Source organism: Sphingomonas sp. GW821-FHT02B09 (genome assembly GCF_059421875.1).
This window is the reverse complement of record NZ_JBWKVV010000001.1, coordinates 228,110-341,560: the sequence shown is the minus strand read 5'-3', so window position 1 is coordinate 341,560 and position 113,451 is coordinate 228,110. Positions and strand designations below refer to the sequence as shown.

Genomic DNA, 113,451 nt, shown 5'->3' with positions numbered 1-113,451 from the left:
GCGATCGGGCCCAGTTTGTCGCGATGAAGAACATCGGCTTTCTCTCGTTCGGCCATTGGTCCGATGCCCCCGGTTCGGCGACCCGCTCGGCGCAGGACGTGCTGCTCCAGTCGATCGACCTCGCGGTCGCGGCGGAGGAGCTCGGCGCGGACGGCGCCTATTATCGCGTCCACCATTTCGCGCAGCAGCTCGCCTCGCCCTTCCCGCTGCTCGCCGCGGTCGGCGCGCGGACGAAGCGGATCGAGATCGGCACCGGCGTGATCGACATGCGCTACGAGAACCCCTTCTACATGGTCGAGGATGCCGGCGCCGCCGACCTGATCAGCGGCGGACGGCTGCAGTTGGGCATCAGCCGCGGCTCGCCCGAACAGGTGATCGAAGGCTGGCGCCATTTCGGCTATGCCCCCGCGCCCGGTGAGAGCGACGCCGACATGGGCCGCCGCCACGGCGAATTGTTCTACGAACTGCTCGCCGGCAAGGGCTTCGCCAAGCCCAATCCGCGGCCGATGTTCCCCAACCCGCCCGGTCTGCTCCGGCTCGAGCCGCATGCCGAAGGGCTGCGCGAGCGGATATGGTGGGGATCGAGCAGCGACGCCACCGCGATCTGGGCGGCGCAAAAGGGCATGAACCTGCAGAGCTCGACGCTCAAGGCCGACGAGAGCGGCGAGCCGTTCCACGTCCAGCAGGCCAAGCAGATCCGCGCGTATCGCGCCGCCTGGCAGGAGGCGGGCCATGCCCGCACCCCGCGCGTCTCGGTGTCGCGGTCGATCTTCGCGATCATGAACGATCGCGATCGGCAATATTTCGGCCGCGGCGACAGCAGCGACCAGATCGGCGTGATCGACAATATGCGCGCGGTGTTCGGCCGCTCTTATGCGGCCGAACCAGAGACGCTGATCGAACAGCTCCGCGCCGACGAGGCGATCGCCGAGGCGGACACGCTGCTGCTGACGGTGCCGAACCAGCTCGGCGTGGCGTATAACACCCACGTCATCGAGTCCGTGCTCCGCCACGTCGCGCCCGCGCTCGGCTGGCGCTGAGCGCGGTTCTACTCTGCCTCGCTTTTGGGCGTCGCCGCCCGCCAAAAGATAAAATAGCCGAGCAGACCGGACAGGATCGATGCGACGAGAATGCCAAGCGACGCCTGTTCGGTCTCGGCGACATCGGCGAAGGCGAGTTCGGCGATGAACAGCGAGATGGTGAAGCCGATACCGGCGACGCCACCGATACCGAGCACCATCTGCCACGTAACGCCATCGGGCAACGTCGCCCGCCCCAGTCGCGTTGCCAGCCACGTCGCGGCGAGGAAGCCGAGCGGCTTGCCGATCACCAGCCCGACGACGACACCCGCGCTCAACGGCGAATGCAGCGCCTCGCCGACCAGCTCGGGTGAGAAATGGATGCGGACGTTGGAGACCGCGAACAAGGGCAGCACGATGTAGGAGACCCACGGGGTCAGCACCCGGACGAGCCGTTCGGCAGCCTCGTCGGTTGCCGCGGCCATTTCGTGGATGTAGCCGAGCCGCTGTTGCGCGTGATCGCGCGCCTCTTCCTCGACAGCGGGATCGTCGGTATCCTCGGCCGCGGCAACGGCTTCCTTGAACTGGTCGACGGGGCGCTGCACGCGTTCGGCGAACACCCCTTCGGACAATCGCGAGCTGGTCGGCAGCAGCAGGCCTACCGCGACCCCGGCGATCGTCGGATGGATGCCCGAGCCGAACACGCCGATCCACACGACGAGGCCGAGCAGGACATAGGGGATGGACGCGACCCAGCGCAGCCGCAGCAGGCCGACGATGCCGAGATACCCCGCGGCCGCGAGCGCCACGAACCACCAGTCGATCGACGCGGTATAGGCGACCGCGATGACGAGCAGCCCGAACACGTCGTCGATCGCGGCGAAGGCGAGCAGCACCGCGCGCACCGCCGGCGGCAGGCGGGTGGTGAACATCGCGACGATCGCCAGGCTGAAGGCGGTGTCCATCGCCGCGACGACGCCCCAGCCGTGCTGCGTCGGCGTGCCGTAATTGAAGGCGAGATAGAGAGCGACCGGCACCACCAGCCCACCGATCGCGCCCGCGACGGGGAAGATCGCGGTCTGCCACGAGGCGAGCGATCCCTTGACGAACTCCCGCTTCACCTCGGTGCCGATGATCAGGAAGAACAATGGCATCAGCGCGTCGTTGATCCATTCGGCGGCGGGCCGGCCGAAGGTCCAGGCACCGTAGCTGAAGCTTACCGGCCGGTCCCACAGCCGCACATAGTCGGCGCCGAACGGCGAGTTGACGACGACCAAGGCGACGATCGTCGCGATCAGCAGCGGCCCGCCCGAGACCTGGCCGATCGCGAAAAATGGTTCGATTTTCTGCAGGATCGCCGCAGCGGGCGAATGATGGGCCCGTGCCGCGACGCGCCCGGACAGGCGGGGGTTGAGAGCCATGGAATTCCTGTTCAGCAAACCTTGGGAAATGATACGGATAAGCACTCCGGTGCGTTCCCGGCTGCGCTGACCCTCGTAAGCCTTGGTGGTGCAGATTAGACGTATCTAGCAGCCGAGTTGTTCGTCGTTCTTTGCCTGAGCGACGCTGCCGACAATGCGACGATCATGCTTTGTACCGGATCGTTGAAGTGTCGAAGCCATTTCGGGACGCAGGCCTGAAATTGTTCCTTTGACTTTCGACCGTCAAAGGGCATGTAGGTTACAGCCGACCCTCCCCCGGGTGTCCGGCGCCTTTTGTCCGACGAAGCGAGTACCCCCCATGACGACGGAAACCAACACAGTCGAACTGGCCACCGAGCTGACCATTGCCTGGCTCAGCAATCCCAACACCCGCACCAACGCCGACGACGTGCCGGCCTTTCTCCAGTCGATGCATGCCGCGGTCGGCCGTCTCGCCAGCCCCGACGCCGCCGAGCCCGAGCAGGCGGCGCAGGACTATGTTCCCGCGGTGTCGGTGCGCAAATCGCTGGCGTCGCGCGATCACATCATCTCGATGATCGACGGGAAGCCGTATCGCACGCTGCGCCGGCACCTGACCACGCACGGCCTGACGCCGGACGACTATCGCCAGCGTTATGGCCTGAAGCCCGACTATCCGATGGTCGCGCCGTCCTACAGCGAGAGCCGCAGCGCGATGGCGAAGACGATCGGCCTGGGTCGCAAGGCGGGCCAGAAGGTCGATCAGGGCGCCGGCGCCGCAGCCGGTGCCGCCAAGGCTCCGCGCAAGGGCGGCAAGGCCGCGCTGCAGGCGGCCAAGGATACGCTCGGCACCGACGAGGAATAAGACCCTCGCGATGCACACCACGGACGGCCCTCAGCGAGGGCCGCCCGTGGCACGGTCCCTCATTCCAGATCGTTTTCGCTGATCACGATCAACGGCTGATCCGGATTGCGCGCCAGTGCGGCGAGCCCCGCCTCGGCGATCTCGTCCGAGAAACGGTTGAACATCTCGACCGCATCGTCTTCCTCGGGTGCGTCGCCACTCAACGCCTCGAGCACGTCATATTGCACGGCGAATTGCAGTTCCTCGGCGTCGACCTCGCCGGAGAATTCGACCTGGCGCTCGTTCGGATTGTCGAGGATGGAAGCATTGTCGATTTCGAGCTTGTCTGCGGCCACGTGGTACCTCTTTCGTCAAATCACCCCGCGATCGGCGGGTCAGGTCGGATAGCGCTGGGCGTCGGATGATGTTCCATGCCGGCGCGCCATCGACCATAACGCGCCCGTATCAAAAGTGCGATCGGGTCGCGACGCCTCCCCGGTCTTGCCTTCGCGGCGGCCAATGCGCAAATGGCCCGGCATGACCTCACCCTCCCGCCGCGGCTTCCTGCGCGATGCCGGTCTCGGTGTCAGCGCGCTCGCCGTGCCGTGGCTGCCGGCCTGGGCGCAGCCGGTGTCGACGGGGCTCGCGCCGGCGCTGCCGACGCTGACCGGCCCCGATATCGCGCTCACCGTCGATCACCTGATGGCGACGATCGACGGCCGGCCGACGCATGCGATCGGCGTCAACGGTACGCTGCCGGCGCCCTTGCTGCGCCTGCGCGAGGGGCAGCGGGTGCGGCTGGCGGTGACCAACCGCCTCGCCGAGGAAACGTCGATCCACTGGCACGGGCTGCTGGTGCCGTTCCAGATGGACGGCGTGCCGGGGATCAGCTTCCCGGGCATCGCACCGGGCACCACCTTCACCTACGAATTCCCCGTCGTGCAGGCGGGGACCTATTGGTATCACAGCCATTCCGGCCTGCAGGAGCAGATGGGGCATTACGGCCCGATCGTCATCGATCCCGCCGGCGCCGATCCGATTGCGGCGGACCGCGAGCACGTCATCGTGCTGTCCGACCACAGCCCGCTGCACCCGCATGCGATCTTCACCAAGCTGAAGCAGCAGGGCGGCTATTTCAACTATCAGAAGCAGACGCTGGCCGGGTTGCTCGCCGGGCGGGACCAGCCGGCCAAGGATCGCCTCGCCTGGGGCGGCATGCGGATGGACCCGACCGACGTCTCCGACGTGACCGGTGCCACCTATACCTATCTGGTCAACGGTCATGGCCCCAAGGACGACTGGACCGCGCTGTTCGCGCCCGGCGAGCGCGTACGCCTGCGCATCGTCAACGCCGCAGCGATGACCAATTTCAACCTGCGCATCCCCGGCCTGCCGCTGACGGTGGTGCAGGCGGACGGGCAGACCGTGCGGCCGGTGACGGTCGACGAACTCCAGATCGCTGTCGCCGAGACCTATGACCTGATCGTCACGCCGGCGGATCGCGCCTATACTGTGGTCGCGGAGGCGTGGGACCGGTCGGGGATGGCGCGCGCGACGCTGACCCCGCGGCTCGGCCTGCGCGCGGCGGTGCCGCCGCTGCGCCGGCGTCCGCTCGCCACGATGCGCGACATGGGGATGGGGGAGATGGCGGGGATGGCCGGCATGCATCACGGCATGCGCGATTTCGCCGCCGCGCCGGACGTGCCGAGGACGCCGGTCGTGCAGACGATCGCGCCGATGCCCGCGGACCGGACCGGCGAGCCGCCGCAGGGCCTCGCCGATACCGGCCACCGGGTGCTCGTCTATCGCGATCTCGTCGCACAGGAGGCCAATCCCGATCCGCGCGCGCCGTCGCGGCAACTTCGCATCCACCTGACCGGCAACATGGAACGCTATATGTGGGCGTTCGACGGGGTGAAGCTCAACGCGGTCACCGCGCCGATCGCGTTCCGCGAGGGCGAGCGCGTCCGCGTGACGCTGGTCAACGACACGATGATGGCGCACCCCATCCACCTGCACGGCCATTTCTTCGAACTGGTCACTGGCCATGGCGACCACAGCCCGCGCAAGCATACGATCAACGTCGCGCCCGGCGGCACCGCGACCTTCGATCTCACCGCGGATGCGCCGGGCGATTGGGCGTTCCACTGCCATATGCTCTACCACATGCATGCCGGGATGATGCAGGTGGTCAGCGTCCGCCCTGACCCCGCCGCCGGAGCGGGCGCGTGAGCGCGCTGCTGCCTGCGCTCGCGCTCGCCGCGGCGCAGATGCATGACATGGGCGGGATGCAGATGCCCGGCATGCAGATGCCCGCACCCGCGCGTCCCAAAGCCAGGCCGAAGGCGAAGCCCAAGGCGCGGCCGGTGACGCCCCGCGCCGCGGCGCCCGCCGCACCCACGGCCTGCCCGCCCGAACACGCCGCGATGGGCCATTGCACCGCAGCCGCCCCCCCAGACGCCCCCCCAGACGCCATGCCCGACATGCCCACGATGACCCCCGCTCCCGCGGCAGCGGCAGCGACGGCCACCGGCACCGACCAGCCCGCCGGTAATGCGCCGCCGCCCGCACCGCCGCGCGATCTCGCGGCCGCGCGCTTCTACGATCCGGCGGCGATGGCGGCGGCGGACCGGCGGATGCGCGCCGAACACGGCGGCATGACGTTCGGCCAGATCCTGTTCGACCTCGCCGAGGTGCAGGTGCGTAACGGCCGCGACGGCCTGCGCTGGGACGGCGAGGGCTGGTATGGCGGCGACGTCCACCGTCTGGTCGTCAAGAGCGAGGGCGACGGCAGCATCGACCGGATCGATCGGGCGGAGATACAGGCGCTTTATTCGCGCGCGATCGGCCCCTATGTCGATCTGCAGGGCGGCCTGCGGCAGGACCTCGGCGCGGGTGCCAAGCGCACCTATGCGACGGTCGGCGTCGAGGGGCTGGCGCCTTACTGGTTCCAGGTCGAGGGCGCGCTGTTCCTGTCCGACAAGGGCGACCTGCTCGGCCGCGTCCAGGCCTATTACGACCAGCGCATCACCCAGCGGCTGATCCTGCAACCACGCGCCGAACTCAACGTCGCCGCGCAGGACGTGCCGGCGAGCGGCATTGCCGCGGGACTGTCGGAGGCCGAGCTCGGCCTGCGTCTGCGCTACGAGATCCGGCGCGAGGTCGCGCCTTACGTCGGCCTGTCGTGGGAGCACCGCCGGCGGCCGACGACGCACGACGATGCCGGCGGCGCGGCGCTGGTGCTCGGCGTGCGCGGCTGGTTCTGAGCGTCAGTACGAAACCCGATCGAAGCCATTCAGAACAACCTATATTAAGCAGTCCTCAACGTCGACGCGGCAAAGGAGCATCATGCGGTGGCGGTGGTGCTCCTTTGCTATGGGTCTGGCGGGTGCCGCATGCGCGTTGACCGGCTCGGCGGCACGCCCGACCGCCGCCCCCGTCGCCCGCCCCGTCGCCATCGTTGCGCCACGCATCGCGGACCCCTGGGCTGCCGCCGCCGATCTGTTCTTCAAGGTCGCCGCGCGCGACGACGCCATTCCCGACGCCGGCCTCCCCCGCGCGGTCGCACAGGACGGCGACGGCTTCATCTGGCTGGCCACCGACGGCGGCCTCGCCCGCTGGGACGGCACCGGCTTCAAGACCTATTCGACCGAACCCGCGGACGGCGCCGGGTCGCTGCCGGAGCTGATGGTCAACACGCTGTTCACGGATCGCGGCGGCCGGCTGTGGCTGGGCATGAGCGCCGAGGGGCTGCTGTGGCGCGATCCGCTCACCGATAGCTTCCATCGCCCGCCCAACCGCACGCCGCTGGATCGTGCCCATGTCATGGCGATCATCGATGACGACGCCGGCGGCCTGTGGGTCGGCAGCGAGGCCGGGCTGAGCCACATTCGCGGCTCCGACCATCATGCGACGCTCGTCAAGGGTCTGCCGCCGGGCCGGATCGGCGCGGTGCATCGCGACCGCAAGGGGCAATTGTGGGTCGGCGACGAATCGCGGTTGTTCCGCCGAGACGTCACCGGCGGCTTCGTCGCGGTGCCGGTACCCGGTGTCGTCGGGACGATCACCGCGCTACATGCCGATGGCGACGGCCGGCTGTGGATCGCCACCGCCGGATCGGGCTTCCACGTCCTCGCGCCCGACGGCGGCGTCCGCCACCTGCCGGTCACGGTCGACGGGCATACCGTGCCGCTCGGCGCGACGATCGACGCGGGTAACGGCGAACTGTGGACCGCGTCGCGGGCGGGGATCATCGCGGTCGACCCTGCGACGATGCGGATGCGGCGCCTCGCGCATGATCCGCAACTGCCCGCCAGCCTCTCAGAAGACGGGCTCAACCATTTGATCCGCGACCGGTCGGAACTGGTGTGGATCGTCGGCGACGCGACGCTCTCCTATGTCGATCCCGCCCCGCGCCGCGTGCTCGGCCTCGTGAACGCGCTGCGCGCCGGTCCGCGGCAACAGCCCGACAGCGCCTGGTCGCTCGGCGTCGCGCCGGACGGCGCGCTCTGGTACGGTTCGCCGGACATTCCGGGATCGCGCCTCGCTCCCGCCGCCGGTGGTGGTCTCGCGCCGCCGCAGCGGCTGCCGGCGGCCGTGCGCAACGTCCAGTCGATCGCCTTCGCCCCAGACGCCGCCTTCACCGCCGGCGAGGCCGGGCTGTTCCGCCTGTCGCTCGACGGCCGGCGCGCGCAGCGGCTGTCGGCGCAAGCCTGGTCGCGGGTGCTGCTGCAAGGCGACCGGCTCTACGTCGGCAACGGCCTCGGCGTCGCGCTGGTCGATGCGCGCCACCCGGGGCCGCCGCGCCCCCTGCCCTGGTCGAAGGCGCTCACCGACCTGCGCGTCCGTTCGCTCGCCCTCACCCCCGACGGCATGCTGTGGGTTGGAACGGCGCGCGGGCTCAACCGCGTCGATCCCGCCAGTGGTCGCGTCGTCGGCATCCGCCCCGGCGACGACGGACCCAGCGGCCTGCGCGCCAATTTCGTCGGCACCTTGCTGTGCGACAGCGACGGGCGGTTATGGGCGGGGACGATCGGCGGCGGCATCACCGTCTTCGCCCGCAGCGGCGGTGCATGGCGGCCGGTGGCGCATCTCGGCCGCCGCGAGGGATTGCCGCACGATACCGTCGACAAATTGCTGCTCGGCAGCGACGGCGACGTCTGGGCGAGCACCGATGGCGGCATCGCGCGGATCGACCCCGCCAGCCTGACGATCACGCCGCTTCACGCGTCCGACGGCGTCCCCTTCACCGCTTATTGGACCGGCGCCGGCGCCACGCTGCCCGACGGCCGGCTGGTGTTCGCCGGGTTCGGCGGATTGACGATGATCGATCCCGTGGTGCCGCCGCGCGAGGCGGCGGACGCACCGCTGCGCTTCACCGCGGTACGGGGCAACGACAAGGCCTTCGTGCCGGCGCCGGGGCGGATGCTGACCATCGGCGCCGGCGAACGCAGCCTCACCGCCGACTTCGCGCGGCTCGACTATGCCGCCGCGCGTGATCAGGTCTACGTCTACCGCTTGTTCCCGCAGGAGACCGACTGGACGCGGGTCGATGCGATGCACCGGAGCGCGCGCTACACCAATCTGCCGCCGGGCCGGTCGACGCTGGTGGTCCGCGCGCTGGGCGCGGGCGATCGCGGCAGCCTGCACGTCGTCGGCGCGCCGCTGACGCTGGAGATCGACGTCGAGACGCGCTGGTTCGAGACGAGCGCGTTCCGCATCGCCGCCGCCGCGGCGATCGTCGCGGCGCTGGTCGCGCTGCTCAACCTGCGACTGCGCGCGGCGCGCAAGCGCGAGCGGCAGCTCGAATCGCTGGTCGAGCGGCGTACCGCCGAGCTGCTCGTCAGCCGCTCCGAGCTGGAGAAGCTCGCTTACACCGACACGCTGACTGGGCTCGGCAACCGCCGATTGTACGGCGAGATGCTCGCCCGCCACCTCGGCGACGCGCGGCATGCGCCGTTCGGATTGCTGCTGATCGATCTCGACCGGTTCAAACAGGTCAACGACGCGCTCGGCCACGATGTCGGCGACGCGCTGCTGATCGAGGTCGCCGACCGGCTGAGCGCGACGATCCGCCAGCACGACAGCATCTTCCGCCTCGGCGGCGACGAATTCGCGATCATCCTCGCCGGCCTCGACGGCGCGCCCGCGATCGACGAATTGTGCCGCCGCCTCTACGCCGCCTTCACCGCGCCGGTCAGCGCGGGCAACCACCGTCTTCAGGTCGCGCTGAGCATCGGCGCGGTCGTCGCGCGGGCGGAGGGGATGTCGACCGAGGCGGTCTACAAGCTCGCCGATCTCGCGCTCTACGACGCCAAACGCGCCGGCCGCGGCACCTGGCGCCTCTCGCCGATCGACCCGGACGTCTGACGGCACACACGCGTCTGGGTCGCCCGACGCGCTCGCTTCATCGTGCGTACGGAGCGCCTCGACGTGGATGGCGGCGCATCGTGGCCTAACCGCCGGTCCGGGATCGGCGCGCCCGCTATAAAGCGTCCTAGGGTCAGGGGTAAGGGAAGCGGGATCGCTTTGAACAAGCCGAAACCGCGGCAGGCGGGGCAGCGCTTCGCTCGCGCTCGCTTGCGTCACAGGCTTGCCCATGCGCGGGGGCGGATCGACGGATGGTTCCCCGACCGCGAGTTCATCATGCGCTCGCAGGGGCAGGTGCGGTTCCTGCGCATCTCCGCGCGCACGCAGAAGCGCGCGGCGATGGGTGCAGCGGTGCTGGTGCTGGCCTATGTCGGCTCGATCGCCACGCTCGCGGTGATCCGCTGGCGCGACTCCTACGACATCGATGCCCTGCTCACCCGCCAGGCGCGGGTCGAGAAGGCGGAGAATCGCGTTTCCGCCTATCGCAAGAACCTCGACGGCGTCGCGTCCGACCTGCAGCGGCGGCAGGACTTCATCGAGAAGGTGACGCAGGCGCATCTCGGCAAGCTACCGCGCGACGCCAAGCGCGACGAGACCGTCACCAACAGCAGCGGCGAAGCGCGCCGGACGATCGACAAGGTCAGCGCCGCGGTGCCCGAGGCCGGCAATCTCGCGCGGGCGGAGGCGCGTCAGATCGCCTTCGTCGAGAGCCTGACGCGCTATGCCGACCGCCGCGCCGCGACCGATGCCGCGACGATGCGCAAGCTCGGCATCAACCCGCAGATGCTGCTCGCCGCGCGCGACGATGGCGAGGCGATGGGCGGGCCGCTGTTCACGCTGTCGACCAACGCCGACGGCTCGATCGATCCGCGCTTCGCCCGGCTTGGCGCCAGCCTGGCGCGGATGAGCGCGCTGGATCAGGCACGCTCCCGCATGCCGCAAGTGCTGCCCGCGAGCGTCGACTCGATCTCCAGCGGCTTCGGCTATCGCTCCGACCCGTTCACGCGGCACGGATCGTTCCACCCCGGCCTCGATTTCCGCGGCCCTCTCGGCGCGCCGATCTACGCCGCGGCGCGCGGCGTGGTCAGCTTCGTCGGCCAGCGCTCCGGCTACGGCAATTGCGTCGAAGTCACGCATGGCAGCGGCCTCGTCACGCGCTACGCGCATATGTCCGCGTTCCGCAGCCATGTCGGCCAGCAGGTGGTCGCGGGGCAGACGATCGGTGCGATCGGCTCCACCGGGCGCTCGACCGGGCCGCATCTGCATTTCGAGGTGCGGATCAACAACCGTCCCACCAACCCCCGTCCCTTCCTAGAGGCGCGCAGCCATGTTTCATCGAAGATCGTCCGCCAATCTGCCGGCCCAGCCCCGGCCACCGGCCCCGCCGAAGATTCCGGTCCAGACAAGGGTAGCGACTGAAGCCATGAGCAAGAATGCCACATTCTCGATGATCGGCGCCGATGTCGTCATCACCGGCGACCTCTCCGCCTCGGCCGACGTCCATATCGACGGCCGGATCCACGGCGACGTCAACTGCCTCGCGCTGGTGCAGGGCGCCGCCAGCGAGATGATCGGTACGATCACCGCCCAGTCGGCGCATCTGGCCGGCACGGTGCGCGGCAGCATCGTCGTCGTCGACCTCGTCATCCAACGCAGCGCGCATATCGTCGGCGACGTGCATTACGAGACGCTGACGATCGAACAGGGCGCCCGCGTCGAAGGGACGTTCGCCAAGGGCGGCGCCGAGGCCCCGGCCACGACGATCCCTGTCGAGCCGGCCGCCCGCGAACCCTATGAGAACCCGCCGCTGACGTGGCAGGGCGACGACCCCGACGGGGCCGCGGAGTGACCCGCGGGCCCGGCTACCCCTGCCAGCCGGGCCGCAGCGCCAGCCGCAGGACGCGGTCGTTCGCGGTCAGGTAGAGCGCGCGGCCCTTCTCGCCGAAGGCGCAATTGGCGATCGGCGCGCCGCTTTCGATCAGGCCGAGCGGCTCGGCCTCGGGCGTCATGAGCATCATGCCGCCCGGTACCGAACAGACCAAGGTCCCGTCGCGCGCGACCTTCATCCCGTCGGGCAGGCCCGGCCCGCCGGCCGCCTTCATCGCCTTCGCGTCGAGCAGCACCCGCCCTGCCCCCGGCCTGCCGGCGGCATCGAGGTCGTAGACCATGATCCGCGGTGCCGCCTCGTCGGAGACCGAGACGTAGAGCCGCCGCTCGTCGGGCGACAAGGCGATGCCGTTGGGGCGGGTCAGGTCGCCCTCGATCAGCGTCACCTTGCCGTCGGGGTGGCGCCGGTAGACGCCGTTGACCGATTGCTCCTTGAGCGGCGAGGCATCGCCGTCGGCGAAGCCATAGGGCGGATCGGTGAACCAGATGCTGCCGTCGCGCGCGACGTGCAGGTCGTTGCAGCTGTTGAAGCGCTTGCCGTCGTAGCGATCTGCCAACACCGTCCGTCGGCGGGTGGCGAGATCGACGCGGTCGATGCTGCGCCCGCCGCTGTTGGCGATCAGCAGGCCGCCACCGCGATCGAGCGCGAGCCCGTTCGACCCCGCCTCGCGGACCAATTTGGGGTCGGTGCCGGCGGCGCCCGACGGGCTGAGGAACGGCGTCGCGCCGCGCCCGCGCTGCCAGCGCCGGATGAGGTTGGCGGGCGGGTCCGAGAACAGCAGATAGCCGCCCGCCGGCACCCATACCGGCCCTTCCGCCCAGCGGATGCCGGTCGCGATCACCTCGGGCTGCGTGCCGGGCACGATCATCCGGTCGAGGCCGGGGGCGATGCGGCGGACGCGCGGCGCCGCCGGCGTCTGCGCACCGGCGCGCGTCGCGAGGAGCACCAGCCCGCCGGCCAGCATCGTGCGGCGATCGAGCGGCATCATTCCGGTGCCACCTGCGCGGTGCCGGCGCGGGTCAGCGTCAGGATCGGTCGCGCGGTTGCGGTGACGCGGCCCCAGGCGGGCAGGCCGGGTCCGTTCGGATCGCCGGTCTTGACGAAATTGACCAGATAGCGGCTGATCGTCCGCGCCGCGGTGCGATCGGTGTCGCTGGTCGCGGCGCCATATTTGATCGCGGCGGTGTCGAAGAAGAACGGGATATCGGTGGCATGCCCCGCCCCCTTGGTCTGCGGCGTCACCGCGGAGGTCGCGACATAGTCGAAGCGATAATGATAGACCGGCACATTCTTGCTCGCGAGCAGCACGGCGACGTCGCGCGCGCCGGCGATCATCGCGCCGGTCGGACCGCCGATGTCGGCGCTGGTCGCGCCGATCATCACCGGCACCTTGGCGAAGCGGCCGGCGTCGTAGGCGGTGCGTGGATCGACGAAGGTGCGCCCGTCGGGCACCGGCCCGCTATAGCCGCCCTGCCCCATCGACGCGAGATTGAGGCCATTGACCACCTGCTCGGCAGGCAGCGCGCGCAGCTTGGCGGCGGCCTGCGGATCGTCGGCGGCGATGCCCTTGCCGCTGGCGAAGGCGACGCCCGCCGCCTCCGCGGTCGCCAGCGACGTGCCGTGGTTCGACCCGTCGCCGCCCGACTGGATCACCGCACGCTGGAACAGTCCCGCCGCCGCCGGCGAGCTGAGCATCGCATGGACCGACATGCCGCCGGCGCTCTCGCCGATGATCGTGACGTTGTCGGGATCGCCGCCGAAGCGCGCGATATTGGCCTTCACCCAGCGCAGCGCGGCGAGCTGGTCAAGCAACCCGTAATCCGCGTCGGCGGGCTTGAGGCCGGGATGGGCGAAGCTGCCGAACCGGCCGAGCCGATAGTTGAAGCTCGTCACCACGATGCCCGACCGCGCCAGCGCCGCGCCGCTATAGGTCGGCGGCGACGACCCGCCGTTGACGAAGCCGCCGCCGTAGATCCACACCATCACGGGCAGCTTCTTGGCATCGCCCGCCGGCCGCCAGACGTTGGCGTAGAGGCAATCCTCCGCCGGCGCGGTGCCGAGCGGCGCGGCGTCGCTTGGGAAGGGCAATTGCATGCAATCGGCGGCATAAGCGGTCGCGTCGCGCACCGCGGTCCAGCGCGCCACCGGTTGCGGGGCGCGCCAGCGCAGCGCGCCGACCGGCGGCGCGGCGAAGGGGATGCCCTTGAAGGCGACGACCCCGTCCGCACGCGCGCCGCGCACCGGGCCGTCGACGGTGCGCACCACCGGCGCGTCCTGTGCCGCCGCCGCGCCCGGCACCACCGCGAGCAGCAGCGCCAGCCGAACATATTTCGATATCATGCACCGCTCTCCGGTCGTTTCTCGTCCACCTCTCGATGACACGCCGGTGCCCCCTTGGGCAACGACTGGATTGATCCGGCCCGGCCACCCCGACCAAAGTCGAGGGGCACCGCGACGTCACCCGAGATAGGCGGCAAGCCGCTCCGCCGTGCCCGCAGGCACGTGCAGGCCGAGCTTGCTACGCCGCCACAGCACGTCCTCGGCGGTCTGCGCCCATTCCTGCGCGACGAGATAGTCGACCTCGGTGGTGAACAGTCCGCCGCCGAGGTCCTGCCCCGGATCGCGGTCGAGGATCGCGGTCGCGCGCGTGCCATATGCGTGCGCCAGCCGCCGCAGCAGATCGCGCGACACCTCGGGATAGCGCGCCTGCAAACCGGTCAGGAAGCGCCCGAAATCCGCATCCGGCAGATCGCCGCCGGGCAACACCGCCCCCGCCGTCCACGCCGGCGCCTGCGACCCGAGCAGCGGCGCGAGATCGCGCAGCGCATGTTCCGCGAGCTTGCGATAGGTGGTGATCTTGCCGCCGTAGACGCTCAGCATCGGCGCCTGCCCCTCGCCCGCGTCGAGATCGAGCACATAGTCGCGCGTCACCGCCGAGGCATTGGCCGCCTTGTCGTCGTAGAGCGGCCGGATGCCCGCATAGCTCCAGACGATGTCGTCCGCTTCGACTCTGTGCTCGAAATAGCGGGCGATCGTGTCGAGCAGATAGTGCGTCTCGGCCGCATCGATCGCCGCGCGAGCGGGCGGTGCGTCCCACGCGGCGTCGGTCGTCCCGACGAGGGTGAACCGCCCTTCGTAGGGGATGGCGAAGACGATCCGCCGGTCGTCGTTCTGGAGCATGAAGGCATGATCGCCTTCGTAGAGCTGCGGCACGACGATATGGCTGCCCTTGACCAGCCGCACGCCGCGATCGTTGCGCGCTCCCGCAGTCCGGCCGAGCACGTCGGCGACCCATGGCCCCGCCGCATTGACCAGCGCCCGTGCACGGACCATCCGGACGTGACCGTCCTTGTCGGCGATCTCCGCGGTCCAGCCGTCCGCGCCGCGCTGCGCACTCACCAGCCGCGTCCGGGTCGCGATACGCGCGCCACGCTCCGCCGCGTCGCGCGCGTTGAGCACGACGAGCCGGCTGTCCTCGACCCAGCAGTCCGAATAGACGAATGCCTTGCCGACCCGTTCGGACAGGCCTTGCCCGAACGGCGACCGCGCCAGCGCGACGCTCTGCGTCCCCGGCAGTTTGCGGCGGCCGCCGAGATGATCGTAGAGGAACAGCCCTGCCCGCACCATCCACGCCGGCCGCGGCGAATGCGTCTGCGGCAGCACGAAGCGCAGCGGCCAGATGATATGCGGCGCCACCCCCCACAGGCGCTCGCGCTCGATCAGCGCCTCGCGGACCAGCCGGAACTCGCCATATTCGAGGTAACGCAGCCCGCCGTGGATCAGCTTGGTCGAGGCCGACGAGGTATGGTTGGCGAGATCGTCCTGCTCGACCAGCAGCACCGACAGCCCCCGCCCCGCCGCGTCGCGCGCGATGCCGGTGCCGTTGATGCCACCGCCGACGACCAGCACGTCGACATTCTCGTCCGGCCCCCGTTCCATCGTCAAAATCCTTCGCTTTCGTCGCGCTGCGAGCAATACCGCATCCCGGAGCGAAACGAAGCACGGGAGAGACGGATGGCCAAGACGCACATTCTGGTCATCGATCAGGGCACGACCTCGACCCGCGCCATCGTCTTCGACGGCGCCGCCCGCCGCGTCGCCATCGCCCAGGCCGAATTCGCACAACATTATCCGGCACCCGGCTGGGTCGAGCACGATCCGGAGGACATCTGGCGCGATGCGCTCGCCACCGCACGAACGGCACTCGCGAACAGCGGCCTCGCCGCCGCCGATCTCGCCGCGATCGGCATCACCAACCAGCGCGAGACGGCAGTGGTCTGGGATCGCGCCACCGGCGAACCGATCCATCGGGCGATCGTCTGGCAGGACCGGCGCGGTGCGGCACGCTGTCAGGAGCTGAAGGCCGACGGTGCCGAGGATCTGGTCCGCGCGCGCACCGGGCTGCTGATCGATCCCTACTTCTCGGCGACCAAGATCGCCTGGCTGCTCGACAACGTCGCGGGCGCACGTGGCCGCGCGGAGCGTGGCGAGCTCGCCTTCGGCACGATCGACAGCTTCCTGCTGTGGCGGCTGACCGGCGGCGCGGTGCATGCCACCGACATCACCAACGCGTCGCGGACGATGCTCTACGACATTCACCGTCAGGACTGGGACGCTGAGCTGTGCCGATTGCTGCGTGTGCCCGCGGCGATGCTGCCGCAGGTGCATGACAACGCTCATGTCTACGGCATCACCCGTCCCGACCTGCTCGGCGCCGCGGTGCCGGTAGCGGGGATCGCCGGAGACCAGCAGGCCGCCTTGTTCGGGCAGGCGTGTTTCGAGCCCGGCATGGCCAAATCGACCTATGGCACCGGCTGTTTCATGCTGCTCAACACGGGAACGGAGGCGGTCGCCTCGCAGCATCGGCTGCTCACCACCCCCGCCTATCGGCTCGACGGACGCACCGTCTACGCGCTGGAAGGATCGATCTTCATCGCCGGCGCCGCGGTCAAATGGCTGCGCGACGGCATCGGCGTCATCACCCACGCCAGCCAGACCGACGATCTCGCCACCCGCGTTCCCGACAATCACGGCGTCTACATGGTCCCCGCCTTCACCGGGCTCGGTGCGCCGCATTGGGACCCGGACGCGCGCGGTGCGATCTTCGGGCTGACGCTCGGCGCCGGCGCGGCGCATCTCGCCCGCGCCGCGCTGGAGGCGGTGGCGTTCCAGACGATGGACCTCGCCGAAGCGATGGCGGCGGACGGCGGCGGCCATCCGGCGATCCTGCGCGTCGATGGCGGCATGGCGGCGAACGACTGGCTGTGCGGCTTCCTCGCCGACATGATCGACACCCCGGTCGAACGCCCGACCGACCTCGAGACGACCGCACGCGGGGCCGCCTTCCACGCCGGCCTCGCCACCGGCGTCTGGTCGGGGCTCGATCATCTCGCCCGGCTCTGGTCGCGCGACCGCTGCTTCGCGCCGACGATGCGCGCGGAGGAACGCGCCCCGCTCGCCGCGGGCTGGCATGATGCCGTACGGCGAACGTTGAGTACGCGCTAAGTAAAGGCGCAGCGGTCGGGGATCCGGAGCATCCACGGCAAGTCAAGCGTGGCCTTAGACGGCGATGTCCATGGCCAAGTATATCGCAACAAACGCTAAATTCTATTTTCCATCGCGGGCGCTCCCAGTGTCCGTAAGGATACGGCCGCTTTGAAAAGAAACCCATAATCGGTAAAAAGCAACGCCGCTGCGCCGGCGAGCCTCGCGGAGTCTCTACAAGACCTGGACAAATATCACGAACCAGGGGGACTTTGATGCACTATCGTCGTTCGCGTCAGGCGCGATGCCTGATCGCCGCCTCCGCTGCCGCACTCGCGGCAGCGCCGGCCGCCGCCCAGACGCAGGCGCCTGCGCCCAGACCGGGGACCGTCACCGAGGACGCCGATGGCGCGATCATCGTCACCACGACCGCGCAGAAGCGGTTCGAGAACCTCCAGAATGTGCCGATGCCCGTCCAGGTGGTGCTGCCTTCGCAGCTCGACGCGCAGGGCGCGCATCATTTCCAGGATCTCGACAAGGTGATGCCGTCGCTCGTCATCCGGCCGGCGAACCATCCGGTGAACTACAACGTCGCGATGCGCGGCATCGGCACCTTCGCTTATGCGATCGGGGTGGAATCGAGCGTCGCGGTGACCGTCGACGGCGCGCCGGTGGCGTTTCTGGCGCGCGCGATCACCGACCTGCCCGACGTCGCGATGATCGAGGTGCTGCGCGGGCCGCAAAGCACGCTGTACGGCAAGTCGGCCTCGGCCGGCCTCATCAAGATCATGACGACGCAGCCGACCGACCGGCTGCATATCCGCGCCAATGCGCGCATCACCGGCGATCACGAATTCGCCGAGCAGCTGAGCGTCACCGGGCCGCTAACCGATACGCTCGGCTTCGTCTTCTCGGGCGGCTACACGCATTGGGACGGCAACGCCCGCAACCTCGACAACGGCAAGCGCGCCAATGGCCGCGAGACGCTCAACTCGCGCGCCAAGCTGCGCTGGAAGGCCAGCCCCGGGCTCACCTTCACCCTGTCGGGCAATTACCTGACCGGCAATTCCACCGCCGCGCGACCGTTCGTGGCGATGTCGCCCGACGCGCGGTTGCGCGGCGATCCCGCCCTCACCAGCGCGGTCGTGCTGCCGGGGGTCGTGATCGGTCCGGATAATCAGAACGTCGCCTACAACGCCCGTTCGGGTACGCGATATCACGGCGGCGGCGGACTGCTGCGGACCGAGCTCAGTCTGGGAACGCTGAACCTGCTCAGCCTGACGAACTACGACCGGTTCAAGCTCGACGACTATTTCGACTATGACGATACCGCCGCCAGGAAGCGCGTTGGCAATGCGCGCGAGATCGGCACCTTCCGGTCGCGGCTGTTCAGTCAGGAGGTGCGGCTGCTGTCGCCCGACGATGCGGCGTTCCGCTATGCGCTCGGCGTCTATTACGCCAACACCGGCTTCGAACGCCCGTTCGATCGTGGCCCCGGTTTCGCCTTGTCCAACCTGTACGCCACCGCGGGCTCGCGGCAGATCGCCGGCTTCGGCCAGATCGACTGGGAGTTCGTGCCGCACCTCACCGCGACGGCCGGTGGCCGTGTCCAGAACGAGCGTGTCGATTACACCTATGCCAATCGCCTGCTCGCCCGGCGCGATCCGACCGCGAAGAGCTATTTCGCCGGTCACGACAGCGACAACGTCTTCACCTATCGTCTCGGCCTCGACTATCAGGCGACCCGCGACCTGATGCTCTTCGGCAGCTATGCGACCGGCTACAAGGGGCAGGCCTATGACCTGTCGACCGGGTTCGACCAGAAGCGCGCCGACAGCGGCCCGATCCGGCCCGAACGCTCGCGCGACAAGGAGATCGGCGTGCGCAGCCAGTGGTTCGATCGTCACGTGACGTTCAACCTCACCTTCTTCAACACCCATTATCGCGATCTGCAGGCACAGACGATCGAGACCTTCCCCGACGGCACGTTCATCAACCGGCTGACCAACGTCGGCCGGCTGGTGACCCGCGGCATCGAGGTCGAAAGCTCGGTACGCCCGACGGACGATGTCACGCTGACCGGCAATGCGACCTATCTCCGCGCCAACTACGTCTCCTTCCCGTCCGCGCCCTGCTATGCGTTGCAGACCGAGGCGCAGGGCTGCACCGGCAATCCCCGTCGCCAGAACCTCAGCGGCGAACGGCTGCCACAGGCCCCGACGTGGCGGATCAATGCGATCGCGGACTATTCGCCGGCGCTCGACGACAAGCGGCGCGGCGTGATCCAGGTTGCGTGGCAATATCAGGGCGCGCTCTATTACGCGCCGCGCGACCCGCAGGTGCTGCAGAACGCCTATCACATCGTCAACGTCAACCTCGGCGTGCGCGATCAGGCGCACCGCTGGGAAGCGGTCGCCTTCCTCGACAATGTGTTCGACCAGCGCCACTATAGCGCGATGGTCAACGTCGCGAGCAACTTCGACAATCGCGTCGCCACCGTCGCGATGCTGCCGCGCGACTATCGCCGCTACGGCGGCCTCCGCGTCGGGCTCAACTTCTAACCTGAGTATAAGTCGCGGATAAGAGACGACAATCCCGCTTGTATCTGTCTGACCGCCTCGACTACCAAGGTGGCGAGCCGTGAGTCGCGGCGGCAGACAGATCGCTCGTCGAAGCGGCGCAACAGGCCGGGCGCGCCCCGGTCGGGAGGAGGTGCATGATGGCGATCGGATGCCACCCCCGGTGCGGCATGACCCGGGCGTTCGATCCGTCGCGGCCCGCGGCAGGCGCATCACCCGGCGCGCCGCTTATCCTGCACAACGGAGCCTGACATGGACATCGGACGTCGTGACCTCCTACTCTCGGCGGCGGCGCTGACCGTCGGCTCCAGCGCGATCGGGCGGGCGGCCCCGGACCGGCCGCTCGGCTATGCCATCGTCGGCCTCGGCAGCTACGGCCTCGGCGTCATCATCCCGCAATTCGCCAATTGCACGCACAGCCGCCTCGCCGCGGTGGTCAGCGGCGATGCCGCCAAGGCGCAGCGCGTCGCGGCGGAACACGGCCTGCCGGCGCGATCGGTCTATTCCTACGCCAATTTCGACGCGATCCGCGACAATCCCGACGTCGACATCGTCTACGTCTGCCTGCCCAATTCGATGCACGCCGAATATACCATCCGCGCCGCCAAGGCCGGCAAGCACGTCATGTGCGAGAAGCCGATGGCGGTGTCGGTCGCCGAATGCGAGGCGATGATCGCCGCCTGCAAGAAGGCGAACCGCAAGCTGATGATCGGCTATCGCTGCCATTTCGAGCCGTTCAACCTCGAGGCGATGCGGCTCGCCCGCACTGGCGCTGCCGGCAAGATCCGCTACGTCCGTACCGAGCATGGCTTCACCCAGGGCAGCCCGTCGGCGTGGCGGCTCAAGCGCGCGCTGGCGGGCGGCGGCTCGCTGATGGACATGGGCGTCTACAGCCTGCAGGCAGCGCGCTACATGACCGGCGAGGAGCCGATCGCGGTGACCGCGCGCGAATCCACCGACCGGCGCGATCCGCGCTTCACCGAGGTGGAGGACATGATCGAATGGACGCTGGAATTCCCGTCCGGCGCGATCGCCGGCTGCCAGTCGATGTACAGCGCCAACCAGAACCATATCCTGCTGATGGGCGACAAGGGCCGGATCGAGCTGGAGCCGGCAACGCGCTATGACGGCAACCATATGTGGCTGGGGCGCGACGGCCGCGAACGCGAGGTGACGCCGCCCGCCGGCCCTGCGAAGACGCAATTCGCCGGCCAGCTCGACCACCTCGCACAATGCGTGCGCAGCGGACGCGAACCGATCGTCTCCGGCGAGGAAGGGCTGCGTGACATGCGCATCGTCGAGGCGATCTACCGCTCGGCACGCGAGGGCCGGACGATCCGGCTGGACGGCCGCGCATGACCGGCCTGCGTCTCTGCACCGCACTGGCAATGCTGGTCGCGGCGCCGCTGGCGGCACAGAGCAGCGACCCCGCCCGCTTTGCCGCCGCCGCGGACGTGCGGACGCAGATCGCCGCGATGGCCAAGGCGATGAAGCCGGGCCAGGGGTTCGCGTGGCAGCCGCTGGTGCAGGCCGACGGCCATGTCGCCGCGCTCGAGATCTGGAAGTCACCCGGCCGTCCCGCGGTCCATCCCGCGCAGGCGGAATATGTCATGGTCGTCGACGGCGCCGGTACGATGATCTCGGGCGGGACGCTCGCCGACGCCAAGGTAACCCGCCCGGATCTCACCGAAGGCAGCCGCATCGTCGGCGGAACGACGCGGACGCTGAAGCCCGGCGACGTCTTCCTCGTGCCCGCCGGCGTGCCGCATTGGTTCGGCATCACCGGCGAGCGGCTGGTCCTGCTCGGCACCAAATTGTCCACCGCCCGATGACGATCGGCACGCGCTGATCCTGCCTCGCGGTCGCAGCCGATCCGCCGCACATGCGGATCGGTTGCACCGCACTCGTGCTATAATCGAAGAACCGTCCGCGACTGACGCCGGCGCAATCGCACACGGCCGAATTGCACGCACGTGATTTCGCGGCGGCGCACTTATCGCATTAACGGCTTTTAAATCCATTACTGACCAAAAGGCAGTCGTTAGCTGTCTCGCCCGCTTTAGCATCGGCCTGCCGGCAAACGGCGTTGCGGTGCTATAATTCAATGAGGCGATCGAGACATGACCACCATGACGTTGGTGCTCAATGATGACGCATGCCTGAAGACGGTCGGGGATATTTCCGATCGTCTACGGGATGCTGCGTCCGAGCATGACAGCATTTGCCTCGATCTCGCCACGGCCGGCAATATCGACCTTAGTATCTTGCAACTTATTGAGTCCACCCGGCGAAATGCTGCGGATGGCGGCGCGGCGGTGACGCTCGCCCAGCCCGCTTCGCCGGCGCTCGCCGCGCTGCTCGATCGCGCCGGCTTCCTGGCGGCGGCGTCGCCTGCCGACATCACCTTCTGGTTCCACGGAGAATTGCCGCAATGACCGCTTCCATCCTGACCGTCGACGACAGCGCCAGTTTGCGCATGGCGATCCGCATCGCGCTGACGGGCGCGGGCTATGCCGTGACCGAGGCGGGCGATGGCGTCGAGGGGCTCGCCAAGGCCGCGGAAACGCGGTTCGATCTGATCGTCACGGATCTCAACATGCCCAACATGGATGGGCTGACGATGATTCGCGAGTTGCGCAAGCAACCCGAACAGGCCGGCGTGCCGATCCTGTTCCTGACGACGGAATCGGACGGCGACATCAAGGCGCAGGCGAAGGCGGCGGGCGCCACCGGCTGGCTGGTCAAGCCGTTCGTCCCCGAACAGCTCGTCAAGACCGCGCGCAAGGTGCTCGGCAGATGACCGAGGATCCCGCCGCCGCCTTCCGGGTCGAAGCCGCCGAACTGCTCGACCAGGTCGAGCAGGGGCTGCTCGACCTCGGCCATCACCTCGGCGACACCGCGTTGGTCAACGCCGTGTTCCGCGGGTTGCACACGCTCAAGGGCTCGGGCGCGATGTTCGGCTTCGACGCGCTCGCCGCCTTCACCCATCATTGCGAGAGCGCCTTCGACAAGGTGCGCAAGGGCGAGGTGCCGGCGACCGAGGAACTCGTCGCGGTGATCCTCTCGGCGGGCGACCATATGCGCGCGCTGGTCGACGGCGATCCCGATACCGGCGAGGGCGAGGCGATCCTCGCACGGCTGGCGGATGCGGTCGCCGCCGCGCAGACCGATGGCGTCGCGGTCGCGGCGCCCGCCGCGGCGCAGCGCGGCTGGAAATTGTTCTTCCGCCTGCCCGTCGATGCGATGCGCAACGGTACCAACCCGCTGACCCTGCTCGACGAATTGCGCGAGCTGGGTGCGTGCACGATCGCGGTGCGGACCGACGCGGTACCGCCGCTGCCGGCGCTGGTGCCGACCGACTGCCATCTCGGCTGGGACGTGACGCTGACCGGCGACATCAGCCGCGAGGCGATCGAGGACGTGTTCATCTTCGTGATGGACGACATGACGCTCGAGATCGAAGCGATCGAGCCGGACGCGCCGGATGCCGCGGTTGCGGAGGCGGTCGCCGCGGCACCGGTCGAAGACGAAGGCCAGCACGAGGCGAAGCTGCCCGTCAAGCCGGCGGCGGAAAGCGTCCGCGTGCCCGCCGAGCGGCTCGACCTGCTGATGGATCGCGTCGGCGAGCTGGTAATCGCGCAGAGCCGGCTGTCGCAGCTCGCGCATCAGGATGGCGGCGTCGCGCTGCGCTCGGTGTCCGAGGAGATCGAGCGGCTGTCGGGCGAGTTGCGCGACACGATGATGGGGCTGCGCATGGTGCCGGTCGGCACGCTGTTCGGCCGCTTCCGCCGCCTCGTCCACGATCTCGCGCGCGACACCGGCAAGGCGATCGAGCTGGTCACCGACGGCGAGGCGACCGAGATCGACAAGACCGTCGTCGAACGCCTGTTCGATCCGCTCGTCCATATCGTCCGCAACAGCTGCGACCATGGCTTGGAGCCAGCGGACGTCCGCGCCGCCGCCTGCAAGCCCGCCACCGGCACGGTCCGGCTGGCGGCGCATCAGGCCGGCGGCGAGGTGGTCATCACGATCCGCGACGATGGTCGCGGCATCGACCGCGGCCGCGTCCGCGCCAAGGCGGAGGCGAACGGCCTCGTCCAGCCCGGCCAGGTGCTGACCGACGGGGAATTGCTGGGCCTGATCTTCGCGCCCGGCTTCTCGACCGCCGCGCAGGTGACCAATTTGTCGGGCCGCGGCGTCGGCATGGACGTCGTCAAGCGCACGATCGAGACGCTGCGCGGCACGATCGATGTCGCCTCGGTCGACGGCGAGGGTTCGACGATCACATTGCGCATCCCGCTGACGCTGGCGATCATCGACGGGCTGCTCGTCCGTGTCGGCGACGGCCGCTACGTGCTGCCGCTCGCCGCGGTCGAGGAATGCCTCGAACTCAGTCCCGAGGAGGATATCCGCTCGCGCGGGCGCAGCCTAATCAGCCTGCGCGACCGGCTGGTGCCGTTCGTCCGGCTGCGCGACCTGTTCGCCACCGGTACGGCGCCCGATCCCTATCAGAAGATCGTCGTCGTCTCGATCGGCGCGGAACGCGTCGGACTGGTCGTCGACCAGATCATCGGCAACCACCAGACCGTCATCAAGTCGATGTCGGCGCTGCATCGCGACATCGGCTCCTTCTCGGGCGCCACCATCCTCGGCGACGGCAACGTCGCCCTCATCCTCGACATCGGCCATCTGGTCGATCTCGCCCAGCCCCGGGAGGAGCGGCTGCAGGCCGCGGGATAAACATGACCGATTCCACTCCCCTCCCCTGGACCGCCGACGGCACGCTCGAGGTCCTGTCCTTCGGCGTCGGCGGCGAGACCTTCGCGATCGAGGCCGTGCTGGTGCAGGAGATCCTCGACCTGATGCCCGAGACCGCGGTGCCGGGCGCCGATCCGCTGGTCGGCCACGTCATCAACTTCCGTGGCCGCGTCATTCCCCTCGCCGATCTGCGCCGGGCGTTCGACATGGCGCCGGCGGACACCACCCGCGACAATCGCATCGTCGTGATCGAGCGACCGGTCGGCGAGACGCTCGAACTGATCGGGCTGCGCGCCGACCGGGTCAACGAGGTGACGACCCTGTCGTCGCGCGATTGCGAAGCGGCACCGGCGATCGGCATGCGCTGGCGCCGCGACCACATCCGCGGGCTCATCCAGCACCATGGCGAGATCGTCGTCCTGCCCGACCTCGACGCCATCTTCGCGACCGTCGTCCACTGACCTGCCGGCCGACGGCCGCACGATAATCACCCGGGGGGGAGAAACCGCCATGAACGCATTCACCAATCTGTCGATACCGAAAAAGCTGATCGTCTGCTTCACGATCCTGCTGCTCTTCGCGATCGGCGCCAATACGGTCATCTACAACAAGTCCAACGACTTGAAGGCGGCGACCGAGATGAACCAGCACACGTTCGCGGTGATCGGCGCGGCCAATCGGATCCAGGAGAATGCGGTCAATCAGGAGACGGGCTATCGCGGCTATCTGCTGTCGGGCGACGCCAAATTCCTCGAACCCTATCGCAAGGGCGCGACCGATCTCGCCACCGCCTGGGACGAGGCGCGCAAACTGACCGCGGACAATCCGCGCCAGCAGGAGCGGTTGCAGAAGATCAAGACGCTGGTCGACGACTGGCACGACCGTGTCGCCGAGCGTGCCATCCACCTGATGGGCAATCCGCAGACCGTCGGCGACGCACGCCAGATCGAGATCAGCGGCGCCGGCAAGCAGGTGTTCGACAGCCTGCGCGCCGAGATCGCCGCGGTGACTGACGAGGAAAACCGGCTGATGACCGAGCGTCAGGCCAATCAGACGGTCGCGTTCGCCACCATCGAACGCGCGATCTTCATCGGCACCGCGCTCACGCTGGTGCTGCTCGTCGCGATCGGTTTCAGCATGACGGTGACGATCGCGCGCCCCGTCGGCCGCGTCGCCGAGCTGCTCGGCACGCTCGCCACCCCGCTCGCGACCGATCGCCGCGACGAGGTCGGGCGGATGTTGGGCAGCGCACAGGCGGTCGAGGCGGCGTTCCGCGACATTTCGAACGTCGTTGCCGCGGTGTCGGTCGGCGACCTCTCGCAGCGGCTCGACCGCAATTATGGCGGCCTGAGCAGCGAGGTCAGCCGGTTGCTGACGACGATGACCGTCAATCTCAACGCGATGGCGACGCTTGCCGACCGTATCGCCAACGGCGACCTCACCGTCGATCACACGCCCTTGTCCGACAAGGATGTCCTCGGCCGTGCGCTGGTCACGATGATCGCGCGCCTGAGCACCGTCGTCGGCGATGCGACCGCCGCCGCCGCGAGCGTCGGCGCCGGCAGCCAGCAATTGTCCTCGGCCTCCGAACAGGTCAGCCAAGGCGCGACCGAACAGGCCGCCGCCGCAGAGGAAGCCTCGGCGTCGATGGAACAGATGGCTGCCAACATCAAACAGAATGCCGACAATGCGGCGCAGACCGAGAAGATCGCACGCCAGTCCTCGACCGAGGCGGAGCGCAGCGGCGCCGCCGTGCAGCGCGCGGTCGGCGCGATGCGGACGATCGCCGAGAAGATCGGCTTCGTGCAGGAAATCGCCCGTCAGACCGATTTGCTCGCGCTGAATGCGGCAGTCGAGGCGGCGCGGGCCGGCGATCACGGCAAGGGCTTCGCGGTCGTCGCCGCCGAGGTGCGCAAGCTCGCCGAGCGCAGCCAGGCGGCTGCGACCGAGATCAGCGCGATGTCCACGGACACAGTCGGCGCCGCCACCGAGGCGGGCGACATGCTGATCCGCCTCGTCCCCGACATCCGCCGCACCGCCGAGCTGGTCGCCGAGATCAGCGCCGCTTGCCGCGAACAGGACATCGGCGCCGCGCAGATCAATCAGGCGATCCAGCAGCTCGATCAGGTCACGCAGCAGAACGCCTCGGCGTCCGAGCAGATCTCGTCGACCTCCGATTCGCTCGCCGATCAGGCGGAGGAATTGCAGCAGAGCATCGCCTTCTTCCGTCTTGCCGACGCGGATCACGTCGGTCCCGCGCAACCGGCGCGCAAGGCGATCGCCGCCACCGCTTCGACGCGTCGCCGCGTGCCGATCAAAGGCACGAAGAGTGCCAGCCTGACCAAGGCGAAGCCGGGGACGATCGCCGACCAGCAGTCGCGCGTGCGCGGCTATGCGCTCGACCTCAACACCGGCGGCCCGGATGCCGAGGACGCCGACTTCGGCCGCGCAGCCTGACCGGGATCGGATGGCATTTCGATCGCCATCCGATCCACCACCGGCGTCACGACGCCCCCCATTCGACGCGCGACGCAGCGCCTCCGACCTCTAGGATTTTCCCATGCGAGCCACGATCAAGATGAAGCTGGGGATCGCCTTTGCGATCCTGACCGCGATGTTGCTGATGGTGATCGGCCTCGGCATCGCCAAGTCGAACACCCTCAACGACGCGATCACCGACGTCATCGCCGGTCCGGCCAAGCAGCTCCAGACGGCGCAGCAGGTCGAGACCCATCTCGGCTACATGCTGTCGAACCAGAAGGCGCTCGCGCTCAACACCGATCAGCAGATCATGGCCGGCTACAATATCGACACCGCTCGCCGGGTGCGTCAGTTCGAGACCTTGCTTGCCGATGGCGAGAGCCGGGCGGCGGCGGACGACAAGCCGTTGTGGCGCCAGGTGCGGCAGGATTGGGAAGCCCTGAAGCCCGTCTACGAGCGGATCAGCGCCCTCGGCACCGCGAACGATAACGCCAAGGCGGGTGAACTCACCGAAACCGAACAGAAGAAGATGGTCGAGGCGATCACACGCGATGTCAGCGCCATCGTCGATCGGCAGAGCGCGCACATGCACGAGGCGGACGAAGAGACCAACGTGCTTTATGCCGACGCGCGCAACCTGCTGATCGGCGTCGGCGTCGCCGCGACGCTGCTCGCGGCGGCCTGCGCGGTCTGGATTTCGACCCTGGTGTCGCGCGGCCTGAAGCGGATCGGCGCGGCGATCGACGCGGTGGCGATCGGCGATCTCGACCATGATATCGCCGCGACCAACAACGACGAGATCAAGGATCTGGTCGACACCGTCAATCGCATGACGATCAACCTGCGGCAGAGCGCGCAGCTCGCCCAGTCGGTGTCGACCGGCGATCTCACCATCGATCACAAGCCACTGTCCGACAAGGATACGCTCGGCCATGCCTTGGTCACGATGATCGAGAAGCTGCGCTCCGTCGTCGGCGATGCGACGCAGGCCTCGGCCAGCGTCGCCGCGGGCAGCCAGCAATTGTCCTCGGCCTCCGAGCAGGTCAGCCAGGGCGCGACCGAACAGGCCGCCGCCGCCGAGGAAGCCTCGGCGTCGATGGAACAGATGGCCGCGAACATCAAACAGAATGCCGACAATGCCGCGCAGACCGAGAAGATTGCGCGCCAGTCCTCGACCGAGGCGGAGCGCAGCGGCGCCGCCGTGCAGCGTGCGGTCGGTGCGATGCGGACGATCGCCGAAAAGATCGGCTTCGTGCAGGAAATCGCCCGTCAGACCGATCTGCTCGCGCTCAACGCGGCGGTCGAGGCGGCACGCGCCGGCGATCACGGCAAGGGCTTCGCGGTCGTCGCCGCCGAGGTGCGCAAGCTCGCCGAGCGCAGCCAGGCCGCCGCAACCGAAATCAGCGCGATGTCCTCGGACACGGTCGGTGCCGCCACCGAAGCGGGCGACATGCTGATCCGGCTGGTTCCGGACATCCGCCGCACCGCCGAGCTGGTCGCCGAGATCAGCGCCGCCTGCCGCGAGCAGGATATCGGCGCATCGCAGATCAATCAGGCGATCCAGCAGCTCGATCAGGTCACGCAGCAGAACGCCTCGGCGTCCGAGCAGATCTCCTCGACCTCGGAAGCGCTGTCCGATCAGGCGGAGGAACTGGAGCACAGCATCGCCTTCTTCCGGCTCGCCGACGATCGGCGGGACAGCGCCCCGCAGGCGCGACGCGTCGCGACGACCGCCGTGGTGCGTCGTGCCGACGTCAAGGGAACCAAAATGGCCAGATTGTCGAAGCCCAAGCCCGGGACGATCACCGATCAGCAGACGCGCGTGCGCGGCTTCGCGCTCGATCTGGCCAACGGCGGTCCGGATGCGGAAGACGCCGATTTCGGACGCGCGGCATGAGCGGCGGTGACGGCACGCTGCAGACGATCGTCTTCGGCATCGGCGACGAACTGTTCGCCCTGCCGATCGGCGTCGTTCGCGAAATCCTCGATCACGGCCCGGCGTTCCGCGTCCCCAATGCGCCTGACTGGCTGATCGGCCTGTGCGACGTACGCGGCCTGTCGGTGCCGATGGTCGATTTCCGCATCTGCCTCGGCCTGCCCAGCGTCGCGGTGACGCCGGCGACGCGCGTGCTGGTGGTCGAATCGGACACCGGCGGCGAGCGCCCGCTCGTCATCGGGCTGGTCGTCGACCGGGTGCTCGACGTCAGCACCTGGTCGCGCGAGGCGATCGAGCCGTTGCCCGACACCGGCACCGCCTGGCATTCGCGCCATGTCGTCAGCGTGCTGCGCCGCGACGGCGGCTTCGTCGGTCTGCTCGAACTCGACGGCGTCCTGGCCGGCATGGCGCAGATCCTCGCCCAGTCGAGCGCGGCGCCCCCGGTCGCGGCAGTCTCGTGAGCGATTTAAGCTATGACCGGATCGTCGAGGATCTGCTGTCGGCGCGCGATTTCGCCCGCATCTCCGCTTATGTGACGGAGGTGTCGGGCATCAAGATGCCGTCGAACAAATCCTCGATGCTCAGCGGCCGGCTGCGCCGCCGGGTGCGGGCGACCGGCCACGAGACGCTCGCCGATTATTGCAACTGGCTGTTCGAGGAGGGCGGCATGGCGGTGGAAGCCGAGCATCTGATCAACGCGGTGACCACCAACAAGACCGATTTCTTCCGCGAGCCCGGCCATTTCGACTATCTCACCGGCACGCTGCTGCCGGCGCTGGTGGCGGAGGGACGCAACCGTCTGCGCGTGTGGAGCGCCGGCTGCTCGACCGGCGCGGAGCCTTATACGCTGGCGATGCTGCTCGACGCCTTCGCGCAGGAGCGCGGCGGGCCGGATTTCGGCATCCTCGCCACCGACCTTGATACCGACGTGCTGGCAGTCGCGCGGCGCGGCATCTTCCCGCGCGCCGCGGTCGAGCCGGTGCCGCCATTGCTCCAGCAACGCTACGTGCTGCGCCCGACCGCGCCGGGCCGCGACGAGGTGCGCATCGCCCCGGCGCTGCGCGCGGCGATCGGCTTCGCAGCGCTCAACCTGATGGACGATCATTATCCCGTCGGTGCGCCGATGGACATGATCTTCTGCCGCAACGTGCTGATCTACTTCGATCGCGAGACGCAGGAGAAGGTCGTGCGGCGGCTGCTCGCCAATCTGCGCTCGGGCGGCCATCTGTTCCTCGGTCATTCGGAATCGATCGCCGACCTCGACCTTCCGCTCACTTTGGTGGGCAACACCATCTTCAGGCGCCACTGACATGCCGGCCAAGCCCGTCCGCGTCCTGATCATCGACGACAGCGCCAGCGTGCGCCAGGCGATGACCCAGATCCTCTCCGCCGATCCGCAGATCGAGGTGATCGCCGCCGCCGCCGATCCCTTCGCCGCGGCGCGCTACATCCAGGCCGAGGTGCCCGACGTCATCACCCTCGACGTCGAAATGCCGCGAATGGACGGCATCACCTTCCTGCGCCGGATGATGGCGCAATGCCCGACGCCGGTCGTCATGTGCTCGTCGCTGGTCGAGGAAGGTTCGGAGACGTTGCTGCAGGCGCTCGAGGCGGGTGCGGTCGACGTCATCCTCAAGCCGCGCGTCGGCGTCGCCGATCATCTGGTCGAGGCGCATCTGCATATCTGCGAGACGGTGAAGGGCGCCGCCAAGGCGCGGCTCGGCCGCCGCCAGCCGTCCGGCACGGCGCCGCAGCAGCGGCTGACCGCCGACGCGGTGCTGCCGCCGCCCAGCGGCCGCGCGATGAGCCGCACCACCGAGATGGTGGTGTGCATCGGCGCCTCGACCGGCGGGACCGAGGCGCTGCGCGAGGTGTTGACCGCGCTGCCCGCCAATTCGCCGGGCATCGTCGTCGTCCAGCACATGCCGGAAAGCTTCACCCGCGCCTTCGCCAAGCGGCTCGACGGCATGTGCGAGGTCGACGTCAAGGAGGCCGAGGACGGCGACACGGTGATGCGCGGCCGGGTGCTGATCGCGCCGGGCGGCCTGCGCCACATGATGCTCGAACGCCAGGGCGCCCGCTATGTCGCTGCGGTGCGCGAGGGGCCTCTGGTGTCGCGGCACCGGCCGTCGGTCGACGTGCTGTTCCGCTCCGCCGCACGTAACGCCGGATCGAACGCGGTCGGCATCATCATGACCGGCATGGGCGACGACGGCGCGCGCGGGCTGCTCGAGATGAAACAGGCGGGCGCCCGCACGCTGGCGCAGGACGAGGCGACCTCGATCGTCTTCGGCATGCCCAAGGAAGCGATCGCCCGTGGCGCGGCGGATCGCGTCGTGCCGCTCGGCGCGATCGCCCGTGAACTGCTGCTCGCCACCGCACGATAATTAGGACAAGACGATGCTTCAGGACAGCAACGCGTTGGTCGTGGTCGAACCGGCGGAATGCCCGATGCGGCGGGGGCTGGCGCAGCTCGCCGCCAATCTCGACACGCGCTTCCTGCGTGCGGGCACGACGCTCGCCGATGCGATCGGGATGATCGACCGGATCGTCGGCGGGCTCGACACGATCGTCGATGCGCTCGACGCCAGCAACGCCGGCGCCGCCGCCGCCGATCTCGCCGAGGTCGCCGCGCGCATCACCGCCTTGCCCGCCGCGCTCGCCGGGCGCACCGGCCGGGTCAAGACGATCGCGGCGATCGCCGGACTGCTGCGCCAGCATGTGCTCGACATGCATCGCTCGCTGCGCGTGCTCGGCATCTACGGCATGAACATCAAGATCGCCGCCTCGGGCGAGCCGCAGTTCGTCGGCTTCGTCAACGGCATGAACGGCAAGCTCGCCGCCGGCGAGACGCTGCTGACCGAGGTGATCAGCAAGCTCAAGGAACTGGAGACGGGGCTCGCCAGCGTCCAGCAGGTCGATCGCCTGCTCACCGCCGAATGCGTCAAGGCGGTGCCGGCGGTGCCGCAGCGTCTCGCCGCCGATGCTGCCGCGCTCGGCGTCCACCTCCAGGGCGCCGCGCAGCTCGCCCGCCGCGTCGCCGCGATCGCGCGCAGCATCCAAACCAAGGTGGCGGTGCTGCTCGGCGCGCTGCAGGTCGGCTACAGCACCCGTCAGCGGCTGGAACACGTCGTCGCCGCGCTGCAACTGGTCGAATCGCACGGCTGCGGCCCGGGGGCGGCGGCGCATGTCGATCGCCTGCTGGCCGCGCAGCTCGATGCGGTCGTCCATGACTTCGGCCGCGAGACGGGCGCGCTGGTCGACTCGCTGGACGCGCTGATCCCCGATGGCCGCGCCTTGCTCGACCTGATCGCCGAACAGGCCGGCGAGGACAATCGCGGCTTCCTCACCCGGCTGGAGGAGAGCGTCACCGGCATGGACCGGATCATCGTCCAGCTGCAATCGGCACATCGGCAGGCGGAGGGGATGACCGGGCTGATCGATGCGACCGTGACCGAGCTGACGCAGCGCGTCGGCCGGCTGAGCGCGATTCGCACCGACGTACAGGATATCGCCACCAACACCCGCCTGCTCTGCCGTCGGCATGGCACCGTCGGTCGCGCCGTCGCGGTCGTCGCGCAGGAGGTGGATGCCTATGCGCGCGACCTCGGCGCGACGACGATCGACGTCGGGCATACGATCGGGCGGCTCGGCGATGCCGAAGTGTCGCTGGCGCTGAGCAATGACGAGCCGGATGTCGCGACGATGCTCGCCCGTGCGCTCCTCGTCATCCGCGAGGCGTGCCGCCGGACCGATCAGGTCGTGCTGCAGGGTGGCGACGACGCGCAGCGGCTGGTCGAACTCGTCGAGGCGACCGCGGTCGACCTCGCGCAGGAGCTGGCGCTGGCCGGCACGATGGAAGAGGCGTCGGCGATTCTGGCGGAACGCGCCAGCGACCTGCCCACGCTGACGGAAGACGACGAGGGCGCGTTGCACGCCGTCCTGCCCGCGATCGCCAAGCTCTACACGATGGCCGCGGAGCGCGACGTCCACGCCCGCTTCCTCCTGCCCGGCATGGCGCCGACGGCGCATGCTGCCAACGACGATGACGACGACGACGGACTGTTCTGATCCGCCTCGGCGCGGACCGTCACCGGCCTGACCCAATCCGCGGCTAGGCGGCCGCGGATGACGCTCCTCCGCCTGCTGCCCGCCCTGCTCCTCTTCGCCGCGTCCACGCCGCTCGCCGCGCGGCCGGCGCTCACCGTCGAGCGCGTCGTCGTGCTGATGCGGCACGGCGTGCGTGCGCCGATCGACGGCGAGGCGCCGGAGGGGACGCGCACTGCGGCGCCATGGCCGCATTGGCCCGTGCCGGCCGAGCATCTGACGCCGCATGGCGCGCGGGCGATGACGATCCTCGGCGCGGAAGATCGCCGCGCATTGATTGCCGCCGGGCTGTTGCCGCGCGTCGGCTGTCCTGCCCCGCGCACGGTGCGCATCCACGCCAACACCGCCGAGCGCACGATCGCCAGCGGAACCGCCTTCGCCGCTGGCCTCGCGCCGGGCTGCACGATCCCGGTGGATCACCTCGCGCCCGATCGCGCCGATCCGCTGTTCGAGCCGCTGCGCGCCGGTGCGACCCGGTTCGACCCGGCGACCGCGATCGCCGACATCCAGCATTATACCGGCGGCGTCGACGCGCTTGCCCGCCGCCATGCCGCAGTGATCGCGCGGCTCGACGTGCTGCTGGGCTGCGGCGCGCCGCCGGGGTGCAGCTCCGTCACGCCCTCGCGCATCGTTGCGTCGGCCGACGGCCGGGGCATCGAGCTGAGCGGGCCGATCCGCACCACCTCGGGCACGGCGCAGGTGCTCCTGCTGCAATATGCCGAGGGGCTCGACCCACCCGGCTGGCCGCGGATCGACGCGGCCGCGCTCCGTCGGGTCGGCGCGCTCCACGCCGCGCTGTTCGACGTCTTCACCCGCCCGCCCTACATGGCCGCGCATCAGGCCGCGGTCTTCGGCCGTCGCATGCTCGCAGGGCTGACCGGCGCCGATGCCCCTCCGGTCGACATATTGGTCGGCCACGACACCAACGTCACCTCGCTTGCCGCCGTCCTGCACGTCCCGCTGCGCGCGCCGGGCTATGCCGAGGGCGATGTCGCCCCCGGCGGCGCGATCTGGCTCGAACGGTTGTACGATCCCTCGCGCAAGCGGCGATACGTCCGGGCCTCCTACCGAACGCAATCACCCGATGATCTGCGCCGCCTGTCGCCGAGGGTGACGGTCACGCCGCTGCCGATCCCCGGCTGCGGCGTGACCGGTCTATGCGAACTCGCGACCTTCGACCGGATGATCCGTCGCCGTCTCGCGGCGACTCAATAAGCCGCGGTGAAGCGGCCGCGGCTGTGCTGCGGCAGTTCGAGCTCATCGACCATCGCGATCGCGAAATCCGCAAAGCTGATCCTGCTCTCGCCATTCGCATCGACAACGAGCTGATCGCCGCCGGTGCGATACCGGCCGGTCCGCGGCCCTTCGAAGATCTGCGCCGCCGGCGAGAAGAAGGTCCAGTCGACCTCTTGCTCGTCCCGCAACGCGTCGAGGAAGGCGATCCCGCCGGCAGCGAACGGCTTCCATTCCTCCGGAAAGTCCGGTGTGTCGAACAGCCGCTGACCCGGTGCGACCTCAAGGCTCGCGGCACCACCAGTGACCAGCAATCGCGGCACGCCCGCCCGCTTGACCGCCGCCAGCAACGTGTCCGCCGTGACGTCGAAATGCAGCGCGCTGATCACCGCATCGCTGCCGCGGATCAGCTCGGCGAGCGCCGCCGGGTCGGACGCGTCGCCCGCCACCGCCTCGATCCCCTCCGCCTGCGGGATCGCCGCCGGGTTTCGGGCGATGCCCCGCACTTTGTGGTCGCGTGCGGCGAGCTCCCTCGCGATCTCCGACCCGGCGTGACCGCTCGCACCCAATACCGCTATCTGCATGTCGCACCTCCATTGGTTTCCATCGGTGACCAACATCGCTAGAGGTGACCCATGAGGCAAGACGGCACTTTCATCTCCCTTGGTCACCCGGGCGAAACCGCCACCGGACGCGGCGACGCCTATGCGCGCGACTGCCCGACGCGCCAGTTGCTCGACCGGATCGGCGACAAATGGAGCGTGCTGATCCTGCTGCTGCTCGGCGACCGGGAATTGCGCTTCGGCCAGCTCAAGCTGCGGATCGGCGGTATCTCCCAGAAGATGCTGAGCCAGACGCTGCGCGCGCTCGAACGCGACGGGCTGGTGACGCGCCACGCCGTCGCGACGGTGCCGGTCAGCGTCAGCTATCGCGTCACCCCGCTCGGCCGAGACCTGCTCGCCGCGCTGCGGCTGATGATCGACTGGGCGGAGACCCGCATGCCCGAGGTGGCGGCGGCGCAGGGTCGCTACGACATGCGCGTCGCGGCAGATCGCGCATCGTCCGTCCTCCCGGCGCGTTGATCCGCGATGGCCGTCTTCTTCACCGCCGACACGCATTTCGGCGACCATCGCACGATCAACATCCAGCACCGGCCGTTCGCGGACACCGCGACGATGGACGCGACGCTCATCGCGCGCTGGAACGCGCGCGTCGCGCCGGACGATATCGTCTGGCACCTCGGCGACGTCGCCCGCCGGGCCGGCGATGTCGCCGGGCTGCTCGACCGGCTGCACGGCAGCAAGCATCTGCTCGCCGGCAACAACGATCCCGACGGCACCCGCGTCGCCGCCGGCTGGGCGAGCGTCGGCGATTATGCCGAGCTGTCGCTCGACGGCCACGCGCTCGTTCTCTGCCATTATCCCTTCCGCAGCTGGAACGGCCAGCATCGCCGCGCGATCAACCTGCACGGCCATAGCCACGGCCGGCTGAAGCCGATGCCGCGCCAATTCGACGTCGGCGTCGACGCCCGCGATTTCGCGCCGGTCACGCTCGCCGAATTGCTGGCCCCGATGCCGCCGGCCGCTCGTTGAGCAGCAGCAACGCCAAGGATATCATCATGACCGACCAACCGGACGACGCCACCGACCGCCCCGATGCCGACGACACCGCCGGCAAGACGACCCGCGCCGTCGAGGAATCGGGCAGCAGCGGCACCGACGATAAGCATGTCGGCAAGGCGCAGGAGGATCTCGACGCGGACGACCTGAAGGGCTTCGTCAAGGACCCCCTCGAACAATGACGGATCGCAACACGTTCGGACACGATGCCGGCCGGCGCGACGGCGTTGCCGGCAACCGCCCGTTGATCCGGCGGGTGATCATCGTGATGATCGCCTTCCTCGCCGTATCGATGGCCGGCATGCTGGCGCTCGGCATCGCGCTTTACCGGAGTTGACCGCCGTCGCGGATCAGTCCGCGTCGGGCATCATCCGGGCGGACAGGTCCATCAGGTTGCGCGCCGCGTCGCGATCGGCCTCCTTCTCGAAGACCGCGTCGAGCGCCGGTGCCGCGTCCAGCATATAGAGCAAGGTCCACAACGCGAACCGCCGCGCCCGGTCGCGCTCGAGGCCGAGATCGACCCTCATATGCTCGATTCCAGCGGCGATCGCCTCTGGCGGCACCGTTGCCAGTTGGTCGGTGCCGAAATAGCGGCGCATCTGGTCGTCGAGGTCCATCGCCGAGCCTCCTAGCGGCGGATCATCCGGCGGCAAGCCCGCAAGGGTCGCGGCTCATCCTTCTTCCGCAGGATTGTCGCGCCAGATCCGCTCGGCGAGCAGCGTGGCGAAGCCGAGCCAGGCGACGAACGGCACTCCGACCGCCGCCGCCGGCCTGTCGACCCGCGCGGCGGTCGCGACATAGGCGGCGCCCGATGCGACCATCGCACCCGATGCCGCCGCACTCGCGCCGAGCTTCTTCTCGCGGAAGAACAAGTGCGTCCAGCCGCCGACCATTGCGGTGTTGAGCAGCCAGAGCCCGACCGCGGCATTGCGCGCCGGCCCCGCCGGTCGTCGCAGCAGGCGATAGCCGCCGACCGCCAGGCCGGTCTCCAGCACCGGCCAGACCGCGCCGAAGGCCGCATCGGGCGGGGTGAAGCCGGGCTTGTCGAGCCGGCGATACCAGCGCCGAATGCCGGGGTGCGACGGATCGGGCGCGTTGCGCCGCCCGAGCACCGCACTCGCCCCCAAGACGACGCCGACCGCGCCGAGCGCGAGCAGCGGCGACAGTCCGCCCGCCGCCGATGCCGCGACGCCGGATGGCGCCGGTTCCGGCGCGACGATCGTCGCATCGGTCGGGATGGCGTCATCGTAGCGGGACAGATCGGGCTCCTTCGGGCCGCCCCCGAACACTTTGCCCATCGCCTTGTGGACGATGGGAAGGCTCGCCGCCGCGAGCGCGCCATGCAGCAGGCGGATGGCGAGCCGGCTCTGCGGGTTCATCAGCCGCGGTGCGATCTTGGGAACGCCCTGCGTGTCCTCGACCATCGGGCGCATCGCCTGCTCATAGGAGTCGAACGCCGCGGCGACATCGTCGTGCCGCGCCATCTCCGCCGCCAGCACATAGGCGCCGGTGATCGCCAGCGTCGTGCCGATCCCGGCGATCGGCGTCGCGCACCATGCGGCATCGCCGGTCAGCACCACCCTGCCCTTCGACCAGCGCTTCATCCGCACCTGACGCAGCACGTCGAAATAGAAATCGTCGGTCGTCGCTATGCCGTCCAGCACGCGGGCGGTCTGCCAGCCGGCATCGGCGAACCGCTCGCGCAGCCACGCTTTCTGGCGGTCCGTGCTCCAATCCTGCTCGCCGCCCGGCTGCTGCTGCACCGACAGCATCGCGCGGGTGGTGCCGTAACGGTCGGGCCGCAGCGATACGCTGCGCCCGCCGGTCGCATTGTACCACCGCCACAATTGCCCGTCGTCCGATGTCCGCGGGATCGTGAAATAGGCGATCGTCAGATCCATCCAGCGCGGCGCATTTTCGTTCGCGAAGACGTGTGAGCGGGTCGCCGATCCGACGCCCTCGGCGACGATGACCGCGTCGTATCGCGCGGTCCGTCCGCTGGCGAAGGTGACCACCGCCGCCGCGTCATCCTCGTCGATCGCCGCCACGCTGTCGCCGAAGCGATAGGTGGCGCGCGCCGCGGCGGGTTCGTAGACCAAGCGGGCGAGATCGCCGCGCAGGATCTCCATCTCGGCAGTGGGTCCGTCGGCTCCGAGCTCGGCGGTGATGAACTGCGCGGCGACGCTGCCGTCGCTTTTGACCCATGCGGTGCCTTCCTCGCCGGTGCCACGATCCAGCGCCGCCTGTTCCAGTCCCATGCGCCGTAGCACCTCGCGGCCGACGCCACGCACGTCGATATTCTGACCGCCGTCGCGAAACGCCGGTGCGCGTTCGACCACCTCCACATCGAAGCCGGCGCGGCCGAGCCACCACGCCGCGGTATTGCCGGCGACGCTGGCACCGGTGATCAGGATACGGCGGGACATGGCAGACTCTCCTCTGCCCCGCACAACGGCCGAGGTGACGGAAGGTCGCGTTCGTTCGTACTCCGTCGGACGGCGTCGATCCCGATCGTCGTGTTCGCACCGGGCCGCCACGTCGGCCACAAGCTAATTACTCGCTCCAACGTCATTGCCGTTGGAGCGATCCCGGTGACGCATCGGGACGGCAGGGCCGCCCCGATGCGCTATAATCGGCAGCTGTTTTCAGAAATTGAAACTGGCCCCGGCACTGATATTCCGGCCGACGAGGCCTGCATAATGCCAGCTGCTGAGATAGTTCGGATTGCTGGCATAGGCGCCCGATGCCAGCGGCGCACGGGCATTGGTCAGGTTCTGCACGTTGAAGAAGAACCGGAACTGGTCGTTCACCTGCACGCCGGCGTTGAGGTCGACGTAGATGAACGGACGGACGTAGCATTGGTTGGCCTTGTCGCCGTCCGACGGTACGGGCGCCAGCGTATTCTCGCATGAGAGATCGATCACGCCGTTGACGGGGGCAATCTCGTCGGCTGCGACCTGCTTGATCCAATCTAAGTGGTAAGTTGTCGCGTCACGCGATAGTGCGACCCATCGGCGCGTTCGGTCGCGCCGCCCTGTACCGGTCCTTCGACTCCCTCGAAATGCTTCTTGCTGATCAGATTGACCACGCTGCCGATCGCATCCGCGCCATAGGTGGAGGATGCGCCGTCCTTCAACACCTCGATTCGGTCGATGATGCTGAACGGAATCGAATTCAAATCGACATAGGCGTTGTGGCCATCGTCATTGAGCGGGAAGTTCGCCGAGCGCAATCCGTCGATCAGCACCACGGTCGACGAGACGCCGAGGCCGCGCAGCGACACCGCGGCGCCGCCGGCCGAGAAACCGTTGCGGAAGCCGGTCGAGATCGATCCCGCGCTGTCCGCCGATACCGAACGGATCGCGTCCTGTGCGGTGGTGATGTTCGCGCGCTCGAGCGTCTCTGCGCTGAGCACGGTGACCGGCGAGATCGACGTCGCGTTCGAATCGCGGAACAGCGTGCCGGTGACGACGATCTCCGTGCCCTGGCCCGGATCGGACGGTGCGGCCCCGATCGCAGGTTGCTGACCGGGCGCGCCCTGCGCGCCGGTGGGATCGGCGGAAGCCGCATCCGTCGTCGGCGCCTGTTGCGCATAAGCCGGTGCGGCGATCGCCGTCACGAGGGCGGCAGCCGATACGCCATGTCGCACGGCGTAAAACGCGGAATTCACCAATGTCACCAAGCCTACCCCTTTTGACGCTCTCGCGATCCATTTTAGGAGCGGACCGCCGGGAAACGGGCTGGCTGGAAAAATAGAGGCTTCTCCGCCTCTCGCGATGTCGCCGATCGTAACCACAACCAACGAGTGCCTGCCCTAAGCCGACAGGATATTGCGAGTCGTTAGCATATCGACTAGGTCCACTTCGGTATGGCCCGCTACGTCGACATGGAGCAGGGCATGACCGCCGCCGAGCGGCGGCTGCGGCTCTATCTGATGTCGCGCGCCAAGCTGCTCGGGCGCGCCGTCCGGCTCACCGGTGACGGGAGTATCGCGGAGGATCTGCTGCAGGACGCTTGGCTGCGCTTCGACGCCGCCGCGGCCGGTCAGGCGCAGCGTGAGACCCTGCCCTATCTACGCACCGTCGTCGACAATCTCAGCCGCGACTGGCGGCGGCGGCGTTCTGTCCAGTCGTCGCTGTTCGCCGAGAGCGCCGACACGCCGGCCGTCGACGTGCCGAGCCTCGATCCGTCGCCGGAAAGCCAGGCCATCGCCCGTGACGAGCTACGCGCGCTGGCCGCTTTGTTCGAGACGATGCCGGTCCGGATGCGGCGGGCGGTCGAGATGCACCGGATCGAAGGCGCGACGCTGACCCAAATTGCCGAACGGCTCGGGGTGTCGGTGACGACCGCACACGGCCTCGTCGCCGAGGGCGTCGCCCGCTGCCGCACCGCGCTGCGCCAGCCGAAATGACCGCCGCGCGATGTTCGTCGCGCATTATTCTCCGAAAATCCCGACCGCCACTGCGTTTCATATATTAGGCTAATGCGACGCGTTCGCATTAAGGCCGGAACGTGAAATGGGGGTAAGCAAGTGCGAGGAACGGGACGGACCAGCGGCGGACTGCGGGGGCGGTGCGCGGCGATCGTGGTGTGGCGTGCGACATGGCTGGGCGCGACCGCGCTCGCGGGGGTGGTGGCGCCGGGCGTGGCCGCGGCACAGCAGGCCGAGCAGGCACGGGCGCGGGATTTCGCCATCGCCGCCGGGCCGCTGGGCGAGGCGCTGATCGCGTTCGGACAGCAGGCGGGCGTGCAGATCGACGCGCCGGACGACGCAGTCCGGGCGGCGGCATCGCCGGGCGTCAGCGGGCGGCTGACGGCGGAGGCGGCGCTCGCCCGGCTGCTGGCGGGAACCGGCTTCACCGGGCGGCTGCGCGGCGACCGGGTGACGATCGAGCGGCTGCCCGCGCCCGCGACGGCGGACACGATCACCACCGATGCGCTGCGCGTCGAGGGCCAGCAGACCGCCGAGGGCGGCAGCGCGCGCGACGCGCGCGGCTATGACGACATCTACGACCGCGACACGACCACCACCTATATGGGCAAAGACGAGGTCGAGCGGTACAAGGGCGTGACCCCGGCGGACGTGCTCAAGGGCATGCTCGGCGTCTACAGCGGCGACGCGCGCAACGGCGGCGGCATCGATCCGAGCATCCGCGGCATTTCCGGCCCCGGCCGCGTGCCGGTGATCATCGACGGCACCGAACAGGCGCTGACCGTCTGGCGCGGCTATAACGGCGCGAGCAACCGCGCCTATATCGATCCCAATCTGATCGCGGGCATCCAGGTCGCGAAGGGGCCGGTGTCCGAGCGCGGCGTCGACGGATCGAGCGGCGGCGCAGTCGTCGTCCACACGCTCGACGCCACCGATATCCTGCGCAAGGGGCAGACGTTCGGCATCGAAGCCAAGGTGGAAGGCGGCAACAATTCCACCGCGCCGCAGCTCCCCCGGCTCAGCCTCGGGCAGAGCTATCGGGACCTCCCCCTGTTCCCCGGCAATGGGATAACCCCGGGGCTCGTCAATTATCCGGGGGGCGACCCGGCGGTGCGGGTCAAGGCACGCAGCCCCAACGACAATGATCTCATCTCGTTCGGCGACAAGGCGGCGCGCATCGCCGTGGCGGGGCGGCTGGGCGCGATCGATCTGCTCGGCGCCTATGCCTATCGCACCCGTGGCAATTATTTCGCCGGCGAACATGACGCCGGCTATTATTCGCAGGTCGATGCCGATCCCAAGAAGCAAGGCACGTTCATCCAGCGCATGGCGTTCAACTACCGGCCCGGCTACGAGGTCACCAATACCTCGTCGCGGACATCGTCATGGCTGGCCAAAACGGTCTGGCACATCGACGATGCCTCCTACCTGAAGGCCGGGTTCCGCGACACGCGCTCGACCTATGGCGACATCCTGCCGTCGCGCGTGGTCGGCTACGGCAGCCCGGGCATCGGATCGCTCCAGTGGACGCTCGGCCACATCCATTCCCAGGCCTATAACCTCGACTATAAATTGCAGCCGAACCTCTGGTGGCTCGACTTCAAGGCGAGCTTCTGGGACACGCACACGCTCAGCGACACCAACAGCAACGGCGGCTATCCGCAGGCCGCATCCTATACCGACCCGATCCTGCGCGACACCGCGATCCTGCACCAGCGCAACGACCGCTTCGGCGCGATCGCCAGCAACCAGTTTAAATTCGGTTCGCGCTTCGACCTGCTGCTGCAGGGCAACTGGCAACGCGAGGTGCTGCGCCCGACCGGCGAGTCCGCGGTCGCGCGCGGGGCGAGCTATTGCGGCTTCTTCTGCGGCAACAACCGTTCGGGGCGGCGCGGCGAATATCGCATCGACGTGAAGGCCGAATGGCGCCCGGCCAGCTTCCTCAAGCTCGATGCCGGCGTCACCTATGCCGGATTCCACGCCATCGACGACAAGCTTCGCGCAGCGATCGCGGCGGGCGACAAGCTGTTGGTCAGAGGCGTAGCGGGATATGTGAACAAGGTGGGATCGTTCAAGATCCAGAGCAAAGACGATTACCGACGTGACAGATATGGCAACGCCATCTATTGGGGAAAATCGATCGCCGACGCCACCCTGCTGGCCGACACTTTAGCTGCCAACTACAGTCCAAAGCTTAATCAGTGGACCCTTTATTCCTACCTCGATCCATTTTATCCAAATGCGCGAGGCAAGATCACACGATCGCAGATCGACTGTCTGAACGGGGCATATAGCGACAGTTCGCGCTATAGACCGGGTTATTCTGGTCGCAGCGTTTGCGGTATCGATGAGATATTCGCCTTTCGGAACCTTACGATGGCCGATACGCGGCTTTCCGGCCATGACTGGGCGCCGACAGCATCAGCGACAGCCTATCTGAGCGATTCGGCACGCGCTTATGTCCGCTATGCCGAATATTTCCGGTACCCCAGCCTATTCGAAAGCACGTCGGGCTTTTCACAATCGCTCAACGCCGACTATCCATTGAGGCCGGAGCATCTGCATTCGCTCGAGGCCGCCTATATTCAGGACTTGCGTCCGCTGTTCCGGCTCGGCGACGGCCGGAAGGCGGACTTCCGCCTGACCTGGTATCGCAATGTCACGACCGACGTGATCGATCGCAACACGAACCTCCAGTCCTCCAATCTCGACAAGCAGATCCTCTCGGGCATCGAGGCGCAGGCGCGATACGATAACGGCAGCGTGTTCGGCGACATCGGTTATGCCCACGTCTTCACCAATCGCGTCTGCGACGAAACCAGAGCATTGGTAACGGACTCCGGTTCTACTTGGTTCGGCAAGATTCCAGCCTGCGTCAAATATGGCTTCTACCAAGGTTATCTGCTGACGCAGGCCGCGCCGGACGACTCGCTCAATCTGACGCTGGGTGCGCGACTGCTCGATCGTCGACTGGAATTCGGCCCCCGCTTCGTCTGGTATAGCCGGTATAACAACCCGCTGCTCGACACGCTGCTCAACTCCCCCGATCCGGTCCAGGGCTATGCGCTCAACGTTCCCTATGCATGGGGCAGGAACCTGACGGTGGACGCCTATGTCCGCTTCCGCGTCGATGATCGCTTCACCGCCGAGCTCAACGGCACCAATCTGACCGATCATTATTACAGCGACCCGCTCAGCCGCACGCTCAACCCCTCGCCGGGGCGGACGCTGCGTCTCAGCCTGACCGGGAGGCTGTGACATCCGAATTCGGCAGCCGCCGCCGCGCCTGACATGCAAACCCATGGCCGGGCAGCGACTGCCGGATACCCGCATCCGGAATGGCCGGATGCGTTACCAAGCAGGAGACGTATCATGAAAATGACCAACCTCAAGCTCTTCGCCGCCTCCGCCGCATTGGCGATGGCATTCGCCGGCACCGCTCATGCCCAGGACGTTGAAGGCGGCACCAGCGATCGCGACAACAATCGCGTTGGGGTAAGCTCGGCGTTCGGCCCGTCGCACCCAACCGCCGGCAAGGCCGGACTGAGCGCCAAGGCAACGGGGATCAACAACTTCGTCGCCTTTCAGGACCTGAAGGGCAACGGCTCGACCGACCTGAACGGCGTGACGACGATCAACAATCCGACTACCGGCCCCGACGATCATCGCAACCTCGGCCTGTTCCACTTCGCGCAAGTCGGCAACGATGACGTCTGGTTCGGCGAGTGGAGCAGCAATGCCAGCTCGGGCAGCACCGATCATACGGTCTATTATGCCGGCACCACGACCGGCACGACCGTGCCGACCAGCGGCTCGGCGACCTATGCGGTCCGGGGCATCAGCGACTATGCCAACAAGGGTCTGCTGACCGGCACCTTCACCGCGAACTTCGCCTCTGGCTCGTCGGGCACGCTAACCGGCAGCATCGCCAACAGCGCGTCGGGCTATGGGGTGAACATCGGCACCGCCGCGATCGACGGCGTGACCTTCTCCGGTTCCAGTGCGTCAGCAACCCAGTCCGGGACCACGGTTGCTTCGGGCGGTGCGGTCAAAGGCCAATTCTACGGCGCCAACGCCGCAGCGCTGGCTGGTATCGCCACCTTCGGTTCGGCGCGCCAGTATGACACGGCCTTCGGTGGCACGAAGAACTGATCCGATGCGTCGGGGGACGGGGGCCGTCATGGCCTCCGTCCTTGGCCCGCGAGGCGTCGGCATCGCCGGCGCCCTGTTGGCCGCCGCCTGCCCCTCGCCCGCGCTTGCCCAGCAGGCCGGCAGCGGCGACACGCGCCTGCGCCTCGACCAGACCGTCGAGCAGCGCAAGGCCGAGGCCGAAACGCGGGTGCGCGACAAGACCGAGCGGCTCGATCCGACCAGCGTCGAGATCGACGGCACCACCTATGCCGTCGGCCGCAACGCCAGCGACACGGGCGCGGCGCTCTACGTCTCGATCATGCGGCGACGCTGGCCCGACGTGCGTCGCTTCCTCGCCGCCTATCGCGCCCTCCCCGGTCGCGAGGACGGGCTCGTCCTCTACGCCGAAGGCGGCCTTGCGCGCGAGGCGGGCGACATGGCGGGCGCGGAGCGCGCCTATCGCGCGCTCGTCGCCGCGCAGCCCGATTTCCTGCCCGGCCGGCTCGAACTGGCGCGCGTGCTGTTCCTCGACCGCCGCGATCGCGAGGCGGCGCAGGCCTTCGCCGGCGTGCGCAGCGCGCTGCTCGCGCAGGGCGACAAGGCGGCGGGCGTGGTGCGGACGGTCGACACCTTTCTCGCCGCCCTGCGCAAACGGCGCGGCGTGCAGGGCATGGTATCGTTCGGCCCCGAATACAGCTCCAACCTCAACCAGTCGTCGGCGAGCTATACCTGCCTGATCCCCGGCGCCTCGGGCGATTGCCTGTTCGACCGCAAGGTGCCCGATCCGATCGCCGCGCGCGGGATCAATATCGAGGGCAATGCCACGCTGCGCCTGCCGCTCGCCGGCCATGACGGGATCGGCGGCCGGATGCTCGCCTTCGGCGATCTCTTTCCCGGCCACGGCCGCTACAGCCAAACCGCGCTGTCGCTGTACGCGGGCTACGACCGCCGCACCGCCGCTACCGGGCTGGTCCTCGCCCCCTCGTTCGATCTCGGCACGCTGGGGGGCCAGCGGCTCTACGATGCCTGGGGGCTGCACGGCGAATATAGCCGCGGGTTCGGGTCGCGCACGCTCGTCCGGGTCGAGGGCAATTGGCACGACTATCATTACCGGCGCGACGGCTATCGCGATTACGACGGGCGGCAGGCGGATGCGTGGCTGACCGGCTTCCACACGCTGCCGCACGGCTGGACGGTGTTCGGCGGGCCGGATCTGCTCGACAAGCGCGCCGGCGACCGGGTCAACGCCTATCGCCAATATGGCGCGCGGCTCGGGCTCGACCGGACGATCGGCGCGGCGGTCGACCTGCTGCTGACCGCCTCGCTCCGCCGCCGCGACTATGGTGGCTTCAGCCCGCTGCTCGACGCCAGACGCCGCGACGTCGAGCGGAATTACACGATGCTCGCCCGCCTCCCCGGCGCGAAGGTCGCGGGCCTCAGCCCCAGCCTGCTCGTCCAGCACAGCCGCGTCGGCAGCAACGTCGACTGGCTCTATTCCTACCGGCGCACCAGCGTCAGCCTGAGGATGGATCATGTCTTCTGACCTAGCATTCGCGCCGGCGCCGATGGCGACCGGCTGGCCCACCGCCTCCTATGCCGCGCGGCGCCGGCATGGCGAGAATTTGCTCGGGCTCGGCGGCACGGCGCTGGTCTATGTCGTGTTGGCGGCGATCGCGCTCTGGCACTGGGCGGCCCCCTCCACGGCACCGAGCAGTCGGCCGGCGCCCGCGCTGGCCGTGTTCGACGTCCCCCCTGCCGCGCAAGACGCATCCGCGACCGCGCAGGCGACCACCCCGGTGCAGGAGATGCCGCGCCGGACCGAGACGCCGCCGCCGACGCCACCGGTGCCGGTGCCGCTCGTCCAGCTCCCCGCCCCACATCCCGCGCCGGCCGAACCCGCGACGCCCGCGCTGCCCCGCCCGCAGGGGCATAGCGACCAGCCCGCCGACGCCACTACGCCGGCCAGCGCCGCTCCTGCCGCCGCGCAACCCACATCGGGGCGAACCGCCGCGGCGGAGCGCGCGGCGCGGGCCAATTGGCAGGGCGACATCCTCGCGCATCTCCGGCCGCTGCTGCGCTATCCCCGCGTCGCCGAACGCGACGGGCAGCAGGGCGTGGCACTGGTCGCGATCGGCGTCGATCGTCAGGGCATCGTCCGTTCGGCGCGGATCGTGCGCGGCAGCGGCTATCCGTCGCTCGATGGCGAAGCGCTGGCGACCATCAGGCGCGGCTCGCCCCTGCCCGCGCCGACGCCCGATATTCCGGGCGATCCGGTCTCGGTCGAACTGCCGATCCAGTTCAGCCTGCGGGGCTGACCCCATCGTTCACGTGCGATGGATTTGTCTGAATTAGCCATAGCTCAAGCGCGGTCATCCACGCGCCACGCCGTCGATGGTGAAGCCGGACAGCAGCAGCCCCAGCGGCATGACCAGCCGAACCTAGCCACCCTGCGCGGGACATGACCACCCGATCTCCATACGTTAGCTCGCATACACCGCTCGCTTCACATGAATCAGCCCGAACAGGCCCTTCTGCGACATTTTTACCAATGCGCTAGGACATTCGCCTGTAAATTCTCATTTGTCGTATAAATGCGTTTTTAAGTGGATTAGGCGGCGCCCCGAGACGTTCGCGACGGGCCGAGCACGACGTCTGCAAGTCAGGCGCGGCGGTATCGCCGCGGCCGGATCGGCTGGAGAGAGAATGATGACGGGTTCGATGGTGCGCACGCGCTTGGGTCGCGACAAGGGCTTCCACACGACGGTATCGCTGCTGGCGATCGCTCTGGCCGGCCCGGCCGCACAGGCGCAGACGGCGCCATCGCAGGACGCTCCCGCGCCCGTCGCAGCGGCCGAAGCGCAGCAGAACAGCGGCACCGCCGCCCCGAGCGGCGATCAGGGACAGGCCGTCGACCCCAGCCCCACCACGCCTTCGGCCGGCGATGACATCGTTGTCACGGGTGTCCGCGCCAGCCTTCAGTCGGCGCAGAACATCAAGCGCAACGCGGCGCAGATCGTCGATTCGATCGTCGCGGAAGACATCGGCAAGCTGCCCGACCGCAATATCGCCGAGGCCTTGCAGCGTATCTCCGGCGTCCAGATCCAGCGCGCGTTCGGCGAGGGCAGTTCGGTCGCTATCCGCGGCCTGACCCAGGTCCGCACCGAGCTCAACGGCCGCGACATCTTCACCGCCAGCGGATCGAGCAATTCGCTCAGCCTCGAAGACGTGCCGTCCGAGCTGCTCGCCGGCATCGACGTCTACAAGAATCCGTCGGCGGACCTGATCGAGGATCAGCTCAGCGGCACGATCAACTTCCGCACCCGCAAGCCGTTCGACTTCGACGGTGCCAAGGCGTCCGCGTCGGTGACCAACACCTATTACGATCTCGCACGCCGGAGCAAGCCGGCGGCGTCGCTGCTGCTCAGCGATCGCTGGTCGACCGGCATCGGCGAGATCGGCATCCTCGCCAGCGCCTCCTATCAGAAGACCGCCTTCCGCCAGGACACGATCTCGACCGAGCCGTTCTACACGCTCGATCCGACCAACGCCGGCGATGCCGCGACGCTGGCGACGCTCGGCCGCACCGGCCAGACGACGACGCTGCCGCACGGCACCGGCATCGGCGAAGTGCCCGGCGACCGCCGCCGCTTCGGTGTCGACGTTTCGCTGCAATGGCGGCCGTCCGACACGCTCGAATTCACCGGCGAATATTTCCGCAACGATTACAAGCTGCGCTCCTACGGCTACAGCTATTTCGCCTATACCAGCGGCGTCGCGATCACGCCGCAAGCGGGTGCGCCATTCACTTATGCACCCAACGGCGATTTCCAGAGCGGCACCTTCGTCAACGTGCCGATCGGCAACAACACCTCGATCGGCGCGCGCCATTCGGTGACCACCGATTATTCGCTCAACGCTAAATGGCGGCCGACACCCAATCTGACGATCACCGCCGACGGCCAGTACGTCGATTCGAAGACGAACAATCTCAATTCGATCGTCGGCCTGAGCGGCACCGCGACGACGCTGACCCAGGATATCCGCGGCGACATCCCGTCGTTCCAGATCACCTCGGCGGCGGGGCTCGCCAGCCCGGCGACCTACAGCAACGGCTTCTACCTCGACAATCTCAACAATTCGAAGGGCACCGACAAGGTCGGCCGGCTCGACGGCGAATATCGCTTCGACGGCGGCATCCTCAGCTCGATCAAGGCCGGCATCCGCTACGCCGATCGCCGCAACCGCACCAACGATACCGGCTATCGCTACACCGGGCTGACCGGACCGGCGGGCAATCTCCGCTACGTCGACCTCGGCGACTTCTTCCGTGGCGACGCAAATCTGTTCGGCGACATCCAGGCCTTCTCGCTGCCGACGGTGCTGAACTACGATGCGACGCGGGCGACGCTCGGCATCACCTCGACGCCGACCTTCCAGCCCAGCGGCACCAATACGCAGGCGCAGAAGACCTATACGGGCTATCTCGCCGCCTTCTTCAAGGCGGACGCGCTGCCGGTGCCGATCGACGGCAACGTCGGCGTCCGCGTCGTCCGCACCAAGGTGGCGGTGACCGGCTTCTACCAGCAGATCGACCTGATCACCGCGCCGGACGGCACGCAGCAGACCGCCGCGCCGACCTTCACGGCAAACGACCAGAGCAACGATTACACGTCCGTGCTGCCGAGCCTCAACCTGCGCGCGCATCTCACCGAGCGGCTGCAACTGCGGTTCGCCGCATCGAAGAACATCTCGCGCCCGAACTTCAACCAGCTCAACCCGACGCTGACGATCACCGAGCCCGGCACCGCACAGATCGACCAGCAGCATACCACCTCGACCGGCAATCCCTTCCTGAAGCCAATGCGGTCGAGCAACCTCGACGCCTCGCTCGAATGGTATTTCGCGCGGACCGGGTCGGTGAGCGTCGCCGGCTTCTACAAGAACATCTCCAACTACATCCAGACGGTGATCGTGCCGCGTAGCGTCACCTTCACCGACGGCGTCACCGCGCTCTACGACGTGACGACCTACGACAATGCCAGCAAGGCCAAGGTGAAGGGCGCGGAGATCGCCTATCAGCAATTCTTCGACTTCCTCCCCGGCGCGCTGAGCGGCCTCGGCATGCAGGCGAACTTCACCTACGTCGACTCCGAGGCGCCGAGCCCGGCCAGCCAGGGGCCGGTGACGCAATTGCCGCTGGAGGGCCTGTCAAAGTACAATTACAATCTGGTCGGCATCTATGAGCACGGCCTGATCTCGGCGCGCGTTGCCTACAATTGGCGCAACAAATTTCTGGTGACGACCTCGGCCAACGGCACGGGCAATCTGCCCATCTTCCAGAAATCGTCCGGGCAGCTCGACGCGTCGATCACCGCCAACGTGACGCCTCATCTGTCGCTGACACTCAACGGCACCAATCTCACCAATACGGTGCGGTCGACCTATTACGGCATCACCACCCGCCCGCGCGATTCCATCATGAGCGACCGGCAGATCGCCGGCGTTGCGCGCATCACTTTCTGACCGTCGACGGCGCCGGACCGTCGTGTCCGGCGCCGATTACCGCGCCGCGCCTGCCGTCACGCGCGTCATCGCCAGCGCGGCGAGCAGCAACGCGCCGGCGGCGAAGGCGAGCGTCCAGATCGGCTCGGTCGGGAAGAAGTGCTTGGTGATCGACCCCATCACCGTCGCGACCAGCAACTGCGGCACAACGACGAAGACGTTGAACAATCCCATATAGATGCCGAGCTTGCGCTGCGGCAGGCTGGAGGCGAGAATCGCATAGGGCATGGCGAGGATCGACGCCCAGGCGATGCCGATGCCGATCTCGCTCGCCAGCAGCCATCTCGGATCGCGGATGACGAAGAAGCTCGCGAAGCCCGCTGCGCCGCACAGCAGCCCGACGATATGCGTGCGCGCCTGTCCGATCCGCCGCGCCAGCAGCGGCAGCAGCGTCAGCGCCGCCACCGCGGCGATGCCGTTATAGGCGGCGAACAGCACGTCGACCCAATTGGCTCCCGCCTGATAGAGCGGGCTGTGCGCGTCGGGCGCGCCGTAGAAGGCGCCGGCGACGATTGGCGTGGTGTTGATCCACATGATGAACAACGCCGACCAGCTGAAGAATTGGGCGACCGCCAGCCGCTTCATCAGCACCGGCATGCCGCCGAAATCGCCGACGATATGGCCGAGCATGTCGACCGGCCGTCCGTCGCGCGCGCGCAGGATGGCGAGGATGCTCGCCAGTCCATAAGCGATCAGCAGGCCGCCGAGCAGATACACTTCCTTTTCGAGGCCCAGCGCCGCGACGCCGGCGACGACGATCGCGCCCGCCGCGATCCACACGCTGCTGCCGGTCAGCCGGCGCGCAGCGAGTGTGCGCGTCACCTGCGCCTGATCCTCGGCATCGGCCTCGCCGTGGAATCCCGCCATCTCCGCGGGCGAATATTCGCGCGTAGTCAGCACCGTCCACAGCACCGCGAGGAACAGCGCGGCGCCCCCGAACCAGAAGGCGAAGCGCACCGTATCGGGGATGCCGCCGCTCGCCGCGACGTTCGATACGCCGAGGTGTTCGAGCAGCCACGGGAAAATCGACCCGAACACCGCGCCCGCACCGATGAAGGCGGTCTGCACCGCATAGCCGGCGGCATGCTGGTCCTTGTCGAGCATATCGCCGACGAAGGCGCGGAACGGCTCCATCGAGACGTTGAGCGACGCATCGAGCAGCCAGAGCAGCAACGCCGCCATCAGCAGCCCCGGACTCTCGGGCATCAGCAGCAGCGCGATCGCGGCGAGGATCGCGCCGGCGAGGAAATAGGGCCGCCGCCGGCCGAGACGGCCGAGCCAGGTGCGGTCGCTGAGGTGGCCGATCACCGGCTGCACCAGCAGTCCGGTGAGCGGCGCCGCGACCCACAGCGCCGGCAGATCGTCGAGGCTGGTGCCGAGCGATTGGAAGATGCGGCTCATGTTCGCGTTCTGGAGCGCGAAGCCGATCTGGATGCCGAAAAAGCCGAACGAGATGTTCCAGAGACCCGCCCAGCTCTGCCGCGGCCGTGCGACGGCGGTCACGCGGCGCGCCGGTAAATCGCGGGGACATGAGGTAGAGTCGATGCTGGCCTCGCACGCTCTCGCACCCCGCCGTCACCCCGGCCCTGCGCCGGGGTCCCGCTTCTTGCTGCACGACGCCAAGAGGAAGCGGGATGCCGGATCAAGTCCGGCATGACGAACGATGTGGGAACCGCTGCGACACCCGATCGGCCATAGGCGATGCCGCGGCTATACGGGGCCGGGCAACCGGCCTCGCCAAACCTCCCGTCCCCCCGGTGAGCAACGCTTTCCGCGCCTGCGGACCGGTGGATGCCGAAACAAGTCCGGCATGACGGCGTGGGTTCGGCAACGATCGCGCGCCTCGGCCCCCGGCGGATCACCGCCGCCGCGCCTTGCCGGCGGCGACGAAGCGGATCGCCTGTCCGCCGCCCGGCGCCAGCGCGAGCGACAGCGTGTCGCCCTTCTTCACGCTGCGCTTCTCGATCGCGATCGCATGGCGCGCCGACGTCCGGTAATCCGCGCCCGCGCCGTCGCGATACACTTCTGCGGTATAGCTACGCCCGGAATCAAGGAAGTTAAGGGCGACGGTCAGCGTGCGCGGCGCCTCGTTGGTGATGCTGCCGAGATACCAATCTTCGCCGGCGCGGTCCTTGCGCGCCACCGTCACGTACTCGCCGACCTCGCCGTTGAGCACGCGCGTCTCCGACCAGTCGACCGGCACGTCGCGGATGAACTGGAAGGCGTCCATATGCTTGGCGTAATTCTCGGGCGTATCCGCCGCCATCGTCACCGGCGAATAGATCACGACGTACAGCGCGAGCTGCTTCGCCTCGGTCGACAGCAACGGGCTGCCGCCCGACCCTTCGAGGCTCAGCACGCCGGGGGTGAAGTCCATCGGGCCGCCGAGCCATTGCGTGAAGAACATATTGGCTTCGTGGCTGGGCGGGTTCTTGCCCGGCCAGGCGTTATATTCCATCCCGCGGCCACCCTCGCGGCTCAGCCAGTTGGGATAGGTGCGGCGCAGGCCGGTATCCTTGATCGGCTCGTGGCTGTCGATGCCGACCTTGTATTTGGCGGCGGTCTGGACGACGCGCAGATAGTGGTTCGCCATCCACTGGCCCTCGTGCCATTCGCGCTTCTTCGTGCCGTCGGCGTCGACGCGCTCGATCTGGCCGGCATCGGTGACATAGCCGGTCTTGATGACCGGAATGCCGTGGTCGCGTGCATAGGAGAAGGCGCGGTCGAGCTGCGCGTCATAATGGCTCGCCGAGCCGCCGGTCTCGTTATGGCCGACCAGATAGACGCCCTTCGCCCTGGCGTAGCGATACAGTTCCGCCGCGTCGAAATCGGGGGTCGGCTGGTCGAACTGCATCTCGTTGCCATTGCCGAACCAGTCGCCGTTCCAGCCGACGTTCCAGCCCTCGACCAATACGCCGGGGATGCGGTTGGCGGCGGCGAAGTCGATATAGGTCTTGACGTTGGCGGTGGTCGCACCGTGCTTGGGACCGGTCGCCCAGGTCCAGTCGCCCTTGATCATATTCCACCAGACGCCGACGAACTTGCCCGGCTTGATCCAGCTGACGTCGCCGAGCTTGTTCGGCTCGTTGAGGTTGAGCTCGAGGTGGCTCATGTACAGGCCGGGCGCATCGTCCGACAGGATCACCGTCCGCCACGGCGAGGTGAAGGGTGCGGTCCGCACGACCTTGGGCGCGCCGGCGCCGGGGGTCAGCGCCGCCTTGAACGTATTGCCCTCGCTGCGCGCCAGATTCATTGCGGCATAATCGATCAGCGCCGCCTCGTGCACCGCAGCGTGCGTGCCGTCGGCGAGCTTGACCGTCATCACAGTCTGCGCGGTGCCGACCGCGTCGAGCGGGGTCTTCTCGTAGAGATATTCCTCGCGATTCCACTGGAGCGCAGGCTTCCACCATGCCGTGCCGTTCTGCGCGAAGGCGAATTCGGTCAGCTCGTCGGCGATGTTCGCCTGATGCAGATTGGGCTGGTCTGGGAAACTGTAGCGGAAGCCGATGCCGTCGTCGAAGATGCGGAAGGTGACGTCCATCTCGCGCTTCAGCCCGGTCTTCTCGCGGAAGCGGAGGGCGAGCTCATTATGGCGATCGCGGATCGTCTTCCATTCGCCGAACGGCTGCGTCCAGCTGCTGTCCGCCGACGACGCCGTCTTGCCGATCAGTTCGAGGTTGCGCTCGATCTTCGGTGCATCGGTGAACATGACGCCGAGCTTGCCGGGGTTGAGCACCGGCTTGCCCTTGCGCGTGACCGCATAGGTCGGACGGCCGTCGTTATCGAGCGCGATCGTCACCACCAATGATTTGTCGGGCGAGGTCGCGGTCGCCGCCGGCTGGGCAGCGACGGTCGGGATCTGGGCAACGCCATTGGCGTCGGTCTGCGCGATCGCCGTGCTGCTGAGCAGCGCCAGCGCGAGGGCGCCCCCGATCGTGTAATGCTTCATCATGCCTCTCCCATTTTGGTGGCGATCAGTGCGCCATATCCGTCGAAATGCCAGCCCTGCATCGCGTTTTCGACGACCGGCCGCCACGCGTCTGGCTGCTCGGGCGCCCAGCGCTGCGGCTCGGGCGACAGGTTGAACACGCAGAGCATCGTCTCGTCCGCAGCGCGACGCTCGATCGCGAGCATCGCCGCGTCCGCCGCGACGACGCGGATGTCGCCGGTCAGCAGCGCGGGGTGCCGCTTGCGCAGCGCCAGCGTTTCGCGCGTCCAGTGCAGCAGGGCATGCGGATCGCGCTCCTGCCGGTCGACCGCCAGCGCGGCATGATCGGCACCGACCGGCAGCCACGGTCGGGCGGTCGAGAAGCCCAGATTGGCGGCATCGCTGCGCCACGCCATCGGCGTGCGCGCGCCGTCGCGCGACAGCGTCTGCGGCCAGTTGGCGATCGCCTCGGGGTCCTGAAGATCCTCGAACGGCACCGCGACCTGGGTCAGGCCGAGTTCCTCGCCGTAATAGAGGAAGATATTGCCGCGCAGGCTGGCCAGCAGCAGCATCTTCATCCGCGCAAAGGCGCGAGGATCGCCCTGCCCCGCCCAGCGCGAGATCGCCCGCGGCGCGTCGTGATTCTCGAACGCCCAGCTCGGCCAGCCGACGCCGTCCTGCTCGGGCCATTTGTCGATCGCGTCCGCGACGATCCCCGGCGTCAGTGTCGGCGCATAGAGGAAGTCGAAGCCATAAGCGCTGTGAAGGCGACGCCCTTCCGCGGTGAACAGCTTCATCTCGCGATCGCTGTCCGCACCGCCGACCTCGGCGACGGTGAAGCGCGCGTCATAGCTGTCGAACAAAGCCCGCACGCGCTCCAGAAACCCGGGAATGGCATCGTGGCTCTGATTGTATTGGTGCAGCTGGAAATCGAACGGACGCGTGCGCGGGATGCCGTCGTCGAGCGGCGCGGGCGGATTGTCGCGCAGATCGGGGTCGAACATCATGAAGTTGATCGCGTCGATGCGGAAGCCGTCGACGCCGCGCTCCAGCCAGAAGCGGGCGACGTCTAGGAAGGCCTGTTGCACCGCCGGATGGTGGCCGTTGACCTGCGGCTGCTCCTTCAGGAAATTGTGCATGTAATATTGGCCGCGGCGCGCGTCCCAGGTCCAGGCCGGACCGCCGAACACCGATTGCCAATTGTTGGGCGGCGACCCCTCGGGCTGCGGATCGCGCCAGACGTACCAGTCGGCCTTGGGATTGTCACGGCTCGACCGGCTCTCGACGAACCAGGGATGCTGGTTGCTGGTATGCGCCCAGACCTGATCGACGATCACCTTGAGACCCAGTGCATGCGCGCGCACGACCAATGCGTCGAAATCGGCGATCGTGCCGAAGATCGGATCGACGTCGCAATAGTCCGACACGTCATAGCCGAAATCGGCCATCGGCGAGCGGAAGAAGGGCGACAGCCAGATCGCCTCGACGCCAAGGCTGGCGACGTGATCGAGATGCGCGGTGATGCCCGGCAGATCGCCGATGCCGTCGCCGTTGGAGTCCGCGAAACTGCGCGGATAGATCTGGTAGATGGTCGCGCCGTGCCACCACGGGCGGTCAGTCAGGGTCATTGGGTCGCCTTCAGGGCACAGACGGCATAGCCGAGGGGAGGAAGCGTGATCGTCAGGCTGCCGGGCGCGGCGACCGCACCGCAGCCGCTGCCGGAGAGCGTGGTCGCGCCGGTCGCGCCGATGCCGACCTCGACCTGACGGGTGAGCGGCGTCGTCGCGGTATTGAAGGCGAGCAGCACCTCCGCGCCGCTGTCCGGATCGAAACGGGAGATGGCGAGCAGGCCCGGCGTCTCCTCGCGGGCGCGCAGCTGCTGGCGACCGCGGGTTAGCGCCGGGGTGGCCAGACGCAACTTCGCCAGCGCGGCCGTCTGTTTGAACAGCGGATTGTCCTGCCCGAAATGCGCCGTCGCGTTGGTGGTGTTGGTGCCGAGCAGGCGGTTGTCGTTATAGACCGCGACCTTGCTTGCGAACATGTCCTCGCGCGCATCCTGATCGTTGCCGTCGCTGACGAACCCCTGTTCGTCCCCCGAATAGATCGTCGGTACGCCGCGCAGCGTCAGCAGCATCGCGTTGGACAGCATGACGCGCGCCATAACCTCGGCGTCGCTCGCCTGCGGGAAGGCCTTGCGGACGAAGGTCGAGAAGCGGCCGTCGTCGTGATTGCCGGTGAAGGTCGGCAATTGCACCGCGGTGTCGAAGCCCTTGGCATAGAGCGCATCGCCGTCGAACAGAGCCTCGAACGCGTCGGTGCCACGCGTGCCGGCGACCGTCTCGACCACCGCCTGCCGGAAGGAGAAGTCGAGCACCGCGGGCAGTTTGTCGACGATCGTATGCTGCGCGAGCACCGCCGGCCGCACCTCGTGATCCGACACCTCGCCGAAGATGTGGAAATTGGGAATGCCCTTCGCCTTCGCGCGCGCCTGCATGGCGGGGACGAATTCGGTCCAGAATTCCGGGTTGACGTGGCGCGCGGTGTCGATGCGGAAGCCGTCGATCCCGAACCGGTCGATCCAGCCGCCGAAGATGTCGATCATCCCCGCGACGACCTTGGGGTTCTCGGTCATCAAATCGTCGAGGCCGACGAAATCACCCATCGTCGAACTCTCGTTGCGATAGGTCGTGTCGCCGCGATTGTGGTAGAGCGTGACGTCGTTGAGCCATGCCGGCACCTTCACCGTCTTTTCGGCGGCGGGGACGAAGGGCGTATAGGCATAGGCCGGATCGGTCAGGCGCGCGAAATTCTCCGGCGTGCGGACGTCGTCGCCGGCGAAACCCGGATTGATCGGCTTGCCGTTGATGCCGAGCCGGCGCTGATAGGGATAATCGGCGCGGCTGCGATACGGGCATTCGCGCTTTGCCTGGCATTCGCGATACTGGATCACGTCGGCGGTGTGGTTGATGATGATGTCCATATAGACCTTCATCCCGCGCGCATGCGCCGCCGCGACCAAAGCGGCGAAATCGGCGTTGGTGCCGAGATGCGGATCGACCTGCGTGAAGTCGGTGATCCAATAGCCGTGATAGCCCGCCGATTGCTGGCCGGGGCCGCCCTGTACCGGCTTGTTCTTGAAGATCGGCCCGACCCACAGGGCCGTCGCACCGAGCGACTGGATATAGTCGAGCCGCCGCGTCAGCCCCTTGAGGTCGCCGCCGTGATAGAAGCCTTTCGCCGTCGGATCGAAGCCGGTGACGAGCGGCCCGCCCGTGAGGCCGCCGCGATCGTTGGCGGTGTCGCCATTCTCGAACCGGTCGGGGAGCAGGAAATAGATCACCTCGTCCTGCGGCAACCGCGCGCGATAATCGGCGGTCTGCGCGGACACGGCGGGGGCCGCGAACAGCAGCGCGAGCGCGGTCGCGGTTCGTGTGGCGAGCTTCAGCATGCATCCCCCGGCATCGTCGTGCGCCCGATCCATCGCCGGCCGCATCCGGGGCCGTTGTGCGGACGCAGGCGCGCCAAGCCAAGCATAGGGCATACGTATTCACTGACGCTATCCCGCCCCGTCGCACTGATGTAGATTGCCCTCATGGCCGTGAAGAGCAGAGGACGGGGACCGGGCGGAGCGAGCGACAAGCCGACCTCCTTCGACATCGCCGCACGCGCCGGCGTGTCGCAGCCGACCGTCAGCCGCGCGCTGCGCGGCGACCGCACGGTGAGCGCGGCGACGCGGATGCGGATCGAGGCGATCGCCCGCCAGCTCAATTACAAGGTCGACAAGAACGCCTCGTCGCTGCGCCGCGGCCAGAGCATGACGCTGGCGCTGCTGTTCTTCGAGGACCCGCTCGACGACGGCAGCTTCATCAACCCCTTCTTCCTGTCGATGCTGGGCTCGATCCTGCGCACCTGCGCGGCGCGCGGCTACGATCTGCTCAGCTCGTTCCAGCAGCTCTCCGCCGACTGGCACACCGATTACGAGGACAGCCGCAAGGCGGACGGGATCATCCTGCTCGGCTATGGCGATTACGAACTGTACAAGGCGCGGCTGGAGGCGCTGGTCGCGCAGGGGACGCATTTCGTGCGCTGGGGCTCGGTCGACAGCCACAATCTCGGCGTGACGATCGGCTGCGACAATATCGCGGGCGGGCGGGTCGCCGCCGGGCATCTGGTCGACCGCGGCCGCCGGCGGATCGGCTTCATCGGCCATGCGGACGATCATTATCCCGAATTCCGCGACCGCTATCGCGGGCTGTGCGCCGTGTTGCGCGCGCACGGCCTGCCGGTCGATCCCGGTCTGCACGCCGATGCGCTGACCGTCGAACAATCGGGCTATGAGGCGACGAAGCGGTTGCTGGCGCGCGACATTCCGTTCGACGCGCTGTTCGCGGCCTCCGACATCATCGCGCTCGGCGCGATGCGCGCGCTGACCGAGGCGGGGCGGCGCGTACCCGAGGATGTCGCGATCGTCGGCTTCGACGACATCCCCGCCGCCGCGACGACGCAGCCGCCGCTGACGACGATCGCGCAGGACTATCGCCGCGCGGGCGAAGTGCTGGTCGACACCTTGCTGCGCCGCATCGCCGACGAACCGACCGATACGGCGCTGTTGCAACCGCGGCTGATCGTGCGCGGATCGACGTAAGCATCCATACCGTTGGTGCTGAGCCTGTCGAAGCACCGTGAGACTCACCTGCCCTTCGACAGGCTCAGGGCGAACGGGGAAAGGGGCGTTCTCGCCCGGACGTTCGTGCCTTTTCAAACCCGGCAAAGAATAGTTCGCGCAGAGACGCAGAGACGCAAAGGGGGAGCGTCTGCCGCGGCCGCGGCCCGTCAATTCACGCCATGAGGTAGACAAGACCACGCACTGCCCCGGGCGCGACACCTTTGCGCCTTCGCGTCTCTGCGCGAACAAAAACCTTCCTTACAGTCACCGCGCCTTGCAATGCTGGGCGACGAACGCCGCGTGCGTCGGCATCGCGCCCGCCTCGCGGCGGTAGAGCAGTTCCAGCGTCTCCATATATTCGCCGAGGTCGCCGTCGTCGATCTGGTCGGCGAGCGGGTGATGTGCGCGTGCCGCCACCCCCTGCCCGGCCAGCACCTGGAGCCAGCCGTCCTCGGTGAACAATTCCTCCTGTTCGCGGACGATCGTCCCCGCCTCCTGCCAGAGCGCGATCTTGGCGCGCAGCGTATCGGGCAGGTTCGTTGCCCGGCACGCCTGCCAGAAGGGTTCGGCGCGGCCGTTCGCCCAATAATGGAGGATCAGGAAGTCGCGGATGCGCTCGATCTCCACCCCGGTCTGGCGATTATATTCGTCGCGCAAGGCGGGGGCGACGGGCAGCGCGGGCAGCAGCTTGATCAGCCGCGCGATCGCCGACTGGATGAGGTGGATGCTGGTCGATTCGAGCGGTTCGAGGAAGCCGCTCGCCAGCCCCATCGCGACGACATTGTGGCTCCAGGCACGCTTGCGGCGGCCGGTGACGAAGCGGAGCTGGCGCGGTTCGCCCTGCGCCTCGCCCTCGATGTTTGCGAGCAGCGTGTCGGCTGCGGCCTCGTCGCTGGTGAAGGCGCTGCAATAGACATGGCCGTTGCCGGTGCGATGCTGGAGCGGGATACGCCATTGCCAGCCCGCCTCGCGCGCGATCGCGCGAGTATAGGGCAAAAGCGCGCCGACATTGGCGCTCGGCACCGCGATCGCACGGTCGCAGGGCAGCCAATGGCGCCAGTCCTCGTAACCCGTTTCGAGCGCTCCCTCGATCAGCAGGCCGCGGAAACCGGTGCAGTCGAGGAACATGTCGCCGGCGACACGCTCGCCGGAATCGAGCGTCAGCGCGGCGACGTCGCCGGTCAGGGGATCGCGTTCGACGCCGGCGATCCTTCCCTCCGTCCGCTCGACACCGCGATTGACCGCGAAGCGGCGGAGGTAGGCGGCATAAAGGCCCGCATCGAAATGGAAGGCATAAGGCATCGCCGGGATCGTCGCCGCGGTGAGCGGCCCGCCGCGGTGCATCCGCCCGGCCCGCGCGGCCACCTCGTTGAGGCAATACGCGTCGAGCGGCTTGGCGAGGCCGAGCCGGCGCGCGCGCAGCCAGTAATGCTGGAAGGCGATCAGCCCGACGTCGCGGCCGACATCGCCGAAAGCGTGCATGTAGCTATGGCCGGGCTCGCGCCAGCCGTCGAAGGCGATGCCGAGCTTGAACGTGCCGCCGGTGGCACGCAGGAAGGCATCCTCGTCGAGGCCGAGCGCCTGATTGAACAGGCAGATCTGCGGGATCGTCGCCTCGCCGACGCCGACCGTGCCGATGTCGTCGGATTCGATCAGGCGGATGCGGTAGCCGGTTTCGAGAAACCCACCCAGCGCCGCCGCCGCCATCCAGCCGGCGGTGCCGCCGCCGGCGATCACGATCGTGGTGACGGATGCTGTCATGCCCTTGGCCTATCGACAAAAAGGGCTGCCGTCACAAGACGACAGCCCAAGGTTCCGGGGAGGAATGGAGGTCGGCGTCAGAATTTGTAGGTGACGCCGATATAATAATCGCGGCCATAGCGCTGGTAGTCGATCACCTGGCGCGGATCGTCGTTCTGATAGGTGATGAACGGACGATCGGTGAGGTTCTTCGCCTGCGCGAGGATCGAGAAGCCGCGGAGGAAGCCCTCCTGGAATTCATAGCCGATCTGCGCGTCGAGGATGCCTTCCGACTTGGCGGTGCGATAGGTAGGCGACGCCGAGAGGCCGGCGACCTCGGCGAGGAAGTCCGAGCGGTAGCGATAGTTGGCGCGCGCCTGGAAGCCCCATTTCTCGAAGTAGATCGTGCCGCTGCCGGTCCATTTCGACAGGCCGGGCAAGGTGATCGCCTGCGTCGGGTTGCTGGCGAACTTGATCGTCGACTGGGTGTAGTTGCCGCTTGCGAAGATGCCGAAGCCGTCGAGCGCGCTGGTGATCGCCTTGAACGGCAGCGAGACGGTCGCCTCGACGCCGAGCACCTCGCCGCGACCGGTGTTGGCCGGTGCGCTGACGTTGCCGATCGTCTGGCCGGCGGCGATGACCTGCGCCTGCTGCGCTGCGGTCAGCGCCGGCAGCAGCGCCGAGAAGTCGTAGGCGTAGCTGTTGTTCGGATCGACGAAGTCGGTGAGGTGCTTGAAATAGCCCGACAGCGCGACATAGCCGCCGGCGTCGAAATATTTCTCCAGCGACAGGTCGATGTTGGTCGACTGATAGGGCCGCAGCGCGACGTTGCCGCCGGTCGAGCTGAACACCGGGAACAGCCCCGCCGGGGTACGACCGATGTTGGTGAGGTTGATCCCCACGTCCTGCGTGACGCGCTCCTGGTCGAGGCGCGGACGCACCATCGTCTGCGATGCGCCGAGCTTGACGTAGCCGTTGTCGACCAGCTCGACCGAAAAGGTCGCCGAGGGCAGGACGTTGGTGTATTTTTCGGTCTGGTCGGCCGGGGCGACGGTGACCACGCCGTTGACGACGCTGGCGATCTGGCCGACCGACCGTTGTTCGGAGCGGACCACCTGCACGCCGAGCGCACCCTTGACCGCCTTGCCGCCGAGGTCGCCGTCGAGGCTCAGCTTGGCATAGCCGGTATAGACGTCCTCGATGACGCGATTGTCGCGGACCAGCGACGACGGCCGGTTGTCATAGGCGGCGTTGAGCGCATTGTTGTATACGTAAAGCGGGTCGTAGGTCAGCATCGCCGGGACGCCGAGATAATCGAGCGGGATGTTGGTGCCGAGCAACGCCTCGGTCGGCACCGCGGCGCTGGTCGGCGTGCCGCTCGCGACGGTGCAGCCGGTGCCGGCGCCCCGCGGGCAGAGGAAATAGGAAGTATAGGCGCTCGTCTTCTCGCGCCGGCTGTAATTGCCGCCGACCTCCCAGCTGCGCACGAGGCTGCCCTCGAACTCGCCGTTGAGGCTGGCGCGGAGCGACTTGAGATCGTCCTTGAACTTGGGCTGGTTGAGGAAGCCCGACTGGACCACCGCCTGCGTGCCGTTGTTGCCCCAGCCCTGCGGATCGGTGAGGCGCAGGATGTTGGTGTTGGTGTAGTCGAGCGTCGGCACGATCCGGTAGGTGCCATTGGCATTCTGCGTGACCGTCACCGTGTCGGCGACGCCGCTCTTGGCGAAACCAGTACCGGTGTTGGTCTCGAGCAGGAAGTCGGTGCGCGTCGCGCGGCTCCAGCTCGCATCGACGTTGAAGTGGAGGCGCTCGCCGAGCTTGATGTCGTTGTTCCAGCCGAGCGACAGATTCTCCGCCTTGCGCTGGTTATAGTCGTTGCGCTGAACCGCGAAGACGTTGCTGAACGTCGTCGTCGTCGCGAAGCCGTTGTTGACGGTGATGCCGCTGCGCACCGGATCGGAGAAGCCGAGCGGGAATTCGATGCCGCGCAGCCGCTGCGTTTCCTCGAAATTGGAATAGAGCGCGTCAAAGGTCGAGTGGAACACCTCGGACGGCTGCCATTCGACCGTGCCGACCGCGCCGTAGCGCTTCAGCTCGTTCGACTGGACATAGGGCTTGGCGCCGCCGAGGATGTACGGGTCGGCGGCGGTGCCGGTACCCGGATAGCCCCAGGCATTGTAGCGCTCGTCCTGCGACGGCGTCTGCGTCCCGGACACGCCGATCGCGATGCCGAGCGTGTCGCCCGCGAATTTGTCGATATAGGTCGCCGAGGCGCGATAGCCGTAGCGCGACGAATCCGGGTTGAGATTGTCGATGCCGTTCATCTGGCCGCGGGCGTTGATCGCGAAGACGCGGCCCGATTGTTCGAGCGGACGCAGCATGCGCAAATCGACGGTACCCGAGATGCCCGCCGCGATCAGCGACGCGTCGGCGGACTTGTAGACGTTGACGTTGCGGAAGAATTCCGAGGGATATTGATCGTATTCGACGCCGCGGTTGTCACCGACGGTCACCTGTTCGCGGCCGTTGAGCAGCGTCGTCGAGAAATCGGGGCCGAGGCCGCGGATCGACAGGCGCTGGTCGCGCCCCTCGAGCCGCTGCGCGGTGACGCCGGGCAGACGCGCGAGCGAATCGGCGATCGAGACGTCGGGCAGCTTGCCGACGTCCTCGGCCGAGACGCTGTCGACGATCAGCGTCGAGTTGCGCTTGATCTTCGCCGAATTGGCGAGGCTGGCGCGGATGCCGGTGACGACGATCTCGCCACTGTCGGTGGCGGCGTCCTCGACGGTCTGCGTCTGTGCCGCCTCCTGATTGGGGGTCGGCTCGGCGGCGGGGGCCGGCGCCTGCACCGTCGCCGCGGCGGGCGGATTGGCGGTGGGCGATTGCGGGTTGGGCGCTTCCTGCGCGAAGGCGGCACCGCCGGTGACCAGAAGCACGCTGGCGATGGCGACGGTGCTGGAGCACAGCGCGATACGAGCGCGGCGCGTGTATAGAGACTCGGTCTGGGACACGAAGAAATCCTCCCCCTAGTGGCGTCATGCCCCCACCCGCTCCATCGCGGATGATCAGCTGACTGGTTGCCCGGCTTGTGAACGCGGGGGGATTAGGAGCCAAGTCGGCCACATACGTATTCACGGAGCGGCAGGCGCTCCGTGCTTTTCGTGCAACGTCAGGCCACTAGTGCGTGGCGTCGAGGAAGGTGTTGACGGTGAGCCGGCCGGTCGCCGGATCGGGATCGAAGGCGAGGTCCACCGGCAAATCGGCGCAGTGCAGCGTGTTCGACCGATAGAGGATCGCGCGATTGAACCGCCCCTCGTGCACCGCCAGCCGCTCGAACAACGGCGTGTCGCCCGCGATATACCCGGCCGCGGGCAGGCCGCCGCGCCGCAGGTCGGTGTCGAGCGCGGCGCGATACGGGTCGAGCCGCGTCGCGTCGATCGACTCGAAACCGGTGCTGCGATGCCGGTAGAAGGCGGTGCCGCTACGCTCGTCCGGCGACAGATAATGGAGCAGCGCGAGCCGCGTCGGCGAGACTTCGTCGAAATGCGGCAGGCGCTGGATCGGCGCGAGCGCCGCCGGCGGCGTGGTGACGATGGAATAGAAGGCATCGGCGATCGCCAGCCCGCCGACGCCGAACGCCGCCTGTGCGACGGGCTCGAGCCGGGCGAGCAGATCGCGCAGCATTCGCGGCGAGACCGGGGCGCGGATGCCGGGATAATGCGGCCCGATCGGCGCGAACGACAGGAAGGCGGCATCGTCGCGGAAGCGCGCGGCATCGGCGAAACCGTCGATGACGACGACGGGCTGCGCCTCGGCGCCGTGGTGGGTGATCGAAACCGTCCAGTCCATCGCCGGGGATGTCGGGCATGACGGCGAAGAATGCAATCGCGGGACCCGCAAGGGCTCATATCTGCACTTCCGCTAATGCGTCGCAACATCTATGATGAAGAGGCGACGGGATCAACGGAGGCGATGCCATGACGGAGCCGGTCTACACCCTGTACGACGTTCGCGATTACCCGATCGTGCGCTTCGTCGGCGAGGCGACGGAAGGCTATGCGACGCGCTGGTGCGCGGAAATGGATCGGTTGCTCGCCGATGGCGGGCGGTTCGTGCTGATCTATCCGCCGCGCCGCCAGGAGGAGGCACATGCCGACTGCGTCGCCCGCGGCCAGTGGCTCAAACACAATAAGACGGCCTTGGCCGAGCGCTGCCTCGCGGTGATCGCGATCGAGCCCGATGCCGCGCGGCGGGCGGAGATGGAGGCGATGTACCCCAATCTCGTCAAGGCGTTCGGCACGCCGCAGGCCGTACGCGCCACGGCCGCCGAGGCCGAACGGCTCGCGCGCCACCTGCCGGCCGGCGGCGGGCCGTCCGACGGGGTTTGAGCGCAACGCCGCCGAACGGGGTGAGGGATCATGGTCGATGTCAGCGGACGGGTCGACGGGCCGATCCACAATGCCGGCTGGGTCGCCTATGAGCCGATCGCGGCGATCCGCGAGGCGGCGTTCGACCGGATGATGGCGATCGCCGTCAAGGCGTCGCTGTAGCTGGCGCAGTCGGCGGGCAAGCCGCCGCGCGAGCGCCGCCCCCGCCCGTCAGGACCGCAGACCCTCGACCAGCGTCAGGTCGACGTCGGGGATCATCCCTTCCAGCACCGCCCAATAGCCCGACACCGCATCCTGCCCGGCGGTCTGGTATGCCTGCGACATCTTGATCCGCACCGCCTCGAACAGGTCGTTCTCCATCCGCGCGCCCTCTTCGGTCAGGCGCAGCAGACGCTGGCGGCGGTCGCGTTCGCCCGGACGGGTCTCGACCAACTTGCGGTCGGTTAGTTCGTTGAGTACGCGGCCCAAGGACTGTTTGGTGATCGCGAGCAATCCCAGCAACTCGCTGACCGTCAGGTCGGGTTTGCGCGCGATGAAATACAGTGCACGATGATGCGCGCGGCCCAATCCCTGTGCTGCGAGCCCCTGATCGACGGAGCGGGTGAGATGGCTATGGCCAAAATACAGCAGTTCCATGCCGCGACGCAATTCGGGCTCGCGGAGAAACTGGGCGGAAGCGGAGGGAGCTGTGGCAGCCATGTTGACCAGTTTAGCCCCCGCCCGTACGCGTCCGCAACCCCTGATGCCTGAGAGAAATCGATGACCCGTGTTTCCACGGCCGCCGCGCCGACCTTCCGTTTCGATCGCAGCGCGACCCCGGTCGAGGCCAATGAGCGCGCCGCGCGGCTGGTCGACCCGGGCTTCGGCCGCGTCTTCACCGATCATATGGCGGTGATCCGCTACACTGAGGCGGAGGGCTGGCACGACGCCAAGATCACCGCCCGCGCGCCGATCACCGTCGATCCGTCGACTGCGGTGTTGCATTATGCGCAGGAAATCTTCGAGGGGCTCAAGGCCTATCGGCTCGACGACGGCGGCACCGCGCTGTTCCGGCCCGACGCCAATGCGCGCCGCTTCAACAACAGCGCGCGCCGGCTCGCGATGCCCGAGCTGCCCGAGGAACTGTTCCTACAATCGTGCCGGCAGCTCGTCGCCACCGAGCGCGACTGGTTTCCGCAGATCGAGGGCGGCGCGCTTTACCTGCGTCCCTTCATGTTCGCGAGCGAGGCGTTCCTCGGCGTCAAACCGTCGTCCGACTATCTCTATATGGTGATCGCCTCGTCGGTCGGCGCCTATTGGAAGGGCGGCGCACGCGCCGTGTCGATCTGGGTCAGCCAGGATTATACCCGCGCCGCGCCCGGCGGCACCGGCGAGGCGAAATGCGGCGGCAATTATGCCGCCAGCCTGCTCGCCCAGTCGGAGGCGATCCGTCAGGGCTGCGACCAGGTCGTCTTCCTCGACGCGGTCGAGCGCCGCTGGGTCGAGGAATTGGGCGGCATGAACGTCTTCTTCGTGTTCGACGACGGTTCGATGGTGACGCCGCCGCTGACCGGCACGATCCTTCCCGGCATCACCCGCGATTCGATCATCCGCATCGCGCGCGACCAGGGGATCGAGGTGCGCGAGGAGCTGTACGGCATCGACCAGTGGCGCGCCGATGCGGCGAGCGGTCGCCTGACCGAGGCATTCGCCTGCGGGACCGCCGCGGTGGTGACGCCGATCGGCGAGGTCGCCGGTGTCGACGGCCGGTTCACGATCGGCGGTGGCGGCACCGGTCAGCTCACGCAGCGGATGCTCGACGCGCTGTCGGCGATCCAGCGCGGTCGCGCGGCCGACCCGCACGGCTGGTTGCAGCGGCTCGACTGATTTCGTCGGGGCGGCCCGAAAAGTCGTACCGGCGGGGCTTTCCAACCCCGCCGACCCGGCTATAAGGCCGCCTCCTCGTTGGGGCGTCGCCAAGTGGTAAGGCAGCGGCTTTTGGTGCCGCCATCCGCAGGTTCGAATCCTGCCGCCCCAGCCAGGATCCAGACACATCGACCTCGATGCGCCGGTCGTGGCGGCCTAGTCCCGCGCTGCCGCCGCCATGGCGCGGTTGCGTGCCGCGGACGCCGCCAACGTCTCGGTCAGCAGCGTGACGAGGCGATCGTCGCGGTCGAGAACGTTCAGGCCTTCGCGCGTCGAGCCGCCCGGACTGGCGACACGGTCGGCGAGTGTCGCAGGGCTGACGTCGGCCTCTGCGGCCATCGTCGCCGAACCGGCGAGCGTCGCCCGCGCGAGCCGGGCCGCCTGATCCTGCGACAGGCCCAAGGTCGCACCCGCCCGCGCGAGCGCATCGGCGAAACGGAAGACGAAGCCGGGGCCGCAACCGGCGAGCGCGGTGACGTCGTCGAACTGCGCTTCGCTCGCTATCCACTCGACGAGGCCGAGCGGCCGCATCCATTCAGTCAGCTCGGCGCGTGTCGCATCGTCGGCGGCGGTGGAGAAAAGCGCGACGACGCCCTGCCCGATCGCGACCGGCAGGTTCGGCATCGCACGCACCACCGCGCCCGCCTGGCAGAGCGTGGCGAGCGTCGCCTCCTCCACACCGGCGAGGATCGACACCAGCACGCGCGGCGCATGACCGGCGAGCGGCCCGTCACGCAACAGGCCCAGTTGCTGCGGCTTGAGACCGAGCAGGATGACGTCGAACGCCCCCTCCCCCGCGTCGGGGATCGCCGGGACGACGCGGACGCCATCCGGCATCGCGCGACCGCTGGGGCTGACGACGGTGACGTCGGCGGGCGACAGGCCGGCGGCGAGCCAGCGGCGGAGCATGGCGCCGCCCATGTTGCCGGCGCCGACCATGAGCAGCCGCATCAGGCCTCGCCCTGCGTCTCGATCAGCGCGGCGGCGAGCGCCTCCTTAGGGGTCTTGCCGCCCCACAGCACGAACTGGAACACCGGATAGAAGCGCTCGCACTCCTCGATCGCCGATTCGACGAGCAACTCGGTGGCGCCGAGCGACATCGTCCCCTCCTCCTCGCCGTCGATCATCGCGGCATGGCGGTAGAGCAGCACGCCCGAGGACGACCAGAGCTCGAAATGGCCGATCCACAATTGCTCGTTGACCAGACCGATCGCCTCATAGACCGCGGCGCGGCGATCGTCGGTGACCTTGATATCGGGGAAGGCGAGGAATTGCAGAACGCTGTCGTCCTCGCGCCAGAGCGCGCGCAATTCGTAGCTGGTCCAGCTGCCCTTGACGGTCGCGACGATCTCGTCGTCGTGACGCTCATGCTCCCAGCCATGCGCGGCATAATAGGCCTCGAGCATGTCGATGGGGGCGTCGGGTTCGGATTCGTGTTCAGCGTGGTCGAGCATCGTTACGCCTCTATCGCACGACAAGGCTGCCGAGGCAAAAACGCCCAGGCAACCCCATCGTGGACAACACTGTCGATAAAGCTGTGGAAAAGTCGATCAGGCGGTAGGGACCGGATCGGCAGACGGCGTCGGGGTGGCGCCGAGCCGCGCTTCCAGCGCATCGAGCCGCGCCTTGAGCGCATCGTTTTCGTCGCGCGCGGCGACGGCCATCGCCTTCACCACCTCGAACTCGTCGCGGCTGACGAAGTCGAGACCGCCGATCCACTCGCGCGCGCGTGCCCGCGCGCCCGATTCGGCCTCGCGGCCGACGCCGGCCAGAGTGCCGGCGGCGCCGTTCACCAGCTTCACCAGATCGTCGAACAGGCGGTTGTCGGATTGCATATCGAAGGGTCCCGGAAAAGCGATGCTATGTGTCAGAGCATCTGGGACGTATGCGCCGCCGGCACAAGGGTTTCGGCATCGGGGTTGAGCTGGCCGATCCGCCAGGTCAGGACGCCGGCGAAGCTGATCCAGATCAGATAAGGCACCATCAGCCACGCGGCGAGCGGGCGGATGCGGCCGAACAGCACGGTGGTGATCGTCCCGACGATCAGGATCGCGACGATCACCAGCAATGCGGCGCCGACCTGATGCATCCCGAAGAACAGCGGCGTCCATGCGAGGTTGAGGACGAATTGGACGGCGAAGGCCGTCAAAGCCAGTCCCCGTCCGCGCGCGCCACGCGCATGGAGGATCATCGCCACCGCGAGGCCGAGCAAGATGTAGAGCGAGGTCCAGGCGACCGGGAAGACCCATCCCGGCGGGGTCAGCGCCGGCTTCTGCAACGCGACGTACCAGCCGTTGTCGGCACCCGCCGGCACCGCTCGTCCGGAGGCGAAGCCGAGCAACAGGATCAGCGGTACGGTAAAGATGGCCCAGCGCAGGAAAGACACCCGCAACTGTCCCTTGGAAGCGATGCCCCCCACCCGATGCTCCTCAACAGCGTTCACGCCTGCTTTGCCGCGCCGCGCAGCCTTCGTAAAGCACCCGTATCGGTGATCGTTCCCATTGTAGATCAATCGCGTATCGCGGCGACCAAATATTCCACATTGCCCTCCGGCCCGGTGATCGGGCTCTCGACGATACCGACCGCAGGCCAGCCTTCCGCCGACAGCCATGCGACGACCTCGTCGCAGACGCGGGTGCGGACTGCCGGATCGCGGACCACCCCGCCCTTGCCGACCTCGGCGCGCCCGGCCTCGAACTGCGGCTTGATCAGCGCGAGCAGTCGCGCGCCCGGCCGGGCGAAGCCCATCGGCCGCTCCAACACCTTGGCAAGACCGATGAAACTGGCGTCGCAGACGATCAGGTCGACGGGCTCCGGGATATGCGCGTCGGTGAGGATGCGGGCGCTGGTCTGTTCGTGGACGATGACGCGCGGGTCCTGGCGCAGTTTCCACGCGAGCTGGTTGGTGCCGCTGTCGACGGCATAGACGCGCGCCGCGCCGCGGCTGAGCAGCACGTCGGTAAAGCCGCCGGTCGAGGATCCGACGTCGATCGCCACCGCATCGGTAACGGCCCAACCGAAATGGTCCAGTCCGTGCGCCAGCTTGATGCCGCCGCGCGATACCCAGGGATGATCGCGCCCACGCACGTCGAGCGCGACGTCGTCGGGGAACGCCTGTCCCGGCTTGTCGACCTTGCGCGTGCCGGCGAACACGAGCCCCGCCATGATCAGCGCCTGCGCACGCGTCCGCGATTCCGCAAGGCCGCGATCGACGAGCATCTGGTCCGCACGGGTCTTTGCCATGACGCGCGCCCTAGCGCGAAAGCGGCGTGCGCGTCACCCCGCATGCGCCGGTCCTTCGCTCCGGCGCTCGGCGCCTTCGATTGGGCGCATCGGCGATTGCCTAGTGGAACAGTAGGATTATCTTCTCGGTTGTGCTGGTGTGGAAGGACGGAGGATCCGAACCCCGGCCCGACACGCCCTTTCACACGGAGGGAGATGCAGCCATGACCGGATTTTCCAGTTTCGAAAGCGTGCAACCGACCATCCTGACCGTGCCGGGCCTCGGCGGCTCCGGGCCGTCGCACTGGCAGACCCTGTGGGAGGATTCGCGGCCCGACACGTTGCGCGTCGAGCTCGGCATGTGGAACACGCCGCATCGAAACGCCTGGGTGACCAAGCTCGACCAGGCGATTTCCCGCGTCGAGGCGCCGGTGATCCTCGCCGCACACAGCCTCGGCTGCCTCGCGGTGGCGTGGTGGGCGGAGCTGAGCCCGCAGCCTTATGGCTGGCCAGTCGCCGGCGCATTGCTGGTGGCACCCGCCGATGTCGATCGGCCCGGCGCGCCCGACGAATTGCGCGGCTTCGCGCCGACGCCGCGCACTCCCCTGCCCTTCCCGTCGATCCTCGTCGCGTCGAGCGACGATCCGTGGATCGGCATCGACCGGGCGCACAGCCTCGCCGCGCAATGGGGCAGCCATTTCATCGATGCCGGACCGCAGGGGCACCTCAACGCCGCCAGCGGTATCGGCTGGTGGGAAGAGGGGCAGGAGTTGCTCAACCGGGTGATCGCCGCGGGCACCGACAGCCGCGGCCGCGCGCGCCCGGCGAGCGACGCGCGTTCGATCCTCGCGATCAACGCCACCGAGGCGGCGCAGGCGCATTACCTCGGCCGGTGAGCTGCCGCGTCAGGCGGGCGCGAAGGGGTTCACGATCCTGACGCGTCCGTCGATGACGAGGCCGTGGTGCATGTCTTCCGAATATAGCGTTTCGCATCCGGCGACGACGGCTGCCGCCGCAATCATCCCGTCGTAGATCGAGAGGGTATAGCGTTCAGCCAGACGCACGCCGAGTTGGTGGAGTGCGAGGTCCAGCACCACGAGCCTAGGACACCGATCGACAACGGTCTCGATCGCCAATCCGATCTTCCGCCAGTCCCAACCCTGCTTGCGGCGCAGGACGTTCGCCAGTTCGTTCAACGATTGTGCGCTCACGACGCCGCCTTGCTGCAGCAGCCGATAGGCGACCAAGCTTCGCGGATCGCCCGTGAAGGCATAGACGAGAACATTGGAATCGAAGAAGACGCTCATCGGCGCGCGTTGGCTTCTTCCCGGTCGAATTTGTAATCGGGGGGCAACGGGCTGGCGAGCTTCTTCATCCGGTCGATCGCGGAATCCCGTGCCGCATTGGATACGGGGATGGTTATCACCCCCGGCACGGTCAGGCTCACATCGTCACCGTCGTGGAGCCCCAAAGAGGCGACGACCTCGTCGGGGACCTGCACGATATAGCCATCCGATGTCTTGGTCAGCTTCATGACCCGCTCATACCATGATATCGTGACAGGGGCGAGACGGGGCCGTTCAGCGCCCCTCCCGCTCCTGCGCGCGCCCCTTGGCCGTCGCCGCCTTCATCGCGCGGTAGAGGCGGACGTTGAGGCCGATCAGCACCACCAGCGCGAGGCCGGTGATGACGACGACCGCGGTCCACCCCTTCATGCGCGCGCGCCCTCGGTCACCTCGGTGCTGTTGTGGCGCAACGTCCTGAGCACGGTCTGGACGATATGGTCGGCGTCGAGGCCCGCTTCGGCATATTGCTTTTCCGGCTTGTCCTGATCCTGGAAGACGTCGGGCAGGCGCATCGTGCGCAGCTTGAGCCCGCCGTCGATCAGTCCCTCGTCGCTCGCCAGCGTCAGCACATGGGCGCCGAAGCCGCCGACCGCATTCTCCTCGATCGTCACCGCGACCTCGTGCGTGGTCAGCAGGCGGCGGATCAGCGCCTCATCGAGCGGCTTGGCGAAGCGCAGGTCGGCGACGGTGGTCGACAGCCCCTTGGCCTCGAGCACCTCGGCGGCCTTGAGCGCCTCCTCCAGCCGGGTGCCGAGCGACAGGATCGCGACGGTCTTGCCCTCACGGACGATGCGGCCCTTGCCGATCTCGAGCCGCTGCGGCACCGCGGGCAAGTCGACGCCGACGCCGTTGCCGCGTGGGTAGCGGAGCGCGATCGGACCGCTGTCGTGCAACGCGGCGGTATGCGTCATATGAACCAGCTCGGCCTCGTCCGCCGCCGCCATCACGACGAAATTGGGCAGTGTCGCCAGATAGGTCACGTCGAACGAGCCGGCATGCGTCGCGCCGTCGGCGCCGACCAGCCCGGCGCGGTCGATCGCGAAGCGCACCGGCAGGTTCTGGATGGCGACGTCGTGGACGACCTGGTCATAGGCGCGTTGGAGGAAGGTCGAATAGATCGCGCAGAACGGCCGCATCCCCTGCGCGGCGAGACCCGCGGCGAAGGTCACCGCATGCTGTTCGGCGATGCCGACGTCGAAGGCGCGATCGGGGAACGCCTTGGCGAAACGATCGACGCCGGTGCCCGAGGGCATCGCCGCGGTGATCGCCACGATCGTCGGGTCGCGCTCGCCTTCCTTGATCAAGGCATCGCCGAAGACGTTCTGATATTGCGGCGGTCCCGGTGGCGCCTTGGCCTGCGCGCCGGTGATGACGTCGAATTTCTGGACGCCGTGATATTTGTCCGCCGCCGCCTCGGCCGGGCCATAGCCCTTGCCCTTCTTGGTGACGACATGGACGAGGATCGGCCCCTCCTCGGCGTCGCGGACATTCTCGAGCACCGGGATGAGATGGTCGAGATTGTGGCCGTCGATCGGGCCGACGTAGTAGAAGCCGAGCTCCTCGAACAAGGTACCGCCCATCGTCATGCCGCGGGCGAATTCGTCGGTCTTGCGCGCGGCGGCGTAGAAGGGCCGCGGCAAGCGGCGCGCGAACTTGCGCAGGATGTCGCGGACGCCGAGGAATTCGCGGCTCGACACGATGCGCGACAGATAGGCCGACAGGCCGCCGACCGGCGGCGCGATCGACATGTCATTGTCGTTGAGGATGACGACCAGCCGGTTGCCCGCCTGTTCGGCATTGTTCATCGCCTCATAGGCCATGCCGGCGGACATCGAACCGTCGCCGATCACCGCGATGCCGCGGCCGGGCGTGCCGGCGAGCTTGTTCGCCACTGCGAAGCCGAGTGCAGCCGAGATCGAGGTCGAGCTGTGCGCGGCGCCGAACGGGTCGTATTCGCTCTCGCTACGCTTGGTGAAGCCGCTGAGCCCGCCGCCCTGACGCAGCGTGCGGATGCGGTCGCGACGGCCGGTCAGGATCTTGTGCGGATAGCATTGGTGGCCGACGTCCCACACCAGTCGGTCGCGCGGCGTGTCGAAGACGTAATGGATCGCGGTGGTCAGCTCGACGACGCCGAGCCCCGAACCGAGGTGGCCGCCGGTCGATCCGACCGCCGAGATCGTCTCCTGCCGCAGTTCATCGGCCAGCTGGCGCAACTGCTCGGGAGGGAGTTTTCGCAGCTCTTCCGGTGTGTTGACGGTATCGAGCAGCGGCGTTTCGGGTAATTCGGCCATCGGACCCGTCTACGCGCTTGTACGGTGGGTGTCGATTGTCGGCGCGCGCAAGGTCAGGCGCAGTCGGCGCATTTGCCGCGCACCTCGATCACCGGACGAATTGGTGCAAAACCAACAGCTTGCGCGGCACTCCTGACACCACGCGTGACCGTGTCGTCGTCGAGATGCACCGTTTGTCCACACGAATCGCACACCAGAAAGATACAATCGTGCAGGCAATCGGGATGCGCATTGGCCACGTAAGCGTTTGAGCTTTCGACCTTCCGCGCGAGATTGGACGCCACGAAGACGTCGAGGATGCGGTAGATGCTGTTCGCGGCGACGCGGCGGCCCTCGCTCTTCGACATCGCCTCCGCGATATCATAGGCGCTGGCCGGCTTGGTGAAACCGACGAGCGCGGCGAAGACGTTGGCGCGCATCTGCGTCCATTGCTCGCCGGACTTCTCCAGCGTCGCGCGCGCGGCCTTGGTGAGGTCTGCGCCCTGCGGCTCGTGGTGATCGTGATGCGCGTGCGCTGCCATAACCGGGACTTAGGTGGCGTCGACCGCGATCACAAGCGGCGTCAGATGACGGCGCGGCGGTTGAGATCGTGACCGAACGCCAGCAACCCGACGCCGATCACCGTCCACAAGGTTTCGGCACCGCCGCCACCTTCGTGCGGCAGGGTCATCGCACCCGCCATGATCCCGAGGCCGAAGGCGCCCATCGACGCGGGCATGACATAGCCGTGCTCCAGAACGCCGCGGCCGAGCGCGACCGCACCGAGGAAGATGGCGATCGTCAGGCCGATCTCGTGGAAGATCGGGTTGAGCAGCAGCCCGCCCGCCGCCGACAGCATCGCCAGCAGCACCGCGCTCGCGAGACAATGGACGACGCACAGGCCGGACAGCGCGATCGCGGCGCGATCGAGCCAGGCCCAGCCGAAGCGGCGTACAATATGCGTCCCGTGCGTCATTGCTGCCGTCCATCTAGGCCGGTTGCTGCAAGGTTACAATATCACATGGCGTATTCGGCAGCGATTTTCTTGCGGTCTTTCATTGACAAGCCGGCAGCCCCGCGGCCGCCGGAGGGCCGCGGTCAGCTGGCGGCGAGCGACGGCGTGTCGTTGCCGGGATGAACCAGCGCGAGCTGCGCGGCTCGCGCGTCGCGGATCGGGCCGGCGGGCGGCGTGGCATCGAGCTTGAACCCGTCGACATCCTGCGCCAGCGCATCCGCCTCGGCGGCGAGTTCGCGCGCCGCCGCGGTCGCCTGTTCGACCATCGCCGCATTCTGCTGGGTCATGCCGTCCATCTCGCCGACCGCGACGTTGACCTGGCTGAGCCCCCTCGCCTGCTGCTCCGACGAGCGGGCGATACCGGAGACGAGATCGCTGACCTCGCCGATCCGGACGAAGATGCTGTCGAGCGTGCGGCCGGTATCGGTGACGAGGCCGACGCCGTCCTGCACCAGCGCCCCCGAGGCGAGGATGCGGCCCTTCACGTCGCGCGCCGCATCCGCGGACCGCTGCGCCAGCGCCCGCACCTCGGAAGCGACGACGGCGAAGCCGCGTCCCGCGTCGCCGGCGCGTGCCGCCTCGACGCCGGCGTTGAGCGCGAGCAGATTGGTCTGAAAGGCGATGCCGTCGATCACCGAGATGATCTCCGATATCTCGTTCGACGAACGCTCGATCGCGCCCATCGCCTCGACGGCGCGACGCACGATCCCCCCTGATTCCTCGGTCTCGCGACGGACGTTTCCGACGATCGTGTCGGTCCGATTGGCGCCGCTCGCCGCCTCGCTCACCGCCGAGGTGATCTCGTGGATCGCCGCCGCGGTCTGTTCGAGCGCCGCCGCCTGCTGCTCGGTGCGCAACGACAGGTCGTCCGAGGCGCTGCGCAGCTCGACCGTCGCGACCTTCACCCGCGTGGCGGACTCGGCGACCCGGCTGAGCGTCTGCGACAGGCGCTCCATCGCGGCGTCGAACGAACGCGCCAGTTCGCGATACTCATCGGGCAGCGCGTCGCCGATCCGGTAGCTCAGGTCACCGCTGCCGAGTTCACCCAGCGCCTTGGTCAGTTCGCGGACGACGGCGTCCTGTTTGCGCGCGTTGGTGACCTGCGCCTGCGCCGCGACCCGGAACACCTCGACCGCGGCGACCATCGTGCCGATCTCGTCGGCCCGATCGCCGCCGGCAAGACGCAGGGTAAGATCGCCATCCGCCATGCGGCGCATCGCGTTGGCGGTATCGCCGACCGGCCTCAGCACGCGACGGAGCAGATAGGCGAGCGCCGCCACGGTCAGCGCGATGAGAATGAGGCCGATCAGCGCCAGCAATGCGATCGTCCTGGCGAGCTGACGCTGGCCGTGCTCGGCGAGCGCCTGCTGGACCTTGGCGGTGGCGATCACGAGTTGGTCGATATGCTGCCGGTGGGTAGCATAGAGCGTTGCGAGCCGGGCGTAGCTGGCCTGCATCGCCGCGGCGTCACCGCGTTCGACCGCGGGCATCAGGACGTGGTCGAGCTCGCTCCAGAACAGCTCGGCGTCGTGCACCGCGCGATCGAGCGGCTGGCGGATCGACGGCTCCGACAGCGACGACGCCTTCCAGCGGGCGACGCTGGCGCGAAAGGCCTGTTCGGCCCGGGCGAGCGACGTGCGCCGGCGGGGCAGCGACGCCGGATCACGCGCGAGCAGCGTCGCGTCGAGGAAGGGTTCGATGACATAGGCGGGGGGCGGCAGGATGTCCGCGTCGAGGTCGCTGATCTCCTGATTTTGACGCGCGATCGGGCCGCCGACCCGGATCGTATCGATGCCGAAACCGGCGACGATGCCGCAGAATAGCACCAGCGCGATCGCCGATAGTCCTGCAATCCGGCATTTTTCCTGAATAGTCATACGATTGATCCGCCCACCCCGACGTACTCCACCCGGCATCGCTTCATCCTATTGCTAGTATAGTCGGACCGAAGCCTCGGCGCGGCGACAAACCACATTGCGCGGATATCGACGATCGCGAGGCGAAATCTCGATCAGAAAGAGTGGAAGCGTTCGTCATCGATCATCGGAATTGTCTCAACTACTTGAGCGGGTGGAGCGAGCGCGACGGCACAATGCAGCACGGCGCAGCGTCCTTTAGAAAAACTCCCTCGCCACCCCGGCGCGGGCCGCTCATGGTCGGGCGCATGAATGGACCATGGCATTGAGGACGGTAGGCGAGCTGAGCGCGCGCCATCGTGGGTTGCTGTTCGCGCTGGTGATCACCGCGGGGGTGCTCAACCTCGTCGATCGTCAGATCATCGCGGTGCTCAAGCCGACGATCGCCGCCGAACTCGGCTGGAGCGACGACGATTACGGCACGCTCGCCGCCTGGTTCCAGACCGGCGCGGCGATCGGCTTCCTGTTCAGCGGCTGGATCGCGGACCGGCTCGGCGTCAAATGGGCCAATCCGGCGGGGGTGGCCGCGTGGAGCGTCGCGGCGCTGCTGCACGGCTGGGCGATGACGATCGGGCAGTTCACCGCGGTGCGTATCGCGCTCGGCGCGACCGAGGCGATGGGGACGCCGACCGGCGCCAAGACCGTCGCCGCGGTGCTGTCGCCGCGCTGGCGGTCGACCGGCTTCGGCGCGACCAATGCGGCGAGCAGCCTCGGCGCGATCCTCGCCCCGCTGGCGATCCCCGCGGTGGCGCTGGCGTTCGGCTGGCGCGGGACCTTCGTCGCCGCCGGGCTGTTCGGGCTGATATGGGCGGGCGGCTGGCTGATCGCGGCGCGCGGCGTCCGCTTCACGCCGCACCAGCCCGCCACGGCGACGCCGCTGGCGGCGCTCGACGGCCCGATCCTGCGCGATTCCCGGACCTGGGCGGTGGCGGGCGCCAAGATCCTGTCGGATGCGACCTGGTGGCTGCTGCTATTCTGGCTGCCCGATTTCTTCCATCGCCAGTTCGGGCTGTCGGGGGTCGCGCTCGGCGTGCCGCTCGCCATCGCTTATGGCGGCGCGGCGGTGGGGTCGCTGGTCGGCGGCAGCGTGTCGACGCGGCTGCTCGGCAAGGGGGTTGCGGTGAACCGCGTGCGCAAGGGCATCATGCTGGTCGCGGCGCTGGCGGTGGTGCCGATCCCCTTCGCGCTGCTCATCCACGATTATCCGCTGGCGATCGCGCTGATGGCGCTAGCGCTTGCCGGGCATCAGGCCTTCTCGACCAATTTGTTCGCGTTGATCGCCGACATCGTGCCGCAGCGCCGGGTCGGGCGGGTGACCGCCTTCGGGTCGTTCTGCGGCAACGTCGGCGGCATCGGTATCGCCAAGGTCGCGGGACTGACGCTGGCGGCGGGGCTCGGCTATCTGCCGCTGCTGCTGTTCGCGAGCGTCGCCTATCTCGCCGCGCTCGGCTGGATTCAGTTGCTGCTGCCGCATCTGCAGCCGCTGGCGGAGGGTATGGACGAGGACGCGGTATAAAGGCGTGCTGTCGGGGGCCACGATGCTTCTTTATACCCCAGCGCACAGAGGGATAATAAGGTCGCGCGATCAAAGGGGATTTCGATGAACGCCAACCGTTTGTTCGCGGTGCTCGCCACCACCTGCCTGTCCGCCGCCATGCCGGCCTTCGCCCAGGACGCGCCCCCGCCCGTGACCGCAACCGATGCGCCGGGTGACACGCAGGACGGCGAGATCGTCGTCACCGCGCGTTTCCGCAACGAAAGCCTCCAGCAGGTGCCGATCGCGATCACCGCGATCAGCGGCAGTTCGCTCGCCGAGCGGCAGTTGAACACGGTCGAGACGATCAGCGCGGCGATCCCCTCGGTCGGTTTCCGCAGCGGCGCGTCGAACAAGGACCGGACGATCTTCATCCGCGGCATCGGCACGATCACCACGTCCCCCGGCGTCGAGCCATCGGTGTCGACCGTGCTGGACGGCGTCGTGCTGACCCGACCGGGCCAGTCGACGCTCGATCTCGGCGAGGTCGAGCGGATCGAGGTGCTGCGCGGGCCGCAGGGGACGTTGTTCGGCAAGAACGCTTCGGCGGGCGTCGTCAACATCGTCACGCGCAACCCAACCGACGACTTACACGCCTTCGGCGAAGCGGGCGTGACGACCGATCGGGACTATCGCATCAAGGCGGGCGTGTCGGGCGCGATCGTGCCGGGCAAGCTCCAGGCGCTGATCGGCGGGCTCTACAGCGATTTCGACGGCAACACCCGCAATGCGACCACCGGCAACGACACCAACGGCTCGCGCCGTTACGGCGTGCGCGGCAAATTGGTCGCGACCCCGGTCGATGCGCTCAAGCTGACGCTGATCGGCGATTACCTCAATACCTATGAGACGGTCGCGCCGGTCTATGCCTCGACGCGGCAGGTCGCCTACCCCACCGGGATCGTCAGCGTCTCGGCGCCGCTCGCCGCGGTGCTCGCCAATGCCGGGGTGCGGCCATCGGCCGACAATCGGGTCGCGGCGACCAATATCGACACCAACGTCCGCGACGAAAATTACGGCGGCTCGCTGACCGCCGAACTGGCGATCGGCGAGTATCGCGTCACCGCGATCACCGCGTGGCGGCAGTGGCTCAACCACCAGCAGCAGGATTACGACGGCCTGCCGACGCTCACCGCCGCCTTTCCGCAGGGGATCGACGACGGCCGCGTCGACAGCAAGCAATTCTCGCAGGAGCTGCGCCTCGCCTCGCCGCGCGGTGGACTGATCGACTATGTCGTCGGCGCTTATTACCTCCACGCCAGGACCGACGAGGTCTACGCGCGGACGCTGACGAGCCTTGCCGGCACGGTGCAGACGACGACCACCGGCGTCGCCGACTATGGCATCACCGACGATAATTATGCGCTGTTCGGCGAGGCCAACATCAACTTCACCAAGGCGTTCCGCGGGATCGCCGGCTATCGCTCGACCTGGGACGATCTGTCCTTCTATCATCTGCGCACCTCGTCGGCCGATCCGACCAACAGCCGCGCGCCGGCGCTCGATCGCCCCGGCATCCGCGCCTATCACCGGGCGCAGGGCAGCACTGACCGGCGCGGCGACAGCTATCGCCTCGGCCTGCAACTCGACCTCGGCGATCGTGCGCAGACCTATTTCACCTATTCGCGCGGCTACAAGGGGCCGGCGTACAACGTCTATTTCAACATGCGCTCGCTCAACGCGACCACCCCGCTCGACGAACTGCCGCTGAGCCCGGAAACGTCCAACTCGTTCGAGATCGGCCTGAAGGGCAGCACCGCCGATCGCGCGATGAGCTACAGCCTCGCCGCCTATACGACGACGTTCGACGGCTATCAGGCGAATTTCGCCGACGTGGTCAACGGCGCGCAGGTGACGCGGCTGATCAACGCCGGCTCGGTGCGCTCGCGCGGCGTCGAGGCGGACGTGACGCTGCGACCGGTCAAGGGCTTCACCGTCGATCTGTCGGGCGCCTATACCGATGCCAAGGTGCGCGACTTCCTCTGCCCGCCGGGTGCGCCGGTGAGCTGCAACGTCGACGGTCAGCCGCTGCCCTATGCGCCCCGTGTCAAATTGTACGAGAATGCCGCCTATCGCTTCGCGCTGTCGGACGCCCTGGCGTTCGAACTGCAAAGCGACGTGACGTTCAGCAGCAAGGTGCAATATTCGCTGAGCGAGACCGCCAACACGATCCAGCCGGCCTATGCGATCTGGAACGCCAGCGTCGCGCTGGTCCGCCCTGCCGACGGCTGGCAGCTGCGGGCCTATGTCAAGAACATCACCGACACGTCCTACGCCAGCTTCCTCGCGCCGGGGACGTTCGCCGGAACGGTCCGCTTCGTCCCCCGCGACGACCGCCGTTACGGCGGACTGCTGCTGCGCAAGGACTTCTGAGTAAGGGGATAGCGATCACGGCCCCTCGCCCCGCGGCGGGCCGGAGATCCGGGACAGGGGATCAACGTTGCCACCCACGCCTCTCGGCATCCAAGCTGACATGAATGGTGCGGGTGGTCGGGCTCGAACCGACACTCCTTGCGGAACGGGATTTTGAGTCCCGCGCGTCTACCAATTTCACCACACCCGCACGGAGCCGCTTATTCAACCCGCATTCGCAGCGCCTGAAGGCACCGCGAATAACCGGAACGGCCCTGCTCGTCACCCGGAGCGATCATCGGACAGCGTCCGCGAACCGGACCCCGGTGACGAGGCAAAGGCCGGTAGCCAATTGGCGAAGGGATCGCAAGCGTCTTGGATTAGCACCACGAGTCCGTTATGCTAATCCATGTCGTTGCGGACAGGTCGCCAGCCGTGCTGGATTGCCGCTCCGCTTCAAGATGGTGCTGACAGCATGATGGTCGAGCAGGATAATTTGGAGCAGCAGCTGGTGCGCGCGCTGCAACAGGCCGACGCCACGGGGGATTGCCTCATCGCCGCGCTGCTCAGCCAGTGCCTCGATCTGATGCATCATCGCGCTGCGTCTTCCGAACGGATCGCCGCGGTCAATTGATCGGGGCACGCCGGCGATAGCTCAGCGCCTCGGCGATGTGGACGCGATTTACGGTTCCCGCGTCGGCGAGATCGGCGATCGTCCGGGCGACACGCAGGATGCGGGTATAGCCGCGCGCCGACAGGCGCATCGCCTCCACCGCCTGGGCGAGCAGGCGACGCCCGGCTTCCTCCGGCGTGGCGATGCGGTCGAGCAGCGCGCCATCGGCCTCGGCGTTGGTGCGGATCGCTTCGTGCGCATAGCGTTCGCTTTGGATCGCGCGGGCGGCGGCGACCCGTTTGGCGACGTCCGCCGAGCCTTCCGTCGGTGGCGGCAGGATGAGATCGGTCGCGGTCACGGCGGCGACCTCGACGTGCAGGTCGATCCGGTCGAGCAGTGGTCCTGACACCCTCGCCTGATAATCGGCGGCGCAGCGCGGCGCGCGTGCACAGGCGAGGCTCGCATCGCCGAGATGCCCGCAGCGGCACGGGTTCATCGCCGCGATGAGTTGCACGCGCGCCGGAAAGGTGACGTGCGCATTGGCGCGCGCCACGCTGACCACGCCGGCTTCCAGCGGCTGACGCAGCGAATCGAGCACCGCGCGCTGGAATTCGGGCAGCTCGTCGAGGAACAGCACGCCGAGATGCGCGAGGCTGACCTCGCCCGGCTTCACCTTGAGGCCGCCGCCGGTCAGCGCCGCCATCGAGGCGCTGTGATGCGGACTGCGGAACGGCCGGTTGCGGGTCAGCCGCCCGCCGGCGAGCGTGCCGGCGACCGACTGGACCATCGACACTTCGAGCGCCTCCGCGGCGTCGAGCGGTGGCAGGATGCCGGGCAGGCACGACGCCATCAGCGACTTGCCCGCCCCCGGCGGGCCGATCATCAGCAGATTGTGGCCCCCGGCGGCGGCGATCTCCAGCGCCCGCTTGGCGACCTCCTGCCCCTTCACTTGGCGCAGGTCCGGACCGTGGCCGATCGGCTCGACCTCGCTGGCAGGCGGTGCGGCGAGCAGGGCGTGGCCCTTGAAATGGTTGATGAGGGCGAGGAGGTCGGGCGCGGCAAGCACCTCGATCGAGCCGGCCCAGGCTGCCTCTGCGCCCTGCGTCGCGGGGCAGACCAGCCCCCTGCCCTCAGCGCTGGCGTGGATCGCCGCGAGCAGCACGCCCGGCGACGGCGCGATCCGGCCGTCGAGACCGAGTTCGCCGACGACGACATAATCGGCGAGATGCTCGACATCGATCACCGCCATCGCCCCCAACAAGGCGAGCGCGATCGGCAGGTCGAAGTGCGAGCCCTCCTTGGGCAGATCGGCGGGCGACAGATTGACGACGATCCGCTTGGGCGGCAGCGCCAGGCCGAGCGCGGAGATCGCCGCCCGCACGCGTTCGCGGCTCTCTGCCACCGCCTTGTCGCCGAGGCCGACGACATAGAAGGCAGGCACGCCCGGGATGAGCTGCACCTGCACTTCCACCCCGCGCGCCTCCAGCCCGAGATACGCCACCGTCTGGACGATCGCCGCCATGTCTTGCCCCTTCGTCTCCACCATAGCGGCGTTCGGGCACGATCGGTGCGGACGCGACGATCGCAGCCGTCTTGTCAGGATAACACACGCTGCCTATCTCGACCGGCATGACGCATCGAAACCCTGCCCTTGCGTTGACTTCCGCGCCCCGTCTGGCTAAGCGCGCCCCATCAAGGCCGTCCGCGTGGCGGCCCTTTTCTATTCAGACGATCAGGGAATGAATCATGAAGCGGACCTTTCAGCCGAGCAATCTGGTGCGTGCACGTCGCCACGGCTTCCGCGCCCGGATGGCGACGGTCGGCGGCCGTGCGGTGATCCACGCGCGCCGCGCGCGTGGCCGCAAGAAGCTGTCGGCGTAATTTCGGTGCCGGACGTCGGTCCTGCCGACGTCCGGGCTCCCGTCGGCGCAGCCGACATGCAGGTGACCGTCGGCACAGTCGACATACGGGCGACGGCCGGCGCGGCCGACATCCGCACGATGACGCTGCGCCGCGACTTCCTCGCGGCCAATGCGGGCAAACGCGCACCGATGCCGGGCTTCGTCCTGCTGGTGCACGATCGCAAGGACAACGATCCGGCGATTCGCGTCGGCTTCACCGTCACCAAGAAAATCGGCAACGCCGTCGTCCGGAACCGCATGAAACGGCGGTTGCGGGCTTTGGCGCGCGAGCTGTTGCCGGAGGGCGGCATCCGCGGCTCCGATCACGTGCTGATCGGTCGCGACGGCGGTATCGAACGCGACCATGATCTGCTCAAGGCCGAATTCGGCAAGGCGCTGAGCAAGATCGCGCGCGGCGAGGATTCGCCGTCGCGGCCGCGCGGACCGCGCAAAGCCCGCCGATGATCGCGCAGCTTCTCATATGGATAGCGCGCGGCTGGCAATTGGGGCCGTCGGTGATCCTGCCGTCCTCGTGCCGCTATCAACCCTCCTGTTCGGCCTATGCAATCACTGCGCTTCGCCGCTATGGCGCCGCCAAGGGCGGATGGCTGGCGGCGAAGCGGATTGCGCGTTGCCATCCCTGGGGCGGGTACGGACCCGATCCCGTCCCTTGAGCTACGGGGCTGTATTTTGAACAAAGAACGCCAGAATTTCATCCTGTTCGCGGTCTTTGCGGCGGTGATCCTGTTTGCCTGGCCGCTGATCCAGGGCAAGTTCTTCCCCGTGGCCAATCCGCCGGTGACGAAGATCGTCAACGGCAAGTCGGTGCCGGTGACGACCAAGACCGCCGATCCCACCGCCGACGCGCCCGCCGCGACGCGCAGCCGCCAGGCGGTGCTGGGCGAAAGCCCGCGCGTGCGCATTCAGACGCCGACCTTGCAGGGCTCGATCAACCTCAAGGGCGCGCGCATCGATGACCTCGTGCTGGTCAAGTACAAGGAAACGATCGCCAAGGATTCGCCGCCGATCCGGCTGCTGTCACCCGCCGGCGCGCCCGAGGCCTATTTCGCCGGCTTCGGCTGGCGCGACGACGGACTGAAGCCGCCCGCCGCGGATGCGGTGTGGACCGCCTCGTCGCAGCTGCTCGCGCCGGGCCGCCCGGTGACGCTGACCGCCGCCAACGCGACCGGCCAGCGTTTCGCGATCGAACTGTCGGTCGACGATCAATATATGTTCACCGTCCGGCAGACGGTGCAGAACGGCGGCGCCGCGCCGGTGCCGGTCGCGCCGTACGGCTATGTCAACCGCGTCGGCGTGTCGAAGGACCCCGGCACGTGGCAGATCCACACCGGCCCGATGTCGGTCCATGGCGGCGGCGCCGATTACGGCACCAAGTTCAAGGACCTCGACAAGGCGCCGGAGAAGTTCACGACGACCGGCGGCTGGCTCGGCTTCACCGACAAATATTGGCTGACCGCGCTCGTCCCCGATCAGGCGGCACAGTTCGACGGTCAGTTCCGCGCCGGCGCCAACACCGCCTATCAGGCCGATTATGCCTTCGCGCCCAAGCTGCTGCCCGCCGGCCGCGCGCTGACCCAGACCAGCCGCTTTTTTGCTGGCGCCAAGGAAGTGAAGGCGCTTCAGCATTACGAGAATGACGCCGGCGTCGCCAAGCTCGACAAGGCGATCGACTGGGGCTGGTTCGAGATCGTCGAGAAGCCGATCTTCACCTATCTCGACTGGCTGTTCCGCATGATCGGCAATTTCGGCGTCGCGATCATCCTGCTGACGGTGACGATCCGCGGCCTGATGTTCCCGATCGCGCAGCGCCAGTTCGCCAGCATGGCGAAGATGCGTGCGATCCAGCCGAAGATGAAGGCGATCCAGGAGCGCTACAAGGACGACAAGCCGCGCATGCAGCAGGAGGTGATGGCGCTCTACAAGACGGAGAAGGTCAATCCCGTCGCGGGCTGCCTGCCGACCCTGCTCCAGATCCCGATCTTCTACGCGCTGTACAAGGTGCTGATGCTGACGATCGAGATGCGCCACCAGCCGTTCGTCGCGTGGATCAAGGATCTGTCCGCGCCCGATCCGCTGACGCCGCTCAACCTGTTCGGCTATCTGCATTTCACCCCGCCGCACATGATCGCGATCGGCGTCGTGCCGATCATCCTCGGCATCTCGATGTACTTCCAGTTCAAGCTGAACCCGGCGCCGATGGACGATACGCAGAAGCAGGTGTTCGCGATCATCCCCTGGGTGCTGATGTTCGTGATGGCGAGCTATCCGGTCGGCCTGCAGGTCTATTGGATCGCCTCGAACTTCCTCGCGATCCTCCAGCAGCGCGTGCTCTATGCCCGCCACCCCGACCTCAAGATTGCGGCCGCGAAATGAGCGAGGATGTCGTCATTCCCGAGGACGAAGGCTTCTCGGCCGAGCTGATCGAGCATGCGCGCAAGACCTTCGCGGGTCCGGTGAGCTTCCTCAAATCGGCGCCCGCGCTCGAACATCTGCCGGCGCCGGTGGTGCCCGAGGTGGCGTTCGCCGGGCGTTCCAACGTCGGCAAGTCGTCGCTGCTCAACGCGCTGACCGGGCGCAACGGGCTGGCGCGCACGTCCAACACGCCGGGGCGGACGCAGGAGCTCAACTTCTTCGACGTCGGCCTGCCGCTGTCATTCCGGCTGGTCGACATGCCCGGCTATGGCTTCGCCAAGGCGCCCAAGGATGTCGTCAAGAAATGGCGCTTCCTGGTCAACGACTTCCTGCGCGGGCGCGATACGTTGAAGCGCGCGCTGGTGCTAATCGATTCGCGCCACGGTGTGAAGGACGTCGACCGCGAGATCCTCGAAATGCTCGACAAGGCGGCGGTCAGCTATCGCCTCGTCCTCACCAAGGCGGACAAGGTCAAGGCGACCGAACTCGCCGACGTGATGGACAGCGTCGCGGCCGAGGCGCGCAAGCGGCCGGCGGCGCATCCCGATATCCTCGCGACGTCGAGCGAGGGCGGCATGGGGATCGCCGAACTGCGCGCGGCGGTGCTGGAAGCGGTGGGCTGATCCACCCTCGCTGACCCGGCCAATCGCGTTCGGGCGGGGTCTGGTCCCACCCGAGCGCGCTGGACCTGCCCTCCCCGCGCGGCTAGTCCCTTGGCCATGAAGCTCATCATCGGCAACAAGGCCTATTCGAGCTGGTCGCTGCGCGGCTGGCTGGCGTGCAAGCAATCGGCGCTCCCCTTCGAGGAGGTCGTCGTGCCGCTCTACGACGCGGAATGGGACCGCCGCCGCGAGGGTGCCGAATTCGCGCCCTCGTCGGGCAAGGTGCCGATTCTGTGGGACGGCGAGGCGGTGGTGTGGGACAGTCTCGCCATCGTCGACTATCTCGCCGACAAGGTCGGCCGCGAGCGCTTCTGGCCCACCGACGAGGCGGCGCGCGCGATGGCACGATCGATGGCGGCGGAGATGCATTCGAGCTTCACCGCGCTGCGCCGCAAACATGCGATGAACATCCGGCAGGTCTTTCCCGCCAAGCGCCCTGACGACGACGTGCTCGCCGATCTCGCGCGGATCATGGAATTGTGGGCGCAGGCGCGCGCGCGCTGGGGCGGCGGCGGCGACTTCCTGTTCGGCGACTTCGGTGCGGCGGACATCATGTACGCGCCCGTCGTCACGCGGATCATCACCTATCAGCTGCCGATCGCACGCTTCGCCGCCGGCTATATCGATGCGGTGATCCGCCATCCGTTCATGCAGGACTGGATCGCCGGGGCGCAGGAAGAGGATTGGGTCATCGAGCAATACGAGCAGCAACCCGCGTGACCGATGTCGTCGCGCTGACCCAGGCGCTGCTGCGGGCGGAAAGCGTCACGCCGGCGCGCGGCGCGGTGTTCGACGTGCTGGAGGCGGCGTTGGCGCCGATCGGCTTCGCGGTCGACCGGTTCGTCGTCGGTGAGGCGCCGGACGGGCCGGTCGAGAATCTGATCGCGGTGCGCGCGGGCGTCAGGCAGCATCTCGCCTTCGCCGGCCATGTCGACGTGGTGCCGCCGGGCGTGGGCTGGACCGGCTCGCCCTGGTCCGGAGAGGTGCGCGGCGACCTGCTCTACGGACGCGGCGCGGTCGATATGAAGGGAGCGATCGCCGCCTTCGTCGCTGCGGCGGCGCGTGCGACCGGACCGACGCTGAGCCTGCTCGTCACCGGCGACGAGGAAGGGCCGGCGACGTTCGGCACCCCGGCGCTGATCGAACGGATGGCGGCGCGCGGCATCGCGCCCGACCTGTGCCTCGTCGGCGAGCCGACCTCGGTGCGCCAGCTCGGCGACATGGTGAAGATCGGCCGGCGCGGCTCGGTCAATATCTGGATCGTCGTGGCGGGGCGGCAGGGCCATGTCGCCTATCCGCATCTCGCCGACAATCCGGCGGGCAAGCTCGCCAAGGCGCTGGCGGCGTTGCAGGACATGGGGCTCGACCATGGCAACGACTGGTTCCAGCCGTCGAACCTCGAGATTACCGATATCGCGGTCGGCAATCCGGCGCACAACGTCATCCCGGCGCGCGCCGAGGCGCGGGTCAACATCCGCTTCAACGACGGCCAGCGCGGCGACGAGCTGATCGAGCGGGTCACCACGCTGGTGCAGGAACATGCGCCGGGGGCGGTGGTGACCGGCAAGGTGTCGGGCGAGGCGTTCCTCACCGCGCCGGGGCCGTGGACCGCGGTGCTGAGCGCGGCGATCGAGGCGCAGACCGGGCTGGTCGCGGAGCTGTCGACTTCGGGCGGCACATCGGATGCGCGCTTCCTGTCGCGGCTGTGTCCGACGGTCGAGTTCGGGCTGGTCAATGCGACGATGCATCAGGTCGACGAGGCGGTGGCGGTAAGGGATCTGGCGACGCTGGCGGCGGTCTATGCCGATGTGATCGGGCGGGTGGCCCAGCTCTAGGTCCTCCCCCGCCGCAGCACGATATAGAGCGCGCCCTGCCCGCCGTGGCGCGGGTGCGCGCCGCGGACGGCGGCGATCGCATCGGCGTGGCGCGACGCCGCCAGCCAGTCGGCGATCGCGGCGCGGATCGCGCCCCTCGCGTGGGGGCGTTCGCTTTCCGGGCGGGGCGGCTTGCCCGTCACCAGCAGCAGGACGCGCTCGCCGCGCGCGATCGCACGCGACAGGCCGTCGTCGAGCATGGCATGCGCGGAGCTCAAAGTGTGGCCGTGGAGGTCGATCGAACTGTCGGGGCTGACGATGCCGCGGGTCAGCCTTTTGTCCCAGCTGCCGTCGAGCGTGTTCTGGCGCGGCGGTGGCGGCGCCGGGATCGGCTTGGCGACCGGCGTGCGCGAAGCCATCGCGCGGGTCAGTGCCTTGTAGGGCTTGGTCGCCTTGGGTGGCGGCGGCGCGACGACGGCGGGCGCCAGGCGCGTGGGCGCGGCCACCGCTCGGAGCGGTTTCACCGTCGCCATCACCCGGGCCCAGAGATCGGCCTCGTCAGGGTTGAGCTGGCGCACCGGCCGCTGTCCCATATATCGACGGATCGGGGATGTATCGCTGCGGCTGGGTCCGTGCCAGCGTGCCGACCGGCAGCAGCAGGAAGGCGGTGCCGCGCGCCGCCATGCCGCCCGCGGTCGCCTCCGCCACCGCGCCGGCGCCCCAGAAGGTGTCGAAGCGGTTGGCGCCCTTGATCGCGCCGCCGGTGTCCTGCGCCACCCACAAGCCGCTCGCGTCCTGCCGGTCCATCGACAGGAACACCGGCGCGCCGAGCGGCACGTATTTGACGTCGGCGGCGGCGCTGATCCCGCCGTTGACGACATAGCCCATCGCGCCGACCGGCGGCGTGTCGAGTTCGCGGAAGAAGACGAAGCTCTTGTTCTCCGCCATGATCGCGCGACCTTCCTCGGGATGGGCGCGAAGCCAGGCGACGATGCCCTGCATCGAGGTCTGGCCGGGCTGGAGCAGCCCGCGCGCCTTCATCAACGCGCCGATGCCGGTATAGTCGCGCCCGTTCTGCGTATCGTAGCCGACGCGCATGATCTCGCCGTTGGGCAGGCGCAGGCGGCCCGAACCCTGGATCTGGAGGAAGAACACCGACGCCTCGTCGGCGCCCCAGGCGAGCACCGGCGCCTTGCCGTCGAGCACGCCGGTGTCGATCGCGGCGCGGTCGTAATAGGGCACGAGGTTGCTGCCCTGCACGCGGCCGCGGATCTTCTTGCCCTTGAGCGCATCGCTGAACTTGCCGAGATCGACGTCGATCAAATCGTTGGGGCGGGCGTAGATCGGCACGGTGTAGCCGGCACGGCGCTCGCGCGACGCGGCGATCTCGGGCTCGTAATAGCCGGTGGCGAAGGCCTTGCCGTCGCCGACCTGCACCGCCTCGAAATAGCTGGCGAAGAAGGCGCGCGCGCCACCGCGCGCCACGCCGGCGGCAGCGGCGCAGGCGGGCTGCCAGTCGGTGCCGCGGGTGAGGCCGGAGGCGTCGGTACGGCGCATCAGGCCCGGACAACTGGTGAGGAACGCCTGTCGTGCCGCCTCGGCCTGCGCCTCGGTGATCGGCAGCGTCGCGAGGCTCGGGCCGGGGACGATGCCGGCGGTTGCCGCGGTCGTCGCGCCGGGATTGGCGACGACCGGTGCGGCGAGCAGCGGCGTCGCGCCCTGGATACGGCCGTCAAAGCTGCGGCCGCTGGCGATCTGCTGACCGGGGCTGACGGGGCGCGTCGTCGGCCGGCTCGGTTGGTTGACCGGCTGGCGACCGGGCTGGCGAGGCGGCGCATTGCCGGTGTCGAGCGGCACGACGCGGCCGCCGCAGGCGCTGAGAGCCAGAGCCAGCGCGATGCTGGCGATTATGCGATTACCGGTCATCCTGATCCCCGTATGTCCGCCTATCGACTGCGGAAAGCTGCGGCTGTGCCGAAGCGGAGGGGTGCCGACAAGGGCCAAGCGGTCGCAAATGCGGTGCGGCGTGTTGGACGACATGGACAAGATGGACACCTTAACGGAAACGATCTCGGGGAATCGTTTCCATTTCTGTGGTGATCCAGAGGTGAGAGGGTCGGCCGGCATGATGGCGGCATAGCAGAGCGCGGCGGGTGTAGGACAGCGGTCGGGTCGGTCTGGTAGCGGGCGTTGTCCTATATCTGCCTCACGAGCTTTTGTTTGAGCTCGGCGCTTTCCAAGCCCATCCCGTCACCCCGGACTTGTTCCGGAGTCTACTCTGCGGCGAGGGAAAAGGCTTGAAGCGACGCCATTCGCTCGTTGCCCGGTGGACCCCGGAACAAGTCCGGGGTGACGAATCTAACGGGAAATCGATCGAGCCTCATCCGCTCAGCCGTATGCGCGCTTCGGGCGCTCCCCTATTCCTCGTCGGTGTCCGCCAGCTTCCAATTGGGGTCGCGACTCTTCAGCGTGCGGGCGAAGGTCCAGACGTCGTGCGTCTCGACCGCATCGGTCAGCGAGCCGGCGATGACATGGCCCTCGGCGTCGCGGGTCACCGCAGCGATATCGGCATCGAAGCGGACGGTGATGCGTGCCTCGCGACCATCGAGCGACGCATCGGCGATCACCGCGCGCTCGATCGAGACCAGACGGTTCTCCAGCGTCTCGCCGGCCTCGCGGCGGGCGGCGATCGCTTCGCCGAAGGCATGGGCGACGTCGGGCTCGGCGAGCGTCGCCAGCGTCGCCTCGTCACCCGCCCAATAGGCTTCCAGCGTCATGCGATAGGCGGATTGTGCGCCGGACAGGAACTGGTTGACGTCGAAGCCCTGTTCACCGGCGATGATCGCCCGCAGGCCAGCCTCCGCACGCGGTTCGATGTTGCGGTTGACCGGCTCACGCGATTCGGCGGTGGCATCGATCGGGCGCGGCGCCAGGGCGACCGCGGCGGGGCGATCGTCGGCGGCACGCGGCAGGGGCTGCTGTTCGTGGCCGGTGCGTTTGCCGAGCACGCTGTACAGGCGCAGCGCCAGGAACGCCGCCACCATCGCGAGTAAAACTACGTAAAACACCGTGCCTCCGATCTTGATCGATACATAGGCCCAAAACCCCTTCAATTCAAACCGGGGCTTTCGACCCGCGGGCTTTTGAGCCCAGCCCGTTGAAACCCGGTTCGGGCGCTGCTAGGCGCGGGCGCCAAAGGCATCGAACGCCCGACATGCGGCTTCGGTCCCCTTCTTTTTCCGCTTCATTCGAGGATCATTCCCATGGCCGACCAGGACAACGGCACTTCGATCGATACGCAGTCGGCGCTCAACGGCGCGGACACCGCCCCCGCCGCCGGCCTGATCTCGCAATACGTCAAGGATCTCTCGTTCGAGAACCCCAATGCGCCGGGCATCTTCCAGAACGCCAATCCGCCGGCGATCGACGTGCAGTTCAACATCGGCACCGCCCAGGTCGGCGAAGAGGTGCATGAGGTGCTGCTGAAGATCGACGTCAAGGCCGAGGTCGAGGGGCAGACCGCGTTCATCGTCGACCTGACCTATGCCGGCCTGTTCGGCCTGCGCAACGTGCCCGCCGATGCGGTGCAGCCGTTCCTGCTCGGCGAAGCGCCGCGGCTGCTCTTCCCCTTCGCGCGCCGCGTGCTCGCCGATTGCGTGCGCGACGGCGGCTTCCCGCCGCTGCTGCTCGAGCCGATCGACTTCGCGCAGCTCTATCTGCAGCAGGCGGAGCAGAACGGCGCCTTCTCGGTCGGCGACGTCGGCCACGCCTGATCCATAAGGCGGGGGGCGCGGTCGCGTGAATCTGACCAAGGCGCTCGGCTCGGTGGGCGGGCTGACGCTCGCCAGCCGGGTGCTGGGGCTGGTGCGCGACGCTTTGTTCGCGCGCTTCGTCGGCGCCGGCTTCGCTTCGGACGCGTTCCTGATCGCCTTCCGCCTGCCCAACATGTTCCGCGCCTTGTTCGCGGAGGGCGCCTTCTCGGCGGCGTTCATCCCGATGTTCAACCGCAAGGTGGCCGAAGCCGGCGGCGACGGGCTGCCGACCGGGGTGCGCTTCGCCGAGGACGCGCTGTCGGTGCTGCTGCCGATCCTGATCGGCATGACCGTGCTGATCGAGATCGCCGCCTGGCCGGTGACGTGGCTGCTCACCTGGGGCTTCAACGACGCCTCGCATGACCAGTTCGCCTATGTCGTCCAGCTCTGCCGCCTCACCTTCCCCTATCTGCTGCTGATCAGCCTCGTCTCGCTGCTCGGCGGCATCCTCAATTCGCTGCACCGCTTCTGGGTGGCGGCGGCGGCGCCGATCCTGCTCAACCTGACGCTGATCGTCGCGCTGCTCGTCTTCCACAGCGACCTACCGCTGGTCACCGCGCGCAACCAGGCGATCGCGGTAACGATCTCGGGCGCGTTGCAGCTTGCCTGGCTCTATTTCGCCTGCCGCAAGGCGGGGGTGCATCTGCGCATCAAGGCGCCGCGGCTCGGGCCGGACGTGAAAAAGCTGCTGTCGCTGATCTGGCCCGCCGCGGCGGGTGCCGGCGCGGTGCAGATCAACCTCGTCGTCTCGACCGCGCTCGCCGCCTCGCTGCTCAGCCACGGCTCGGTGACCTATATCTACATGGCCGACCGGCTGAACCAATTGCCGCTCGGGCTGGTCGGGATCGGTCTCGGCACGGTGCTGCTGCCGACGATCTCGCGCCAGCTCGGCAAGGGCGACGAGGCGGCGGCGATGACGACGCAGAACCGCGGCATGGAGCTGGCGCTGTTCCTGACGCTGCCGGCGACGGTGGCGCTGATCGTCTGCGGCGTGCCGATCGTCGCGGCGCTGTTCCAGCACGGCCAGTTCACCGCCGCGGCGGCGCATGCCACCGCACAGGCGCTCGCCGCCTTCTCGATCGGGCTGCCGTCCTACATCCTCGTCAAGGTGCTGACGCCGGGCTATTATGCACGGTCGGACACGCGCACGCCGGTGCGCTATGCGACGGTGTCGATGGTGGTCAATTTGGTGCTCAACCTGATCCTGATCGTGCCGCTCCAGCATATGGGGCCGCCGCTCGCCACCGCGATCGCGAGTACGGTCAACGTCGCCTTGCTCTATAATACATTGCGCAGGCGCGGGCAGTTCGTGCCCGACGCGCAATTGACGCGACGGGCGCCGCGGCTGCTGGTCGCGGCATTGGTGATGGGCGGGGTGATGTTCTTCCTCAACGACCTGTTCGCGCCCTATGTGTCGGGGAGCAACCTGGCGCGCTGGGGCGCGATGGCGGTGCTGGTCGGGACCGGCACCTTGGTCTATGCGCTCGCCGTGTTCGCGACCGGCGCGCTGCGCCCCGCGGACATTCGTCAGCTCATCCGTTCCAGATAAGGCCCATCATGGCAAAGCGCGTCGTTTCCGGGATCAAGCCCACCGGCAATCTCCACCTCGGCAATTATCTCGGCGCGGTGAAGCAATGGGTCGCGCAGCAGGATGCGATCCAGGCGGAGGGCGGCGAGACGCTCTACTTCATCGCCGATCTCCACGGGCTGACCGAGTGGATCGCGCCCGCCGAGCTGCGCGCCAATACGATCGAGATGACCGCGACGCTGGTGGCGGCAGGGATCGATCCCGACCGCTCGATCCTGTTCAACCAGGCGCGCGTGCCCGCGCATAGCGAGATGGCGTGGCTGCTCAACAACGTCGCGCGGGTCGGCTGGCTCAACCGCATGACGCAGTTCAAGGACAAAGCGGCCAAGAACCGCGAGGGCGCGAGCGTCGGCCTGTACGATTATCCGGTGCTGATGGCGGCGGACGTGCTGCTCTACAACACGACGCACGTGCCCGTCGGCGAGGACCAGAAGCAGCATCTCGAACTGGCGCGCGACATCGCGACCAAGTTCAACGGCGATTATGCCACCGAGCTGTTCACCCTGCCCGAGCCGTTGGTCAGCGCCGCGGCGCCACGGATCATGTCGCTCCGCGATGCTTCGGCGAAGATGTCCAAGTCGAACCCGTCCGAACAGTCGGTGGTCAAGCTGATCGATTCGGACGAGGTGATCGCCGACAAGTTCCGCAAGGCGAAGACCGATCCCGACGTGCTGCCGGCGACCGTCGAGGAACTGGCGGAGCGGCCCGAGGCGCGCAACCTGCTGACGATCTTCGCGGCGCTGGCCGACCGCACGCCGGGCGACGTGCTGGCGGATTATGCCGGCAAGGGATTCGGCGCGTTCAAGCCCGACCTCGCCGATCTCGCGGTGGCGAAGCTCGGCCCGATCCGCGACGAGATGGTGCGGCTGCTCGACGACCGCGGCGCGATCGACGCGATCCTCGAGAAGGGCGCAGACAAGGCGCGGACACTGGCGGTGCCGGTGCTGCGCCGCGCGCAGGAGGCGATGGGGCTGGTGCTTTAGCCCCTCCCCGCAAGGGAAGGGCTGTCGCATATGGATATCTATAGGCTTCGGACGACGTTCCAACGCCACCCCGTCACCCCGGACTTGATCCGGGGTCCTGCTTCTTCGGACGGTGCGAGGAAGCGGGATGCCGGATCGAGTCCGGCATCACGGCGATATAAATGCCGTCGGACACTTCAACTGATCGTCGGCGATAGCCCCCTGCAAAAGGGGCGGGTGCGTGTGGCCTCGCGCCCTACCGCTGCTTACGCCTCAAGCTCGCGCATCAGCGTGCGGACGGCGGCGTCGATGTCGCGGTCCTGGTCGCGGAGTTCCTCGATCTTGCGGACCGCGTGGATCACCGTCGAATGGTCGCGACCGCCGAATTTGCGGCCGATCTCGGGCAGCGAGCGCGTCGTCAGGCGCTTGGCGAGATACATGGCGATCTGGCGCGGGCGCGCCACCGCGCGGCTGCGGCGCGCGGAGACGAGGTCGAGCGGCTTCAGCTCGAAATGCTGGCTGACCAGCTTCTGGATCTCGTCAATCGTCACCCGGCGCTGCGCGCCACGCAGCACGTCGCCGAGCGTCGCTACCGCGAAATCGAGGTCGATACTGTCGCCGGTGAGCTGCGCATAGGCGACGACGCGGTTGAGCGCGCCTTCCAGCTCGCGGATGTTGGCGTGAATACGGGCCGCGAGCAGGTCGAGCACCTCGTTGGGGACCTTCGCCTCGGGCAGGTCTGCGAGTTTCCTGTCCAGTATAGTGCGGCGCAACGTGAGGTCGGGTGCCTTGATGTCGGCGACGAGGCCGACCGACATGCGGCTGACGATCCGTGCCTCGACGCCGTCGAGCGCCGTCGGGCAGCGATCGGCCGAGATGACGAGGCGCTTGCCGGCGCTCATGATCTCGTTGACCGTGTGGAAGAATTCCTCCTGCGTCGCGTCCTTGCCGGCGATGAACTGGAGGTCGTCGATCAGCAGCAGGTCGGCGCCGCGCAGGCGCTGCTTGAAGCTGTGCGTGTCGCGGGCGCGCATCGCCGCGACGAAGTCGAACATGAAGCGCTCGGCCGACATGCACAGCACGGTCGCGTCGGGATGCGCGGTGAGGAAGGCGTGGCCGATCGCGTGCATCAGATGCGTCTTGCCCTGCCCCGTCCCCGAATGGAGGAACAGCGGGCTGAACCGCGGCACGCCGGGTTCGGCGAGCATGCGCGCGGCGTTGAAGGCGACGCGATTGGCGGCGTCGACGACGAAGCGGTCGAAGGTGAAGCGCGGATCGAGCGGCGGGCGCTCGGCAGCCGGGCGGAACGGCGCGGCCACCGCCAGCGGCGCCGGGGCAGGCGCCGCCGCGACGGCGGCGACCGGCGCGGGCGTCTCGGCGACCAGCTTGATCGCGACGGGCGCGGCGATGCGCGTCTCGATCGACACGCCGCGGACGTCGGGCAGCAGCGCGCGGAATTCGAGCAGCAGCCGGTCGGCATAATGGTTGCGGACCCAGTTGGTCATGAACGCCGACGGCAGGCCGAGGCGGATCGATTCGGGATCGCCGTCCTCGATCAGCTCCATCGGCTTCAGCCATTGCTCGAAGAGCCGCGCGCCGGCGGATTCGCGCAGGTTGCAGCGGACGCGAGCCCAGGCGCGCTGCGCCTCAGTCTCCGTCACTGCCGCTGCCTGTCGATCGTTCAACGCATACCCCTTCGTTGCCGAAAGCGACGAAATGTCGCCCGGCGGCCGTATTCAAGACAGACAAATCCCCCTTACGGCCAACGGCCGTCCGGCATGCCCACGCTGTTCAGGTCCCCGACCGCGATGAACATCGCTGCGGTGGAGTCGAGTTATGAAGCCTGGGCCGAGTCGATCAACCCCTCGGCAGGTCACATTGTTGAAATAAACGGGATTGACAGCCCGAAGCCCGCAGAAACGCGTTCGGAAATCTTACAAGCCATTGAAAATGCTACATTTTCTGCCCGTTTCCGCACGACTGCCGTGAATGTCAGCCAACACGAATCGCGGTGTTCTCCCGCTTTCCCGGTTCGTTCCTTTTGCGCCCGTTCCGGACATCAAAAAACCCGCCGGGACATGCGTCCCGACGGGTCAAAACTCACTGATTGGTAAGGCTTAGGCGAGCGTGCCGACCGCCTTGGTCAGGCGCGAGAACTTGCGGCTCGCGGTGTTCTTGTGGAGGACGCCCTTGGCGACGCCGCGCTGCAGCTCGGGCTGCACCGCTGCGAGGGCCGTGTCCGCCGCAGCCTTGTCGCCCGACGCCAGTGCCGCTTCGACCTTCTTGATGAAGGTACGGATGCGGCCGATGCGGTTACCGTTGATTTCGGCGCGGCGATCGTTGCGACGGATGCGCTTCTTGGCTTGCGGCGTATTCGCCATTCGGTACGTCCTTGCGAGTAAATTGGTCGATGTCAGAAGAGGCGCCGGATCACCCTACGCCCTCTCGAAGGCAGCGCCCTTAGCGAAGCCGGCGGACGGGGTCAACCGTGACGGGGTGTTTTGCCACCGGTTCCTCCTTATACTTCGCCCTCCCTGTTTCGTCATCCCGGCGAAGGCCGGGACCCATGGATGGGGTGTAGCCGGCGTTGCGAGCGCCTCGTACGGCCCGTGACCATGGATCCCGGCTTTCGCCGGGATGACGAGGTTTAGGCGGAGGGGATCAACTCTTCTGGCATTTCGGGCAGTAGAAGGTCGATCGGCCGCTATCCACCCGGCGTTTGACGGTGCCGCCGCAATGGCAGGGCTCGCCCTCGCGCCCGTAGACGAGGAATTGCTTCGAGAAATAGCCGAGCTCGCCGTCGGGGCGGGCATAGTCGCGCAGGGTCGAGCCGCCGGCTTCGATCGCGGCGAGCAGCACCTCGCGTACCGCCACCGCCAGCCGCTCGAGTCGCGGCAGCGCGATCTGGCCAGCGGCGCGGGTCGGCGCGATGCGCGCGACGTGCAGCGCCTCGCAGACGTAGATGTTGCCGAGCCCGGCGACGATGCGCTGGTCGAGCAGCATCGCCTTGATCGGCGCGGCGCGCGCCTTCAGCGCCTCGCCGAGATAGGCGCCGGTGAACTCCTCCCCCAGCGGCTCCGGCCCCATCGCCGCGAAGGGGGGATAAGCGGCGAGCGCAGCGGTTTCGACGAGATCGAGGAAGCCGAAGCGGCGCGGATCGTTGAGCGCGAGGCTGCGCCCCTCCCCCGTCTCGATGAGCAGATGGTCGTGGGCGAGGCGTTCGGCGGGATCGACCCGCCAGCGGCCGGACATGCCGAGATGGAAGATCAGCGTATCGCCGCGATCGGTGTCGATCATGCCGTATTTGGCGCGGCGGCCGAGCGCGGTGACGGTGGCGCCGGTAAGCCGCTGGCGCAGGTCGGGCGGGATCGCCTTGCGCAGGTCGGCGCGGCGCGGCTCGACGAGGGTCAGGCGCTGGCCGGCGAGCACGGGGGTGAGGCCGCGGACGGTGGTTTCGACTTCGGGGAGTTCTGGCACGTCAAACAGCTAGGTTGCGTTTGCCCCGGCCACAAGCGGCGGCTAGGGCGGTGGCATGACCGACACCGCCACCACCGGAACCGTATCCTTCGGCTACGAGGACGTCGCCCCCGATGAGAAGACCGCCCGCGTCGGCGGCGTCTTTTCCAGCGTCGCCAAGAACTACGACCTGATGAACGACGCGATGTCGGGCGGCATGCACCGGTTGTGGAAGGATCGCTTCGTTCGGCGGGTGCAGCCGCAGGAGGGGCAGCAGATCCTCGACATGGCGGGCGGCACCGGCGACATCGCCTTCCGCCTCGCCGCGTCGGGCGCGTCGGTGACGGTGGCGGACATCAATCCGGCGATGCTGGAAGTCGGCATGGAGCGCGCCGCCAAGCGCGGCATCGACGGACTGGTGTGGACCGAGGCCAATGCCGAGACGCTGACCTTCCCGGACCGGTTCTTCGACGCCTATACGATCGCCTTCGGCATCCGCAACGTCACCGACATCCCCAAGGCGCTGCGCGAGGCGCATCGCGTGCTGCGCCGCGGCGGCCGGTTCTTCTGCCTCGAATTCTCGACGACGACCTGGCCGGGGTTCAAGGAAGTCTATGACGGCTATTCGCACAAGATGGTGCCGAAGCTCGGCCAGTTGCTCGCGCAGGACGCCGACAGCTATCGCTATCTGATCGAGTCGATCCGGCGCTTCCCCGACATGCCGACGTTCAAGGGCATGATCGCCGATGCCGGCTTCGTGCGGACCAAGGCGGAACCGATCCTCGGCGGGCTCGTCGCGATCCACTCCGGGTGGAAGATTTGATGGGGTCGTTTGGCGGTTTCGATGCCGCCGCCTCGCAAGACCCGTCACCCCGGACTCGGTCGGGACTTCAGCGACAGTCTGCGGTGCTGGTGGATCACCACAGTGTTCCTGCGAAAGCAGGAACCCAGGGCCAAGCAGAACAACCCTTTACGGCGCTTGGAACCCCTGGGCTCCTGCTTTCGCAGGAGCACTGGCGAAATTCCGCAGGTGTCACGACTTGTTCCGGGGTGACGTGGCGGGTGTGGCAACGGCTTGACTGGAGTGCGGCGGCCGGTTCGATCGCCATGCCGTCATGACCGCTTCGGTCGTCCACGTCTGGCGGCTCCTGAAATGGGGGCGCATCCTCGCGCGGCACGGAGCGCTCCGCGGGATCGAGCGCGATCCCAATACGCCGGCGCCGGTGCGGCGGCTGGCACGGGTGGCGCGGCTGGGTGCGCGCGTGCCCAAGGTGCCGCGCTATGCCGATGCCTTTCAGGCGATCGGGCCGGCGGCGATCAAGCTCGGGCAGACATTGGCCACCCGGCCCGATCTGGTCGGCGAGGAAGCGACGCAGGATCTGCTGCGGTTGCAGGATCAGTTGCCGCCGGTCCCCTATGCGACGATCGCCGCGGCAATGGAGGGCAGCTTCGGCCGGCCGCCGTCCGACCTGTTCGCCAGCATCGAGGAGGATCCGGTCGGCGCCGCGTCGATCGCACAGGTGCATCGCGCGGTGACCACCGACGGCCGGACGGTCGCGGTCAAGGTGCTGCGGCCCGGCGTCGAGGCGGATTTCACCCGCGCGATCGCCACCTATGAATGGGCGGCGGCGCAGCTCGAGGGGATGAGCATCGAGGCGCGGCGGCTGCGGCCGCGGCTGACGGTGGAGAATTTCAAGCGCTGGACCGCGCGCGAGCTCAACTTCCGGCGCGAGGCGGCGTCGGCATCCGAACTAGCCGAATCGATGACCGCCGAGCCCGATTTCGTCGTGCCTGCGATCGACTGGCAGCGCTCGACCGCGCGGGTGCTGACCGTCGAGTGGATCGACGGGATCAAGCTGTCGGACCGCGCCGCACTGGTCGCGGCGGGCTACGACCTGCCCAAGCTGGCCAATACGCTGGTGCAGGCGTTCCTGCGGCAGGCGATCGCGGAAGGGTTCTTCCACGCCGACATGCATCAGGGCAATCTGTTCGCCTTGCCCGGCAACCGGATCGCAGCGATCGACTTCGGCATCATGGGCCGGATCGACCGGCGCGCACGGGTATGGCTGGCGGAGATCCTCTACGGGCTGATCACCGGCAATTACCGGCGCGTCGCCGAAATCCATTTCGAGGCGGGCTATGTGCCGAGCCATCACAATGTCGCCGAATTCGCGACGGCGCTGCGCGCGGTCGGCGAGCCGATGCGCGGGCTGCCGGTCAAGGACATGTCGATCGGGATGATGCTCGACGGGCTGTTCTCGATCACGCGCGACTTCGACATGGTGACGCAGCCGCATCTGCTGCTGTTGCAGAAGACGATGGTGATGGTCGAGGGGGTCGCGACGCGGCTCGATCCGGATATCAACCTGTGGGAATCGGCGGCGCCGTTCGTGCGCGAGTGGATCCGCACCGAGTTGGGGCCGGAAGCGGCGATCGCCGACCGGCTGATCGCCGACGTCAAGACGATCGCCGGCCTGCCCGAGCTGATCCGGCGGATCGAGGCGCGCTATCCGGCGCCGGGGGGCGAGCCCCCTGCCCCGCCGCTGCGCGAGATCGAGGTGGTGCGGATCGGCGGCGGCTGGCGCTATGCCGCGGTCGCGGCAGCCAGCGCGGCGGCGAGCGTCGCCGCGACCTGGCTGGTCGGCCACTGAGGCGATGATGCGGCGCGTCCCTGCCCCGTTGTGGCTGGCGCAGCCGTCGCGGTTCGCCGGACTGGCGCCGCGCAACGCCGCGGCGGCGCTGGTCGCGCTGGCGCTGCTGCTGCTCGCGTGCCTGCTGGTCTTCGCCGCGCCCGTCCCGCCGGCGGCGAGCGGCGATGCCGCGCAGCGCAGCGACGATCAGGCCGACGTCGTGCTGTACGAGACGATCGTCGCCAACGTCCGCCATGGCGGCGGTTATTATGCCACCGCGGCGGATGCGATGCGCGCGGGCGATTACCCGCTCAAGCCGTTCGTCACCTTTCGCCTGCCGACGCTGGCGATGGTGCAGGCGGCGGTGCCGCACGCGATTGTCGTGATCCTGCTTTACCTGCTCGCCGCGGCGGTGGCGCTTGCCTGGTATCGGCGGCTGGCGCCGGCGTTCGCGCGGCCGCCGCCGCGGATCGTCGCGATGGTGCTGCTTGCCGCCGGACTGATGGCGTTCGTGCAGCGCGACCTGCTCGCCTTCCACGAGATCTGGGCGGGGTTGCTAATCGCGCTGTCGCTCGGCGTGCATCGCGACGGGCAGTGGCTGCCCGCAGTCGCCTTCGGCCTGTCGGCGGCGCTGATCCGCGAGACCGCGGGGCTGTACCTGCTGCTGATGGCGATCCTGGCGCTCGCCGGCGGCGACCGGCGCGAAGGCGCGGCGTGGATCGCGGCGGGGGCGATCCTCGCGCTGGCGCTGGCGGCACATGCGCATGCGGTGGCCGAAGTGGTCGGGCCGCTCGATCCGCAGTCGCCGGGCTGGTCGGGGCATCTCGGCTTCGGCTTCTTCGTGCGGACGATGACGCTGTCGACCGCGCTGATGATCGTGCCGCTCTGGCTCGCCGCGCCGCTGGTCGGGCTGGCGCTGTTCGGCTGGGCGGCGTGGCGCGACGTGCTGGGGCTGCGCGTGCTGGTGGTGATCGCCGCTTATGCCGCGGTGCTGAGCGTGTTCGGGCGGGTCGATACCTTTTATTGGGGGCTGCTGGTGGCGCCGTTGCTGCTCGTCGGCCTCGTCTTCGTGCCCGATGGCGCGCGCGACCTGCTGGCGGCGGTGAGCGACCGGCGGCGGATCACGGTGAAGAGGATCGTTCGATGACGCGTATCCTGCTGATCGTCGGCGGCGGCATCGCCGCCTATAAGGCGTGCGAGCTGATCCGGCTGCTGCGCCGGCGCGGTTATGCGGTGCGCTGCGTAATGACGGAGGGCGCGAGCCATTTCGTCACGCCGATGACGCTCGCCGCGCTGAGCGAGGACCAGGTCTACACCAGCCTGTGGGACCTCAAGGACGAGGCGGAGATGGGGCATATCCAGCTCAGCCGGCAGGCCGATCTGGTCGTCATCGCGCCCGCCACCGCCGATCTGCTGGCGCGGATGGCGGGGGGACTCGCGGACGATCTGGCGACGACGCTGCTGCTCGCCACCGATACGCCGGTGCTGGCAGTGCCGGCGATGAACGTGCGGATGTGGCAGCATGCGGCGACCGTCCGCAACGTCGCGCAGCTGCGGGCCGACGGCATCACCATCCTCGAACCCGACGAGGGGGCGATGGCCTGCGGCGAGTTCGGTCCCGGGCGGTTGCCCGAGCCGGAGGCGATCGCCGCGGCGGTCGACCGCATGCTCGCGCCGCGCGCGACGCCGCTCGCCGGCCGGCACGTGCTGGTCACCGCGGGGCCTACGCACGAGCCGATCGATCCGGTCCGCTATATCGCCAATCGCTCGTCGGGGCGGCAGGGGTTCGCGATCGCCGGTGCGCTCGCCGATCTCGGCGCGACGGTGACGTTGGTCGCCGGGCCGGTGACGCTCGCCACACCGGCGGGGGTACGGCGGGTCGACGTCGTCACCGCGGCCGAGATGGCGGCGGCGGTCACGGATGCGCTGCCCGCCGATGCGGCGGTGATGGTCGCCGCGGTCGCCGACTGGCGGGTCGCCGCCGCGCCGCAGAAGGTCAAGAAGGGCGACGCGCCGCCGGCGCTGGTGCTCGCCGAGAACGAGGATATCCTCGCGACGTTGGCGCACGGGCCGCGCCGGCCGCGATTGGTGATCGGCTTCGCCGCCGAGACCGAGCGCGTCGTCGAGCAGGCGGTCGCCAAGCGGCTGCGCAAGAACACCGACTGGATCGTCGCCAACGACGTGTCGGGCGACGTGTTCGGCGGCGACGCCAACACCGTGCACCTCGCCACCGCCGACGGCGTCGAACATTGGGAGCGTTTGCCCAAGGCCGACGTCGCGCGGCGGCTGGCGCAACGGATCGCCGAGACGCTGTCCGGTTCTTGATCTGTTCGCGCAGGCAGGCTAGCCCTGCGCCATGAGCCAAGCCATCGCCATCCGCCTCCGCCGCCTGCCGCACGGCGAGGGGCTGCCGCCGCCCGCTTATGCGACCGCGGGTGCGGCGGGGATGGACGTGGTGGCGGCCGAGGCGCTGACGCTGGCGCCGGGCGCGCGCGCGGCGGTGGCGACCGGCTTCGCGATCGCGATACCGGAGGGCTATGAGGTGCAGGTGCGCCCGCGTTCGGGTCTGGCGATCAAGCACGGCATCACCTGCCTCAACACGCCTGGCACGATCGATTCGGACTATCGCGGCGAGGTGAAGGTGATCCTCATCAACCTCGGCGAGGCCCCCTTCCCGATCGCCCGCGGCGAACGCATCGCCCAACTCGTCCCCGCCCCGGTTCAGCGCGCGACGCTGGCAATCGTCGACGCGCTCAACGATACCGACCGTGGAAGCGGAGGGTTCGGATCGACCGGCCGATGATCACAGCAATTCTCCTGGCAGCCCAGCTTGCCGGTGCATCGCCCATGCCGATGCCGCCGCAGGACTGGAGCGCGCTGCATCCATTGCCCTACAGCCGCGATCCCGACGATGGCGCCAATCTGTCGAGCTTCGTCCGCGCCGAGGTGAAAGCGGGGCGGTGCAACGCCGCGACGCCGTCGCCGCAGGGCTATGTGCTCAAGGTCGATCTCGCGGTGCTGGTCGGTGCCGGCGGCCAGCCCAAGCGGGTGGTGCCGCGGGCGATCGCCTGCCCCTCGGTCGAGCAATATGCCGCGGGCCTCGTCTCCAGCATGGCGCGCGGCAATATCGCGCCCGGCGTGGCGGATGCCGATACCTGGTATCGGACCAGCCTCACCTTCTCCTGGTCGGCGTGACGCTCTCCGACGGGGAACTGACCCGTTACGCCCGGCACATCGTCCTGAAGGAGGTCGGCGGCGCCGGTCAGCAGCGCTTCGCCGCGGCGCATGTCGTGGTCATCGGCGCGGGCGGAATCGGATCGCCGGCGATCCCCTATCTCGCCGCGGCGGGCATCGGGCGGCTGACGATCGTCGACGACGACCATGTCGATCTGTCCAACCTGCAACGCCAGACGATCTATGCCACCGCCGAGATCGGCGCGGGCAAGGCGGAGACGGCGGCAGCGGCGGCGCGGCGGCTCAACCCGCATGTCGCCGCGGTGGCGCGACCGATACGCGTCGACGCCGGCAACGTCGCTGCGCTGCTCGCCGATGTCGACGTGGTGCTCGACGGTTGCGACAATTTCGCGACGCGGCTGATCGTCGCCGATGCGGCTTATGCCGCGCGGGTGCCGCTCGTATCGGCGGCGATCGGCCAGTTCGACGGGCAATTGGGGGTGTTCCGCGGCTGGGAGCCGGGCAAGCCCTGCTATCGCTGCTTCGTCGGCAGCGATCCCGACCGGCCCGGCGCGACCTGTGCCGAGGACGGCGTGCTGGGGCCGATGGCGGGGGCGATCGGCAGCCTCGCCGCGCTGGAGGTGCTGCGCGCGATCCATGCCTTCGGCGAGGACAGCGCCGGCAAGCTGCTGCTCGCCGATACGCTGTCGCTGCGCTTCCGGACGCTGACGCTGCCGAAGGACCCCGGCTGCCCGACCTGTGGCTTAGCCCGAAATTAAGCGACGGGCGCTAGTTAGCCGGCATGACCAGCGCCAGCCGCCCCAGGATCCTCACCGTCTTCGGCACCCGCCCCGAGGCGATCAAGCTGTTCCCCGTCGTGCGGGCGCTACAGGCGGCGGGCGGCATCGAGACGGTGACCTGCGTCACCGCGCAGCATCGCGGGCTGCTCGATCAGGTGCTCGCCATCGCCGGGCTGACGCCCGATATCGACCTCGACCTGATGGAGCCAGGCCAGTCGCTCGATCGGCTGACCGCGCGGCTGCTTACCGGGCTCGGCGAGGTGATCGACCGGGTGCGGCCCGACCGCGTCGTCGTCCAGGGCGACACCGTGACCGCAATGGTCGGTGCACTCGCCGCCTATTATCGCAAGATCCCGGTCGCGCACGTCGAGGCGGGGCTGCGCTCGGGCGACATCTACCAGCCCTGGCCGGAAGAGGTGAACCGGCGTATCGTCGCGCCGATCGCCGATCTGCATTTCGCGCCCACCGACACGGCCGCGGCGGCGCTGGCGCGCGAGAGCGTCACCGCGGGCGTCCATGTCACCGGCAATACGGTGATCGACGCGCTGCACTGGACGCGCGGTCGCATCGCCGAGACGCCGGCGCTGGCCGGCGATCTCGATTCGCTCGCCGCGCGCTTCGCGGGGAAGCGCATCGTCCTCGTCACGACGCATCGCCGCGAGAATTTCGGTGACGGCATGGCGGCGATCGCGCGGGGGATCGCGCGAATCGCGGCGCGCGACGACGTCGCGGTGATCTTCCCGATGCATCCCAATCCCAATGTCGGCGCGGTGATGGACGAATGGCTCGGCACGCCGGACAATGTCGCGCGGATCGCGCCGCTCGACTATCCGCATTTCATCCGCGCGCTCGAACTCTGCGACCTCGCGCTGACCGATTCGGGCGGCGTGCAGGAGGAGGCGCCGGCGCTCGGCAAGCCGGTGCTGGTTATGCGCGACACCACCGAGCGGCCCGAGGGCGTCGCGGCGGGCACCGCGCGCTTGATCGGCACCGACGAAGACCGCATCGTTTCCGAAGTGTTCACGCTTCTCGATGACAAGGCTGCCTATTCCGCCATGGCACGCGCCCACAATCCGTTCGGCGACGGCCAGGCCAGCACCCGGATCGCAAGGATCATCGCCGATGATTTCGGACTCTGAACTCAAGGTCGTCGTTCTCGGCCTCGGCTATATCGGCCTGCCGACCGCGGCGGTGATCGCGCGGACGGGGGCGAAGGTGCTCGGCGTCGACGTCACCGAATCGGTGGTCGAGACGGTCAATTCGGGGCGCGTGCATATCGAGGAGGTCGATCTCGACGGCCTCGTCTCCGGCGTGGTCGCGCGCGGATCGCTGCGCGCGTCGACGCGGATCGAGCCGGCCGACGTGTTCGTGATCGCGGTGCCTACCCCGTTCGGCGAGGATCATGCGCCCGACATCGCCTATGTGCTGCAGGCGGCGACGACGATCGCGTCGGTGCTCAAGCCGGGCGACGCGATCATCCTCGAATCGACCTCCCCGGTCGGCACGACCGAACGGGTGCGCGACCTGCTCGCCGAGCTGCGCCCCGACCTGCGCGTGCCCGGCCGCGCCGGCGAGGCGGCCGACATCGCGATCGCTTATTGCCCGGAACGCGTGCTGCCCGGGCGCATCCTCGTCGAGCTGATCGACAACGATCGCGTCATCGGCGGTATCACGCCGCGCTGCGCGCGCAAGGCGCTGACCTTCTACCGCCGCTTCGTGCGCGGCGCCTGCGTCACCACCACCGCGCGCGCGGCGGAGATGACCAAGCTGACCGAGAACGCCTTCCGCGACGTCAACATCGCCTTCGCCAACGAACTCAGCCTGATCGCCGACACGATGGGCGTCGACGTGTGGGAGGTGATCCGCCTCGCCAACCGCCATCCGCGCGTCAACATCCTGCAACCGGGGCCGGGCGTCGGCGGCCATTGCATCGCGGTCGATCCGTGGTTCCTCGTCCATGCCGATCCCGCCAACACGCCGCTGATCCGCACCGCGCGGCTAGTCAACGACGGCAAGACCGACCATGTCGTCGCGCAGGCGAGCGCGCTGATCGAGGCGCGGCCCGGCGCGCCGGTCGCCTGCCTCGGCCTCGCGTTCAAGGCGAACATCGACGACTTCCGCGAGAGCCCGGCGCTCAAGGTGGCGGTCGCACTGGCCGAGCGGTTCGGCGACCGGGTGCGGATCGTCGAACCCTATGCGGCGACGCTGCCCAGGGCGTTCGACGGCACCGGCGCGACGCTGATCGACATCGACGGCGCGATCGAAAGCTGTCCGATCATGGTCGTGCTGGTCGATCACGACGTGTTCCGCTCGGTGCCGATCGAGGAACGGCACGACAAGGCGGTGCTCGACACGCGCGGGATCTGGCCGGATCAACCTGCGGTCGCCTCGCCGGTACAGGATGTGCTACGGCTGGTCGGCTAGCCACTTTCACGCGGGTTCAGGCTGTTGCGGCCAGACCTGCGTGGGTATACCTGCCATTCGGCACGATCGACGGGAATCCATGCTCAAGAAGCTGCTCAACGCGCGCCGTTCCACGGTAACGCCGCTGACCGCCATTCCGGAAGGCGAACGCGTCTATGCGATCGGCGACGTCCACGGCTGCGCCGATCTGCTCGATCAATTGCTTGCCCGGATCGATGCGGACGACCGGGCGCGCGATCCTGCGCGCACCACGATCGTCTTCCTCGGCGACCTCGTCGACCGCGGCCCGGCGTCGGCGGCGGTGATCGAGCGGCTGCGGCTGCTCGCGGCGGAGCGGCCGGATACGCGATTCCTGCTCGGCAACCACGAGGAGGTGTTCCTCGAATCGCTCAAGGGCGAACCCAAGGCGCTGCGCATGTTCTGCCGGATCGGCGGGCGTGAGACGATCATGAGCTACGGGCTCGACGCCGCCGACTACGACCGGATGGATTATGAGGAACTGCATGCCGCGATGCGCGTCCGCGTTCCCGCCGAGCATCAGGCGTTCCTCGAATCGTTCGAGGATATGGTGACGATCGGCGACTATGCCTTCGTCCATGCCGGCGTGCGGCCGGGCACCGATCTCGCCGCGCAGCGCGGCGCCGACCTGCGCTGGATCCGCAACCCCTTCCTCGATCACGATCGCGCGCTCGATAAGATGGTCGTCCACGGCCATACGATCAGCGCCGGGCTCGACGAGCAGGTCCATCGGATCGGTGTCGATACCGGGGCTTACGAGACCGGCGTGCTGACCGCTTTGGGTTTGGAAGGCACGGCGCGCTGGACGGTGCAGGCGACCCGCGCGGGCTGACCGGCGGCGGGCGACGTGTGGCGTCGCCGCAACGGTCGCCGGCCATTCCGAAACCGGGCGGTTAAACTGTTGTCGCGCCTATATACTTCTGCCATGCAAACCGGTGACGAGCACAAGAGGGAGTTATATCATGCGTTTCGGTAAGATTGTCATGGCCGCTGCGGCCGCCACCATGGCCGTTGCTCCGGCGGTTGCCGCTCCGGCGAACCCCGCAGCCAGCCTGTCGGTGTCGAAGTCGGTTCGCACCGGTTCGACCTCGGCCAAGAAGAACGAGCTCGCCGGTGGCGGGATCGTCATCGCCCTGATCGCGGCCGCTGCCGTCGTCGCGGGCATCGTCGTTGTCGCCGACAGCGATGACAATGCGGACAGCAACTAAGCTGACCGTTAGCCTCGGCTAGAGAGAGTAGCGGCCTTCGGGCCGCTATTTTTTTGTCCGGCGCCGGCGATGGCGGGCACGAAAAAGCCGGCGCCGGATGGTCCGGCGCCGGCTGTTCGTCGTCGTGGCGGATCAGCGACCGCCGGGCATGCCCGGAGGCATCGCGCCGCGCGGCATCCCGCCGGGGCCGCCGGCACCCTGTGCCTGGGCCTGTGCCTGCATCTGGCGGACGACGGCTTCGGGCAGGAAGTCGATCAGCTCGATGTCGAAGACGAGCGTGGAGTTGGCGGGGATCGGCCCCTTCGCCTCGGCGCCGTAACCGAGCGCGGGCTTGATCCAGACGCGGTACTTGGCGCCCTTCGGCATCAGCTTGAGCGCTTCGGAGAAGCCGGGAACGACGCCGGCGACGGGCATCGGCGTCGGCTGCTGCGACTTGTCGAAGGTGGTGCCGTTGAGCAGCTTGCCTTCATAATTGATGAGCGCGACGTCGCTGTCGGTCGGCTTGGGGGCGCCCGGCGCGCCGGGCTGCACCACCTTATATTGCAACCCCGACGGGGTCGTCACCACGCCGCTCGCACGCGCGTTGCGGGTGAGGAAGTCGTCGCCCTGCCGCGCCAGGAGGAAGGCCGCGAGACAGGCGACGACGATGCCCACCCACAGATAGACGAGATAGGTCCGCTTGATGGGACGCAGCGGAACGGCGGTGACGGTCGACATCTGGGGCACCTGAAGTTGTGGTGCCGGGCCGGCCGTCACCGGTTAACATCTCTAACTTCGCACGAAGACGCATCCGGAGGAAAGCATCTTCGCAGCGATCACAATGACTTAACGCGCACCGTCGCGCTCGGCGCGCTTGCGGTCGAGCTTGCGCGAACGGCGGACGGCGGCGGCACGCTCGCGCGCGCGGCGCTCCGACGGCTTTTCGAAGTGACGGCGCAGCTTCATCTCCCGGTACACGCCCTCGCGCTGCAGCTTCTTCTTGAGCACGCGAAGGGCCTGGTCGACATTGTTGTCGCGGACGACGATCTGCATGGAACTGAAACACTCCGGTCAATAGCTATGGCGGCTGCAGACGAAAGGTCCGCGCCGTGCGAACGGTGCCCGTAGCAGCGAGCGGCCCGATGCGCAACCCGCGCGCCCGCGCCTGCCCGCCGCGCGACACGCGCGGGGATGATCGGCGCCCCGTCTTTCGGCTTGCGGCGCGGATTGTGCAAGCTAATGGTAGCGATAACCAGCTGGGAGAGATGGAAGACGGCGAACGCCGCGGCGGGAACGAGGGCATCGGCGATGCTCCACCCGCCGAGCCGGTCGCCGTACCGTCAGGGCCAGCGCCACGCCGCGCCCGCCGACCGACGTCCGATCGGCCGGTGCGTCCGATCCGGAGAAGAGCCCAATGCCGATACCCTTCGACCCCGCCGACGCGCTCGGCAGCGACTGGCGCAGCGCGCGCTGGCTCGGCCGCATCGATCTGGGCGCCGGCCCGAGCCCGGTGCTGGTCGTCGACGGCATCGCCTATGACATGGCGCGCGTCGCCCCGACCGTCGCCGAACTGGTCGCCGGCGGCAGCTTCGACCACGCGCAGGGCGAGGAGATCGGTGCGCTCGATGCGATCGGCCTGTCGGTCGACGGCCTGCCGCGGCTGCTCAGCCCGATCGACCTGCAATGCGTCAAGGCGGCGGGCGTCACTTTCGCCGTGTCGGCGATGGAGCGCGTCATCGAGGAGCGTGCGCGCGGCGATGCCGGTGCGGCGGCCGAGGTGCGCAGCCGGCTGGAAGGGCGGATCGGCGGCAGCATGCGCGCGGTGGTGCCCGGCTCGCCCGAGGCGGCGGCGCTCAAGCAGGCGCTGATCGACGAGAATTTGTGGTCGCAATATCTCGAGGTGGCGATCGGCCCCGATGCCGAGATCTTCACCAAGGCGCCGGTGCTGGCGACGGTCGGCTGGGGCGCGGACGTCGGCATCCGTTCCGATTCGACGTGGAACAACCCCGAGCCCGAAGTGGTGCTGCTCGCCGGTCCCGACGGCCGCGCGGTCGGCGCGACGCTGGGCAACGACGTCAATCTGCGCGACTTCGAGGGGCGCTCGGCGCTGCTGCTCGGCAAGGCGAAGGACAATAACGCCTCCTGCTCGCTGGGCGCGTTCGTGCGGCTGTTCGACGCCGACTTCACGATGGACGACGTCCGGCAGGCGGAGATCACGCTGCGCATCGAGGGCACCGACGGCTATGCGCTCGACGGCGCCAGCTCGATGAACCAGATCAGCCGCGATCCCGAGGAGCTGCTGCGCCAGGCGCTGAGCGAGCACCAATATCCCGACGGCCTGGTGCTGTTCCTCGGCACGCTGTTCGCGCCGACGCAGGATCGCGACGTGCCCGGCCAGGGCTTCACCCACAAGGTCGGCGACACGGTGGCGATCGAGACGCCGCGGCTCGGCCGGCTGGTCAACACGGTCAGCACCTCGAAGGCGGCGCCACCGTGGCGGTTCGGCCTGACCGCGCTGATCCGCAATCTCGCCGGCCGCGGGTTGCTCGCATGAGCGGGACGGCAATGGACGGCAACGGCCGGCGCGCGCTCTACCCCTCGCTCAGCGGCAAGCGGGTCATCATCAGCGGCGGCGGATCGGGGATCGGCGCGGGGCTGGTCGAGGCGTTCGCGCGACAGGGCGCCAAGGTCGCCTTCGTCGACGTCGCCGAGGCGGACAGCCGCGCGCTGGTCGAGCGATTGGCCGATGCCGCGCACGTGCCGGTGTTCCGCCGGCTCGACCTCACCGATCTCGATGCGCTGGCGTCGGTGTTTGCCGAACTGCAGGCCGAGCTGGGCGGCGTCGACGTGCTGGTCAACAATGCCGCCAACGACGATCGCCATACGGTCGCCGAGGTGACGCCGGCCTATTGGGACCAAAGGATGAACGTCAATCTGCGTCATCAGTTCTTCGCGGCGCAGGCGGTGATCCCGGCGATGAAGGCGGCGGGCGGCGGATCGATCATCAACTTCGGCTCGATCAGCTGGCACCTCGGGCTGGAGGACCTCGTCCTCTACCAGACCGCCAAGGCGGCGATCGAGGGGCTGACGCGCAGCCTCGCCCGGGACCTCGGCCGCGACAATATCCGCGTCAACACGGTGGTGCCGGGCAACGTCAAGACGCCGCGCCAGGAGAAATGGTACACGCCCGAGGGCGAAGCCGAGATCGTCGCGGCGCAATGCCTCGACGGGCGGATCGAGCCCGAGGACATCGCCGCGCTGGTGCTGTTCCTCGCGTCGGAGGATGCGCGCATGTGCACCGCGCACAATTACTGGATGGACGCCGGCTGGCGGTGATGGGGCTGCGGGGGGGGCTGCGTAGGTGATGGCAACGCACGAACTCCTCCCCCGCCAGCGCAGGGCGATCGCAAACGAACCTTCACCTAAGCCCGCCGCGCTCCAAGCCCACCCCGTCACCCCGGACTTGTTCCGGGGTCCACCCTGCGGCGAGGAGAAGGGCTTGGTTCGCCACCCTGCTCTCGCGGCCCGGTGGACCCCGGAACAAGTCCGGGGTGACGGATGGGATGAGGAAACCGATCGAGCCTCATCACCGCAGCCCACGGCGATCCTTCCCCGCCAGCGAGCGCCGGATTGAACGCCCCCAGCCGTTTACAGCCCATGCCGGGGGAATATTGACCCTGCCGCCCCGCACACGCGAGCGAGGAATTTTTGCCCTCTCGTCATCCCGGCGGAAGCCGGGACCCATGGGCCCGGTGCCGCCGGTCGTGGCACGTACCGCCGACCGCCCGTCACCGTGGGTCCCGGCTTTCGCCGGGATGACGAAAAGGGGCGCGCGAGCCGGACGCGTAGGCGGCCGTTTTCCCCCCAAAACCGTCACCGCTCGCTTTGTCGCGCGACTCCTCCTAACCAGCCGGGCGGTATGGACGGGAGCGTGACGCGATGATGGCAGCGGTGCGGCGGTTGGTGTTGCTGGTGATGCTCGTCGCCCTCGCGATCGCGGCGCCGGCCGCGGCGCAGACCACGCCGGTCGAGACCGCCAGCCGGCAGCTCGCCGGCGCCGAGACGGCGCTCGATGCCGTCGACAAGGCGCTCGACGGCAAGGTCGATCGCGAGACGCGCGGCACATTGCGCGATCAGGCGCTCGGCGCGCAGAGCGACGCGCGCGAGGCCGCCGAGCAGTTGCGCAGCCAGCTCGCGCTGGTCGACGCGCGTATCGCCGGGCTCGGGCCGCCGGTCGCCGGCGTGGTCGAGGCGCCCGACATCCGCGCCGAGCGTCGCGCTCTGGCGCAGGCGCGCAGCGCGCTCGATTCGAAGGTGAAGCGCGGCCAGCTCGTCGCGGTCGAGGCGGGGCAGCTCGTCACCGAGATCGACGAGACGCAGGCCGAGGAGATCAACCAGCGGATTGCCGTGCGGACCCCCTCCCCGCTGTCGCCGCATTTCTGGAGCGACATGTTCGCCGCATTGCCGCGCGACAGCCGGCGCGTGTCGACCTTCCTCAGCCGCGAATGGGCGCAGATCGATACCGGCCTGCGCCGCGGGTTTCCGATCGGCGCGCTGCTCGGCGCGCTGCTGGCGCTCGTGATGCTGATCCCGGTGCGGCAGTTCCTGCGCCGGATCGGTCAGCGCTATCTTATCGCCGATGCGCCGGGGCATCGCGTGCGGCGGTCTGCGAATGCCCTGTGGCGGGTGTTCGTCGGGACGACGATGCCGATGGCCGCCGCCTTCCTGTTCGTGCAGGGGCTGCGCTGGTCGGCGCTGCTCGCGCCGGCGTGGAACGCGCTCGCCGACGCGCTGGTGATCGCCGCGGCGTTCAGCGGGCTGACCGCGGCGGTTGGCGCCGCCTTCCTGATGGCGCGGCAGCCGTCGTGGCGGGTGACGACGCTGACCGATGCCACCGCGACCGCGCTGCGGCCGGTGGCGTGGGCGTTCGCGACGCTGACCTTCGTCGTCATCCTCGCCAATGCGTTCAACACCACCGCCGGCGTCAGCCCGACCGCCTTGCTCGGCACGCAGGTCGTCGAGGTGATCGTCCACCTGATCCTGATCGCGGGCACGCTCGTCATCATCGGCCGGCTGCGCGCCGCGGAGGCGGCGGACGGCGAGAGCGAGGCGGAGGCGGCGGCGAGCGCCGGCGTCGGCGCAATCACGCTGGCGGTATGGCTGGTCGTCGCCGGCGCCGGGCTGGCGCTGCTGATCGGCTATGTCGGGCTGGCGATCACGATCACCCAGGCGGTGATCTGGGCGACGTTGCTGGGGGTGAGCACCTATCTGCTGATGGTGGTGATCGACGATGTCGCGACCAGCCTGTTCCAGCGCGACGGCCGCGTCGGGCTGACGCTGCGCCACGGCATGGGGATCAGCGGCAGCGCGGTCGACCAGTTCGGCGTGCTGCTGTCGGCGGTGCTGCGGCTGGCGGTGATCGTCGTCGCGCTCGGGCTGCTGCTCTATCCGTTCGGCGCGGGCTTCGGTTCGTTCCTCGACCGGGTCGGCGGGCTGGCGCGCGGCGTCGAGGTCGGCGGCATCGCGATCTCCCCGGGGACGATCATCCGCTTCGTCGCGGTGCTAGCCCTGGGGCTGTTCCTGGTGCGGCAGTTCACCGGCTGGCTCGACCATCGCTATCTGCCGAGCACCGATCTCGACAGCAGCGTGCGCAACTCGATCAGGCTGGTTGCGCGCTATCTGGCGATCGCGCTGGCGGTGGTATGGGCGCTCGCCTCGCTCGGCATCGGCATGGAGCGGATCGCGCTGCTGCTGTCGGCTTTGTCGGTCGGCATCGGCTTCGGCCTGCAGGCGATCACCTCCAATTTCGTTTCCGGATTGATCCTGCTCGCCGAGCGGCCGATCAAGATCGGC

General features: G+C 68.3%; 103 protein-coding genes, 2 tRNA genes and 1 pseudogene (1 of these 106 running past the window's edge). 66 read left to right on the top strand and 40 right to left on the bottom strand.

Going from position 1 to position 113,451, the window contains the following annotated elements; translation table 11 throughout:
• The first annotated feature begins 23 nt into the window (after positions 1 to 23).
• Entirely contained in the window at positions 24 to 1,040 is a 1,017-nt protein-coding gene (locus AC07U4_RS01550) for an LLM class flavin-dependent oxidoreductase (RefSeq protein WP_495180348.1), read from the top strand.
• A gap of 8 nt (positions 1,041 to 1,048) precedes the next feature.
• On the opposite strand, the gene nhaA is transcribed toward AC07U4_RS01550, so the two are convergent.
• A complete protein-coding gene (gene nhaA, locus AC07U4_RS01545; protein ID WP_495194197.1) occupies positions 1,049 to 2,440 on the bottom strand; it encodes a Na+/H+ antiporter NhaA in 1,392 nt (463 codons plus the stop codon).
• A gap of 319 nt (positions 2,441 to 2,759) precedes the next feature.
• Here nhaA and AC07U4_RS01540 point away from each other — a divergent pair, with 319 nt between their 5' ends.
• Complete coding sequence (locus AC07U4_RS01540) at positions 2,760 to 3,284, top strand: Ros/MucR family transcriptional regulator (RefSeq protein WP_038658956.1); 525 nt, start codon at positions 2,760 to 2,762, stop codon at positions 3,282 to 3,284.
• Positions 3,285 to 3,343: 59 nt separating this feature from the next.
• Here the strand turns inward: AC07U4_RS01540 and AC07U4_RS01535 are convergent, their stop codons facing one another.
• Positions 3,344 to 3,619: a DUF1488 family protein gene (locus AC07U4_RS01535; RefSeq protein ID WP_038658953.1), complete on the bottom strand. Its 276-nt coding sequence runs from the start codon at positions 3,617 to 3,619 to the stop codon at positions 3,344 to 3,346.
• 181 nt (positions 3,620 to 3,800) lie between these two features.
• Here AC07U4_RS01535 and AC07U4_RS01530 point away from each other — a divergent pair, with 181 nt between their 5' ends.
• From AC07U4_RS01530 to AC07U4_RS01510, 5 genes are all read left to right on the top strand, one after another.
• Complete coding sequence (locus AC07U4_RS01530) at positions 3,801 to 5,495, top strand: copper resistance system multicopper oxidase (RefSeq protein ID WP_495180352.1); 1,695 nt, start codon at positions 3,801 to 3,803, stop codon at positions 5,493 to 5,495.
• A 38-nt stretch (positions 5,496 to 5,533) separates the two neighbouring features.
• Complete coding sequence (locus tag AC07U4_RS01525) at positions 5,534 to 6,529, top strand: copper resistance protein B (protein WP_495180494.1); 996 nt, start codon at positions 5,534 to 5,536, stop codon at positions 6,527 to 6,529.
• An 82-nt stretch (positions 6,530 to 6,611) separates the two neighbouring features.
• Positions 6,612 to 9,632, top strand: a complete 3,021-nt coding sequence (locus AC07U4_RS01520; protein ID WP_495194196.1) for a diguanylate cyclase domain-containing protein — start codon at positions 6,612 to 6,614, stop codon at positions 9,630 to 9,632.
• 159 nt (positions 9,633 to 9,791) lie between these two features.
• Complete coding sequence (locus AC07U4_RS01515) at positions 9,792 to 11,051, top strand: M23 family metallopeptidase (protein ID WP_495194195.1); 1,260 nt, start codon at positions 9,792 to 9,794, stop codon at positions 11,049 to 11,051.
• 4 nt (positions 11,052 to 11,055) lie between these two features.
• Positions 11,056 to 11,481, top strand: coding sequence for a bactofilin family protein (locus AC07U4_RS01510; RefSeq protein WP_495194194.1), 426 nt, complete (start codon positions 11,056 to 11,058; stop codon positions 11,479 to 11,481).
• 13 nt (positions 11,482 to 11,494) lie between these two features.
• On the opposite strand, the gene AC07U4_RS01505 is transcribed toward AC07U4_RS01510, so the two are convergent.
• The 3 genes from AC07U4_RS01505 to AC07U4_RS01495 form a co-directional block, all read right to left on the bottom strand.
• Complete coding sequence (locus tag AC07U4_RS01505; protein ID WP_495194193.1) at positions 11,495 to 12,508, bottom strand: SMP-30/gluconolactonase/LRE family protein; 1,014 nt, start codon at positions 12,506 to 12,508, stop codon at positions 11,495 to 11,497.
• Complete coding sequence (locus AC07U4_RS01500; RefSeq protein WP_495194192.1) at positions 12,505 to 13,860, bottom strand: carboxylesterase/lipase family protein; 1,356 nt, start codon at positions 13,858 to 13,860, stop codon at positions 12,505 to 12,507. Before AC07U4_RS01500 ends, AC07U4_RS01505 begins: the two co-directional genes overlap by 4 nt.
• 117 nt (positions 13,861 to 13,977) lie before the next feature.
• Complete coding sequence (locus AC07U4_RS01495; RefSeq protein ID WP_495194191.1) at positions 13,978 to 15,459, bottom strand: glycerol-3-phosphate dehydrogenase; 1,482 nt, start codon at positions 15,457 to 15,459, stop codon at positions 13,978 to 13,980.
• Between the two features lie 75 nt (positions 15,460 to 15,534).
• Between AC07U4_RS01495 and glpK the strand changes: the two genes are divergently transcribed.
• The 15 genes from glpK (at position 15,535) to AC07U4_RS01420 (ending at position 34,080) form a co-directional block, all read left to right on the top strand.
• Positions 15,535 to 17,025, top strand: coding sequence for a glycerol kinase GlpK (gene glpK / locus AC07U4_RS01490; protein ID WP_495194190.1), 1,491 nt, complete (start codon positions 15,535 to 15,537; stop codon positions 17,023 to 17,025).
• Positions 17,026 to 17,279: 254 nt separating this feature from the next.
• A complete protein-coding gene (locus AC07U4_RS01485) occupies positions 17,280 to 19,565 on the top strand; it encodes a TonB-dependent receptor (protein ID WP_495194189.1) in 2,286 nt (761 codons plus the stop codon).
• 270 nt (positions 19,566 to 19,835) lie between these two features.
• Positions 19,836 to 20,942 (top strand): Gfo/Idh/MocA family protein, encoded by a 1,107-nt coding sequence (locus AC07U4_RS01480; RefSeq protein WP_495194188.1) that lies wholly within the window; start codon positions 19,836 to 19,838, stop codon positions 20,940 to 20,942.
• Positions 20,939 to 21,415 carry a cupin domain-containing protein gene (locus AC07U4_RS01475; RefSeq protein ID WP_495194187.1) on the top strand — a complete coding sequence of 159 codons (477 nt, stop codon included), beginning with the start codon at positions 20,939 to 20,941 and terminating at the stop codon, positions 21,413 to 21,415. The genes AC07U4_RS01480 and AC07U4_RS01475 overlap by 4 nt, the downstream gene beginning before the upstream one ends.
• Before the next feature lie 288 nt (positions 21,416 to 21,703).
• A complete protein-coding gene (locus tag AC07U4_RS01470; RefSeq protein WP_495194186.1) occupies positions 21,704 to 22,018 on the top strand; it encodes an STAS domain-containing protein in 315 nt (104 codons plus the stop codon).
• Positions 22,015 to 22,383, top strand: coding sequence for a response regulator (locus AC07U4_RS01465; RefSeq protein ID WP_038658930.1), 369 nt, complete (start codon positions 22,015 to 22,017; stop codon positions 22,381 to 22,383). The genes AC07U4_RS01470 and AC07U4_RS01465 overlap by 4 nt, the downstream gene beginning before the upstream one ends.
• The gene (locus AC07U4_RS01460) at positions 22,380 to 24,323 is read left to right on the top strand and encodes a chemotaxis protein CheA (protein WP_495194185.1); all 1,944 of its coding nucleotides are present in this window, start codon (positions 22,380 to 22,382) and stop codon (positions 24,321 to 24,323) included. The genes AC07U4_RS01465 and AC07U4_RS01460 overlap by 4 nt, the downstream gene beginning before the upstream one ends.
• A gap of 2 nt (positions 24,324 to 24,325) precedes the next feature.
• Positions 24,326 to 24,802, top strand: a complete 477-nt coding sequence (locus tag AC07U4_RS01455; protein ID WP_495194184.1) for a chemotaxis protein CheW — start codon at positions 24,326 to 24,328, stop codon at positions 24,800 to 24,802.
• Between the two features lie 49 nt (positions 24,803 to 24,851).
• Positions 24,852 to 26,798: a methyl-accepting chemotaxis protein gene (locus AC07U4_RS01450; protein ID WP_495194183.1), complete on the top strand. Its 1,947-nt coding sequence runs from the start codon at positions 24,852 to 24,854 to the stop codon at positions 26,796 to 26,798.
• Between the two features lie 103 nt (positions 26,799 to 26,901).
• The gene (locus tag AC07U4_RS01445; RefSeq protein WP_495194182.1) at positions 26,902 to 28,719 is read left to right on the top strand and encodes a methyl-accepting chemotaxis protein; all 1,818 of its coding nucleotides are present in this window, start codon (positions 26,902 to 26,904) and stop codon (positions 28,717 to 28,719) included.
• Entirely contained in the window at positions 28,716 to 29,219 is a 504-nt protein-coding gene (locus tag AC07U4_RS01440) for a chemotaxis protein CheW (RefSeq protein WP_495194181.1), read from the top strand. The genes AC07U4_RS01445 and AC07U4_RS01440 overlap by 4 nt, the downstream gene beginning before the upstream one ends.
• Positions 29,216 to 30,067, top strand: coding sequence for a CheR family methyltransferase (locus tag AC07U4_RS01435; RefSeq protein WP_281177478.1), 852 nt, complete (start codon positions 29,216 to 29,218; stop codon positions 30,065 to 30,067). The genes AC07U4_RS01440 and AC07U4_RS01435 overlap by 4 nt, the downstream gene beginning before the upstream one ends.
• Before the next feature lies 1 nt (position 30,068).
• Entirely contained in the window at positions 30,069 to 31,145 is a 1,077-nt protein-coding gene (locus tag AC07U4_RS01430; protein WP_495194180.1) for a protein-glutamate methylesterase/protein-glutamine glutaminase, read from the top strand.
• A 13-nt stretch (positions 31,146 to 31,158) separates the two neighbouring features.
• Positions 31,159 to 32,829 carry a hypothetical protein gene (locus tag AC07U4_RS01425; protein ID WP_495194179.1) on the top strand — a complete coding sequence of 557 codons (1,671 nt, stop codon included), beginning with the start codon at positions 31,159 to 31,161 and terminating at the stop codon, positions 32,827 to 32,829.
• A 57-nt stretch (positions 32,830 to 32,886) separates the two neighbouring features.
• The gene (locus AC07U4_RS01420) at positions 32,887 to 34,080 is read left to right on the top strand and encodes a histidine-type phosphatase (protein WP_495194178.1); all 1,194 of its coding nucleotides are present in this window, start codon (positions 32,887 to 32,889) and stop codon (positions 34,078 to 34,080) included.
• On the opposite strand, the gene AC07U4_RS01415 is transcribed toward AC07U4_RS01420, so the two are convergent.
• The gene (locus tag AC07U4_RS01415; RefSeq protein WP_495194177.1) at positions 34,074 to 34,682 is read right to left on the bottom strand and encodes an NAD(P)-dependent oxidoreductase; all 609 of its coding nucleotides are present in this window, start codon (positions 34,680 to 34,682) and stop codon (positions 34,074 to 34,076) included. The genes AC07U4_RS01420 and AC07U4_RS01415 overlap by 7 nt on opposite strands.
• Positions 34,683 to 34,733: 51 nt before the next feature.
• On the opposite strand from AC07U4_RS01415, the gene AC07U4_RS01410 reads away from it, so the two are divergent.
• Genes AC07U4_RS01410 through AC07U4_RS01395 form a run of 4 tightly spaced genes read left to right on the top strand, consistent with a single transcriptional unit; the run spans position 34,734 to position 36,054 of the window.
• Positions 34,734 to 35,180 carry a winged helix-turn-helix transcriptional regulator gene (locus AC07U4_RS01410; protein WP_495194176.1) on the top strand — a complete coding sequence of 149 codons (447 nt, stop codon included), beginning with the start codon at positions 34,734 to 34,736 and terminating at the stop codon, positions 35,178 to 35,180.
• Positions 35,181 to 35,186: 6 nt separating this feature from the next.
• Positions 35,187 to 35,690 (top strand): metallophosphoesterase family protein, encoded by a 504-nt coding sequence (locus tag AC07U4_RS01405; RefSeq protein ID WP_137898127.1) that lies wholly within the window; start codon positions 35,187 to 35,189, stop codon positions 35,688 to 35,690.
• Positions 35,691 to 35,716: 26 nt separating this feature from the next.
• Positions 35,717 to 35,899 (top strand): hypothetical protein, encoded by a 183-nt coding sequence (locus AC07U4_RS01400; protein ID WP_137898126.1) that lies wholly within the window; start codon positions 35,717 to 35,719, stop codon positions 35,897 to 35,899.
• Positions 35,896 to 36,054, top strand: a complete 159-nt coding sequence (locus AC07U4_RS01395; RefSeq protein ID WP_495194175.1) for a hypothetical protein — start codon at positions 35,896 to 35,898, stop codon at positions 36,052 to 36,054. Before AC07U4_RS01400 ends, AC07U4_RS01395 begins: the two co-directional genes overlap by 4 nt.
• Positions 36,055 to 36,067: 13 nt before the next feature.
• Here AC07U4_RS01395 and AC07U4_RS01390 read toward each other — a convergent pair whose 3' ends face one another.
• The 4 genes and pseudogenes from AC07U4_RS01390 to AC07U4_RS01375 form a co-directional block, all read right to left on the bottom strand.
• A complete protein-coding gene (locus AC07U4_RS01390; protein ID WP_495194174.1) occupies positions 36,068 to 36,334 on the bottom strand; it encodes a hypothetical protein in 267 nt (88 codons plus the stop codon).
• Between the two features lie 54 nt (positions 36,335 to 36,388).
• Entirely contained in the window at positions 36,389 to 38,143 is a 1,755-nt protein-coding gene (locus AC07U4_RS01385; RefSeq protein WP_495194173.1) for a tryptophan-rich sensory protein, read from the bottom strand.
• Positions 38,144 to 38,362: 219 nt separating this feature from the next.
• On the bottom strand, positions 38,363 to 38,641 hold the full coding sequence (locus tag AC07U4_RS01380; protein ID WP_495194172.1) for a hypothetical protein: 279 nt from the start codon (positions 38,639 to 38,641) through the stop codon (positions 38,363 to 38,365).
• Positions 38,642 to 38,706: 65 nt separating this feature from the next.
• Positions 38,707 to 39,366: pseudogene (locus tag AC07U4_RS01375) on the bottom strand (TonB-dependent receptor plug domain-containing protein); the annotation flags it as partial.
• A 219-nt stretch (positions 39,367 to 39,585) separates the two neighbouring features.
• On the opposite strand from AC07U4_RS01375, the gene AC07U4_RS01370 reads away from it, so the two are divergent.
• The 6 genes from AC07U4_RS01370 (at position 39,586) to AC07U4_RS01345 (ending at position 49,803) form a co-directional block, all read left to right on the top strand.
• Positions 39,586 to 40,128, top strand: coding sequence for a sigma-70 family RNA polymerase sigma factor (locus tag AC07U4_RS01370; RefSeq protein WP_495180385.1), 543 nt, complete (start codon positions 39,586 to 39,588; stop codon positions 40,126 to 40,128).
• A gap of 177 nt (positions 40,129 to 40,305) precedes the next feature.
• Positions 40,306 to 43,407: a TonB-dependent receptor domain-containing protein gene (locus tag AC07U4_RS01365; RefSeq protein WP_495194171.1), complete on the top strand. Its 3,102-nt coding sequence runs from the start codon at positions 40,306 to 40,308 to the stop codon at positions 43,405 to 43,407.
• A 114-nt stretch (positions 43,408 to 43,521) separates the two neighbouring features.
• The gene (locus AC07U4_RS01360; RefSeq protein WP_495194170.1) at positions 43,522 to 44,301 is read left to right on the top strand and encodes a Slam-dependent surface lipoprotein; all 780 of its coding nucleotides are present in this window, start codon (positions 43,522 to 43,524) and stop codon (positions 44,299 to 44,301) included.
• Positions 44,302 to 44,329: 28 nt separating this feature from the next.
• Complete coding sequence (locus AC07U4_RS01355) at positions 44,330 to 45,823, top strand: surface lipoprotein assembly modifier (protein WP_495194169.1); 1,494 nt, start codon at positions 44,330 to 44,332, stop codon at positions 45,821 to 45,823.
• Positions 45,813 to 46,595 (top strand): energy transducer TonB, encoded by a 783-nt coding sequence (locus AC07U4_RS01350; protein ID WP_495194168.1) that lies wholly within the window; start codon positions 45,813 to 45,815, stop codon positions 46,593 to 46,595. The genes AC07U4_RS01355 and AC07U4_RS01350 overlap by 11 nt, the downstream gene beginning before the upstream one ends.
• A gap of 391 nt (positions 46,596 to 46,986) precedes the next feature.
• On the top strand, positions 46,987 to 49,803 hold the full coding sequence (locus AC07U4_RS01345; RefSeq protein ID WP_495194167.1) for a TonB-dependent receptor: 2,817 nt from the start codon (positions 46,987 to 46,989) through the stop codon (positions 49,801 to 49,803).
• 36 nt (positions 49,804 to 49,839) lie between these two features.
• Here the strand turns inward: AC07U4_RS01345 and AC07U4_RS01340 are convergent, their stop codons facing one another.
• The 4 genes from AC07U4_RS01340 to AC07U4_RS01325 form a co-directional block, all read right to left on the bottom strand.
• On the bottom strand, positions 49,840 to 51,345 hold the full coding sequence (locus AC07U4_RS01340) for an MFS transporter (RefSeq protein ID WP_495194166.1): 1,506 nt from the start codon (positions 51,343 to 51,345) through the stop codon (positions 49,840 to 49,842).
• A gap of 355 nt (positions 51,346 to 51,700) precedes the next feature.
• Positions 51,701 to 53,791 (bottom strand): glycoside hydrolase family 97 protein, encoded by a 2,091-nt coding sequence (locus tag AC07U4_RS01335; RefSeq protein WP_495194990.1) that lies wholly within the window; start codon positions 53,789 to 53,791, stop codon positions 51,701 to 51,703.
• Positions 53,791 to 55,398, bottom strand: coding sequence for an alpha-glucosidase (locus AC07U4_RS01330; RefSeq protein WP_495194165.1), 1,608 nt, complete (start codon positions 55,396 to 55,398; stop codon positions 53,791 to 53,793). Before AC07U4_RS01330 ends, AC07U4_RS01335 begins: the two co-directional genes overlap by 1 nt.
• A complete protein-coding gene (locus tag AC07U4_RS01325) occupies positions 55,395 to 57,218 on the bottom strand; it encodes an alpha-amylase family glycosyl hydrolase (protein WP_495194164.1) in 1,824 nt (607 codons plus the stop codon). Before AC07U4_RS01325 ends, AC07U4_RS01330 begins: the two co-directional genes overlap by 4 nt.
• 144 nt (positions 57,219 to 57,362) lie before the next feature.
• Between AC07U4_RS01325 and AC07U4_RS01320 the strand changes: the two genes are divergently transcribed.
• Complete coding sequence (locus AC07U4_RS01320) at positions 57,363 to 58,415, top strand: LacI family DNA-binding transcriptional regulator (RefSeq protein WP_495194163.1); 1,053 nt, start codon at positions 57,363 to 57,365, stop codon at positions 58,413 to 58,415.
• Between the two features lie 285 nt (positions 58,416 to 58,700).
• Here AC07U4_RS01320 and AC07U4_RS01315 read toward each other — a convergent pair whose 3' ends face one another.
• The 3 genes from AC07U4_RS01315 to AC07U4_RS01305 all read right to left on the bottom strand — a co-directional run bounded on the left by AC07U4_RS01315 (position 58,701) and on the right by AC07U4_RS01305 (position 64,025).
• The gene (locus AC07U4_RS01315; RefSeq protein WP_495194162.1) at positions 58,701 to 60,197 is read right to left on the bottom strand and encodes a tryptophan halogenase family protein; all 1,497 of its coding nucleotides are present in this window, start codon (positions 60,195 to 60,197) and stop codon (positions 58,701 to 58,703) included.
• 77 nt (positions 60,198 to 60,274) lie between these two features.
• The gene (locus AC07U4_RS01310) at positions 60,275 to 63,187 is read right to left on the bottom strand and encodes a TonB-dependent receptor (RefSeq protein WP_495194161.1); all 2,913 of its coding nucleotides are present in this window, start codon (positions 63,185 to 63,187) and stop codon (positions 60,275 to 60,277) included.
• 166 nt (positions 63,188 to 63,353) lie between these two features.
• On the bottom strand, positions 63,354 to 64,025 hold the full coding sequence (locus AC07U4_RS01305; RefSeq protein ID WP_495194160.1) for a DUF6445 family protein: 672 nt from the start codon (positions 64,023 to 64,025) through the stop codon (positions 63,354 to 63,356).
• Between the two features lie 128 nt (positions 64,026 to 64,153).
• Between AC07U4_RS01305 and AC07U4_RS01300 the strand changes: the two genes are divergently transcribed.
• Positions 64,154 to 64,564, top strand: coding sequence for a hypothetical protein (locus AC07U4_RS01300; RefSeq protein ID WP_495194159.1), 411 nt, complete (start codon positions 64,154 to 64,156; stop codon positions 64,562 to 64,564).
• A gap of 30 nt (positions 64,565 to 64,594) precedes the next feature.
• Positions 64,595 to 64,726, top strand: coding sequence for a hypothetical protein (locus tag AC07U4_RS01295; protein ID WP_495194158.1), 132 nt, complete (start codon positions 64,595 to 64,597; stop codon positions 64,724 to 64,726).
• 48 nt (positions 64,727 to 64,774) lie between these two features.
• Here AC07U4_RS01295 and AC07U4_RS01290 read toward each other — a convergent pair whose 3' ends face one another.
• A complete protein-coding gene (locus AC07U4_RS01290) occupies positions 64,775 to 65,263 on the bottom strand; it encodes a MarR family transcriptional regulator (RefSeq protein WP_038658858.1) in 489 nt (162 codons plus the stop codon).
• Positions 65,264 to 65,323: 60 nt separating this feature from the next.
• On the opposite strand from AC07U4_RS01290, the gene AC07U4_RS01285 reads away from it, so the two are divergent.
• Together AC07U4_RS01285 and AC07U4_RS01280 are read left to right on the top strand one after the other, a co-directional pair.
• A complete protein-coding gene (locus tag AC07U4_RS01285; protein ID WP_038658854.1) occupies positions 65,324 to 66,430 on the top strand; it encodes a branched-chain amino acid aminotransferase in 1,107 nt (368 codons plus the stop codon).
• A gap of 79 nt (positions 66,431 to 66,509) precedes the next feature.
• Positions 66,510 to 66,584, top strand: a tRNA-Gln gene (locus tag AC07U4_RS01280).
• A gap of 41 nt (positions 66,585 to 66,625) precedes the next feature.
• On the opposite strand, the gene AC07U4_RS01275 is transcribed toward AC07U4_RS01280, so the two are convergent.
• The 5 genes from AC07U4_RS01275 to AC07U4_RS01255 all read right to left on the bottom strand — a co-directional run bounded on the left by AC07U4_RS01275 (position 66,626) and on the right by AC07U4_RS01255 (position 69,712).
• Positions 66,626 to 67,420: a pyrroline-5-carboxylate reductase family protein gene (locus tag AC07U4_RS01275; protein ID WP_495194157.1), complete on the bottom strand. Its 795-nt coding sequence runs from the start codon at positions 67,418 to 67,420 to the stop codon at positions 66,626 to 66,628.
• A complete protein-coding gene (locus AC07U4_RS01270; RefSeq protein WP_038658848.1) occupies positions 67,420 to 67,923 on the bottom strand; it encodes a type III secretion system chaperone family protein in 504 nt (167 codons plus the stop codon). Before AC07U4_RS01270 ends, AC07U4_RS01275 begins: the two co-directional genes overlap by 1 nt.
• Positions 67,924 to 68,019: 96 nt before the next feature.
• Entirely contained in the window at positions 68,020 to 68,304 is a 285-nt protein-coding gene (locus tag AC07U4_RS01265; RefSeq protein WP_038658846.1) for an accessory factor UbiK family protein, read from the bottom strand.
• Positions 68,305 to 68,336: 32 nt separating this feature from the next.
• A complete protein-coding gene (locus AC07U4_RS01260; RefSeq protein WP_495194156.1) occupies positions 68,337 to 68,888 on the bottom strand; it encodes a TspO/MBR family protein in 552 nt (183 codons plus the stop codon).
• A gap of 89 nt (positions 68,889 to 68,977) precedes the next feature.
• Positions 68,978 to 69,712: a TlyA family RNA methyltransferase gene (locus AC07U4_RS01255; RefSeq protein ID WP_495194155.1), complete on the bottom strand. Its 735-nt coding sequence runs from the start codon at positions 69,710 to 69,712 to the stop codon at positions 68,978 to 68,980.
• 203 nt (positions 69,713 to 69,915) lie between these two features.
• Between AC07U4_RS01255 and AC07U4_RS01250 the strand changes: the two genes are divergently transcribed.
• Positions 69,916 to 70,587, top strand: a complete 672-nt coding sequence (locus tag AC07U4_RS01250) for an RBBP9/YdeN family alpha/beta hydrolase (RefSeq protein ID WP_495194154.1) — start codon at positions 69,916 to 69,918, stop codon at positions 70,585 to 70,587.
• 9 nt (positions 70,588 to 70,596) lie between these two features.
• On the opposite strand, the gene AC07U4_RS01245 is transcribed toward AC07U4_RS01250, so the two are convergent.
• The 7 genes from AC07U4_RS01245 to AC07U4_RS01215 all read right to left on the bottom strand — a co-directional run bounded on the left by AC07U4_RS01245 (position 70,597) and on the right by AC07U4_RS01215 (position 76,199).
• A complete protein-coding gene (locus AC07U4_RS01245) occupies positions 70,597 to 70,998 on the bottom strand; it encodes a PIN domain-containing protein (RefSeq protein WP_495194153.1) in 402 nt (133 codons plus the stop codon).
• Positions 70,995 to 71,225 (bottom strand): hypothetical protein, encoded by a 231-nt coding sequence (locus AC07U4_RS01240; RefSeq protein ID WP_495194152.1) that lies wholly within the window; start codon positions 71,223 to 71,225, stop codon positions 70,995 to 70,997. Before AC07U4_RS01240 ends, AC07U4_RS01245 begins: the two co-directional genes overlap by 4 nt.
• Positions 71,226 to 71,271: 46 nt before the next feature.
• A complete protein-coding gene (locus AC07U4_RS01235) occupies positions 71,272 to 71,406 on the bottom strand; it encodes a hypothetical protein (RefSeq protein ID WP_495194151.1) in 135 nt (44 codons plus the stop codon).
• Positions 71,403 to 73,328, bottom strand: coding sequence for a 1-deoxy-D-xylulose-5-phosphate synthase (dxs, locus tag AC07U4_RS01230; protein WP_137898106.1), 1,926 nt, complete (start codon positions 73,326 to 73,328; stop codon positions 71,403 to 71,405). Before dxs ends, AC07U4_RS01235 begins: the two co-directional genes overlap by 4 nt.
• A gap of 53 nt (positions 73,329 to 73,381) precedes the next feature.
• Positions 73,382 to 73,849 (bottom strand): Fur family transcriptional regulator, encoded by a 468-nt coding sequence (locus tag AC07U4_RS01225; RefSeq protein WP_038658829.1) that lies wholly within the window; start codon positions 73,847 to 73,849, stop codon positions 73,382 to 73,384.
• Positions 73,850 to 73,890: 41 nt separating this feature from the next.
• Positions 73,891 to 74,283 carry a MerC domain-containing protein gene (locus tag AC07U4_RS01220; protein WP_137898105.1) on the bottom strand — a complete coding sequence of 131 codons (393 nt, stop codon included), beginning with the start codon at positions 74,281 to 74,283 and terminating at the stop codon, positions 73,891 to 73,893.
• 122 nt (positions 74,284 to 74,405) lie between these two features.
• Positions 74,406 to 76,199 carry a methyl-accepting chemotaxis protein gene (locus AC07U4_RS01215; RefSeq protein ID WP_495194150.1) on the bottom strand — a complete coding sequence of 598 codons (1,794 nt, stop codon included), beginning with the start codon at positions 76,197 to 76,199 and terminating at the stop codon, positions 74,406 to 74,408.
• 298 nt (positions 76,200 to 76,497) lie between these two features.
• On the opposite strand from AC07U4_RS01215, the gene AC07U4_RS01210 reads away from it, so the two are divergent.
• Together AC07U4_RS01210 and AC07U4_RS01205 are read left to right on the top strand one after the other, a co-directional pair.
• Positions 76,498 to 77,754, top strand: a complete 1,257-nt coding sequence (locus AC07U4_RS01210) for an MFS transporter (RefSeq protein WP_495194149.1) — start codon at positions 76,498 to 76,500, stop codon at positions 77,752 to 77,754.
• Between the two features lie 84 nt (positions 77,755 to 77,838).
• Positions 77,839 to 80,145, top strand: a complete 2,307-nt coding sequence (locus AC07U4_RS01205) for a TonB-dependent receptor (RefSeq protein WP_495194148.1) — start codon at positions 77,839 to 77,841, stop codon at positions 80,143 to 80,145.
• Positions 80,146 to 80,250: 105 nt separating this feature from the next.
• Here the strand turns inward: AC07U4_RS01205 and AC07U4_RS01200 are convergent.
• Positions 80,251 to 80,335, bottom strand: a tRNA-Leu gene (locus AC07U4_RS01200).
• A gap of 264 nt (positions 80,336 to 80,599) precedes the next feature.
• Between AC07U4_RS01200 and AC07U4_RS01195 the strand changes: the two genes are divergently transcribed.
• The gene (locus AC07U4_RS01195) at positions 80,600 to 80,758 is read left to right on the top strand and encodes a hypothetical protein (RefSeq protein ID WP_156143756.1); all 159 of its coding nucleotides are present in this window, start codon (positions 80,600 to 80,602) and stop codon (positions 80,756 to 80,758) included.
• Here the strand turns inward: AC07U4_RS01195 and AC07U4_RS01190 are convergent.
• Positions 80,751 to 82,259, bottom strand: a complete 1,509-nt coding sequence (locus AC07U4_RS01190; protein ID WP_495194147.1) for a YifB family Mg chelatase-like AAA ATPase — start codon at positions 82,257 to 82,259, stop codon at positions 80,751 to 80,753. The two genes, AC07U4_RS01195 and AC07U4_RS01190, sit on opposite strands and share 8 nt — an antisense overlap.
• Positions 82,260 to 82,483: 224 nt before the next feature.
• Here AC07U4_RS01190 and rpmH point away from each other — a divergent pair, with 224 nt between their 5' ends.
• The 7 genes from rpmH (at position 82,484) to dapE (ending at position 87,568) form a co-directional block, all read left to right on the top strand.
• On the top strand, positions 82,484 to 82,618 hold the full coding sequence (rpmH, locus tag AC07U4_RS01185) for a 50S ribosomal protein L34 (protein WP_031393806.1): 135 nt from the start codon (positions 82,484 to 82,486) through the stop codon (positions 82,616 to 82,618).
• Between the two features lie 119 nt (positions 82,619 to 82,737).
• The gene (gene rnpA / locus AC07U4_RS01180) at positions 82,738 to 83,103 is read left to right on the top strand and encodes a ribonuclease P protein component (RefSeq protein WP_495194146.1); all 366 of its coding nucleotides are present in this window, start codon (positions 82,738 to 82,740) and stop codon (positions 83,101 to 83,103) included.
• A complete protein-coding gene (gene yidD, locus AC07U4_RS01175) occupies positions 83,100 to 83,312 on the top strand; it encodes a membrane protein insertion efficiency factor YidD (protein WP_081974295.1) in 213 nt (70 codons plus the stop codon). Before rnpA ends, yidD begins: the two co-directional genes overlap by 4 nt.
• Before the next feature lie 16 nt (positions 83,313 to 83,328).
• Positions 83,329 to 85,032 (top strand): membrane protein insertase YidC, encoded by a 1,704-nt coding sequence (gene yidC, locus AC07U4_RS01170; protein ID WP_495194145.1) that lies wholly within the window; start codon positions 83,329 to 83,331, stop codon positions 85,030 to 85,032.
• Entirely contained in the window at positions 85,029 to 85,694 is a 666-nt protein-coding gene (yihA, locus tag AC07U4_RS01165; RefSeq protein WP_495194144.1) for a ribosome biogenesis GTP-binding protein YihA/YsxC, read from the top strand. The genes yidC and yihA overlap by 4 nt, the downstream gene beginning before the upstream one ends.
• Before the next feature lie 96 nt (positions 85,695 to 85,790).
• Entirely contained in the window at positions 85,791 to 86,453 is a 663-nt protein-coding gene (locus AC07U4_RS01160; protein WP_495194143.1) for a glutathione S-transferase, read from the top strand.
• Positions 86,450 to 87,568 carry a succinyl-diaminopimelate desuccinylase gene (dapE, locus tag AC07U4_RS01155; protein ID WP_495194142.1) on the top strand — a complete coding sequence of 373 codons (1,119 nt, stop codon included), beginning with the start codon at positions 86,450 to 86,452 and terminating at the stop codon, positions 87,566 to 87,568. The genes AC07U4_RS01160 and dapE overlap by 4 nt, the downstream gene beginning before the upstream one ends.
• On the opposite strand, the gene AC07U4_RS01150 is transcribed toward dapE, so the two are convergent.
• The 3 genes from AC07U4_RS01150 to AC07U4_RS01140 form a co-directional block, all read right to left on the bottom strand.
• Positions 87,565 to 88,080: a Smr/MutS family protein gene (locus AC07U4_RS01150; RefSeq protein ID WP_495194989.1), complete on the bottom strand. Its 516-nt coding sequence runs from the start codon at positions 88,078 to 88,080 to the stop codon at positions 87,565 to 87,567. The two genes, dapE and AC07U4_RS01150, sit on opposite strands and share 4 nt — an antisense overlap.
• Before the next feature lie 25 nt (positions 88,081 to 88,105).
• Complete coding sequence (gene mltA / locus AC07U4_RS01145; RefSeq protein ID WP_495194141.1) at positions 88,106 to 89,473, bottom strand: murein transglycosylase A; 1,368 nt, start codon at positions 89,471 to 89,473, stop codon at positions 88,106 to 88,108.
• A 491-nt stretch (positions 89,474 to 89,964) separates the two neighbouring features.
• Complete coding sequence (locus tag AC07U4_RS01140) at positions 89,965 to 90,615, bottom strand: Tim44/TimA family putative adaptor protein (RefSeq protein ID WP_137898062.1); 651 nt, start codon at positions 90,613 to 90,615, stop codon at positions 89,965 to 89,967.
• A gap of 195 nt (positions 90,616 to 90,810) precedes the next feature.
• Here AC07U4_RS01140 and secB point away from each other — a divergent pair, with 195 nt between their 5' ends.
• Genes secB through trpS form a run of 3 tightly spaced genes read left to right on the top strand, consistent with a single transcriptional unit; the run spans position 90,811 to position 93,930 of the window.
• On the top strand, positions 90,811 to 91,320 hold the full coding sequence (secB, locus tag AC07U4_RS01135) for a protein-export chaperone SecB (RefSeq protein WP_038658797.1): 510 nt from the start codon (positions 90,811 to 90,813) through the stop codon (positions 91,318 to 91,320).
• Between the two features lie 25 nt (positions 91,321 to 91,345).
• Positions 91,346 to 92,908, top strand: a complete 1,563-nt coding sequence (gene murJ, locus AC07U4_RS01130; RefSeq protein ID WP_495180424.1) for a murein biosynthesis integral membrane protein MurJ — start codon at positions 91,346 to 91,348, stop codon at positions 92,906 to 92,908.
• 8 nt (positions 92,909 to 92,916) lie between these two features.
• Positions 92,917 to 93,930 (top strand): tryptophan--tRNA ligase, encoded by a 1,014-nt coding sequence (gene trpS, locus AC07U4_RS01125; protein WP_495194140.1) that lies wholly within the window; start codon positions 92,917 to 92,919, stop codon positions 93,928 to 93,930.
• A 245-nt stretch (positions 93,931 to 94,175) separates the two neighbouring features.
• On the opposite strand, the gene dnaA is transcribed toward trpS, so the two are convergent.
• Positions 94,176 to 95,594: a chromosomal replication initiator protein DnaA gene (gene dnaA, locus AC07U4_RS01120; RefSeq protein WP_495194139.1), complete on the bottom strand. Its 1,419-nt coding sequence runs from the start codon at positions 95,592 to 95,594 to the stop codon at positions 94,176 to 94,178.
• 93 nt (positions 95,595 to 95,687) lie between these two features.
• Here dnaA and AC07U4_RS01115 point away from each other — a divergent pair, with 93 nt between their 5' ends.
• Positions 95,688 to 96,023 carry a hypothetical protein gene (locus AC07U4_RS01115; RefSeq protein ID WP_495194138.1) on the top strand — a complete coding sequence of 112 codons (336 nt, stop codon included), beginning with the start codon at positions 95,688 to 95,690 and terminating at the stop codon, positions 96,021 to 96,023.
• A 3-nt stretch (positions 96,024 to 96,026) separates the two neighbouring features.
• Here AC07U4_RS01115 and rpsT read toward each other — a convergent pair whose 3' ends face one another.
• Both rpsT and mutM read right to left on the bottom strand, forming a co-directional pair.
• A complete protein-coding gene (gene rpsT / locus AC07U4_RS01110; protein WP_038658785.1) occupies positions 96,027 to 96,290 on the bottom strand; it encodes a 30S ribosomal protein S20 in 264 nt (87 codons plus the stop codon).
• 280 nt (positions 96,291 to 96,570) lie between these two features.
• Positions 96,571 to 97,386, bottom strand: a complete 816-nt coding sequence (gene mutM / locus AC07U4_RS01105; RefSeq protein WP_137898065.1) for a bifunctional DNA-formamidopyrimidine glycosylase/DNA-(apurinic or apyrimidinic site) lyase — start codon at positions 97,384 to 97,386, stop codon at positions 96,571 to 96,573.
• A 55-nt stretch (positions 97,387 to 97,441) separates the two neighbouring features.
• Here mutM and AC07U4_RS01100 point away from each other — a divergent pair, with 55 nt between their 5' ends.
• The 11 genes from AC07U4_RS01100 (at position 97,442) to AC07U4_RS01050 (ending at position 107,619) form a co-directional block, all read left to right on the top strand.
• Entirely contained in the window at positions 97,442 to 98,188 is a 747-nt protein-coding gene (locus tag AC07U4_RS01100) for a class I SAM-dependent methyltransferase (protein ID WP_038658779.1), read from the top strand.
• A 292-nt stretch (positions 98,189 to 98,480) separates the two neighbouring features.
• A complete protein-coding gene (gene ubiB, locus AC07U4_RS01095) occupies positions 98,481 to 100,016 on the top strand; it encodes a 2-polyprenylphenol 6-hydroxylase (protein WP_038658776.1) in 1,536 nt (511 codons plus the stop codon).
• Positions 100,017 to 100,023: 7 nt separating this feature from the next.
• The gene (locus tag AC07U4_RS01090; protein ID WP_495194137.1) at positions 100,024 to 101,142 is read left to right on the top strand and encodes a hypothetical protein; all 1,119 of its coding nucleotides are present in this window, start codon (positions 100,024 to 100,026) and stop codon (positions 101,140 to 101,142) included.
• Positions 101,139 to 102,320 (top strand): bifunctional phosphopantothenoylcysteine decarboxylase/phosphopantothenate--cysteine ligase CoaBC, encoded by a 1,182-nt coding sequence (gene coaBC, locus AC07U4_RS01085; RefSeq protein ID WP_495194136.1) that lies wholly within the window; start codon positions 101,139 to 101,141, stop codon positions 102,318 to 102,320. The genes AC07U4_RS01090 and coaBC overlap by 4 nt, the downstream gene beginning before the upstream one ends.
• Before the next feature lie 31 nt (positions 102,321 to 102,351).
• Entirely contained in the window at positions 102,352 to 102,798 is a 447-nt protein-coding gene (gene dut / locus AC07U4_RS01080) for a dUTP diphosphatase (RefSeq protein ID WP_495194135.1), read from the top strand.
• Positions 102,795 to 103,190 (top strand): hypothetical protein, encoded by a 396-nt coding sequence (locus AC07U4_RS01075; protein ID WP_495180431.1) that lies wholly within the window; start codon positions 102,795 to 102,797, stop codon positions 103,188 to 103,190. Before dut ends, AC07U4_RS01075 begins: the two co-directional genes overlap by 4 nt.
• Positions 103,187 to 103,948, top strand: coding sequence for a HesA/MoeB/ThiF family protein (locus tag AC07U4_RS01070; RefSeq protein WP_495194134.1), 762 nt, complete (start codon positions 103,187 to 103,189; stop codon positions 103,946 to 103,948). Before AC07U4_RS01075 ends, AC07U4_RS01070 begins: the two co-directional genes overlap by 4 nt.
• Positions 103,949 to 103,971: 23 nt before the next feature.
• Entirely contained in the window at positions 103,972 to 105,108 is a 1,137-nt protein-coding gene (wecB, locus tag AC07U4_RS01065; protein WP_495194133.1) for a non-hydrolyzing UDP-N-acetylglucosamine 2-epimerase, read from the top strand.
• The gene (gene wecC / locus AC07U4_RS01060) at positions 105,092 to 106,393 is read left to right on the top strand and encodes a UDP-N-acetyl-D-mannosamine dehydrogenase (RefSeq protein ID WP_495194132.1); all 1,302 of its coding nucleotides are present in this window, start codon (positions 105,092 to 105,094) and stop codon (positions 106,391 to 106,393) included. Before wecB ends, wecC begins: the two co-directional genes overlap by 17 nt.
• A 79-nt stretch (positions 106,394 to 106,472) precedes the next feature.
• On the top strand, positions 106,473 to 107,243 hold the full coding sequence (locus AC07U4_RS01055; RefSeq protein WP_495194131.1) for a metallophosphoesterase family protein: 771 nt from the start codon (positions 106,473 to 106,475) through the stop codon (positions 107,241 to 107,243).
• Between the two features lie 130 nt (positions 107,244 to 107,373).
• A complete protein-coding gene (locus AC07U4_RS01050) occupies positions 107,374 to 107,619 on the top strand; it encodes a hypothetical protein (RefSeq protein WP_245640815.1) in 246 nt (81 codons plus the stop codon).
• A 132-nt stretch (positions 107,620 to 107,751) separates the two neighbouring features.
• Here the strand turns inward: AC07U4_RS01050 and AC07U4_RS01045 are convergent, their stop codons facing one another.
• The gene (locus tag AC07U4_RS01045; protein ID WP_495194130.1) at positions 107,752 to 108,336 is read right to left on the bottom strand and encodes an FKBP-type peptidyl-prolyl cis-trans isomerase; all 585 of its coding nucleotides are present in this window, start codon (positions 108,334 to 108,336) and stop codon (positions 107,752 to 107,754) included.
• 108 nt (positions 108,337 to 108,444) lie between these two features.
• The gene (rpsU, locus tag AC07U4_RS01040; protein ID WP_038658749.1) at positions 108,445 to 108,651 is read right to left on the bottom strand and encodes a 30S ribosomal protein S21; all 207 of its coding nucleotides are present in this window, start codon (positions 108,649 to 108,651) and stop codon (positions 108,445 to 108,447) included.
• A gap of 361 nt (positions 108,652 to 109,012) precedes the next feature.
• Here rpsU and AC07U4_RS01035 point away from each other — a divergent pair, with 361 nt between their 5' ends.
• The 3 genes from AC07U4_RS01035 to AC07U4_RS01025 all read left to right on the top strand — a co-directional run.
• A complete protein-coding gene (locus AC07U4_RS01035; RefSeq protein ID WP_495194129.1) occupies positions 109,013 to 110,152 on the top strand; it encodes a fumarylacetoacetate hydrolase family protein in 1,140 nt (379 codons plus the stop codon).
• A complete protein-coding gene (gene xylB, locus AC07U4_RS01030; RefSeq protein ID WP_495194128.1) occupies positions 110,149 to 110,934 on the top strand; it encodes a D-xylose 1-dehydrogenase in 786 nt (261 codons plus the stop codon). The genes AC07U4_RS01035 and xylB overlap by 4 nt, the downstream gene beginning before the upstream one ends.
• A gap of 603 nt (positions 110,935 to 111,537) precedes the next feature.
• Positions 111,538 to 113,451, top strand: the 5' portion of a protein-coding gene (locus tag AC07U4_RS01025; protein ID WP_495194127.1) for a DUF3772 domain-containing protein. It continues 480 nt past the right edge of the window; 1,914 of the gene's 2,394 nt are visible here — the first part of the coding sequence; the start codon lies at positions 111,538 to 111,540; the stop codon falls past the right edge of the window.

Bases quoted from the DNA above. Each gene is read 5' to 3' on its own strand.
- AC07U4_RS01550 (WP_495180348.1), top strand. From the start codon at position 24: ATGAAGAACATCGGCTTTCTCTCGTTCGGCCATTGGTCCGATGCCCCC.
- nhaA (WP_495194197.1), bottom strand. From the start codon at position 2,440: ATGGCTCTCAACCCCCGCCTGTCCGGGCGCGTCGCGGCACGGGCCCAT.
- AC07U4_RS01540 (WP_038658956.1), top strand. From the start codon at position 2,760: ATGACGACGGAAACCAACACAGTCGAACTGGCCACCGAGCTGACCATT.
- AC07U4_RS01530 (WP_495180352.1), top strand. From the start codon at position 3,801: ATGACCTCACCCTCCCGCCGCGGCTTCCTGCGCGATGCCGGTCTCGGT.
- AC07U4_RS01525 (WP_495180494.1), top strand. From the start codon at position 5,534: ATGCATGACATGGGCGGGATGCAGATGCCCGGCATGCAGATGCCCGCA.
- AC07U4_RS01520 (WP_495194196.1), top strand. From the start codon at position 6,612: ATGCGGTGGCGGTGGTGCTCCTTTGCTATGGGTCTGGCGGGTGCCGCA.
- AC07U4_RS01510 (WP_495194194.1), top strand. From the start codon at position 11,056: ATGAGCAAGAATGCCACATTCTCGATGATCGGCGCCGATGTCGTCATC.
- AC07U4_RS01505 (WP_495194193.1), bottom strand. From the start codon at position 12,508: ATGATGCCGCTCGATCGCCGCACGATGCTGGCCGGCGGGCTGGTGCTC.
- AC07U4_RS01500 (WP_495194192.1), bottom strand. From the start codon at position 13,860: ATGATATCGAAATATGTTCGGCTGGCGCTGCTGCTCGCGGTGGTGCCG.
- AC07U4_RS01495 (WP_495194191.1), bottom strand. From the start codon at position 15,459: ATGGAACGGGGGCCGGACGAGAATGTCGACGTGCTGGTCGTCGGCGGT.
- glpK (WP_495194190.1), top strand. From the start codon at position 15,535: ATGGCCAAGACGCACATTCTGGTCATCGATCAGGGCACGACCTCGACC.
- AC07U4_RS01485 (WP_495194189.1), top strand. From the start codon at position 17,280: ATGCACTATCGTCGTTCGCGTCAGGCGCGATGCCTGATCGCCGCCTCC.
- AC07U4_RS01480 (WP_495194188.1), top strand. From the start codon at position 19,836: ATGGACATCGGACGTCGTGACCTCCTACTCTCGGCGGCGGCGCTGACC.
- AC07U4_RS01475 (WP_495194187.1), top strand. From the start codon at position 20,939: ATGACCGGCCTGCGTCTCTGCACCGCACTGGCAATGCTGGTCGCGGCG.
- AC07U4_RS01470 (WP_495194186.1), top strand. From the start codon at position 21,704: ATGACCACCATGACGTTGGTGCTCAATGATGACGCATGCCTGAAGACG.
- AC07U4_RS01465 (WP_038658930.1), top strand. From the start codon at position 22,015: ATGACCGCTTCCATCCTGACCGTCGACGACAGCGCCAGTTTGCGCATG.
- AC07U4_RS01460 (WP_495194185.1), top strand. From the start codon at position 22,380: ATGACCGAGGATCCCGCCGCCGCCTTCCGGGTCGAAGCCGCCGAACTG.
- AC07U4_RS01455 (WP_495194184.1), top strand. From the start codon at position 24,326: ATGACCGATTCCACTCCCCTCCCCTGGACCGCCGACGGCACGCTCGAG.
- AC07U4_RS01450 (WP_495194183.1), top strand. From the start codon at position 24,852: ATGAACGCATTCACCAATCTGTCGATACCGAAAAAGCTGATCGTCTGC.
- AC07U4_RS01445 (WP_495194182.1), top strand. From the start codon at position 26,902: ATGCGAGCCACGATCAAGATGAAGCTGGGGATCGCCTTTGCGATCCTG.
- AC07U4_RS01440 (WP_495194181.1), top strand. From the start codon at position 28,716: ATGAGCGGCGGTGACGGCACGCTGCAGACGATCGTCTTCGGCATCGGC.
- AC07U4_RS01430 (WP_495194180.1), top strand. From the start codon at position 30,069: ATGCCGGCCAAGCCCGTCCGCGTCCTGATCATCGACGACAGCGCCAGC.
- AC07U4_RS01425 (WP_495194179.1), top strand. From the start codon at position 31,159: ATGCTTCAGGACAGCAACGCGTTGGTCGTGGTCGAACCGGCGGAATGC.
- AC07U4_RS01420 (WP_495194178.1), top strand. From the start codon at position 32,887: ATGACGCTCCTCCGCCTGCTGCCCGCCCTGCTCCTCTTCGCCGCGTCC.
- AC07U4_RS01415 (WP_495194177.1), bottom strand. From the start codon at position 34,682: ATGCAGATAGCGGTATTGGGTGCGAGCGGTCACGCCGGGTCGGAGATC.
- AC07U4_RS01410 (WP_495194176.1), top strand. From the start codon at position 34,734: ATGAGGCAAGACGGCACTTTCATCTCCCTTGGTCACCCGGGCGAAACC.
- AC07U4_RS01405 (WP_137898127.1), top strand. From the start codon at position 35,187: ATGGCCGTCTTCTTCACCGCCGACACGCATTTCGGCGACCATCGCACG.
- AC07U4_RS01400 (WP_137898126.1), top strand. From the start codon at position 35,717: ATGACCGACCAACCGGACGACGCCACCGACCGCCCCGATGCCGACGAC.
- AC07U4_RS01395 (WP_495194175.1), top strand. From the start codon at position 35,896: ATGACGGATCGCAACACGTTCGGACACGATGCCGGCCGGCGCGACGGC.
- AC07U4_RS01390 (WP_495194174.1), bottom strand. From the start codon at position 36,334: ATGGACCTCGACGACCAGATGCGCCGCTATTTCGGCACCGACCAACTG.
- AC07U4_RS01385 (WP_495194173.1), bottom strand. From the start codon at position 38,143: ATGTCCCGCCGTATCCTGATCACCGGTGCCAGCGTCGCCGGCAATACC.
- AC07U4_RS01370 (WP_495180385.1), top strand. From the start codon at position 39,586: ATGGCCCGCTACGTCGACATGGAGCAGGGCATGACCGCCGCCGAGCGG.
- AC07U4_RS01360 (WP_495194170.1), top strand. From the start codon at position 43,522: ATGAAAATGACCAACCTCAAGCTCTTCGCCGCCTCCGCCGCATTGGCG.
- AC07U4_RS01355 (WP_495194169.1), top strand. From the start codon at position 44,330: ATGGCCTCCGTCCTTGGCCCGCGAGGCGTCGGCATCGCCGGCGCCCTG.
- AC07U4_RS01350 (WP_495194168.1), top strand. From the start codon at position 45,813: ATGTCTTCTGACCTAGCATTCGCGCCGGCGCCGATGGCGACCGGCTGG.
- AC07U4_RS01345 (WP_495194167.1), top strand. From the start codon at position 46,987: ATGACGGGTTCGATGGTGCGCACGCGCTTGGGTCGCGACAAGGGCTTC.
- AC07U4_RS01335 (WP_495194990.1), bottom strand. From the start codon at position 53,791: ATGAAGCATTACACGATCGGGGGCGCCCTCGCGCTGGCGCTGCTCAGC.
- AC07U4_RS01330 (WP_495194165.1), bottom strand. From the start codon at position 55,398: ATGACCCTGACTGACCGCCCGTGGTGGCACGGCGCGACCATCTACCAG.
- AC07U4_RS01325 (WP_495194164.1), bottom strand. From the start codon at position 57,218: ATGCTGAAGCTCGCCACACGAACCGCGACCGCGCTCGCGCTGCTGTTC.
- AC07U4_RS01320 (WP_495194163.1), top strand. From the start codon at position 57,363: ATGGCCGTGAAGAGCAGAGGACGGGGACCGGGCGGAGCGAGCGACAAG.
- AC07U4_RS01315 (WP_495194162.1), bottom strand. From the start codon at position 60,197: ATGACAGCATCCGTCACCACGATCGTGATCGCCGGCGGCGGCACCGCC.
- AC07U4_RS01305 (WP_495194160.1), bottom strand. From the start codon at position 64,025: ATGGACTGGACGGTTTCGATCACCCACCACGGCGCCGAGGCGCAGCCC.
- AC07U4_RS01300 (WP_495194159.1), top strand. From the start codon at position 64,154: ATGACGGAGCCGGTCTACACCCTGTACGACGTTCGCGATTACCCGATC.
- AC07U4_RS01295 (WP_495194158.1), top strand. From the start codon at position 64,595: ATGGTCGATGTCAGCGGACGGGTCGACGGGCCGATCCACAATGCCGGC.
- AC07U4_RS01290 (WP_038658858.1), bottom strand. From the start codon at position 65,263: ATGGCTGCCACAGCTCCCTCCGCTTCCGCCCAGTTTCTCCGCGAGCCC.
- AC07U4_RS01285 (WP_038658854.1), top strand. From the start codon at position 65,324: ATGACCCGTGTTTCCACGGCCGCCGCGCCGACCTTCCGTTTCGATCGC.
- AC07U4_RS01275 (WP_495194157.1), bottom strand. From the start codon at position 67,420: ATGCGGCTGCTCATGGTCGGCGCCGGCAACATGGGCGGCGCCATGCTC.
- AC07U4_RS01270 (WP_038658848.1), bottom strand. From the start codon at position 67,923: ATGCTCGACCACGCTGAACACGAATCCGAACCCGACGCCCCCATCGAC.
- AC07U4_RS01265 (WP_038658846.1), bottom strand. From the start codon at position 68,304: ATGCAATCCGACAACCGCCTGTTCGACGATCTGGTGAAGCTGGTGAAC.
- AC07U4_RS01255 (WP_495194155.1), bottom strand. From the start codon at position 69,712: ATGGCAAAGACCCGTGCGGACCAGATGCTCGTCGATCGCGGCCTTGCG.
- AC07U4_RS01250 (WP_495194154.1), top strand. From the start codon at position 69,916: ATGACCGGATTTTCCAGTTTCGAAAGCGTGCAACCGACCATCCTGACC.
- AC07U4_RS01245 (WP_495194153.1), bottom strand. From the start codon at position 70,998: ATGAGCGTCTTCTTCGATTCCAATGTTCTCGTCTATGCCTTCACGGGC.
- AC07U4_RS01240 (WP_495194152.1), bottom strand. From the start codon at position 71,225: ATGAAGCTGACCAAGACATCGGATGGCTATATCGTGCAGGTCCCCGAC.
- AC07U4_RS01235 (WP_495194151.1), bottom strand. From the start codon at position 71,406: ATGAAGGGGTGGACCGCGGTCGTCGTCATCACCGGCCTCGCGCTGGTG.
- dxs (WP_137898106.1), bottom strand. From the start codon at position 73,328: ATGGCCGAATTACCCGAAACGCCGCTGCTCGATACCGTCAACACACCG.
- AC07U4_RS01225 (WP_038658829.1), bottom strand. From the start codon at position 73,849: ATGGCAGCGCACGCGCATCACGATCACCACGAGCCGCAGGGCGCAGAC.
- AC07U4_RS01220 (WP_137898105.1), bottom strand. From the start codon at position 74,283: ATGACGCACGGGACGCATATTGTACGCCGCTTCGGCTGGGCCTGGCTC.
- AC07U4_RS01215 (WP_495194150.1), bottom strand. From the start codon at position 76,199: ATGACTATTCAGGAAAAATGCCGGATTGCAGGACTATCGGCGATCGCG.
- AC07U4_RS01210 (WP_495194149.1), top strand. From the start codon at position 76,498: ATGGCATTGAGGACGGTAGGCGAGCTGAGCGCGCGCCATCGTGGGTTG.
- AC07U4_RS01205 (WP_495194148.1), top strand. From the start codon at position 77,839: ATGAACGCCAACCGTTTGTTCGCGGTGCTCGCCACCACCTGCCTGTCC.
- AC07U4_RS01195 (WP_156143756.1), top strand. From the start codon at position 80,600: ATGATGGTCGAGCAGGATAATTTGGAGCAGCAGCTGGTGCGCGCGCTG.
- AC07U4_RS01190 (WP_495194147.1), bottom strand. From the start codon at position 82,259: ATGGCGGCGATCGTCCAGACGGTGGCGTATCTCGGGCTGGAGGCGCGC.
- rpmH (WP_031393806.1), top strand. From the start codon at position 82,484: ATGAAGCGGACCTTTCAGCCGAGCAATCTGGTGCGTGCACGTCGCCAC.
- rnpA (WP_495194146.1), top strand. From the start codon at position 82,738: ATGACGCTGCGCCGCGACTTCCTCGCGGCCAATGCGGGCAAACGCGCA.
- yidD (WP_081974295.1), top strand. From the start codon at position 83,100: ATGATCGCGCAGCTTCTCATATGGATAGCGCGCGGCTGGCAATTGGGG.
- yihA (WP_495194144.1), top strand. From the start codon at position 85,029: ATGAGCGAGGATGTCGTCATTCCCGAGGACGAAGGCTTCTCGGCCGAG.
- AC07U4_RS01160 (WP_495194143.1), top strand. From the start codon at position 85,791: ATGAAGCTCATCATCGGCAACAAGGCCTATTCGAGCTGGTCGCTGCGC.
- AC07U4_RS01150 (WP_495194989.1), bottom strand. From the start codon at position 88,080: ATGGCGACGGTGAAACCGCTCCGAGCGGTGGCCGCGCCCACGCGCCTG.
- mltA (WP_495194141.1), bottom strand. From the start codon at position 89,473: ATGACCGGTAATCGCATAATCGCCAGCATCGCGCTGGCTCTGGCTCTC.
- secB (WP_038658797.1), top strand. From the start codon at position 90,811: ATGGCCGACCAGGACAACGGCACTTCGATCGATACGCAGTCGGCGCTC.
- trpS (WP_495194140.1), top strand. From the start codon at position 92,917: ATGGCAAAGCGCGTCGTTTCCGGGATCAAGCCCACCGGCAATCTCCAC.
- AC07U4_RS01115 (WP_495194138.1), top strand. From the start codon at position 95,688: ATGCCCACGCTGTTCAGGTCCCCGACCGCGATGAACATCGCTGCGGTG.
- rpsT (WP_038658785.1), bottom strand. From the start codon at position 96,290: ATGGCGAATACGCCGCAAGCCAAGAAGCGCATCCGTCGCAACGATCGC.
- AC07U4_RS01100 (WP_038658779.1), top strand. From the start codon at position 97,442: ATGACCGACACCGCCACCACCGGAACCGTATCCTTCGGCTACGAGGAC.
- ubiB (WP_038658776.1), top strand. From the start codon at position 98,481: ATGACCGCTTCGGTCGTCCACGTCTGGCGGCTCCTGAAATGGGGGCGC.
- AC07U4_RS01090 (WP_495194137.1), top strand. From the start codon at position 100,024: ATGCGGCGCGTCCCTGCCCCGTTGTGGCTGGCGCAGCCGTCGCGGTTC.
- coaBC (WP_495194136.1), top strand. From the start codon at position 101,139: ATGACGCGTATCCTGCTGATCGTCGGCGGCGGCATCGCCGCCTATAAG.
- dut (WP_495194135.1), top strand. From the start codon at position 102,352: ATGAGCCAAGCCATCGCCATCCGCCTCCGCCGCCTGCCGCACGGCGAG.
- AC07U4_RS01075 (WP_495180431.1), top strand. From the start codon at position 102,795: ATGATCACAGCAATTCTCCTGGCAGCCCAGCTTGCCGGTGCATCGCCC.
- wecB (WP_495194133.1), top strand. From the start codon at position 103,972: ATGACCAGCGCCAGCCGCCCCAGGATCCTCACCGTCTTCGGCACCCGC.
- wecC (WP_495194132.1), top strand. From the start codon at position 105,092: ATGATTTCGGACTCTGAACTCAAGGTCGTCGTTCTCGGCCTCGGCTAT.
- AC07U4_RS01055 (WP_495194131.1), top strand. From the start codon at position 106,473: ATGCTCAAGAAGCTGCTCAACGCGCGCCGTTCCACGGTAACGCCGCTG.
- AC07U4_RS01050 (WP_245640815.1), top strand. From the start codon at position 107,374: ATGCGTTTCGGTAAGATTGTCATGGCCGCTGCGGCCGCCACCATGGCC.
- AC07U4_RS01045 (WP_495194130.1), bottom strand. From the start codon at position 108,336: ATGTCGACCGTCACCGCCGTTCCGCTGCGTCCCATCAAGCGGACCTAT.
- rpsU (WP_038658749.1), bottom strand. From the start codon at position 108,651: ATGCAGATCGTCGTCCGCGACAACAATGTCGACCAGGCCCTTCGCGTG.
- AC07U4_RS01035 (WP_495194129.1), top strand. From the start codon at position 109,013: ATGCCGATACCCTTCGACCCCGCCGACGCGCTCGGCAGCGACTGGCGC.
- xylB (WP_495194128.1), top strand. From the start codon at position 110,149: ATGAGCGGGACGGCAATGGACGGCAACGGCCGGCGCGCGCTCTACCCC.